The 112,441-nt window shown below is 62.2% G+C and carries 109 protein-coding genes, 2 tRNA genes and 1 pseudogene (2 of these 112 only partly in view); 71 read left to right on the top strand and 41 right to left on the bottom strand.

Going from position 1 to position 112,441, the window contains the following annotated elements; translation table 11 throughout:
* Positions 1 to 58, top strand: partial view of a DUF1287 domain-containing protein gene (locus H0241_RS09580; RefSeq protein ID WP_181057173.1) — the 3' end only. Its footprint begins 563 nt before the window's first position; the window shows 58 of its 621 coding nt (coding positions 564–621); the start codon falls outside the window, past its left edge; its stop codon occupies positions 56 to 58.
* 5 nt (positions 59 to 63) lie between these two features.
* Here the strand turns inward: H0241_RS09580 and H0241_RS09575 are convergent, their stop codons facing one another.
* A complete protein-coding gene (locus tag H0241_RS09575; RefSeq protein WP_181057172.1) occupies positions 64 to 2,388 on the bottom strand; it encodes an NADP-dependent malic enzyme in 2,325 nt (774 codons plus the stop codon).
* Between the two features lie 177 nt (positions 2,389 to 2,565).
* Positions 2,566 to 3,345, bottom strand: a complete 780-nt coding sequence (locus H0241_RS09570) for an SDR family oxidoreductase (protein WP_181057171.1) — start codon at positions 3,343 to 3,345, stop codon at positions 2,566 to 2,568.
* Positions 3,346 to 3,464: 119 nt separating this feature from the next.
* Here H0241_RS09570 and H0241_RS09565 point away from each other — a divergent pair, with 119 nt between their 5' ends.
* On the top strand, positions 3,465 to 4,280 hold the full coding sequence (locus tag H0241_RS09565) for a UDP-2,3-diacylglucosamine diphosphatase (protein WP_407941731.1): 816 nt from the start codon (positions 3,465 to 3,467) through the stop codon (positions 4,278 to 4,280).
* A gap of 103 nt (positions 4,281 to 4,383) precedes the next feature.
* Positions 4,384 to 5,598, top strand: coding sequence for an MFS transporter (locus tag H0241_RS09560; RefSeq protein ID WP_181057170.1), 1,215 nt, complete (start codon positions 4,384 to 4,386; stop codon positions 5,596 to 5,598).
* On the opposite strand, the pseudogene dgcA reads toward H0241_RS09560, so the two are convergent.
* A pseudogene (gene dgcA, locus H0241_RS09555) lies at positions 5,569 to 6,551 on the bottom strand (N-acetyl-D-Glu racemase DgcA). The gene H0241_RS09560 and the pseudogene dgcA sit on opposite strands and share 30 nt — an antisense overlap.
* Positions 6,552 to 6,628: 77 nt before the next feature.
* Here dgcA and H0241_RS09550 point away from each other — a divergent pair.
* From H0241_RS09550 to H0241_RS09535, 4 genes are read left to right on the top strand one after another with little or no spacing between them, the layout of a single operon-like run.
* Positions 6,629 to 7,819: an MlaE family ABC transporter permease gene (locus tag H0241_RS09550; protein ID WP_181057169.1), complete on the top strand. Its 1,191-nt coding sequence runs from the start codon at positions 6,629 to 6,631 to the stop codon at positions 7,817 to 7,819.
* A 4-nt stretch (positions 7,820 to 7,823) separates the two neighbouring features.
* Entirely contained in the window at positions 7,824 to 8,639 is an 816-nt protein-coding gene (locus H0241_RS09545) for an ABC transporter ATP-binding protein (protein WP_181057284.1), read from the top strand.
* Between the two features lie 14 nt (positions 8,640 to 8,653).
* Positions 8,654 to 10,027, top strand: a complete 1,374-nt coding sequence (locus H0241_RS09540; RefSeq protein ID WP_181057168.1) for an MlaD family protein — start codon at positions 8,654 to 8,656, stop codon at positions 10,025 to 10,027.
* 37 nt (positions 10,028 to 10,064) lie between these two features.
* Complete coding sequence (locus tag H0241_RS09535; RefSeq protein ID WP_181057167.1) at positions 10,065 to 10,706, top strand: ABC-type transport auxiliary lipoprotein family protein; 642 nt, start codon at positions 10,065 to 10,067, stop codon at positions 10,704 to 10,706.
* A 220-nt stretch (positions 10,707 to 10,926) separates the two neighbouring features.
* Here H0241_RS09535 and H0241_RS09530 read toward each other — a convergent pair whose 3' ends face one another.
* Together H0241_RS09530 and H0241_RS09525 are read right to left on the bottom strand one after the other, a co-directional pair.
* Positions 10,927 to 12,117 (bottom strand): integrase core domain-containing protein, encoded by a 1,191-nt coding sequence (locus tag H0241_RS09530; RefSeq protein ID WP_181057166.1) that lies wholly within the window; start codon positions 12,115 to 12,117, stop codon positions 10,927 to 10,929.
* A gap of 235 nt (positions 12,118 to 12,352) precedes the next feature.
* Positions 12,353 to 18,445 carry a kinesin gene (locus H0241_RS09525; RefSeq protein ID WP_181057165.1) on the bottom strand — a complete coding sequence of 2,031 codons (6,093 nt, stop codon included), beginning with the start codon at positions 18,443 to 18,445 and terminating at the stop codon, positions 12,353 to 12,355.
* Positions 18,446 to 18,776: 331 nt separating this feature from the next.
* On the opposite strand from H0241_RS09525, the gene H0241_RS09520 reads away from it, so the two are divergent.
* The 3 genes from H0241_RS09520 (at position 18,777) to H0241_RS09510 (ending at position 20,730) form a co-directional block, all read left to right on the top strand.
* Positions 18,777 to 19,115 carry an Hpt domain-containing protein gene (locus tag H0241_RS09520; protein ID WP_181057283.1) on the top strand — a complete coding sequence of 113 codons (339 nt, stop codon included), beginning with the start codon at positions 18,777 to 18,779 and terminating at the stop codon, positions 19,113 to 19,115.
* Between the two features lie 158 nt (positions 19,116 to 19,273).
* Positions 19,274 to 19,594, top strand: a complete 321-nt coding sequence (locus tag H0241_RS09515; RefSeq protein WP_181057164.1) for a 2Fe-2S iron-sulfur cluster-binding protein — start codon at positions 19,274 to 19,276, stop codon at positions 19,592 to 19,594.
* 104 nt (positions 19,595 to 19,698) lie between these two features.
* On the top strand, positions 19,699 to 20,730 hold the full coding sequence (locus H0241_RS09510; protein ID WP_181057163.1) for an NAD(P)/FAD-dependent oxidoreductase: 1,032 nt from the start codon (positions 19,699 to 19,701) through the stop codon (positions 20,728 to 20,730).
* 21 nt (positions 20,731 to 20,751) lie between these two features.
* Here the strand turns inward: H0241_RS09510 and H0241_RS09505 are convergent, their stop codons facing one another.
* On the bottom strand, positions 20,752 to 22,233 hold the full coding sequence (locus H0241_RS09505; RefSeq protein ID WP_181057162.1) for an MDR family MFS transporter: 1,482 nt from the start codon (positions 22,231 to 22,233) through the stop codon (positions 20,752 to 20,754).
* 216 nt (positions 22,234 to 22,449) lie between these two features.
* Positions 22,450 to 23,070, bottom strand: a complete 621-nt coding sequence (locus tag H0241_RS09500) for a DUF922 domain-containing Zn-dependent protease (protein ID WP_181057161.1) — start codon at positions 23,068 to 23,070, stop codon at positions 22,450 to 22,452.
* A 118-nt stretch (positions 23,071 to 23,188) separates the two neighbouring features.
* Between H0241_RS09500 and folP the strand changes: the two genes are divergently transcribed.
* Genes folP through folK form a run of 3 tightly spaced genes read left to right on the top strand, consistent with a single transcriptional unit; the run spans position 23,189 to position 24,893 of the window.
* Positions 23,189 to 24,034 carry a dihydropteroate synthase gene (gene folP / locus H0241_RS09495; RefSeq protein ID WP_181057160.1) on the top strand — a complete coding sequence of 282 codons (846 nt, stop codon included), beginning with the start codon at positions 23,189 to 23,191 and terminating at the stop codon, positions 24,032 to 24,034.
* Positions 24,035 to 24,037: 3 nt separating this feature from the next.
* Positions 24,038 to 24,397 (top strand): dihydroneopterin aldolase, encoded by a 360-nt coding sequence (gene folB, locus H0241_RS09490; protein ID WP_112395424.1) that lies wholly within the window; start codon positions 24,038 to 24,040, stop codon positions 24,395 to 24,397.
* Complete coding sequence (gene folK, locus H0241_RS09485) at positions 24,381 to 24,893, top strand: 2-amino-4-hydroxy-6-hydroxymethyldihydropteridine diphosphokinase (protein ID WP_181057159.1); 513 nt, start codon at positions 24,381 to 24,383, stop codon at positions 24,891 to 24,893. The genes folB and folK overlap by 17 nt, the downstream gene beginning before the upstream one ends.
* Here folK and H0241_RS09480 read toward each other — a convergent pair.
* Positions 24,890 to 25,438 (bottom strand): DUF924 family protein, encoded by a 549-nt coding sequence (locus H0241_RS09480; RefSeq protein WP_181057158.1) that lies wholly within the window; start codon positions 25,436 to 25,438, stop codon positions 24,890 to 24,892. The genes folK and H0241_RS09480 overlap by 4 nt on opposite strands.
* Positions 25,422 to 27,284: a monovalent cation:proton antiporter-2 (CPA2) family protein gene (locus H0241_RS09475; RefSeq protein ID WP_181057157.1), complete on the bottom strand. Its 1,863-nt coding sequence runs from the start codon at positions 27,282 to 27,284 to the stop codon at positions 25,422 to 25,424. The genes H0241_RS09480 and H0241_RS09475 overlap by 17 nt, the downstream gene beginning before the upstream one ends.
* 161 nt (positions 27,285 to 27,445) lie before the next feature.
* Between H0241_RS09475 and H0241_RS09470 the strand changes: the two genes are divergently transcribed.
* The 3 genes from H0241_RS09470 to H0241_RS09460 all read left to right on the top strand — a co-directional run bounded on the left by H0241_RS09470 (position 27,446) and on the right by H0241_RS09460 (position 30,144).
* On the top strand, positions 27,446 to 28,435 hold the full coding sequence (locus H0241_RS09470; protein WP_181057282.1) for an AraC family transcriptional regulator: 990 nt from the start codon (positions 27,446 to 27,448) through the stop codon (positions 28,433 to 28,435).
* Positions 28,436 to 28,494: 59 nt separating this feature from the next.
* Complete coding sequence (locus tag H0241_RS09465; protein ID WP_181057156.1) at positions 28,495 to 29,703, top strand: MFS transporter; 1,209 nt, start codon at positions 28,495 to 28,497, stop codon at positions 29,701 to 29,703.
* A 174-nt stretch (positions 29,704 to 29,877) separates the two neighbouring features.
* A complete protein-coding gene (locus tag H0241_RS09460) occupies positions 29,878 to 30,144 on the top strand; it encodes a hypothetical protein (protein WP_181057155.1) in 267 nt (88 codons plus the stop codon).
* A gap of 71 nt (positions 30,145 to 30,215) precedes the next feature.
* Here H0241_RS09460 and H0241_RS09455 read toward each other — a convergent pair whose 3' ends face one another.
* The 4 genes from H0241_RS09455 to H0241_RS09440 form a co-directional block, all read right to left on the bottom strand.
* Complete coding sequence (locus tag H0241_RS09455; protein WP_181057154.1) at positions 30,216 to 30,764, bottom strand: hypothetical protein; 549 nt, start codon at positions 30,762 to 30,764, stop codon at positions 30,216 to 30,218.
* An 82-nt stretch (positions 30,765 to 30,846) separates the two neighbouring features.
* Positions 30,847 to 31,911, bottom strand: a complete 1,065-nt coding sequence (locus H0241_RS09450) for a YcjF family protein (RefSeq protein ID WP_181057153.1) — start codon at positions 31,909 to 31,911, stop codon at positions 30,847 to 30,849.
* Positions 31,908 to 33,386 (bottom strand): YcjX family GTP-binding protein, encoded by a 1,479-nt coding sequence (locus tag H0241_RS09445; protein ID WP_181057152.1) that lies wholly within the window; start codon positions 33,384 to 33,386, stop codon positions 31,908 to 31,910. Before H0241_RS09445 ends, H0241_RS09450 begins: the two co-directional genes overlap by 4 nt.
* A gap of 87 nt (positions 33,387 to 33,473) precedes the next feature.
* Complete coding sequence (locus tag H0241_RS09440; RefSeq protein ID WP_181057151.1) at positions 33,474 to 33,977, bottom strand: SixA phosphatase family protein; 504 nt, start codon at positions 33,975 to 33,977, stop codon at positions 33,474 to 33,476.
* 264 nt (positions 33,978 to 34,241) lie between these two features.
* On the opposite strand from H0241_RS09440, the gene dksA reads away from it, so the two are divergent.
* Positions 34,242 to 34,658, top strand: a complete 417-nt coding sequence (gene dksA, locus H0241_RS09435) for an RNA polymerase-binding protein DksA (protein ID WP_181057150.1) — start codon at positions 34,242 to 34,244, stop codon at positions 34,656 to 34,658.
* 244 nt (positions 34,659 to 34,902) lie between these two features.
* Here dksA and H0241_RS09430 read toward each other — a convergent pair whose 3' ends face one another.
* A complete protein-coding gene (locus H0241_RS09430; RefSeq protein ID WP_181057149.1) occupies positions 34,903 to 35,616 on the bottom strand; it encodes a flagellar biosynthetic protein FliO in 714 nt (237 codons plus the stop codon).
* 212 nt (positions 35,617 to 35,828) lie between these two features.
* Between H0241_RS09430 and cckA the strand changes: the two genes are divergently transcribed.
* Together cckA and H0241_RS09420 are read left to right on the top strand one after the other, a co-directional pair.
* Positions 35,829 to 38,402 (top strand): cell cycle histidine kinase CckA, encoded by a 2,574-nt coding sequence (cckA, locus tag H0241_RS09425; protein ID WP_181057148.1) that lies wholly within the window; start codon positions 35,829 to 35,831, stop codon positions 38,400 to 38,402.
* Between the two features lie 172 nt (positions 38,403 to 38,574).
* Positions 38,575 to 39,285: a purine-nucleoside phosphorylase gene (locus tag H0241_RS09420; protein WP_181057147.1), complete on the top strand. Its 711-nt coding sequence runs from the start codon at positions 38,575 to 38,577 to the stop codon at positions 39,283 to 39,285.
* 4 nt (positions 39,286 to 39,289) lie between these two features.
* On the opposite strand, the gene H0241_RS09415 is transcribed toward H0241_RS09420, so the two are convergent.
* Positions 39,290 to 39,592: a ribbon-helix-helix domain-containing protein gene (locus H0241_RS09415; RefSeq protein ID WP_181057146.1), complete on the bottom strand. Its 303-nt coding sequence runs from the start codon at positions 39,590 to 39,592 to the stop codon at positions 39,290 to 39,292.
* A gap of 221 nt (positions 39,593 to 39,813) precedes the next feature.
* Here H0241_RS09415 and H0241_RS09410 point away from each other — a divergent pair, with 221 nt between their 5' ends.
* The 3 genes from H0241_RS09410 to H0241_RS09400 all read left to right on the top strand — a co-directional run bounded on the left by H0241_RS09410 (position 39,814) and on the right by H0241_RS09400 (position 42,442).
* On the top strand, positions 39,814 to 40,209 hold the full coding sequence (locus tag H0241_RS09410) for a VOC family protein (RefSeq protein WP_181057145.1): 396 nt from the start codon (positions 39,814 to 39,816) through the stop codon (positions 40,207 to 40,209).
* An 82-nt stretch (positions 40,210 to 40,291) separates the two neighbouring features.
* Entirely contained in the window at positions 40,292 to 40,822 is a 531-nt protein-coding gene (locus H0241_RS09405; RefSeq protein WP_181057144.1) for a gluconate 2-dehydrogenase subunit 3 family protein, read from the top strand.
* 48 nt (positions 40,823 to 40,870) lie between these two features.
* The gene (locus H0241_RS09400; protein WP_181057143.1) at positions 40,871 to 42,442 is read left to right on the top strand and encodes a GMC family oxidoreductase; all 1,572 of its coding nucleotides are present in this window, start codon (positions 40,871 to 40,873) and stop codon (positions 42,440 to 42,442) included.
* Between the two features lie 71 nt (positions 42,443 to 42,513).
* Here H0241_RS09400 and H0241_RS09395 read toward each other — a convergent pair whose 3' ends face one another.
* Together H0241_RS09395 and H0241_RS09390 are read right to left on the bottom strand one after the other, a co-directional pair.
* Positions 42,514 to 44,427, bottom strand: a complete 1,914-nt coding sequence (locus H0241_RS09395) for a PhoX family protein (protein ID WP_181057142.1) — start codon at positions 44,425 to 44,427, stop codon at positions 42,514 to 42,516.
* A 110-nt stretch (positions 44,428 to 44,537) separates the two neighbouring features.
* Positions 44,538 to 44,933, bottom strand: coding sequence for a hypothetical protein (locus H0241_RS09390; RefSeq protein WP_181057141.1), 396 nt, complete (start codon positions 44,931 to 44,933; stop codon positions 44,538 to 44,540).
* A gap of 313 nt (positions 44,934 to 45,246) precedes the next feature.
* Between H0241_RS09390 and urtA the strand changes: the two genes are divergently transcribed.
* From urtA to H0241_RS09360, 6 genes are all read left to right on the top strand, one after another.
* The gene (gene urtA, locus H0241_RS09385) at positions 45,247 to 46,557 is read left to right on the top strand and encodes an urea ABC transporter substrate-binding protein (RefSeq protein ID WP_023670931.1); all 1,311 of its coding nucleotides are present in this window, start codon (positions 45,247 to 45,249) and stop codon (positions 46,555 to 46,557) included.
* Between the two features lie 128 nt (positions 46,558 to 46,685).
* A complete protein-coding gene (gene urtB / locus H0241_RS09380; protein WP_181057140.1) occupies positions 46,686 to 48,302 on the top strand; it encodes an urea ABC transporter permease subunit UrtB in 1,617 nt (538 codons plus the stop codon).
* Positions 48,299 to 49,531: an urea ABC transporter permease subunit UrtC gene (gene urtC / locus H0241_RS09375; RefSeq protein ID WP_181057139.1), complete on the top strand. Its 1,233-nt coding sequence runs from the start codon at positions 48,299 to 48,301 to the stop codon at positions 49,529 to 49,531. The genes urtB and urtC overlap by 4 nt, the downstream gene beginning before the upstream one ends.
* A gap of 4 nt (positions 49,532 to 49,535) precedes the next feature.
* Positions 49,536 to 50,282 carry an urea ABC transporter ATP-binding protein UrtD gene (urtD, locus tag H0241_RS09370; RefSeq protein WP_181057138.1) on the top strand — a complete coding sequence of 249 codons (747 nt, stop codon included), beginning with the start codon at positions 49,536 to 49,538 and terminating at the stop codon, positions 50,280 to 50,282.
* A gap of 69 nt (positions 50,283 to 50,351) precedes the next feature.
* Positions 50,352 to 51,047, top strand: a complete 696-nt coding sequence (gene urtE, locus H0241_RS09365; RefSeq protein ID WP_023688639.1) for an urea ABC transporter ATP-binding subunit UrtE — start codon at positions 50,352 to 50,354, stop codon at positions 51,045 to 51,047.
* Positions 51,048 to 51,544: 497 nt separating this feature from the next.
* A complete protein-coding gene (locus H0241_RS09360) occupies positions 51,545 to 51,721 on the top strand; it encodes a hypothetical protein (RefSeq protein ID WP_112561526.1) in 177 nt (58 codons plus the stop codon).
* Between the two features lie 15 nt (positions 51,722 to 51,736).
* Here H0241_RS09360 and H0241_RS09355 read toward each other — a convergent pair whose 3' ends face one another.
* The 4 genes from H0241_RS09355 to H0241_RS09340 form a co-directional block, all read right to left on the bottom strand.
* Positions 51,737 to 52,882 carry a GGDEF domain-containing protein gene (locus H0241_RS09355; protein WP_181057137.1) on the bottom strand — a complete coding sequence of 382 codons (1,146 nt, stop codon included), beginning with the start codon at positions 52,880 to 52,882 and terminating at the stop codon, positions 51,737 to 51,739.
* Between the two features lie 116 nt (positions 52,883 to 52,998).
* On the bottom strand, positions 52,999 to 53,259 hold the full coding sequence (locus tag H0241_RS09350; protein WP_181057136.1) for a hypothetical protein: 261 nt from the start codon (positions 53,257 to 53,259) through the stop codon (positions 52,999 to 53,001).
* Between the two features lie 154 nt (positions 53,260 to 53,413).
* Positions 53,414 to 54,217, bottom strand: a complete 804-nt coding sequence (locus tag H0241_RS09345; RefSeq protein ID WP_181057135.1) for a DUF72 domain-containing protein — start codon at positions 54,215 to 54,217, stop codon at positions 53,414 to 53,416.
* 61 nt (positions 54,218 to 54,278) lie between these two features.
* Positions 54,279 to 54,743 carry a GNAT family N-acetyltransferase gene (locus H0241_RS09340; protein WP_181057134.1) on the bottom strand — a complete coding sequence of 155 codons (465 nt, stop codon included), beginning with the start codon at positions 54,741 to 54,743 and terminating at the stop codon, positions 54,279 to 54,281.
* Positions 54,744 to 54,848: 105 nt separating this feature from the next.
* On the opposite strand from H0241_RS09340, the gene H0241_RS09335 reads away from it, so the two are divergent.
* Positions 54,849 to 55,964, top strand: coding sequence for an FRG domain-containing protein (locus H0241_RS09335; RefSeq protein WP_181057133.1), 1,116 nt, complete (start codon positions 54,849 to 54,851; stop codon positions 55,962 to 55,964).
* An 18-nt stretch (positions 55,965 to 55,982) separates the two neighbouring features.
* On the opposite strand, the gene uvrA is transcribed toward H0241_RS09335, so the two are convergent.
* The 6 genes from uvrA to H0241_RS09305 form a co-directional block, all read right to left on the bottom strand.
* The gene (gene uvrA / locus H0241_RS09330) at positions 55,983 to 58,904 is read right to left on the bottom strand and encodes an excinuclease ABC subunit UvrA (RefSeq protein ID WP_181057132.1); all 2,922 of its coding nucleotides are present in this window, start codon (positions 58,902 to 58,904) and stop codon (positions 55,983 to 55,985) included.
* Positions 58,905 to 59,727: 823 nt separating this feature from the next.
* Entirely contained in the window at positions 59,728 to 59,985 is a 258-nt protein-coding gene (locus H0241_RS09325; protein ID WP_235984195.1) for a hypothetical protein, read from the bottom strand.
* 110 nt (positions 59,986 to 60,095) lie between these two features.
* Entirely contained in the window at positions 60,096 to 60,704 is a 609-nt protein-coding gene (locus H0241_RS09320) for an ATP-dependent Clp protease proteolytic subunit (RefSeq protein ID WP_181057131.1), read from the bottom strand.
* A 29-nt stretch (positions 60,705 to 60,733) separates the two neighbouring features.
* Positions 60,734 to 61,201 carry an SRPBCC family protein gene (locus tag H0241_RS09315; protein WP_181057130.1) on the bottom strand — a complete coding sequence of 156 codons (468 nt, stop codon included), beginning with the start codon at positions 61,199 to 61,201 and terminating at the stop codon, positions 60,734 to 60,736.
* Complete coding sequence (locus H0241_RS09310; RefSeq protein WP_181057129.1) at positions 61,198 to 61,512, bottom strand: ArsR/SmtB family transcription factor; 315 nt, start codon at positions 61,510 to 61,512, stop codon at positions 61,198 to 61,200. The genes H0241_RS09315 and H0241_RS09310 overlap by 4 nt, the downstream gene beginning before the upstream one ends.
* A 44-nt stretch (positions 61,513 to 61,556) precedes the next feature.
* On the bottom strand, positions 61,557 to 61,883 hold the full coding sequence (locus H0241_RS09305) for a cupin domain-containing protein (RefSeq protein ID WP_235984194.1): 327 nt from the start codon (positions 61,881 to 61,883) through the stop codon (positions 61,557 to 61,559).
* A 272-nt stretch (positions 61,884 to 62,155) separates the two neighbouring features.
* On the opposite strand from H0241_RS09305, the gene ssb reads away from it, so the two are divergent.
* Genes ssb through H0241_RS09290 form a run of 3 tightly spaced genes read left to right on the top strand, consistent with a single transcriptional unit; the run spans position 62,156 to position 63,580 of the window.
* Positions 62,156 to 62,692, top strand: coding sequence for a single-stranded DNA-binding protein (gene ssb, locus H0241_RS09300; RefSeq protein ID WP_181057127.1), 537 nt, complete (start codon positions 62,156 to 62,158; stop codon positions 62,690 to 62,692).
* 21 nt (positions 62,693 to 62,713) lie between these two features.
* Entirely contained in the window at positions 62,714 to 63,130 is a 417-nt protein-coding gene (locus H0241_RS09295) for a DUF2306 domain-containing protein (RefSeq protein ID WP_328824646.1), read from the top strand.
* 24 nt (positions 63,131 to 63,154) lie between these two features.
* The gene (locus tag H0241_RS09290; protein ID WP_181057126.1) at positions 63,155 to 63,580 is read left to right on the top strand and encodes an OsmC family protein; all 426 of its coding nucleotides are present in this window, start codon (positions 63,155 to 63,157) and stop codon (positions 63,578 to 63,580) included.
* Positions 63,581 to 63,653: 73 nt separating this feature from the next.
* Here the strand turns inward: H0241_RS09290 and H0241_RS09285 are convergent, their stop codons facing one another.
* From H0241_RS09285 to H0241_RS09275, 3 genes are all read right to left on the bottom strand, one after another.
* Positions 63,654 to 64,283: a MarC family protein gene (locus H0241_RS09285; RefSeq protein ID WP_023670949.1), complete on the bottom strand. Its 630-nt coding sequence runs from the start codon at positions 64,281 to 64,283 to the stop codon at positions 63,654 to 63,656.
* Between the two features lie 106 nt (positions 64,284 to 64,389).
* Entirely contained in the window at positions 64,390 to 64,767 is a 378-nt protein-coding gene (locus H0241_RS09280; protein WP_181057125.1) for a VOC family protein, read from the bottom strand.
* Between the two features lie 32 nt (positions 64,768 to 64,799).
* Entirely contained in the window at positions 64,800 to 65,336 is a 537-nt protein-coding gene (locus H0241_RS09275; RefSeq protein WP_181057124.1) for a hypothetical protein, read from the bottom strand.
* 86 nt (positions 65,337 to 65,422) lie between these two features.
* Between H0241_RS09275 and H0241_RS09270 the strand changes: the two genes are divergently transcribed.
* Entirely contained in the window at positions 65,423 to 66,283 is an 861-nt protein-coding gene (locus tag H0241_RS09270; protein ID WP_181057280.1) for a helix-turn-helix transcriptional regulator, read from the top strand.
* Here the strand turns inward: H0241_RS09270 and H0241_RS09265 are convergent, their stop codons facing one another.
* Both H0241_RS09265 and H0241_RS09260 read right to left on the bottom strand, forming a co-directional pair.
* Positions 66,284 to 66,904 carry a ParB-like protein gene (locus H0241_RS09265; protein ID WP_181057123.1) on the bottom strand — a complete coding sequence of 207 codons (621 nt, stop codon included), beginning with the start codon at positions 66,902 to 66,904 and terminating at the stop codon, positions 66,284 to 66,286.
* Entirely contained in the window at positions 66,901 to 68,580 is a 1,680-nt protein-coding gene (locus H0241_RS09260) for a SulP family inorganic anion transporter (protein WP_181057122.1), read from the bottom strand. Before H0241_RS09260 ends, H0241_RS09265 begins: the two co-directional genes overlap by 4 nt.
* A gap of 210 nt (positions 68,581 to 68,790) precedes the next feature.
* Here H0241_RS09260 and gyrA point away from each other — a divergent pair, with 210 nt between their 5' ends.
* Positions 68,791 to 71,589 carry a DNA gyrase subunit A gene (gene gyrA, locus H0241_RS09255; RefSeq protein WP_181057121.1) on the top strand — a complete coding sequence of 933 codons (2,799 nt, stop codon included), beginning with the start codon at positions 68,791 to 68,793 and terminating at the stop codon, positions 71,587 to 71,589.
* A gap of 71 nt (positions 71,590 to 71,660) precedes the next feature.
* Here gyrA and H0241_RS09250 read toward each other — a convergent pair whose 3' ends face one another.
* A complete protein-coding gene (locus tag H0241_RS09250; RefSeq protein ID WP_181057120.1) occupies positions 71,661 to 71,804 on the bottom strand; it encodes a hypothetical protein in 144 nt (47 codons plus the stop codon).
* A gap of 191 nt (positions 71,805 to 71,995) precedes the next feature.
* Here H0241_RS09250 and coaD point away from each other — a divergent pair, with 191 nt between their 5' ends.
* The 7 genes from coaD to tgt all read left to right on the top strand — a co-directional run bounded on the left by coaD (position 71,996) and on the right by tgt (position 76,589).
* On the top strand, positions 71,996 to 72,496 hold the full coding sequence (gene coaD / locus H0241_RS09245) for a pantetheine-phosphate adenylyltransferase (protein ID WP_181057119.1): 501 nt from the start codon (positions 71,996 to 71,998) through the stop codon (positions 72,494 to 72,496).
* A gap of 109 nt (positions 72,497 to 72,605) precedes the next feature.
* Positions 72,606 to 73,100, top strand: coding sequence for a peptidylprolyl isomerase (locus H0241_RS09240; RefSeq protein ID WP_235984214.1), 495 nt, complete (start codon positions 72,606 to 72,608; stop codon positions 73,098 to 73,100).
* Between the two features lie 44 nt (positions 73,101 to 73,144).
* Entirely contained in the window at positions 73,145 to 73,657 is a 513-nt protein-coding gene (locus H0241_RS09235; RefSeq protein WP_181057117.1) for a peptidylprolyl isomerase, read from the top strand.
* Positions 73,658 to 73,669: 12 nt separating this feature from the next.
* On the top strand, positions 73,670 to 74,119 hold the full coding sequence (locus H0241_RS09230) for a DMT family transporter (protein WP_181057116.1): 450 nt from the start codon (positions 73,670 to 73,672) through the stop codon (positions 74,117 to 74,119).
* On the top strand, positions 74,119 to 75,207 hold the full coding sequence (gene queA, locus H0241_RS09225; protein ID WP_181057115.1) for a tRNA preQ1(34) S-adenosylmethionine ribosyltransferase-isomerase QueA: 1,089 nt from the start codon (positions 74,119 to 74,121) through the stop codon (positions 75,205 to 75,207). The genes H0241_RS09230 and queA overlap by 1 nt, the downstream gene beginning before the upstream one ends.
* Positions 75,197 to 75,466: a hypothetical protein gene (locus tag H0241_RS09220; RefSeq protein ID WP_181057114.1), complete on the top strand. Its 270-nt coding sequence runs from the start codon at positions 75,197 to 75,199 to the stop codon at positions 75,464 to 75,466. Before queA ends, H0241_RS09220 begins: the two co-directional genes overlap by 11 nt.
* Complete coding sequence (tgt, locus tag H0241_RS09215) at positions 75,459 to 76,589, top strand: tRNA guanosine(34) transglycosylase Tgt (protein WP_181057113.1); 1,131 nt, start codon at positions 75,459 to 75,461, stop codon at positions 76,587 to 76,589. Before H0241_RS09220 ends, tgt begins: the two co-directional genes overlap by 8 nt.
* Before the next feature lie 7 nt (positions 76,590 to 76,596).
* On the opposite strand, the gene H0241_RS09210 is transcribed toward tgt, so the two are convergent.
* Positions 76,597 to 77,025: a DUF4864 domain-containing protein gene (locus H0241_RS09210; RefSeq protein ID WP_181057112.1), complete on the bottom strand. Its 429-nt coding sequence runs from the start codon at positions 77,023 to 77,025 to the stop codon at positions 76,597 to 76,599.
* A 196-nt stretch (positions 77,026 to 77,221) separates the two neighbouring features.
* Here H0241_RS09210 and H0241_RS09205 point away from each other — a divergent pair, with 196 nt between their 5' ends.
* The 7 genes from H0241_RS09205 (at position 77,222) to H0241_RS09175 (ending at position 82,779) form a co-directional block, all read left to right on the top strand.
* A complete protein-coding gene (locus tag H0241_RS09205; RefSeq protein WP_181057111.1) occupies positions 77,222 to 77,833 on the top strand; it encodes a DsbA family protein in 612 nt (203 codons plus the stop codon).
* 68 nt (positions 77,834 to 77,901) lie between these two features.
* Positions 77,902 to 78,138 (top strand): Lrp/AsnC family transcriptional regulator, encoded by a 237-nt coding sequence (locus tag H0241_RS09200; RefSeq protein ID WP_023670963.1) that lies wholly within the window; start codon positions 77,902 to 77,904, stop codon positions 78,136 to 78,138.
* A gap of 173 nt (positions 78,139 to 78,311) precedes the next feature.
* Entirely contained in the window at positions 78,312 to 79,724 is a 1,413-nt protein-coding gene (locus H0241_RS09195) for a circularly permuted type 2 ATP-grasp protein (RefSeq protein WP_181057110.1), read from the top strand.
* Between the two features lie 94 nt (positions 79,725 to 79,818).
* Entirely contained in the window at positions 79,819 to 80,133 is a 315-nt protein-coding gene (locus tag H0241_RS09190) for a four helix bundle protein (RefSeq protein WP_235984193.1), read from the top strand.
* Positions 80,134 to 80,193: 60 nt separating this feature from the next.
* On the top strand, positions 80,194 to 81,135 hold the full coding sequence (locus H0241_RS09185; RefSeq protein ID WP_181057109.1) for an alpha-E domain-containing protein: 942 nt from the start codon (positions 80,194 to 80,196) through the stop codon (positions 81,133 to 81,135).
* 85 nt (positions 81,136 to 81,220) lie between these two features.
* Positions 81,221 to 82,015, top strand: coding sequence for a transglutaminase family protein (locus H0241_RS09180; RefSeq protein WP_181057108.1), 795 nt, complete (start codon positions 81,221 to 81,223; stop codon positions 82,013 to 82,015).
* Between the two features lie 32 nt (positions 82,016 to 82,047).
* Positions 82,048 to 82,779, top strand: coding sequence for a peptidase (locus H0241_RS09175; protein WP_181057107.1), 732 nt, complete (start codon positions 82,048 to 82,050; stop codon positions 82,777 to 82,779).
* A 58-nt stretch (positions 82,780 to 82,837) separates the two neighbouring features.
* On the opposite strand, the gene H0241_RS09170 is transcribed toward H0241_RS09175, so the two are convergent.
* Positions 82,838 to 83,974 carry a CPBP family intramembrane glutamic endopeptidase gene (locus H0241_RS09170; protein WP_181057106.1) on the bottom strand — a complete coding sequence of 379 codons (1,137 nt, stop codon included), beginning with the start codon at positions 83,972 to 83,974 and terminating at the stop codon, positions 82,838 to 82,840.
* Between the two features lie 318 nt (positions 83,975 to 84,292).
* Here H0241_RS09170 and H0241_RS09165 point away from each other — a divergent pair, with 318 nt between their 5' ends.
* The 12 genes from H0241_RS09165 (at position 84,293) to H0241_RS09110 (ending at position 96,866) form a co-directional block, all read left to right on the top strand.
* The gene (locus tag H0241_RS09165) at positions 84,293 to 85,702 is read left to right on the top strand and encodes a pyridoxal phosphate-dependent decarboxylase family protein (protein ID WP_181057105.1); all 1,410 of its coding nucleotides are present in this window, start codon (positions 84,293 to 84,295) and stop codon (positions 85,700 to 85,702) included.
* 60 nt (positions 85,703 to 85,762) lie between these two features.
* Positions 85,763 to 86,167 carry a hypothetical protein gene (locus tag H0241_RS09160; RefSeq protein ID WP_181057104.1) on the top strand — a complete coding sequence of 135 codons (405 nt, stop codon included), beginning with the start codon at positions 85,763 to 85,765 and terminating at the stop codon, positions 86,165 to 86,167.
* A gap of 116 nt (positions 86,168 to 86,283) precedes the next feature.
* Positions 86,284 to 87,051, top strand: coding sequence for a DeoR/GlpR family DNA-binding transcription regulator (locus tag H0241_RS09155; RefSeq protein ID WP_181057103.1), 768 nt, complete (start codon positions 86,284 to 86,286; stop codon positions 87,049 to 87,051).
* A gap of 117 nt (positions 87,052 to 87,168) precedes the next feature.
* Positions 87,169 to 88,689, top strand: a complete 1,521-nt coding sequence (glpD, locus tag H0241_RS09150; RefSeq protein ID WP_181057102.1) for a glycerol-3-phosphate dehydrogenase — start codon at positions 87,169 to 87,171, stop codon at positions 88,687 to 88,689.
* Positions 88,690 to 88,727: 38 nt separating this feature from the next.
* Positions 88,728 to 89,807, top strand: a complete 1,080-nt coding sequence (locus H0241_RS09145; RefSeq protein WP_181057101.1) for an ABC transporter ATP-binding protein — start codon at positions 88,728 to 88,730, stop codon at positions 89,805 to 89,807.
* A gap of 11 nt (positions 89,808 to 89,818) precedes the next feature.
* Complete coding sequence (locus H0241_RS09140; RefSeq protein ID WP_181057100.1) at positions 89,819 to 90,895, top strand: ABC transporter ATP-binding protein; 1,077 nt, start codon at positions 89,819 to 89,821, stop codon at positions 90,893 to 90,895.
* A complete protein-coding gene (locus tag H0241_RS09135; protein WP_112561562.1) occupies positions 90,896 to 91,762 on the top strand; it encodes a carbohydrate ABC transporter permease in 867 nt (288 codons plus the stop codon).
* Position 91,763: 1 nt separating this feature from the next.
* Positions 91,764 to 92,684: a carbohydrate ABC transporter permease gene (locus H0241_RS09130; RefSeq protein ID WP_181057099.1), complete on the top strand. Its 921-nt coding sequence runs from the start codon at positions 91,764 to 91,766 to the stop codon at positions 92,682 to 92,684.
* Between the two features lie 2 nt (positions 92,685 to 92,686).
* A complete protein-coding gene (locus H0241_RS09125) occupies positions 92,687 to 92,968 on the top strand; it encodes a DUF2160 domain-containing protein (RefSeq protein WP_112561564.1) in 282 nt (93 codons plus the stop codon).
* A 78-nt stretch (positions 92,969 to 93,046) separates the two neighbouring features.
* Positions 93,047 to 94,771 (top strand): ABC transporter substrate-binding protein, encoded by a 1,725-nt coding sequence (locus H0241_RS09120; RefSeq protein ID WP_181057098.1) that lies wholly within the window; start codon positions 93,047 to 93,049, stop codon positions 94,769 to 94,771.
* Between the two features lie 89 nt (positions 94,772 to 94,860).
* Positions 94,861 to 96,354: a glycerol kinase GlpK gene (glpK, locus tag H0241_RS09115; protein ID WP_181057097.1), complete on the top strand. Its 1,494-nt coding sequence runs from the start codon at positions 94,861 to 94,863 to the stop codon at positions 96,352 to 96,354.
* Between the two features lie 35 nt (positions 96,355 to 96,389).
* Positions 96,390 to 96,866: a DUF6882 domain-containing protein gene (locus H0241_RS09110; protein WP_181057096.1), complete on the top strand. Its 477-nt coding sequence runs from the start codon at positions 96,390 to 96,392 to the stop codon at positions 96,864 to 96,866.
* 97 nt (positions 96,867 to 96,963) lie between these two features.
* On the opposite strand, the gene H0241_RS09105 is transcribed toward H0241_RS09110, so the two are convergent.
* Positions 96,964 to 97,428 (bottom strand): BA14K family protein, encoded by a 465-nt coding sequence (locus tag H0241_RS09105; protein ID WP_181057095.1) that lies wholly within the window; start codon positions 97,426 to 97,428, stop codon positions 96,964 to 96,966.
* A gap of 323 nt (positions 97,429 to 97,751) precedes the next feature.
* Here H0241_RS09105 and H0241_RS09100 point away from each other — a divergent pair.
* The 6 genes from H0241_RS09100 (at position 97,752) to H0241_RS09075 (ending at position 103,829) form a co-directional block, all read left to right on the top strand.
* A tRNA-Lys gene (locus tag H0241_RS09100) sits at positions 97,752 to 97,827 on the top strand.
* 321 nt (positions 97,828 to 98,148) lie between these two features.
* A complete protein-coding gene (locus H0241_RS35400) occupies positions 98,149 to 98,937 on the top strand; it encodes a DUF4145 domain-containing protein (protein ID WP_210284825.1) in 789 nt (262 codons plus the stop codon).
* Positions 98,938 to 98,949: 12 nt separating this feature from the next.
* Positions 98,950 to 99,591, top strand: coding sequence for a hypothetical protein (locus tag H0241_RS09090; protein ID WP_181057094.1), 642 nt, complete (start codon positions 98,950 to 98,952; stop codon positions 99,589 to 99,591).
* A gap of 716 nt (positions 99,592 to 100,307) precedes the next feature.
* On the top strand, positions 100,308 to 100,583 hold the full coding sequence (locus H0241_RS09085) for a hypothetical protein (RefSeq protein WP_181057093.1): 276 nt from the start codon (positions 100,308 to 100,310) through the stop codon (positions 100,581 to 100,583).
* A gap of 803 nt (positions 100,584 to 101,386) precedes the next feature.
* Positions 101,387 to 101,483 (top strand) — tRNA-Asn (locus H0241_RS09080).
* Positions 101,484 to 102,686: 1,203 nt separating this feature from the next.
* Positions 102,687 to 103,829, top strand: coding sequence for a hypothetical protein (locus tag H0241_RS09075; protein ID WP_181057092.1), 1,143 nt, complete (start codon positions 102,687 to 102,689; stop codon positions 103,827 to 103,829).
* Between the two features lie 10 nt (positions 103,830 to 103,839).
* Here the strand turns inward: H0241_RS09075 and dprA are convergent, their stop codons facing one another.
* The 4 genes from dprA to H0241_RS09055 are packed head-to-tail and all read right to left on the bottom strand — an operon-like array spanning position 103,840 to position 107,880.
* A complete protein-coding gene (gene dprA / locus H0241_RS09070; protein ID WP_181057091.1) occupies positions 103,840 to 104,976 on the bottom strand; it encodes a DNA-processing protein DprA in 1,137 nt (378 codons plus the stop codon).
* Entirely contained in the window at positions 104,973 to 105,578 is a 606-nt protein-coding gene (plsY, locus tag H0241_RS09065; RefSeq protein ID WP_181057090.1) for a glycerol-3-phosphate 1-O-acyltransferase PlsY, read from the bottom strand. Before plsY ends, dprA begins: the two co-directional genes overlap by 4 nt.
* Positions 105,579 to 105,634: 56 nt before the next feature.
* Positions 105,635 to 106,921, bottom strand: coding sequence for a dihydroorotase (locus H0241_RS09060; RefSeq protein WP_181057089.1), 1,287 nt, complete (start codon positions 106,919 to 106,921; stop codon positions 105,635 to 105,637).
* Positions 106,918 to 107,880, bottom strand: coding sequence for an aspartate carbamoyltransferase catalytic subunit (locus H0241_RS09055; protein ID WP_181057088.1), 963 nt, complete (start codon positions 107,878 to 107,880; stop codon positions 106,918 to 106,920). The genes H0241_RS09060 and H0241_RS09055 overlap by 4 nt, the downstream gene beginning before the upstream one ends.
* A 178-nt stretch (positions 107,881 to 108,058) precedes the next feature.
* Here H0241_RS09055 and H0241_RS09050 point away from each other — a divergent pair, with 178 nt between their 5' ends.
* From H0241_RS09050 to H0241_RS09040, 3 genes are all read left to right on the top strand, one after another.
* Complete coding sequence (locus tag H0241_RS09050) at positions 108,059 to 109,687, top strand: DNA alkylation response protein (RefSeq protein ID WP_181057087.1); 1,629 nt, start codon at positions 108,059 to 108,061, stop codon at positions 109,685 to 109,687.
* Positions 109,688 to 109,815: 128 nt separating this feature from the next.
* Positions 109,816 to 110,439: a hypothetical protein gene (locus H0241_RS09045; RefSeq protein ID WP_181057086.1), complete on the top strand. Its 624-nt coding sequence runs from the start codon at positions 109,816 to 109,818 to the stop codon at positions 110,437 to 110,439.
* Positions 110,439 to 110,780, top strand: coding sequence for a DUF6105 family protein (locus tag H0241_RS09040; protein ID WP_181057085.1), 342 nt, complete (start codon positions 110,439 to 110,441; stop codon positions 110,778 to 110,780). The genes H0241_RS09045 and H0241_RS09040 overlap by 1 nt, the downstream gene beginning before the upstream one ends.
* On the opposite strand, the gene ruvX is transcribed toward H0241_RS09040, so the two are convergent.
* On the bottom strand, positions 110,698 to 111,204 hold the full coding sequence (gene ruvX, locus H0241_RS09035; protein WP_181057084.1) for a Holliday junction resolvase RuvX: 507 nt from the start codon (positions 111,202 to 111,204) through the stop codon (positions 110,698 to 110,700). The genes H0241_RS09040 and ruvX overlap by 83 nt on opposite strands.
* A 150-nt stretch (positions 111,205 to 111,354) precedes the next feature.
* Between ruvX and H0241_RS09030 the strand changes: the two genes are divergently transcribed.
* Positions 111,355 to 112,062, top strand: coding sequence for a metal-dependent hydrolase (locus H0241_RS09030; RefSeq protein ID WP_181057083.1), 708 nt, complete (start codon positions 111,355 to 111,357; stop codon positions 112,060 to 112,062).
* 44 nt (positions 112,063 to 112,106) lie between these two features.
* On the top strand, positions 112,107 to 112,441 hold the 5' portion of the coding sequence (locus H0241_RS09025) for a hypothetical protein (protein WP_181057082.1). 82 nt of this gene lie beyond the right edge of the window; 335 of the gene's 417 nt are visible here — the first part of the coding sequence; its start codon is at positions 112,107 to 112,109; its stop codon lies off the right edge, out of view.

Genomic DNA, 112,441 nt, shown 5'->3' with positions numbered 1-112,441 from the left:
AGAGGACACGCTGTTCGCCTTCAGGCAGACCGGCCATTACCGCTTCGCGCCTGCCTGAGAAACTCAGCCGAAATCAACCACCGCCTGCGCCTTGTGCGCCGCCTCGACCACCGCCAGAGCCGTCATGTTGACGACGCCGCGCGACGTCACCGAGGGCGTCAAGATATGCGCCGGCTTGTCAGTGCCGAGCAGGATCGGGCCGACATGCAGCGCGTCCATCATCGTCCTCAGCGCGCTGAGTGTGATGTTGGCGGAGTCGAGGTTCGGGAACACCAGCAGATTGGCTTCGCCATTCAACCGCGAATGTGGATAGACGCGCTGGCGCAGATGCTCCGACAAGGCCGTGTCGGCATGCATCTCGCCGTCGCATTGCAGGTCGGGCGCAACGCGCGCCAGGATCGCCGCCGCCTGCCGCATCTTCAGGGCGCTGGGGGAATCGCGCGAGCCGAAATCCGAATGCGACAGAAGGGCAGCCTTGGGCTCGATGCCGAAGCGCTGGATTTCCTCCGCCGCGAGAATGGTCATTTCGGCGATTTCCTCCGCCGTCGGATCGACCGAGACATGGGTGTCGGTGAGGAAGATGATGCCGCGCTGCGAGATCAGCATCGACAGCGTCGACAGATCGCGGTCCTTGACGCCCGGGCGAGCGCCGATGACCAGGGTCACATTGCGCAGATGCCGCTCGAAACGGCCTTCGAGGCCGCAGACCATGGCGTCGGCGTCGCCGCGCTTCAGCGCCAGTGCCGCAATCACCGTATTGTCGGTGCGCACCATGGTGCGCGCGGCCTCCGTCGTCACACCGCGGCGGCCGGCGAGCTCGATCAACAGGTCGACATAGTGGCGGTAGCGCGGATCGTCCTCAGGGTTGATCAGGCCGAAATCGACGCCCGGCTTGATGCGCAGGCCGTAGCGCTTCAACCTGACCTCGATGACATGCGGGCGGCCGATCAGGATCGGTTCGGCGATGCCTTCCTCGAGCACCACCTGGGCTGCGCGCAGCACGCGTTCGTCCTCGCCGTCGGCATAGATGACGCGCTTGGCGGTCGACGCCTTGGCAGAGGAAAACACCGGCTTCATCACCAGGCCGGAGCGGAAGACGAAGCGGTTGAGCTGGTCGATATAGGCAGCGAAGTCGGTGATCGGCCGGGTCGCGACGCCGGTGTCGCAAGCGGCCTTGGCCACCGCCGGCGCAATGCGCAGGATCAGGCGCGGGTCGAAGGGCGAGGGGATCAGGAAATCGGGCCCGAATATCGGCGTCTCGCCGGAATAGGCGCGCGCGGCGACGTCCGAAGGCTCTTCGCGAGCAAGGGCCGCAATCGCCCTGACCGCAGCCATCTTCATCTCCTCGTTGATAGCGCTGGCACCGCAGTCCAGTGCGCCGCGAAAGATGTAAGGGAAGCACAGTACGTTGTTGACCTGATTGGGAAAATCGGAACGGCCGGTGCAGATCATCGCGTCCGGCCGTGCCGCCCGTGCGGCTTCCGGCATGATCTCCGGATTGGGGTTGGCCAGCGCCAGGATCAGCGGCTTCGGCGCCATATGCTGCAGCAGTTCCGGCTTCAGCACGCCGGCGGCCGAGAGGCCGAGGAAGACGTCAGCGCCCGGGATTACATCAGCCAGCGTGCGCGCCTCGGTATCCTTCACATAGGGGTCTTTCCAGCGATCCATCTCGTCGGTGCGGCCCTTGTAGGCGACGCCGAAGCGGTCGGTGACCCAGATGTTTTCGACCTTGGCGCCGAGCGAGACCAGCAGATTGAGGCAGGCGAGGGCGGCGGCACCTGCGCCCGAGGTGACGATCTTGATGTCCGCAATGGTCTTGCCGGCGAATTCCAGCCCGTTGAGCACGGCGGCGGCGACGATGATGGCGGTGCCGTGCTGGTCGTCGTGAAAGACGGGAATACCCATGCGGGCCTTCAGCTGCGCCTCGACCTCGAAGCATTCGGGCGCCTTGATGTCCTCGAGATTGATGCCGCCGAAGGTCGGCTCCAGCGCCGAGATCGTCTCGACCATGCGCTCGATCCCAGGCGCGTCGATCTCGATGTCGAAGACGTCGATGCCGGCGAATTTCTTGAACAGCACCGCCTTGCCTTCCATCACAGGCTTGGAGGCGAGCGGGCCGATATTGCCGAGACCGAGCACGGCCGAGCCGTTGGAGACGACGCCGACCAGATTGGCGCGCGCCGTATAGTCCGCGGCGGTCGCCGGATTGTCGCGGATTTCAAGGCAAGGGGCGGCGACACCCGGCGAATAGGCCAGCGCCAGGTCGCGCTGGTTGCCGAGCGGCTTGGTTGCCTGGATCTCGAGCTTTCCCGGTCGTGGGTGCTTGTGGAAGTAGAGGGCGGCTTCGTCGAGGTCCGAACGCGCCGTTTTCTTGTTCTCGCCTTCCATGCGGCCGCTCCCTCGAAACTGCTATTTCAGAGTCCTTTTAGCATGCGGCCAAGGTTTGTCGCGACGCTAAATGACGCGTCGTCAGCTTTCTGCTGCGGCGCGTCAAAAGTCGTCTTGCATCAGATACTTATGCCGATTTCATCGCGAACGACTCCTGCTGCTTCGCAGGCGCGTCGATCAAAAGGCGCTGACATAGAGGCCGCCATCGACGGGGATGTTCTGGCCTGTGAGATAGCCGGCATGGACCGAGCACAGGAAGGCGCAGATCTGGCCGAACTCTTCCGGCGTGCCGAGCCGCTTGGCCGGAACGTCGGCGCTGGTGCTGGCCTTTCGCGCGGCAGCGGCAGCCGGATCCTCGACGGTGCCGGCCTCTTTCGGGTCACGCAGCCGGTCAGTGTCGTGCTTGCCCGGCAGCAAATTGTTGATCGTCACGTTGCGGTCGACCACCGTCCTCGCCACGCCGGCAAGGAACGAGGTCAGACCGGCGCGCGCGCCGGACGACAGATCAAGGCCGGGGATCGGAACATAGACCGACAGCGAGGTGATGTTGACGATGCGGCCGAAGCCACGCGCGGCCATTCCGTCGATGACTGCCTGGACCAGTTCGACCGGCGTCACCATGTTCTGGGTGACGCCTTCTAGGATCTTCTCGCGGTCGAGGGCGCGGAAATCGCGACGCGGCGGACCGCCATTGTTGTTGACCAGGATGTCGGGATCGGGGCAGGCGGCAAGCAGCGCCTTCTGCACCTCCGGCTTCGACACGTCGCCGACGATCTCCGTCACCTTGACCCCGAATCTTTCGCGCAGCTCGGCCGCGGTCCTGGCCAGTTGTTCGGCGTTGCGCCCGTTGACGACAAGGTCGCAGCCCGCCTCGGCCAGCGCCATGGCGCAGCCACGCCCAAGGCCCTTGCTCGAAGCGCACACAATGGCTTTTTTGCCGCGAATGCCGAGATCCATGGTGAAATCCTCCAGTTGACGGCGGGCAAGCTAGCCCTTTGGCTGGCACAATCGCAACCGTCATACGGTTGTTGCATGAATCGGGGCATAGCCTGCGCGAAAGCAACGGTGACGATCTGATGTCCGACACAGAAACCCGCACTTTCCGCAGCATGTTCATATCCGATCTGCATCTCGGATCGAAGGCGGCCAAGGCCGAGTTCCTGATCGATTTCCTGCGGTATCACGACGCCGATATCATTTATCTCGTCGGCGATATCGTCGATGGCTGGCGTCTGCGGCGCAGCTGGCATTGGCCGCAGAGCCACAATGACGTCGTCCAGAAACTGCTGCGCAAGGCGCGCAAGGGCACCTCGATCACCTACATCGCCGGCAATCACGACGAGTTCGCGCGCCAGTTCCAGGGCGTGCATTTCGGCGGCATCGTCGTTGCCGACCGCGCCATCCATGAGACCGCCGACGGCAGGCGTCTGCTGGTCATCCATGGCGACCAGTTCGACACCGTCGTCCACAATCAGCGCTGGCTGGCCTATCTCGGCGACTACGCCTATGACGCGGCCATGATGGTCAACCGCGTGGTGACGAAGCTCCGCCATCTGCTGGGCCTCCCTTACTGGTCGTTCTCGTCCTGGGCCAAGGTCAAGGTCAAGAAGGCGGTCAACTTCATCGGCTCGTTCCAGACCGTGCTGACCGAGGAGGCGCGCCGCTCGCATGTCGACGGTGTCATCTGCGGCCATATCCACCACGCCGCGATCGAGACTTACGAGGATGTGCAATACATCAACACCGGCGACTGGGTGGAGAGCTGCACGGCGGTGGTCGAGCATTTCGACGGCCGGATGGAGATCATCCACTGGGCGAAAATCCTGCCCGAAGCGCCGGACGAACCCTTCATCCCGATGCTGATCGAGGACAGGGTCGTCGAAGCGGCGTGATCCCCTGTTAATCGATTAGTCCAGGCAGTTTCGACTCGCTTTGCCCCATGTTAAGGGATCGATCAGCGTTGCAGCCCCTTGTGCAGCGTAATTGGATCGATTCATGTCGCTGCCGCCGCTCTCGCCTGAACAACTCGTCAAGCCGCGCTATTTTGAGCTGCGCATGAGCCTGATCTTCGCGACACTCTTCGTGTCGCTGGGAACGCATCTGCCCTATTTCCCGCTCTGGCTGCAGGCCCAGGGCTTTCATGCCGAGCAGATCGCCATCATCCTGGCTGCGCCAATGTTTTTGCGCGTGGTGACGACGCCGCTGCTCACCGCGCTTGCCGACCGCGCCAAGGACAGGGCCGATGTCTATATCGCGCTGGTGGCCGCGACCATGGTGCTTTCCGCCGGCTATTTCCTTAAGCCCACCTACGCCATGGTGCTAGCCGTATCGCTGGCGTTGACGGTGGTGTGGACACCGCATTCGCCGATCGCCGATTCGCTGGCGCTTTCGGGCGTGCGCCGCTTCGGATCCAATTACACCGCGATGCGTAAATGGGGCTCGATCTCCTATCTCTGCGCCAATGCCGCGGGCGGCTTCATCCTGTACTGGACAAGTGTGCAGGCCGTGCCGGTGATCATCTTCGTGTCGCTTGCGGCCGCACTCGTCGCCGGGCTGCTGGCGCCCCGGCTCGGCCGCCCGCGCCGGGCCTCACCGCTGTCGGCCACCGACATCCAGCATTCGGCGCCCGGCCTGCTCAATCCGTACTTCCTCTATTTCACCCTCGGGGTCGGCATCATCACCGCCAGCCATGCCTTTCTCTACGGCTTTGTGTCGATCTACTGGAAGTCGATCGGCATCAGCGGCTCCGTCATCGGCCTGCTATGGGCCTGGGGCGTGGTAGCTGAAGTCTGCATGTTTTTGTTTTTCAACCGCATTTTCGCCTCCGTTTCGGTCGTCAAGGTGATGCTGATCGCCGGCATCGGCTCCATCGTGCGCTGGATCGCCTTTCCGCTGATCTGGCCGCTCGGGCTTGGCGTTATCGGCTTCTTCGGCGTCCAGACCTTGCATTCGGTGTCGGTGGCGATGGTGCTGATCGGCCTGCAGAAGATGATCGGCGAGACTGTGTCGGAGGAACGCACGGGCGCCGCGCAAGGCATTGCCTATTTCTTCAACGGCTTCTTCATGGCGGCGGTGACGCTGGCATCCGGCCCGCTTTACGAGCGCTACGGCGTCGACGGCTTCCTGGCGATGATCCCGATCGCGATCATAGGCCTGGCGCTGATCGGACTTGCCGCGCGCTCAGCCCCACAGCATCCTGTCAGGCGGTGAGACCAGCGATCCCTCGTAGACGAGGCCGGGCTGGCGGTCATGCGCCAGAAGCAGCGGACCGTCGAGGTCGACGAACTCGGCGCCTTGCGCGAGCAGCACCGCCGGCGCCATCGCCAGCGACGTGCCGACCATGCAGCCGACCATCACGTCAAAACCCAGTTCGCGGGCGCGGTCACGAAGGGTCAGCGCAGCCGTCAGGCCGCCGGATTTATCGAGCTTGATGTTGACGGCGTCATAGAGGCCGACGAGCGCTTCGAGGTCCTTCGCCTCGTGCACGCTTTCATCGGCGCAGATCGGTATCGGATGCGCGATGTGGCGCAGGATCGCATCACGGCCGGCGGCAAGCGGCTGTTCGATCAACGCGATGCCGTGCTCGGCCGCAAAAGCGAGGTTCTCGACGATGTTGGCATCGGTCCAGCCTTCATTGGCGTCGAGGATGATGCGGCTGTCGGGCGCCGCTTCGGTCACGGCGCGGATGCGGGCTAAATCGTTGTCGCCGCCGATCTTGACCTTGAGCAGTGGCCGCCTGGCATTGGCGCGGGCTTGCGCCGCCATCGCCTCCGGCTCGCCCAGCGACAGCGTGTAGGCCGTCTCCAGCGCCGACAAGGGCACGGCGTGGATGGCATCCGCCACCGCTTTGCCGCTTATCTTCGCCTCCAGATCCCACAGCGCGCAGTCGATGGCGTTGCGGGCGGCTCCCGCCGGCATGCATCCAGCAATTCGGTACGGCCGATGCCGCCGGCGATCCTGTCGCGCATCGCCTCGATTGCCTCGCGCACGCCGTTCATGGTTTCGCCATAGCGCTTGTATGGAACGCATTCGCCGCGCCCGCGATGATCGCCGTCGCGGATCGTGCAGACGATCACTTCGGCCTCGGTCTTCGAGCCGCGTGATATGGTGAAGGTGCCGGCAATGGGAAAACGCTCGGCCTCGACCGAAATGACACGCGCCATATTTTTCTGCTCCGGCTGTGCGACAACGCATTGTCGGCAAATCGACAGGTCGAACCCGTCAGGCTAAACAGGACGCCATGTTGACCATTGGTAAACGCGACGCAAGCGGCGGCCCGGCCGCAAAGGAGCCGAACGGCCACCCGCGCATTGCTGTCGGCGAGGAGAACGGCGTTCTCGGCTGCGCTTTTTCGGGAACCTGGACGACACGCACCGTGGCGCTTGTCGACGCCGAGATGCGCAAGATCGAGAAACGCAACAACGTCAAGACTTTGGCGCTCGATCTTTCCCACATCGAGAAGATGGATACCGCCGGCGCATGGCTGATCGATCGTCTGGTCTGCGCCTTCGAAAAGAAGGGGGTTGCGGTCGAGATGCAGGGGCAAAGCGAGATCGCCTCGATCCTGCTTGGCGCTGTCGGTGACGCCGTCCGGCGCGAACCCGAATCGGGTCGCGCGGGACCACCCAACATCGTCCTTCGCGCGCTGGAGGCCATTGGCCGGCGCGTCTACGAGATGCGCGACGACTTCCTGTCTTCGATGAACATCCTCGGCGCCACCATCGGCGGCGCGCAGATGAAGCTCGGCCGCGGCCATGCCATCAACCCGGCTGCGATCTTCAACCAGATCGATCGCATGGGTGTCGGCGCCATCCCCGTGGTGGTGCTGATGTCGGCCATCGTCGGCGCCATCGTCGCGCAGCAGGGCGCCTACCAGCTCAACTATTTCGGCGCCAACATCTTCGTCGTCGACCTGGTCGGCGTGCTGATCCTGCGCGAGCTTGGCGTGCTGATGACGGCGATCATGATCGCCGGCCGCTCCGGCAGCGCCATCACCGCCGAAATCGGCTCGATGAAGATGCGCGAGGAGGTCGACGCGCTGAAGGTCATCGGCCTCAACCCGATCGGCGTGCTGGTGTTTCCGCGCCTGGTGGCGCTGGTGATAGCGCTGCCCTGTCTCACCATTATTGCCAATTTTGCCGCTCTCGGCGGCGGCATCGTCGCTGCCTGGCTTTACTCCGGAATTTCGCCCTCCGCTTTCATCGACAGGCTTCGCGGCGCGATCGATATCAGCACCATCTTCGCCGGCCTGATCAAGGCACCGTTCATGGCCATGATCATCGGCACCATTGCTTCCGTTGAAGGCATGAAAGTCGGCGGCAGCGCCGAATCGCTGGGCCTGCACGTCACCGCCTCGGTGGTGAAGTCGATCTTCGTCGTCATCATCCTCGACGGCCTGTTCGCAATCTTCTACGCCTCGATCGAGTTCTGACATGATGGGTAAGAGCTCAAGCGGGATCAAGGCGGAGCAGGGAACGGACGAAAGCGATATCGTGCTCTCCGTGCGCGACGTTACTGTCTCGCTGGACGACAAGCTGATCCTCGACAAACTGGCGCTCGACATCAAGCGCGGCGAAATCCTCGGTTTCGTCGGCGCCTCGGGCGCCGGCAAATCGGTGCTGCTACGCACTATTCTCGGCCTGCTTCACAAGCAGTCCGGCACGATCAAGCTGTTCGGCGTCGATGTCGACAAGGCGAGCGATATCGAACGGTTGCGCGTCGACATGCGCCTTGGCGTGCTTTTCCAGCATGGCGCGCTGTTTTCGGCGCTCACCGTGCAGGAAAACGTGCAGGTACCGATGCGTGAATATCTCGATTTGCCGAGGAAGCTGATGGATGAGCTGGCCTTGCTCAAGATCGAGCTGGTCGGCCTGCCGCCGGACGCGGCGCAAAAATTTCCCTCGGAGCTGTCGGGCGGCATGATCAAGCGCGCTGCGCTGGCGCGGGCGCTGGCGCTCGACCCCGACATTGTCTTCCTCGATGAGCCGACATCCGGCCTTGATCCGATCAGCGCGTCCGAGTTCGACGAATTGGTGGTCAAGCTGCGCGATACGATGGACCTGACAGTCTACATGGTGACGCACGATCTCGACACGCTGTTTACCGCCTGTGATCGGGTGGCGGTGCTCGGCAACAAGAAAATCCTGGTCGAAGGCACGATCGACGACATGCTGAAGAGCGAGGAGCCGTGGGTAAAATCCTATTTCCGCGGAAAACGCGCCCGGCAACTTGATCTCGCCGCGCGCGCATAGCCATAAGTGGGGCAATGGAAACCAGAGCCAACTACGTAATTGTCGGCATTTTCACCTTGGCTGCGATCCTGGCGGCCTTCGCGTTCGTCTATTGGACCGCCCAGATCGGCGATCGCGGCGAGACGGCGCAGCTGCGCGTGCGCATTCAGGGTTCGGCCTCAGGCCTCGGCCCCGGCAGTCTGGTGCTGTTCAACGGCGTCAAGGTCGGTGTGGTCAAGCGCGTCTACTTCGACCGCAATGATCCGAATGCCGCCATTGCCACCACCGAGATCGACAAGACGACGCCGCTTACCAAATCGACGCAGGCCGATATCGGCATCGCCAGCCTTGCCGGCCAGGTCAACATCGAATTGAAGGGCGCCAATCCCAAGGAACCGAACCTGCTTGAAGAGGCGGAAAAGGAAGGCAGGACTGCCGAGATCGTCGCCAACCCCTCTGCCGTCAACAATCTGCTGCAGACCGCGCAGAACATCTTCACCCGCGCCGACAAGGTGCTTTCGGATCTCGAAGGCTTTACCAAGGATGTGCGCGGGCCGCTGACCCAGACGGTCAAGAACGCCCAGACATTCTCCGATGCGCTGGCCAAGAATGCCGACGGCATCGACAAGTTCCTGTCCAGTGTCAGTGCGCTGGCGGACGAGTTGAAGGGTGTTTCCGGCAAGCTTGACGGCACGCTGAAGGCCGCCGAAGGCCTGCTCAATGCCGTCGACAAGGACCAGATCAAGAGCATCGTCGCCAATGTGAACACCGTCACCGCCAATCTGAAGGAGACCAGCGGCCAGCTCGACGGCGTGATCAAGAACGTCGATACGGCTGTCGGGTCGGTCAATGATTTCGCCACGCGAACGCAAGGCACGCTGGCCAAGGTCGACGGCGTCCTCGACGGCATCGATCCAGCCGAGGTTCGCACCGCGCTCGCCAACATAAGAAAGGCGAGCGAAAACGCCGACAAGGCCGCCGCCGATATCGCCGTGGTGACCGACAAGTTCGCCGACCGGGCCGACGATATCGACGAGACGATCAAGGACGCCAAACAGCTGGCGCAGCGCCTCAACGATGCCTCGGTGCGCGTCGATGGCATTCTGAAAAGGGTCGACACGCTGCTTGGATCGGGCCAGGCGGATGGCGTCATGGCCGATGCCAGGGATACGCTGAAATCGTTCAAGCAGGTCGCCGACACGCTGAACGCGCGGCTTGGCACCATCACCGACAATCTGGCGCGCTTCTCGGGCCAGGGTCTGTCGAATGTCGAAGCGCTGGTCCAAGACAGCCGACGTTCGATCAGCCGCATCGAAGAGGCGGTGACCGATCTCAGCCGCAACCCGCAGCGCATCTTGTCGGGCGGCGACGGCGAGGTCCGGCAGTTCGACGGCAGGGCACGGCGTTGACTTCGGCCGCCGCCCGCCGCAAGAAGTTGAACCGCGAATGCGGGTTGGTCTTACGATCCGGGGACAACGGGGATCGCGCGTGACGTTCAGCTTGGGTGGGTATAAATCTGCTGTCGTTTTGCTTGGCTTGACGCTGGCCGGTTGCGCGGCATTGGGAGGCAAACCGGCGCCACTCGATACGTTCGAGCTGTCCGCTCCGTCGATCGACGCGCATGGCCACAGCCGCCGCCAGATCCTGATCGCCCAGCCTTCCGCGCTCAAGGCGCTGGACAGCCAGAACATCGTCATCAAGCCGTCCGACCGCTCGATCCAGTATCTCAAGGGCGCGCAATGGGCCGACCGGCTGCCGCTGATCGTGCAGGCCAGGCTCGCCGAAACCTTCCAGCGCTCAGGCAGCTTTGCCGGCGTCGGCAAGCCGGGCGAGGGGCTGGCGATCGACTATCAGGTGATCGTCGAGGTCCGCTCCTTCGAAGTCCGCGTCAACGGCGGCGAGCACGCCGAGGTCAATCTCTTCGTACGCATCCTGAACGACCGCAACGGCGAGGTGCGGGCGTCGAAGAGCTTCACCGCATCCGCTCCCGTCTCGGGCAGCGGCAATCCGGCCTATGTCAGCGCGCTCGACAGCGCCTTCGGTGAGGCGGCGAAGGATATCGTGCGCTGGACGGACTCGGTGATCTGATAGCCGAGCGGACGACGCATCGACTTAAGATCTTCGGTTCGCGCCGCCCCTCATTGCCCTGCCGGGCATTTCTCCCCGTATAGTGACGGGGAGAAAGAGGCCTGCGCAGATTGCTTCGCCAATCACCGGCGTCGCAGGAAGAGTGCCGGCGTTGCGGCCAGCTGTCCAGCCGATAGATGGGTAACACTTTGAACCGGATACATAGGTAACACTTCTCCCCCTATGCGTCCGTCGCAGCGCCAAGCGGTTTGATTGGCGCGGCGCTGCGGCGGACAAGCTTCATACGCCTTGTGTCGATGATGCCGAGTGGATGGGCATGGAAGGAGAGCGCCCATTGTCCATCCTCGGTCTCTGAGGCAGCGACCGGTTCGCCCGCCAATGCTTGCGAGACATAGATGAAGCCGCCATTCCACCGGATCTCGCCATTGTGGCGTACGCGGCGGACCGCAGCCTCGGCCGGATAATCGGGCTCTGGTGGCGTTCTTGGCATGGCGCGCTGCGAGGGGCGGTAATGCTGGGCGGGCGTATCCATGCCGAGTGCCTCATGCGGCCGCTCCTCATTATAGCTGTGCCGGAAGGCCTCGAAGGCCTGGCCTTGGGCCACTCTGTTGGCCTGCGGCGCCTCGGCCATTGGCAACATGGTCAGATGAAAGCGCTCGTGGCGTCCATTCTGCTGCGGCTTGCCAGGTGCGATCCGCTCCAGCGTGATGCCGAGCTTGATGAAGCGCACGACAAGCGGCGTCAGCCCGGTGACGCCGGCCGATGCGAAGGGTGGGCCGTTGTCGCTTCTGAACCGATCCGGCAGGCCGCGCTCCTCAAACAGCCGTTCGAACACCGGCCACGCCTCGGCATCCGCCGTCGATCCCGTCGCTTCGAGCGCCAGGAGGTAGCGGCTTGATGCATCCATCACCGTCAAGGGCTCGCAACGCCATCCGTCAGCAGTTCTGAACCAGCCCTTGTGATCGCCGGTCCACACCGCGTTCGGCTCCAGCGGCTTTGGCCAGGGTCCATTGCCGCAGGCCCGCAGCCGTGGTCGCCTGCGGGCGTTGACAAGCCCATGCCGCGCAAGGATCGCACCGACCGTCGAGGCCGACGGCCACATGAACTCGGGAGCCGTGCGCCTGAGCCGTGCCACGATCTTCTTGGGACCCCACAGCGGATGCGTCTCCTTGGCCGCGACGATCCGCTCAACCAGATCCTGAGCTGTCGCACGGCCATGATTGAGCGGTGCTCGCGGCAGATCGTGCAAACCTTCCGGACCCAATGCCCGATAGCGTCCTAGCCATTTATAGCCGTTCTTGCGTGAGATCCCGTAGGCCGCACAAAGCGCCGTCATCGTCTCATCCCCAGCAAGGCACTCCACAACAAACCGAAGCCGCTCGTCCATGATGCCAGTCTCTCGCCAAACCATCGCCGGTCCTCCGGCGAGGGAGAAAACTGTCACCTATGCTATCGGTCCATTCCGTTACCTATCTATCCGGGTCGGACACAGCCACCTTCTCCCCGTCACTATAGGGGAGAAGGTGCCGGCAGGCGGATGAGGGGGCAGCGTCGACAGATTGTGATCTTTTCCTGCAGTGACACGAACCTGGCCTGAACAAAAAAGGCGGGCCAAGCCCGCCTTTTTTGTTCCGTAGCCGCCGCCGTCAGTGCAAACGGCCGCTCGCATGGGCCAGCATGGTGTAGACCTTGCCGGTGTCCGACGTCAGGTAGGTCTGCGCCATGATGTTGTCGCGGTCGTTGCGCGAGACGTCCTTGAGCAGTTTCTCGAAATCGTCGCAATAGCGGTCGACGGCAGCGCGGAACTCCGCCTCTCCCTGATATTTGCGACGGATTTCGTCAAAGGTCTGCTGGCCCTTCAGCGTGTAGAGGCGGCGCGTGAACACGTCACGTTCGCCGCGCCGGTAGCGGTTCCACAGCTCGATCGAGGCGTCATGGTCGATCGCCCGCGCAATGTCGACGGAGAGCGAGTTGAGCGACTCCATGACATGCAAAGGCGAACGCTGGGCGGGTGTGGCGCGCGCTGCTTCCGCGGGCGCCGCCGGCCTGGCGACTTCCTCCTCGCGCGACGCCCCGGTCAGGAGGTCGCGCACCCAGCCACCTTGCGGCGTGCGGGCATTGGCGTCGCGCTGGCGCGGTGCTTCGGCGGGCCGTTCGATATCGAGCGTGCCACGCAGGCCGCCGAGCGGCGCCTGCGGTGCCGGGCGCTCCGGCTGGGGCGCCGTCGGCGGGCGGCGTACAGGCTCGGCCGGGCGCTGGACCGGCGCCTGAGGAGCCGGGCGCAAATTACGGGGCTCGGAAGTGTCGCCACCACCGCGGCCCGATTTCGCAACGATATCCGAAAGTTCCTTGAGCGCGTTGATCTGCTCGGAAACGGCACGGCGGATCGCCGAAGTCGATTCCTTGGCCTCTTCCGGCATCTCGATGACGCCCTTCTTGAGCTCGGCGCGTGTGAGGTCGAGCTCGCTCTTGATCGAGCTTGCGGTGCGCCGCATCTCCTCGGTCGCATCGGCGAACCGGTTGGTTGCCGAATCGACCACTTCCGCAATGGCGATGCGGATCTTGTCGGCGGATGCCAGCGTCCTGCCTTCGGCATTCTGCATCGTCTGGCCGACAAGGCTCTCGAACGAACGCATCACCTTCTCGAGGTCTTCCGACTTCTTGACCAGGCCGACGGCGAGATCTTCCAGCGACGACTGCCTCTCCAGCGTGTGTTCGAGATTGCTCTGCGCCGAACTCAGCAGGTCGGAAGCCGACGACAGCAGACGGCTGTGTTCGTCGAACTTGGTGGCGATCGAGGCGACCTCGCGCAGCGTCGAAGACGACAGTTCGGTAAGCCGCGTCGTGTTCGAATCGACCAGGCGGGCCGAGCTGGCGAAGGTCTGCGCCGCCTTTTCGGTGGTCGCCGCGAAGCTTTGCGTGCTGCCGCTGAGACGTTCGTCGACCTGGCCGAGATTGACCGCCGCCTGCTCGATCAGCTCACCGAGCTGCGAGCTGGAGACGCTCATGCGGCCGATGAGATCGGCGACACTGTCGGCGAGCGACGAGCGCGCGCCTTCGACGGCCGACAGCGTTTCGGCCGTGCGGCTGGCGAGCGCGTTGACGAGGGCGGCGTTTTCGCTGCGCAGCTTCTCGGTGGCGCGTTCGGTGACCTCTTCCATGCTCTTTTGCAGTTCCGAGCCGCCCTGGGCGAAGCGCTCGACCAGCGGCCGCGCGGTTTCGTCGAGGATTTTCGACATCTCGGCCGAACGCGCCGCCAGCATCGTGTTGAGCTCGCGGGTGTTGGTGCCGATGGTCTTGGCTGCGTCGTTGGTGCTCTGGCCGATGTGCTGGCCAACCGCGGTGAAGGTCTCCGCAATCGTGTTGGCGCGCGAGATCAGTTGAGCCTCGGCACTCGACACTTGCTCGTTGAGCTTCTGACCCATCGTCTCGGTGGTATAGGCGAGGCGGTTTTCGACACTCGCGACCTGTTCCTCTACGCGGGTGGTTGCGGCAGCAACGCTCGCGGCCAGCCGCTCGTCGGCGCCGGCCAGAGCCTGCTCCATCTCGCGGGCGTGGACGGCGAGTTCCTGGCCGGTCTGGCGCGCACGTTCGGCAACCCGCTGCTCGGTGCTGGCGAAGGCGCCGACAATGTTGTCGGCATGCTCGCCGATCGTCGAGGTGGAGTCGGCGATGCGCGACACCAGGCGGTGATCGGCTTCGTCGAAGATGCGGCTGATCTCGGTGGCGCGGGCCGACAGCGCATCGGAACCCTCGGCAATGCGCGAGATCAGCTGCTGGTCGGCGGCGTCGAAGATGTGGCCGAGGTCCGAGGCGCGGGCGGCAAGCGCTTCGGCGGATTCGCCGATGCGCATGCTCAGCCGCTGGTCGGCACCCTCGAAGTTGCGCAGGATGTCGCCGGCGCGATCGGCGAGCGACTGCGCTGTCTCGACCGCACGGGCAACCAGCTTCTGGTCGGCGGCGTCGAACGTACCGGCGATTTCGCCGGCGCGGGCAGCCAGCCGTCCGGCCGTCTCTTCGGCGCGGGCGAGCAGCGAGCTCGACGTCTCGTCGTGCCGGGCAAGCAGAGCGCTCGTCGTATCCTCGGCCCGGGCAAGCAAGGCGCTCGTTGTGTCCTCGGCACGTGCGTGCAGGCGACGATCCGCGTCCTCGAAGGTGCGGGCAATGTCTTCGGCCCGGGCCAGCAGCGCAGCCGACGTCTGCTCGGCGCGCTCGGCGATCTTGCGGTCGGCATCGCTGAAGGCGGCACCCGCCTGTTCGTGCAGGGCGCTGGTGACTTCCATCACCTTCTCGCGCAGCGCGCCGGCAACGAAGACGGCGCTCTTTTCCAGCACGTTGCGGACATTGTCGACCCCCACCGACAGCGCGCGCTCCATCGTTCCGGCGCGCTCCTCGATGATGCCGGTCTGCTTGCTGAAGGCCTGCTCGATCTTCTCGACATCGGCTGCGATAGCCGCCGAGATATCGGTGCTTCTGGCGGCGATCTGGTCGATATGGCCCGACAGCGAGCGGTCGACGTCGTTGCGTGCGTCGGCGAGCTTTGCCAGGTCGCCTTCCAGCGCCTGGGTCAGCATGTTGCGGCCTTCGGCCAGCTTGCCGACATGGCCGGCGATGATGTCGTCGACCTCGCCGCGGCTTGCCGACAGCTTCTGCAAGTCGGCTTCCAGGGCGCGCTTGAGGATGTCGCGGCCTTCGGCCAGCTTCTCGACCTGGCCGGCGACCAGTCCGTCGATGCTGGAGCGGCTCTCCGCCAGCTTGGCGAGGTCATCCTCGAGAGCCTTCGACAGCGTCGCGCGATCCTGGACGAGCTTGTCGCTGTGACCCTGGAGCAGGCTGTTGACATTTTCCAAGTCGGCTTCCAGCACCCGTGCGAACTCTCCACGGTTTTCGGTCAGCTTCTGTGACTGGTCGACAATGGCGCTCCTGATCGTGTTGAGATCGGCTTCGAGCGCCCGCTTGAGGATGTCGCGGCCCTCGGCGAGCTTCTCGACCTGTCCGGCGACCAGCCCATCGATGCTGGAGCGGCTCTCCGCCAGCTTGGCGATGTCGTCTTCCAGTGCCTTTGAGAGCGCCGAACGGTCCTGGACGAGCCTATTTTGATGATCGGCCATGATGCCGTTCACATTGTGCAGATCATCCTGAAGCGCCTGGGATAGCGTCGAACGATCCTGGACAAGCCGGCTCGTGTGGTCGGCGATCAGGGTGTTCACATTCTGCAGATCGGCTTCCAGTGCCTTCGAAAGCTGGCTGCGCTCTTCCGCCACTCGGTCGGAATGACCCACGATGGCACCCTTGATGGTATTGATGTCGGCTTCGAGCGCGCGCTTGAGGATATCGCGGCCCTCGGCCAGCTTCTCGACCTGGCCGGCGACAAGTCCATCGATGCTCGACCGGCTTTCCGCCAGCTTGGCAAGGTCGGCCTCGAGCGTTTGGGACAACAGGCCACGATCGTCGGCGAGCCGGTTCGAATGGTCGGAGAGCAGGCCCCTGATGCCGGACAGGTCGTTCTCCAGCGCCTTGCTGAGTTCGGTTCGGTCCTCGGCCAGTTTCGCCGAGTGGTTTTCGATCACGCCCTTGATGCCGATAATGTCGTTTTCGAGCGCCTTGGTCAGGATGGCGCGGCCTTCGGCGATCTTTTCGACCTGGCCGGCGACCAGACCGTCAATGCTGACGCGGCTGTCGGCCAGCTTGCCGAGATCGGCCTCCAGCGCGCGCGACAGAATGTTGCGGCCTTCAGCCAGCTTGCCGACATGTCCGGCGACCATTTCATCAATAATCGTGCGGGCTTGCACGAGTTTTCCGGAGTCTTCATGCAAAGCCAGGTTGAGCCGGTTGCGGCCCTCTTCGAGGCGCTCGAGATGGCTGCCGACCGACGCGTCGATGGCGGCGCGCGACTCATTGACCTTGCGCAGATCCTCTTCCAAAGCGCGCGAAATCAGGTTGCGGCCTTCCGCCAGCTTCTGCACCTGGTTGGTCACGGCGGCATCGATGCCGGCGCGGCCCTCGGCGAATTTCGCCAGATCCGCCTGCATGGCAGCCGCCATGCGTTCGCGGCTTTCGGACAACTTGCGGCTGTGGTTTTCGACGGCTTCCTCGATGCCGACGCGGGCATCGGCAAGGCGCTGGATGTCGGTGTCGAAGGAGCGCGACACGACATGGCGGGCCGCTTCCATGCGACCGGCGAAGTCGCTGGCACGGGCTTCGAGCATGGACGAGGTCGACGAAACGATGTCGGCCATGTCGGCGCCGATCTGGGTCTTGCCCTGGTCGATCATCGCCGACAAATGATCCTTGCTTTCGGCGAAGGTGTGGGCGATCTCGCGGGCGCGCTCGACCAGCGTCTCGTTGATCTGGCGGGCACGCGCCTCGAGCGCTGCGTTGAGTTTTTGCGTGCCGGTGTCGAGCGCTTCGGCGCGGGTCTGGAATTCGCTGATCAGCGCCTGGCCGCGTTCGGCCAAGGTGCGCTCGATGCCGCTGAGGCTGGATTCAAATTCCGAGCTCAGGGTTCGGGCGGCACCCCCGAGCAGCGACACCATGCCGGTGGTGCGGTCGTCGAGCAGGTCGGTCAGCGAGCGGGTCAGGCCGTCCGTAGTGTCCGTCAGCTTGGCGATGCGGGTGTCGAGCAGCGAAGCGAAGGCTTCGCCCGAGGTCGACAGCCGGTCGGTGATCGTATCGAGCCGGCCTTCCACCTGATCAAAGATCGACATCGAGCTTTCGTTGATGCGGTCGATGAGCGTGTCGCCGGAATTGGTGATCGTCATCGACAGCTTGGTCGACGCGTTGAGGATGGAGTCGCGAATGATGTCCGAGGCAGCGCCGATTTCGTCCTTCAGCGTCTCGTGCGCGCCGGTGATCGAGGCGCGCACGCGCTCGGCATGGGTGACGACGGCTTCGCGTTCGCTGCCCAGCCCGTCGACCAGCGAGCGGATGCGGGATTCATTCTCCGAATAGGAGCGTTCGATCTGGTTGACCTCGCTGTGGACCAGCGTTTCGAGCTCGACGGCGCGCGCCAGCGTGCGCTCGATGCCTTCGCCCATCGCCGCCACTTCGCGGCGAACGGCCTGGCCGATCATCATGACGCGATCCTGGGCGAGGTTTTCCGGCTCCGCCAGGCGGAAAGCCACTTCGGTCATCGACTGGGCGGCGATGCGCATTTCCTGCGCGCGGCGGATCATCGCCGCGAAGGCCCAAAACAGGACAACCGGTATGATTGCCGCGATTGCGAGGCCAATCAGTTCGGGGCGGGCCAGGAGTTGATCGAATGTACGGATTTTCCAGATGCTGGGGCCAAACAGCAGATTGGCAAGGCCGCCGGCGCCGGCAATCCAGGCCAGCGACACGAACGCCACGACCCAATAGATCGTGCTCGACGCACGCCGATTGAGGCTGTGCAGAAGCGTCTTGTAATCTTTCTGACGGTCGTCGTTTGCCGGCTTGAAACCGGCCGGCTGCGAGCTGTTGCGCGATTCAACCGGGCGCAGCTCTGCAGGCTTGGCAGCCGGCGTCGCGCTTTGATTTTGTTGGACGGGTGCGCTTTGAGTGGGGGCGGGTTTCTGGGTGCGGCCTTCGCGCGCCAGTTCGTCCGCGGCCTGCGATATCTGCGCTTCCAGGTCTTCCATCGACGCCGCAATATCGAGATCGCCGCTGCCGTCTCCGCTAAGGTCGAGGTCTAGTGCCTTTTCGAGTTCCCTGGCTACGTCGCTGTCGAGAGTTCTGGTCGTCGTTGGTTTCTTCGCCATGCCTTCGCTACCCTGTACTAGCTGCCGAGGGACTTTATGATTTTGGCCTGAATGATTTTGGCCTGATTCTGGCTTGTCTTATCCCACGCAGGAGGCTGAAAATGGACCCTCGTATCGTAATGACACACACGGGTAAAGAAAACATGCATTCCGCCAGATACGTAAAACTTTAAATATAAGGTTAACGTGAACGTGATTTCGCCGCCTCTATGGCAACAACTTTCCGGCCCATTCATTAACGCGTTGGCGACGGAAATCGCCTATTTTTTTTACGGCGATCGGGACAAGGAGTTTCAAATTGGTACGCGGTGAAAGCGGCATTGCCTTCTCAATGCCGGGCGGCGATGCGTCGGGTCCGGCCCGTTCGCGGCCGGTGGATCTGGCCCATCTGGCCCGTCAGACAATGGGCGATCGCGCCCTCGAACAAGAGGTGCTGGCGCTGTTCGTGCAGCAGGCGCTTTCCGTCCGCGACAAGATCCTGGATGCCGATGTCCGCGAAAGGCTGCTTCTGGCACATGGGCTGAAAGGTTCGGCGCGCGGGGTCGGCGCCTTTGCCATCGCCGATTGCGCCACGGCGATCGAACAGCAGCCGGAAGACGCACGCACTCTCAAGCGCCTCGGCGCCCTGATCGAGGAAGTGCGCGATTTCATCGCCGCCATCAGCCGGTAATGGCAGCCGCTTGGCCGGCGGCCACCGGGATGAATCGGCAGGGCCAGGGCGCGCTTTAGCCAGCTTTCCGAAAAAACGTCACAAAGCGGCGCTTTCGCGCCGCAGTTGACTTGTCCAGCGGAGTGATTATCTCGGCTGAGACTCCCTTCAGGTGACAAATGACCAAGCTGACCTTCATCGCCCATGACGGCACTTCTTTCGATGTCGAGGCCGAAAACGGCTCGACCGTCATGGAGAATGCGATCCGCAATGCGGTGCCGGGCATCGAGGCCGAATGCGGCGGCGCCTGCGCTTGCGCGACCTGCCATGTCTATGTCGACGAAGCCTGGACGGCCGAGGTCGGCGAGCCGGAGGCGATGGAAGAGGATATGCTGGACTTCGCCTATGACGTCCAGCCGAACTCGCGCCTGTCCTGCCAGATCAAAGTCCGCGACGCCCTTGACGGCCTCGTCGTGCGCGTGCCCGCCCGCCAGGGCTGAACTCCCGTTCCAGCTGATTTTTGCCGCTGCCGCTTGGCAGCGGGCCAATGCTCATGCAGTCTCGCGCCAGTTTGGCCCAGTTTTGGCAATGAGGCTCGCCTGGCATGACCGATGTAATCAAGACGGACGCACTCATTGTCGGGGCAGGGCCGGTTGGCCTGTTCGCCGTGTTCGAGCTTGGCCTCTTCGATATGAAGTGCCATTTGATCGACATCCTCGACCGGCCCGGCGGCCAATGCGCCGAGCTTTATCCGGAAAAGCCGATCTACGACATTCCGGGCTGGCCCTCGATCTCGGCGCAAGGCCTGGTCGACAAGCTGCTTGAGCAGATTCACCCGTTCAAGCCTGATTTCAGTTTCAACCGCATGGTCTCCAGCCTGGAGAAGCTCGACGACGGCTCATTTCGGGTCACCACCGACGAGAATGAGGTGTTCGAGACCAAGGTGGTGGTTATCGCCGCCGGCGGCGGCTCGTTCCAGCCCAAGCGGCCGCCCATTCCCGGCATCGAGGCCTATGAGGGCAAAAGCGTCTTCTATTCTGTGCGTCGCATGGAAGAGTTCCGCGGCCACGATCTCGTCATCGTCGGCGGCGGCGATTCCGCGCTCGACTGGACGCTGAACCTGCAGCCGGTGGCGAAAAGCGTCACACTGGTCCATCGCCGGCCGGAATTCAGGGCGGCGCCCGACAGCGTCAACAAGATGTACGCCATGCAGGAGATGAAGCAGCTGGAGTTCCGGGTCGGCCAGGTGAGCGGCCTGACCGGCGCCGACGGCCAGCTGGCGTCCGCGACCATCAAGGGCGGACCTGACGGCGACATCGAGGTGCCGTGCACCCGCATGCTGCCGTTCTTCGGCCTGACCATGAAGCTCGGGCCGATCGCCGAATGGGGGCTCAATCTTCACGAGAACCTGATTCCGGTCGATACCGAGAAATTCCAAACCTCGGTATCAGGTATCTTCGCCGTCGGCGACATCAACTGGTACCCCGGCAAGCTGAAGCTTATCCTGTCGGGTTTTCACGAGGTGGCGCTGATGGCGCAGGCGGCCAAGCGCATCATCAGCCCCGGCGAGCGCATCGTCTTCCAGTACACCACCTCCTCAACCAGCCTGCAGAAGAAGCTCGGCGTGGTGGCGTAGGTAGACCTGCCGAGCCGAGGTTCACTCCACAAGGACTGCCGCCTCGGTCTCGTCGCGGCCACGCAACGACTTCTCCGGCATCAGCGCCAGCGTGATCAGCGACAGGACGAGCGTGATGGCTGCTGCAAGGAAGATCATCATGAACGGTGTCGCCGAGACGATCTGTCCGGCAGCCGGCGCGCCTTCGCCGGCAAGCGGCAGGCCATAGCCGAGCGCCACGGCGCCAAGCATGGCGACGCCGAGCGCGCTGCCCAGCGAACGCAGGAAGGTCAGCACGCCGGTGGCGACGCCGAGATGCGCGCGGTCGACAGCGTTCTGCACCGACACGGTGGCGACCGGGAAGGTGGTGCCGCTTCCCAGCCCAATGCAGATGGTCAAGAGCTCGACCACCAGCAGCGAGGCGCGGCCGGCGACCAGGCTGAGCACGCCGAGACAGATAATGGCGAAGACAACGCCGACCATGGCGATGCGCTTGTAGTGGAAGAAGCGCGGTATGGTGCGGCCGCTGAACGTTGCGCCGGCGACAGTGCCGAGCAGCAGGCCGAGCATGGCGAGGCCCGACTGGCTGACCGAGAGGCCGATGATCGACTGCAGATAGACCGGCAGGTACACGGACAGGCCGATATTGGCGGCCTGCAGCAGGAACATCGACGCCGTGCCGGCAAGCACGATCGGATTGCTCAGCACTTCAAGCGAGATCAGCGGTTCGGCCGCACGCATCAGCCGCAGCGCGAACGCGCCCCAGAAGGCCGCCGAACAGGCGAGCAGGCCGAGGATCTCGCGCGAGGCCCAGGGATAGGCGCTGCCGCCCCAGTTGAGCGCCAGTAGAAGTAATGCCGTCGCCACCACCAGAAGCAGTGCTCCCAGGGCGTCGATGCGATGCCGCTTTGCGGCGACCGGCAGTTTGCGCAGCGGCTTGTTGATGATGGCCATGGCCACCACACCAAGCGGGATGTTGATCCAGAAGATCAGCGACCAGTGCAGATGTTCGGCAAATCCGCCGCCGAGCAACGGTCCGGCGATGCTGGCGACGGCCCATGTGCCCGAAATCCACGCGGCATAACGCGCCCGCTCGCGCGGCGGCACCAGGTCGCCGATAACGATCTGCGCCAAGGCGAACAGGCCACCGCCGCCCGCACCCTGGATCGCTCGCCCGACGACCAGCACGAACATGTTGGGGGCCATGGCGCTGACCAGCGATCCGGCGAGGAAGATCAGGATCGCTGCATAGACCGTCGGCCGGCGGCCATAGACGTCGGAGATCTTGCCGTAGAGCGGCGCCATGGCGGTCGCCGTCAGGAGATAGCCGGTCACGATCCACGGCAGATAGTCGGCATGGCCGAGCGAACGGCCGATGGTCGGCATGGCCGGCGCGACGATGGTCTGGTCGAGCGCCGCCAGGAGCATCGACAGCAGGATGCCAGCGATGATGACGTTCTTCTCGCTTTCCGTCAGAGGCGCGGTGGGCGCCGCCAAAACCGGCTTGTCGACAGCCTGGTCCATATCAGTTCATCCACAGTGTCTGCGAGCGATTGCGCGGCGCCAAATGGCCGCTCCGCTATACGCCGCCTCAATTGGTCTTGATCTCGTGTTTCGAAGCTCGCGTCTTGCGAGCCTGACATATGTCGTCCCGTATAGGCCGATTTCGACCCTTGCCCGAAAACTTTCTGGCGCTGGCCTCATGTTTCGGCAGGATTGGCTTGGTATCAGTCCTGTGTTTCAGCCCGGTGGAAGCTGGCCGTTCTCGACGCGCTGTATGCGGTAGCGCAGCAGCCGCAGAATGCGGCTTTCGAAGTTGACGCCCTCGACACGGTCGAAGCGCAGCTGGTCCTGGTCATGCCTGGCGAGTTCGGCCGCGGTGATCTCAGCCGCCTTGGCCTTGGCCTCAGCGCAGGTCTTTTGCGGGTAGCTGGCGTTCAGCGCGTCCTCAAGCTGACGGCCGTGATTCTTCGCGATCTCGACATGGCGCTCCTCGTGGCGCTTGATGTCCGCCGACAGCGTATCCCAAAACAGCCTGACATCGGCGTCGGCCTTGCGCGGCCTGCGCCACTGCGGAAGGATGACCTTGACCTTGACGGTGACGGCGGCCTTGGCGATGCGGCAGGAATCAGCGGTTTGCGCGTAGCTGATGCGGGTGGTGAATGCCATCTGGGTGGCGCCCGGATGCCGCATCCCGGTGCTTTTCACCTCGGGTCCTTGTGTCGACAATTGTGTCTCGATGGCATCGAGCGTGCTGCCGCCGATGCCAAAATAGCTGTAGGTCTTCACCAGATTTGCCGCGCCTGCCGGTAAAACGGTCAAAGCCAGCATCAGGGCGCAGAGCAGGGGTCGCTTCATCATGTTGCCTCTTCACTCACCTTGCTTTACGGCCGTTGCCGGCGCAACGGAATTGATCTTCCACCGATCACGCATCGTTGATGGATTGCAAGTGCTCGATGAGCCACATGGTTGAAGGACAATGACGACAAGGCGATGGCAACTGGCGCATGGGCGTCATCTCGACCTTGGCGAGAAGGCCATAGTGGTCGGCATTCTCAACGTCACGCCGGACAGTTTTTCCGATGGCGGTCAGTTCGTTGCGCCGGACCAGGCGGTGACCCAGGCGCGCCGCATGGTGGAAGAGGGGGCTGTCGTCATCGACATCGGCGGAGAATCGACGCGCCCCGGTGCGTCTCCCGTCACCGCTGAAGAAGAGCAGGCCCGCATTCTGCCGGTGATCGCCGCGCTCGCGGCGTCTGGTGAAGCCATGATTTCGGTCGACACCTATCGCGAGGAAACCGCGCGGCTCGCCGTCGCCGCCGGCGCGCATATCGTCAACGATGTCTGGGGCTTGCAGCGTGAACCCGGCATTGCCCGCGTCGCCGCCGAGAGCGGCGCCGGGCTGGTCATCATGCATACCGGGCGCGGACGGCAAAAGCTGCCCGATGTCATCGACGACCAGTTTTTCTTCCTCAAGGCATCGCTGGAAATCGCGAAGCGCAGCGGCGTGCAGGATAGCCATGTCGTGCTCGATGCCGGCTTCGGCTTCGCCAAGGAGACGGCGGAGGAAAACCTCGACCTGATGGCGCGGTTTTCCGAACTGAAGGCGCTGGGCTTTCCCCTGATGGCCGGCACATCGCGAAAACGCTTCATCGGCACCGTAACCGGCCGCGACGCCGCTGAGCGCGGCGCAGGGACGGCAGCCACCAGCGTTATCCTCAGGCTCAAGGGCGCCGATCTGTTTCGCGTCCACGATGTCGCAATCAACGTGGACGCGCTGGCCGTTGCCGATGCTATGCTGGCGCGTGAAAAGCCAGGACGCTAAGAAATGTATGTCATCCGTATGAAGAACTGCGCCTTCTTTGCCCGGCACGGCGTGCTGGACGAGGAGGAGGCGCTTGGCCAGCGTTTCTATGTCGATGCCGAGTTGACGGTCGAGCCCAGCCGTCCGCTGGAGGATGATTCCATTGAGGACACCGTCAATTACGGCATCGCCTTCACGGTGATTGAAAAGATCGTCACTGGACATCGCCGTTTCCTGATCGAGGCGCTGGCGCTCGAAGTGGCGAAGGCGCTGACGGCGCGGTTTCCGCAGATCAGGAAGGCCGAGATCACCGTGCGCAAGCCGAACGCGCCGGTGCCCGGCGTGCTCGATTATGTCGAGGTGACCGTTGTCTGGCCCGAATAATACGGTCTATCTCAGCCTTGGCGGCAATCTCGGCGATCCGGCGGCCTCGATGGCCACGGCGCTGCGCTTGCTCGATGCCGACGAGAGCACGCGCGTCATCGCCGTCTCCTCGCTCTACCGCACGCCACCCTGGGGCAAGCTCGACCAGCCGGATTTCCTCAACGCCGCCGCCGAAATCTCGACGGTGCTGGCGCCAAGGGCGCTGCTCGACCTCTGCCTCGAGGCCGAGCGCAAGCTGAAGCGGGTGCGCGAGGAGCGCTGGGGGCCGCGCCTGATCGACATCGACATATTGGTGTTCGGCGACCGCATCATCCACGAGACCGGGCTGGAGGTACCTCATCCCAGGATGCTGGAGCGCGCCTTCGTGCTGGCGCCACTGGCCGAGATTGCGCCGGAACTGGCGGTGGGCGGCCGCAGCGTCACCGAGCGGCTCGGCGCCGTCGATACGTCAGGCATAAAGCGGCTGTCTTCCGGCCGCGACTGGTGGCTGGGCTAGCCGGAAAACCCTCCGCCATCGAGAAATACCTGTTCGTCGGCAGTCGTTTCGCGGCCAAGCATTTTGTTCCGATGCGGGAACCGCCCGAAACGCTCGACGATGTCGCGATGCTCGACCGCGTATTTCACATAGTCCGGCGCCCTGGCAGTGGTGAGCTCGACCGATCTGTCCTGGTCGGCGGGCAGCTCGGAGTGCTCATAGGGCAGGTACAGGAAGACGCGCAGGTCTTCTTCCAGTGCAAGGTCATGGCCGGCTGCAATCGCCCTGGCGGCAAAATGCCTTGCCAATGGATCGGTGGCGTACATGTGGCCGCTGCCGCGAAAGCAGTTGCGCGGAAACTGGTCGAGCAGGATCATCAGCGCCAGCGAACCCTCGGCATGCTCCGACCAGGCGTCGCACTCGCGCCGTGCGGCAGCAAAGTGCAGGTCGAGAAACCGGCTGCGAAAATCCGCGTCAAAGGCATCGTTCTTCTCGAACCACGCATCTTCGCCGGCCTCGCGCCAGAATCGGGTGACGGCAAGCGCGCGCTCATCCAATGCGGTCATCGGCATTCCCCTGATCGGCAGGCTCGGATTTGTTCAACACACCGGCGGTTTCTTCATTCAGCGCCTGGCCGGGTCGACGTGGCGGGGCGAGCGGCGTCGGAATCGGCGTGCCGATATTGCCCCTTAGGAAGCGCCGGCCAGCCCGTATGCCTTCCGCCAGCTGCGTCTCGAAGCGGTCGTTGTCGCGGCGCCGAACATCCTCGATGACGTCGGCGACGTCTTCCGGTTCGACGCCAAGCGCTTCAAGCGCCGAGCCGCCGAAGACGAGAGCCGATTCGAAGGTTTCGCGCAGCTGGAAATCCACTCCGACGCGGATGAGCGACAGCGCGGTGCCGCGATCGTAGGCGCGCGCCAGGACGGTCAGCAGCGGGAACTCCGCCTTGATCAGTTCGGCGATGCGAACGGCAGCGTCCGCCTTGTCGACGCAGATCAGCACCGCGCGTGCTCTCCCGGCACCGGCGGCGCGCAAAATGTCGAGCCGCGTGCCGTCGCCATAGTAGACCTTGAAGCCGAAATCGGCGGCCGCCTGGATCATTTCGACGTCATTGTCGATGATCGACACGTCGATGCCGCGCAACAAAAGCGGCTGGCTGGCGATCTGGCCGAAGCGGCCGAAGCCGATGACCAGAACACTGCCGGTCAGGCCTTCAGCGACGTCGACACCTTCAAGCGACTGCTCGTCGCGCGGCGTCAGATATTTGAGCACGATGATGGCCAGCGGCGTCAGCACCATGGAGATGATGATGATCGCGGTCAGCGTGGCGTTGGCCCGGCTGTCGATGATGCCGACGGCCGCCGCCGCGGAATAAAGCACGAAAGCGAATTCGCCGCCCTGTGCCATGAACACAGCGCGCTCCAGCGCTTCGCGGTGGCCGCTCTTCAGCATGCGGGCGACGAGATAGATGCCGAGCGCCTTCATCACCATGTAGGCGACGACATAGATGGCGATCAGCCGCCAGTTGTCGACCACCACATGCAGGTCGAGCGACATGCCGACAGCGAGGAAGAACAGGCCAAGCAGGATGCCGCGAAACGGCTCGATGTCGGCTTCCAGCTGATGGCGGAAGGTCGATTCGGACAGGAGCACGCCGGCGAGGAAGGCGCCCATCGCCATCGACAGGCCGGAGAGCTGCATGACCAGCGCCGACCCCAGCACAACCAGAAGTGCCGCCGCCGTCATCACCTCGCGCGCCTTGGCGTCGGCCAGGATGCGGAAGAACGGATTGAGCAGATAGCGACCCGCCACCACCAGCCCGACGATGGCGCCAAGGCCGATGCCGACCTCGGTCAGTCGTTGCTGCAGGGTCATCTCGGCACCGCCCGGCGCCAGGAATGCGACCAGCGCCAGCAGCGGCACGATTGCCAGATCCTCGAGCAGCAGGATGGACACGATACGCTGGCCCTTGGGCGAGGCCATCTCGCCGCGCTCTTCCAGCAGCTGCATGACAATCGCCGTCGAGGTCAGCACGAAGCCGGCGCCGGCAACGAAGGACTGCGCGATCGGAAAGCCGCCGGCGAGACCAACACCGGTGAGCAGCAGTGCACAGACGCCAACCTGCAGCGCGCCAAGGCCAAAAATCTCGCGGCGCAGGCCCCACAGCCGCGACGGCTGCATCTCCAGCCCGATGATGAACAGGAACATGACGACGCCGAGTTCGGCGACATGCAGGATGGCTTCCGATTCGGAAAAAATGCCAATACCGAACGGGCCGATGACCACGCCGGCGGCGAGATAGCCGAGGATCGAGCCCAGGCCCATGCGTTTGAAGATCGGAACGGCGACGACGCCTGCGGCAAGCAGCGCCACCACCTGAATGAGATCGCTGCCCGATGCTTCCGCTGCCATGCCTCTTGTCCCTCTGTCTCGCAGCACTCCTTGCATGCACTGGGAGCGGGAGGCAAGGGCGAGAAGCCTGCCAAGACGGGTAGGGTGCCGTCGCAGCGATTCCCTCGATGGAACAACGGTCCGCGCTTGCCCGCCGGACGTTCGGCATCTATACCAGCTGTATGCCTGACTATTCGTCCCGCCCGTCGTCGCCACCACACATCCCGATGGATGCGCTCAGCGAAGTTCTGCAGGACTTTCGCTTGAGTGGTGTCAACTATGGCCGCTGCGAGCTCCGACATCCATGGAGCATAGATTTTCCGCAACAACCGCTGCTTCGGTTTCACTTTGTCGGCCAGGGTCCATGTTGGATTCATACCGAAGCCCAAGGCTGGCAGGAGTTGCGCGACGGCGATCTGGTGCTGCTGCCGCAAGGCACCGCCCATCGGCTGGCGAGTGCGCCGGATGTTGCCGGCGACTCGCTCGAGGGTTGCCAGGTGATCAAGTTGGGAGGCAACGTCTGCGAAGTGGTGCGGGAAGGAACGGGCGCGACAAGCACCCTTTTCTGCGGCTCCATGGCCCTGGGCTCCTGTGCGCTCAACCCATTGATCACGTTGATGCCGCCTATCATCAAGGGTTGCGACGTGGCCGGCAATGACCCGGTCGTCGGCCCTTTGCTGGCGGCCATGACGGCGGAGGCCGCGCAACCGCAGATGGGCAGCGCCACGATTCTGTCGCGTATGGCGGACTTGCTGACGGCCCGGCTTATCCGCTGCTGGGTCAATTGCAATGGAGCGTCGACCACCGGTTGGCTCGCAGCCATCCGCGACCCCCATATTGGCCGCGCCCTGGCAGCCATGCACAGGGACCCCGGCCACAACTGGACGCTGGGAAGCCTCGCCGGCGTGGCAGGCCAATCGCGCTCGATTTTCGCCGAGCGCTTCAGCGCTGTCTTGGGGGAGGGTGCTGCGCGCTATCTCGCCCGCCTGCGCATGCAGCTTGCCCGCGAATTGCTGGGACAAAACGGCTTGTCGGTTGCCGAGGTGGCTACCCGTTTGGGCTATGATTCCGAGGCATCCTTCGCTCGCGCGTTCAAGCGCATCACCAATGTCTCGCCCGGCGTTGTGCGCCGCACAATTCCCGGACGAATAGATATGAATTTCGGATTTTAAGATACATATCATCCGACAGGACTCGGCTATGAAGATCTCCAAACTTTGGAGATCCTTCCGTGACTGACACAACATTACAGCTTGAAGACGCCGCGATTGGCCTTGACGCCGATGCTTCAGCCGCGTGGAGCGCAGCCACCTGGTTCGCGGTCATTTCATTGGCGGCCACCAGCTTTGCGCTGGTGTCAGCCGAATTTTTGCCGGCAGGTCTGTTGACACCAATGGCGCGCGATCTCGGCATCAGCGAGGGAACGGCCGGACAGGTCGTCACCGCCACCGCTTCGGTCGGCGCCGTGACGGCCATGCTGAGCAATGTTCTCATCGGCCGATTGAACCGCAAGACGGTGCTGGTTGGCCTCATGGCCCTGGCGGTCACCTCCAATATTCTTGCAGCGCTGGCGCCCAACTTCTGGCTGCTGTTGCTAGGCCGGGCCGGGCTGGGGATCGCTCTCAGCGCTTTCTGGGCGCTTTCGGTTGCCGTCGTAGCAAGGCTGGTCGGCGCCAATGCGACAGGTCGAGGCATGGCTATCGTCACCCTCGGCGTCTCGCTCGCCACCATTGCCGCGCCGTCGATGGGTGCACTGATCAGCGATTGGCTCGGATGGCGCAGCGCCATGGCCATGACAGCGGGGCTGGCCGTGGTTGCCATGCTGCTGCAGTTTCTCAGCCTGCCGACCTTGCCTGCAACCGCTAGCAATAGCCTTGCAGACGTATTTCGGCTGACACGGCGGCGCGGCATTCAACTCGGCATGCTGGCCATTGTCTTGCTGATGACCGGGCATTTCGCTGGCTCTGTCTATGTGCGTCCCTTCCTCGAACACGTGACGCTGCTTGCAACCGGGCCGATTGCCCTGGCTCTGCTCGGATTTGGCATCGCCGCTGTGGTCGGCAATATTGCCGGCGGCCGCTTGGCCGACGCCAATATCCGCATAGCTCTCGTGGTGACCGCCGTCTTGATGGCGTTTGCGGCGCTGGCATTGGTGCTTTGGGGCGTGCACATCGGCGCTGCCTTCGCGTTCGTAACGCTTTGGGGCTTGGCCTTCGGCATGGGGCCGGTTGTGCTGCCGACCAATCTGTCGCGTGCGGCACCCGACGCGCTGGAAGCGGCGGGCAGCCTGATGGTCGTCTCTTTCCAGGTCGCCATCACCATCGGCGCGGTTGTCGGCGGTTATGTCGTGGACAACTACGGCGCCACGGCGCCCTTGACTCTGACCGCCGTCCTTGCCGCATCGACAGCTTTGCTGGGGCTGCTGCAGCCTCGCGGCTGAACGTTGCTCCCGCTCACGCCGGCGGCCTGGCCGCCGCGATGTTGCAGCCGCGTTACACAAGTTTATGCGGTGCGCGCGTTGCGTTTTGCCGCAATCGGCGGCTAAGGGACGCTCGGCTTCGGCCGTTGGAAGGCAGCGACGATCAAGTTCTGCCTTTGTGAGGAGATGACTGACATGAGGAAGTTTTTGCTCGTTGGCGTGGGTGTCGCCATGCTTGCCGCATCTGCCTGTTCCAAGGCGCCAGAATGCACGCAGGAGATTGCGGCCAAGAAGGCGCAGGAAATGACCGCCGCGCTGCAGGAGGCGATCACCAAGGATCCGTCCAAGGCGGCTGACCTGACGGCCAAGGTGCAGGCGGTGACGACCAAATACCAGGGCGCTACGACGCTGGACGAAGCCTGCAAGGCCTATGACGAGCTGACGGCAGCCATCAAGGGCTGATTTTCGTTCGGGGAATTGAAGAAGGCGGTGGCTCGGGCAGCCGCCGCCTTTTTTCTTTGCGTTGCCGACAGTCAGTTCTTCGCGATGGAGCCGACTTCGACGGCATCGACGCGCTTGAGACTCATGCCGATGACCGGCACCAGCTGCTGATCGACGCGCACGGCGATGGTCACCGTCATCGAATTATCGTCGGGAATGCGGGCCTGCATGACGCCGCGCAACTGGTTGCGGTTGATGGTGAAGACCACTTTGCGGGGATCGACGACATTGCCGCCGATGATGTCGAGGCCCGAACCCGCGGCGCCGCCCATGAAGTTGCCCTTGTAGTCGCGTCCCTTGCGCTCGACGGTCGCCGACATTTTCTGGGTGAACACACCGACCCGGCAGTCGCCGTCGAGCGACATGCCCGTCTTGTTGTCAGGCGTCGAGCCGTCGAAGCTGCAGGTGAATTTCGTGCCCTTGTACTTGCCGGCGACGATCTCGCCCGGGCCGACCCATTTGCCTTCTACGGTGCTGAAAAACTGCTTGTCGGGTTCGGCTGCAGAGGCTTTCCCGGCCAGGCCCAGAGGTGCTGCAAGCGCGACCATGGGCAGGACGCACGACAAGATTACGCTTTTCATAGACGACACCCGGCAACAAGGAGGCTGTTGTTGGACGACCATGAAGAAGATTGGTTAATGCTTGGTGACCGCGAGAGGACGTTCACTTGGCCGAGGCGGGTGTTTCACTCTCTTTTTTGGTCGCAAACGAGGTCAGCGCCGACAGGAAATCGCCCATGCCTGGCCGCCTGGCGGCAATGAAGGGCAGGGGCCGCGCCGTCTCCATCGCAGCGATGCCGATGCGCGCCGTCATCATGCCGTTGACAACGCCCTCGCCGAGTTTCGCTGAAAGCCGCGCGGCAAGGCCATGGCCGACGATCTGCTGGACAAAACTGTCGCCGACGGCGATCGAGCCGGTCACCGCCAGATGGGCAAGAACGCTGCGCGCCAGCCGGAAAAAGCCCAGCGTGCCGGGCCGACCGCCATAGAGCTCGGACAGGCGGCGGATCAAACGTCCGGCCTCGAACACGACATAGGCAACATCTACGAGAGCGCGGGGGCTGACGGCGGTCACCAGCGATACACGCTTGGCCGCTTCAAGAATCATCACCTTTGCCCTGGCGTCGAGCGGCCCGAGAATCTCGGTTTCGGCCAGCCGCACCAGATTGCCGCCGTCGATGATTTCGCCGCGCAATTGGCTGAGCGAGCGCCTGCCGGCCGCGGTTTCGGGCTTGGCCGCGACAAAGGCCGAGAGCTCGTCGACGACGGTCCTTGCAGCCTTCGGATCGTCGCGCGCCACGGCATCGAGAGCCCGCTTCTGCAGCTTTTCGACCTCGGCAAGCCGGGCGATGGCCAGGAATTCGCGCACCAGTATGATCACCAGCGCCAGCACGGCGATTGCAGCCATTCCGGCCGCCAGCCAGCCCAGCCATTGCGCCCGCTCGAACAGGTCGCGAATGAGCCGGTCGGTCCACACGCCGACGGCCAGCGAAACCAGGACGCCGACCGCGCCGAAAAACAGGCTGGCAAACAGCGAGCGCTTGCGCGGCGCGGTCGCAGGTGGCGGCTCGGCGGCGATGATGTCGGGTTCTTCGAAGACATCGATCTCGGCCGGGACAACGACGGCGCGCGGCTTGCGCGCAGGCGGCGGCTCGGCATGGCTGCGGGCCTGCTTCGGTTCGGCCTCCGGTTCGATGCGGAAAGCTGCCGGTCTGCGGGGCGCGGTCATGCCAGATGGTCTCCGATCAGGAACAGCAAGGCGCGGTCGAGCCTGATATGCGGCAGCGACAGCGTGACGCCCTCGGCGGTGCGTTCGAGCTTTGGTGGGCGAAAGCGCACGAAACGGATCGCCGGATCGTCGCTGCTTTGCCGGTGGTCGGCTTCGGACACGTCGAACACTGCTTCAATTTTCTCTGGCAAGTCCCCGGGAAATATAGCGGTTTCGGTTTTGCCGTCGAAGGTTTCGCCATTGATCTTCTCGCCCTTCAGCGGCGTACCGATGATCACCGGCAGCGTTTCACGGCCCTGTTTGACCGTGCCTTCGCGTGTCGCGCGCACCGCCGCCATGGCGACCACGTCGACATCGGCACCGGTAAAATTCGCCCGCGCCACGGCCCGGTCGGCAAGCCGCCGCACGATCGCCTGCAGCCGGTCATGGCTTTCGTGATGCAGGTGGTCGGCCTTGGTCGCGGCGACCAGAATGCGGTCGATGCGGCGCGAAAACAGATCGGTGAGGAAATTGCCCCGGCCGGGACGGAAACAGGACAGGATCTCGGTTACCGCGCGTTCGAGATCGGCCATCGCGCCGGGGCCGGCATTCAGCGCCTGCATGGCGTCGATCAGCACGATCTGACGGTCGAGGCGGGTGATGTGTTCGCGGAAGAACGGCTTCACCACATGTGTCTTGTAGGCCTCGTAGCGGCGCTCCATCATTGCTTGCAGCGAGCCGGAGCGTGGCCGTCGCTCGCCCTTGAGCAGCAGGGGCGCGAAAGTCAGCGCTGGCGATCCCTCGAGGTCGCCAGGCATCAGGAAACGGCCGGGGGGCAAGGTCGACAGCGCCCGCTCGTCGAGCTTGCAGGCCTTGAGATAGGCGGCAAAGCTCTCGGCCAGCCGGCGCGCCGTCATCTCGTCGGCGTCGGCATTGGGGTCGATCGTCGCCGACAGCGCCCGCCAGTCCCGCGACAGGTCGGCCCGCACCGGCAGCATCGCCATCTCGAAGGCTTCGTGCGAGAAATCGGCGAAGGATTTGCCGAGCAGCGGCAGGTCGAGCAGCCATTCGCCGGGGTAGTCGACGATGTCGACCGACAATCGCCCGCTGGAAAACATGCGGTTCCAGCCGGACGCCGATTCATATTCGATGGTGAGCCTGAGTTCCGAGATGGCGCGCGTCGAGTCCGGCCAGATGCGGTCGTTGACCAAGGCTGCGATGTGATCCTCGTACTGAAAACGCGGCACCGCGTCATCCGGCTGTTCCTCGAGGAAGGCGCGCGCGATACGTCCAGATTTCTGCGCCTCGAACAGCGGCAGCCGCCCGCCATGGATCAGATTGTGGACAAGAGCCGAGATGAACACCGTCTTGCCGGCACGGGAAAGGCCGGTGACGCCGAGCCGCAGCGATGGCGAAAACAGCCCGCTTGCCCGCCCCGACAGCGTATCCAGGGCAATTCTCGCTTCGTCGGTGAATGTCGTCAGCGATGATGCCAAAATCTGTCTCTCAGGCGTGCTCTTACGCCCCGATATAGGCTTTGAGGCTCAAGTTTGAAATGGCGCCTGGGTTCTGGCCGGTTCTGCTCAGAGATCTGCGGGCGTCAGGAAGGCTTCGAGATAGCCGCCACCTTGCGCGGCTTCCGCAAGGTTGCCGCTGAAGCGCACGACCGCGAGGCCTGAGGTCGGGAAACCATGGTTCATGATGGCCCGCGCCGCCTCGTCGCCGTCGCCCGAAACTGCCATGGCAAGGTCTTCCGTCATCGGATTGTGGCCGATGACCAGCAGCGAGCCCGGTCCGCCATTGCCACGGATGATAGCGAGATAACCGGCGGCATCCTCGCTGTAGAGCGTGTCGAAAAACAGCACCCGGCCGGTATCGGTGTGGCCGGCGATGCCCTCCAGCGTCTGGCGCGCCCGCTTGGCGTTGGAACACAGTGTGATATCGGGAATGTAGTTGCGGGCACGCATCGCCGTCCCCATCATTTCGGCATCGGCAATGCCGGATGCGTCGAGCGGGCGGTCGAAGTCGCGCACGCCGGGCAGGGCCCATCCAGCCTTTGCATGCCGCAACAGATACAGTCTGCTCACCGGACCCCCATGGTGTGCTGCCCATCAAATGACGCAATTGGATTAGCCACGAGAAAGGTGGATTAGCCACGAGAAAGGGCTGGCGCACAATGGGCGACGACACTCAAGCGCAACGAATCATGTGCGAATTCGCCCGCGCCCTTGCTGTGGAAGGCTTTGCCCTTACGGCATTAACAATTGCGTGAAACGCGCGCCGATTACGCTTGTGCAGCCTTCTCTGCGCGAATATATAGGCGCGAAATTTGGGGTTGTTGGGTGAGTCGAATGAACGATATCGTTACCGCCAATTACGTACCCTCCGAAGACGAGCCGTTCATGAACGAACGGCAGAAATCCTACTTTCGCCTGAAGCTCGTCACCTGGAAGAACGACATACTGCGCGAAGCGCGCGAAACTCTCGAAATCCTGCAGCAGGAAAACGCCAACCATCCCGATCTCGCCGATCGCGCTTCCTCGGAAACCGACCGCGCCATCGAACTTCGCGCCCGCGACCGCCAGCGCAAGCTCATCTCAAAGATCGATTCGGCGCTGCAGCGCATCGATGAAGGCACTTACGGCTATTGCGAGGAAACCGGCGAGCCGATCGCGCTGAAGCGCCTCGACGCGCGCCCGATCGCGACCCTGTCGATCGAAGCGCAGGAGCGCCACGAGCGCCGCGAGAAAGTCTATCGCGACGATTGAGCCGCGACTGCAGGACAGAAATTGAAAATGGCCGGGATTTCCGGCCATTTTTTGTTTTTGGGTTCGTGGCAAACGGTCGTCCCTGAATGTCACACCGGAACGTCAAATTCGATTCAGTATTGGATGCCGATTCAGCAAACAGGCGCGAAATCATCTCGCCAGTGCAAAAATCAACGAGGCAGGACAGTTCGTCGTTTCAGTGAAACGGTGAAACGTTCCAGGCCATCGGCCATTTCGATTCCCACTATCGCTTCTGGCTGGCGAGCTCGCCGAGCAGCTTGGTCATCTCGTCGTCGAGAGACTGCGGTGCCTTCGCCGCCGGCTTGCTGGCGTGCGAATCATCGAGCGAGACCTCGAGCTCCCGCATCAGCGTGTCGTCGATGGACTCGCGCTTCGGTGGCGGTGGGGTCTGCCGGGCGGTATTGGCGGCCGCGCCATAGGCCGGCAGCGGTGTCACATTGCTCGCCTGGTAGATTGGGGCTGGTTTTGGCGCTGGTGCTGCCTGGCGTGGCGGAATGGCGGCCGGAGCAGCCCTTACCGGTTGCGGCGGTGGCGCCTGCCTTGCAGGTGCGGCGGGCGCGGGCTGCGCCGCGCGCGGACGCGGCGCCTGTTGCTGTTGGCCACCACCGCCGCCATCGCCGGTCAAGGCCGGACGGCGTGGCGCCGCCAGCCGGATGTCGCGCTCGACCACAACGTCGGTCGGGCCGCCGATCAAAATCAGGTGTTCGATATCGTCGCGACGTATGAGCACCAGCCGGCGGTGGCTGTCGACCGCGGTGGCGTCCATGACCGCCAGCCGCGTCTTGCGATTGCGGCCGCCGGCAACGAAGGTACCGAAGGTCAGGTTGCGGACCAGCCTGATGATGACGAGCACGATGACCAGCAGGACAAGGGCGGCAAACGTCCACAGCAGCGCTGCGGCATATCCAGGACCCGCCACGCTATCCAGCCACTGCATCGGTGCCCCCAAATCGGTTTTTGAAGTGGAGGCGACACTAGACCGTTGCGACCGGCCACCGCAAGTTGCCTTCACGCTTCGTGAACAGCTTGAAACACCGGCACGTCATTTTTATCGGACATTTGCTGCCAAGGCCTTTTCCGGATTAGGAGAATGTGATTCAACCGCCCTGGGGCGGTGTCGGATATCAGGAATTCACGAGCAGGGGGCATATGGCCAGGGAAACGCGCGGCGATTTCTATCCGGTACCGATCGTCGACCAGAACACGCGGCCGGGCGCGGTTACCCGGCTCATCGTCTTCATCATCGTTTTGACCGGGGCCGCGGTCGTTTTCGGCCTTTTCCGCGAGCGGCTTGGCGATCCCTTCCTGCTCGGCATGCTGGGCGTGCTTGCCATGATCGGCGTCGGCTTCCTGTTTGCCACGGCCATCGGCTTCGTGCAGATCGCGCCGCGTTCGACCGGGGATGAACTGTCGAAGGCCTTCGTCGATTCGATGTCGCAGGGCCTGATCGTCACCGACACCAAGGGCCGCGTCGTTTACGCCAACCGCGCCTATGCCGAGATGACCGGTGCTGCGTCGGCAGCCGATCTGAAGACGGTCGAAGGCCTGCTTTCCGATGTTCCCGAAGCTTCGGTGACCATTTACCGGCTGGCCTCGGGTCTGCGCGACGGCCAGGCCGGCGACGGCGAATTCCGGCTGGCGCAGTCGATCCGGCCCGGCGCCGAACCAGGCGCACGCTGGTACCGGGCGCGGGCCCGCACCTTCAGCGTTCCCGGCCAGCGTCTGCCCATGCTCGCCTGGCAACTTGCCGACATTTCGCAGGAACGGGCCGAGCAGGAGCGTTTCTTCCTCGACCTGCAGAAGGCCATCGATCATCTCGACCACGCGCCGGCCGGTTTCTTCTCGGCCGACCAGGAGGGCCGCGTCACCTACATCAACGCCACACTCGCCGAATGGCTGGGCATTGATCTGGCGAGCTTCACGCCTGGCGCGGTCACGCTGCAGGAAATCGTCGCCGGCGACGGCATGGCGCTGGTGCGCTCGGTCAAGGCCGATCCCGGCACCACCCGCAACGCGGTCATCGATCTCGATCTGACGACGACGACCGGCGAGGCGCTGCCGGTGCGCTTCATGCACCGTGTCTCGGCCAGCCGCGAGGGGACCAACGGCCCGACCCGCACCATCGTGCTCAACCGCACCCAGGGCGAGGACGCATCCGCCGACCTTCGGGCGTCGGAAGTGCGCTTCACCCGCTTCTTCAACTCGACGCCGATGGCGATTGCCGGCGTCGACGCCAGCGGCCGCATCCTGCGCACCAACGCGCCGTTCCTGTCGCTGTTTTCCTCCGTCGTCGACCGCGATGCCGTCGACCGCCGCGTGCGGCTGGATACGGTCATCCACGAGCGCGACCGTCCGGCCTTTGCCGCCGCCTTCGAGAAGGCGCGGCTCAGGCAGGCCGACATCGAGCCGATCGACACGCTGCTGCCCGGCAACGAGGAACGCCACATCCGCTTCTACGTCAACGCGGTCGCCGACGGCACCGGCGGCGAAGGGGCAGAAGAATCGGCCATCGTCTATGCCGTCGACACCACGGAGCAGAAAGCGCTCGAGGGCCAGATGGCGCAAAGCCAGAAGATGCAGGCGGTCGGCCAGCTCGCCGGCGGTATCGCCCACGACTTCAACAATGTGCTGACCGCCATCATCATGGCGTCGGACCTTTTGCTGACCAATCACCGGCCGTCGGACCCGTCCTTCCCCGACATCATGAACATCAAGCAGAATGCCAACCGGGCGGCCTCGCTGGTGCGGCAGTTGCTCGCCTTCTCGCGCAAGCAGACGCTGCGGCCGGAAGTGCTGAACCTCACCGACGTGCTTGCCGACCTCAGGATGCTGCTTGCCCGCCTCGTCGGTAATGACATCAAGCTGAAGGTCGACCACGGCCGCGATCTATGGCCGGTCAAAGTCGACATCGGCCAGTTCGAGCAGGTGGTGGTCAATCTCGCGGTCAATGCGCGCGACGCCATGCCGGCCGGCGGCGACCTCACCGTGCGCACCCGAAACGTCACCGCCGAAGAGTGCAAGAGCTTTTCCTACCGCGAACTCACCCCGGCCGACTATGTCGTGGTCGAGGTCGAGGACACCGGCTCCGGCATCGCGCCGGACGTCCTGAAGAAGATTTTTGAACCCTTCTTCACCACCAAGGAAGTCGGCAAGGGCACCGGCCTTGGCCTGTCGATGGTCTACGGCATCATCAAGCAGACCGGCGGCTTCATCTACTGCGATTCCGAAGTCGGCAAGGGCTCGACGTTCCGCATCTTCCTGCCGCGCCATATCGCGGAAGTGAAGAAGCCGGGTGAGGCCGGGGAAGCGCCGGCGGCCCCGGTGAAAGTTGCCGATACTGCCAAGGACTTGTCGGGCTCCGCAACGGTGCTGCTGGTTGAAGACGAAGACGCGGTGCGCATGGGCGGCTCGCGGGCGCTGACCTCGCGCGGCTACACCGTGCACGAGGCGTCCTCGGGCGTCGAGGCGCTGGAAGTCTTCGAAGCGCTCGGTGGCAAGGTCGACATCGTCGTGTCCGACGTGGTTATGCCGGAAATGGACGGCCCGACGCTGCTTGGCGAATTGCGCAAGCGCCAGCCCGACATCAAGTTTGTCTTCGTGTCCGGCTATGCCGAAGATGCCTTCGCCCGGAACCTGCCGCCCGACGCGCAATTCGGCTTCCTGCCGAAGCCGTTCTCGCTCAAACAACTGGCCACTGTCGTCAAGGACGTGCTTGAATCCTGATGCATGTCGCTCAAAAGTGGCCCCGGTTTTGAGAAAACGACATGCATAAAACAAAAACTTAAAGCGCGTCGCTGGCGACGCGCTTTAGAGCCCCCTAATTCACCGCTTGCGCAATGACGTGACGCTGCCATGATTGCAGGCGAAACGGGCGGCGGGTTTTGGGGAGCATGTCGTGACGCCGCACAACGAGGCAGCCAAGGGTGACTATGCCGCAACCGTGCTGTTGCCGGGCGATCCGCAGCGCGCCGAGTGGATGGCAAAGACGTTTCTTGAAGCGCCGCGCTGCGTCAACCGCCGCAGGGGCGCGCTGGGCTTCACTGGCCTCTATCGCGGCCGGCCCATAAGCATCCAGGCCACCGGCATCGGTGTGCCGTCCTTCCTGATCTATGTGCATGAGCTCCTGGATTTCCACGGCGTCAAAACGCTGATCCGTACCGGCACCTGTGGCGGCCTGACGACCGACGTGCCACTGCGCTCGGTCGTGATCTCGCAGTCGGTGCGCGCCGAAAGCGAGCGAAGCGGCCAGGTCTTCGGCCTCTACGATGCCGCCGCCGGGCCCGATCCCGGCCTGTTTGCCCACGCGTTGGCCTGCGCCGCTCAACTCGGCATCGGCCATCAGGCGGGGCTGACCATCTGCAGCGATGTATTCTATCACCCGGAAGGGCGCGCTCGATTCGCTGAAGCACAGGCGCTTGGCGCGCTTGCCGTCGACATGGAAACCAGCGCGCTTTACCGCATCGCGGCACATTTCGGCGCCCGCGCCCTGTCGCTGCTGACCGTCGTCGACAACATCGTGACCGATGAACAGACTGCCTATTCCGAGCGCCAGGCGCTGTTCACCGACATGGTGCGGCTCGGACTCGACGTTGCGGCCGAGGGATAAGCCCTCAAGCCGCTTCGCGCTTTGGCGTCAGCTCATCCATATCCGGCCGGTGGCCGCGCAGATAGAGCGCGCAGGTCGTGCGCAACATCGAGGCAAAGTTGGGGATCGCGCCGTTGATCTCGATCGCCTCGTCATAGAGCTTTGAGATGAACTTAGGCGTCGTCAGGCCCTGACTGTCGGCAATCTCGTCAAGCAGCGCCCAGAATGTCGCTTCAAGCTGGATGCTGGTCGAGTGTCCGTCGATGCGGATCGATCGGTTGATCTGTCGGTAACCTTCCGGATCCTGCCCGGCAAAAACCCTGCACATTCCTACCTCCCGATATTGTTGGTTTTGGGCGCAGTGAGTCGCGCCTTCAGGCGTATATTTATCCAACCATTTTCGGCCCGAAAGCAACAAACGGCAATCGGACTTTGGTCGCTAAGCGCAGGCATAGCAGGGATTGCAAATTTAGCCGTGGTAACCGGCTGCCACCACCTTTTATCAGCGCCGCCCATAATCGCCTCCAACATGCAGCGACGGAGACTGATTTGGCGAAAGCGATCCATTCCATGATCCGGGTCCTCGAGGAGGCCCGATCCGTCGATTTCTACAGAAACGCTTTCGGGCTCGATATCGCCGACAGGCTGGATTTCGAGACATTCACGCTGATTTACCTCGCCAACGCCGAAACCGGGTTCGAACTCGAGCTCACCGTGAACAAGGGCCGCGCCGAGCCTTATGGGCTTGGCGACGGTTACGGCCACCTGGCGGTCTCGGTCGCCGATCTCGATAGCGAGCACGACCGGATCGGCGCGCTCGGCCTCAACCCCAAGAAAATCGTCGAGTTCAATCGCGATGGGTCGCTGATCGCCCGTTTTTTCTTCATCGAGGACCCCGACGGCTACAAGATCGAGGTTCTGCAGCGTGGAGGGCGCTTCCAGTAGGGGATTATTCCGCCGCGTTCAGCCGCGCGACGCCAGCAACGGCGCTCTTCAAGGGCGCAAATAGCAAGCAGGGAGGAACAAAATGGTCACGATCTATGACGCGAAGCCTGGGCTCTCACGTCGTGAACTTCTCAAGCGCGGTGGCATCGGCGCGCTGCTCGTCATCTCCGGCAGTGCGGTCATCAGCCCCGAAAATGCCTGGGGTCTCGAGACATCGGCGCTCAAGCCCGAAACCATGGCGACGCTGATCCAGATGGCGCGCGACATCTATCCGCACGATCAGGTCCCGGACAAATACTACGCCATTGCCGTGAAAGGCCATGACGAGCAGGCCGGCAAGGACGCCGCCTACAAGACGATGATCGAAGACGGCATTGCCGACCTCGACAAGAAGTCGGGTGAGGGCGGCTATCGCGGCCTCGGCTGGGAGGAGCAGCGCGTCGCCGTGCTGCAGCAGATCGAGGCGACGCCGTTCTTCCAGTCCATCCGCGGCGGCCTCGTCGTCAGCCTCTACAACCAGCAGGAGGTGTGGCCGATCTTCGGCTACGAGGGCGAATCCTACTCCAAGGGCGGCTACATCGCGCGCGGTTTCGACGACATCGAGTGGCTCTGAGCCTCCGTCGTTCTGAAACCCGCAAACAGGAATTCATGGGAGGAAACCATGGCAGCTTCATTTGATCTCAACAACGACGGCGTGGTCGTCATCATCGGCTCCGGCGCCGGCGGTGGCACGCTCGGCAACGAACTCGCCCAGAAAGGCGTCGATGTCGTCATCCTCGAGGCCGGCGCCCGCCACGAATACGAGGATTTCATCAACGACGAGTGGGCCTCCTTCAGCCAACTCGCCTGGACGGACAAGCGCACGACTTCCGGCGACTGGCGGGTGTCGAAGGATTTCCCGAATTTGCCGGCCTGGATAGTCAAATCGGTCGGCGGCTCGACCACCCACTGGGCAGGCGCCTCGCTGCGCTTCCAGGAGCACGAGTTCAAGACGCTCTCGACCTACGGCAAGCTGGAAGGCGCCAACCTTCTGGACTGGCCGGTCACGCTGGCCGAGATGGAGCCGTACTACGCCAAGGCCGAAGCCAAGATGGGTGTCACCGGCACCAATGGCTGGCCGCGGCTGCCCGGCAACAACAATTTCAAGGTGCTGAAGGCCGGCGCCGACAAGCTCGGCTACAAGGAATGCCATACAGGCAACATGGCCATCAATTCGGTCGAGCGTGACGACCGCATGTCCTGCCAGCAGACCGGTTTCTGCTTCCAGGGCTGCAAATGGGGCGCCAAATGGTCGACGCTCTATACCGAGATCCCCAAGGGCGAGGCGACCGGCCATCTCGAAGTCAGGCCGAATGCCATGGCGATCAAGATCAACCATGACGCCTCCGGCAAGGTGACCGGCGTCGTCTATGCCGACAAGGACGGCAAGCTGCAGGAGCAGAAGGCCCGCATCGTCACCGTCGCCGGCAACTCGATCGAAAGCCCGCGCCTGTTGCTCAATTCGGAGTCGTCCAAATTCCCGCACGGCCTCGCCAATTCGTCGGGGCAGGTGGGCAAGAACTACATGCGCCACACCACCGGCTCGGTCTATGCCATCTTCGACAAGCCGGTGCACATGTATCGCGGCACCACCATGGCCGGCATCATCCGCGACGAGGCGCGGCACGATCCCTCACGCGGCTTTGTCGGCGGCTACGAGTTCGAGACGCTGTCGCTGGGGTTGCCTTTCATGGCCGCCTTCCTCAATCCGGGCGGCTGGGGCCGTTCTTTCACCACGGCGCTCGACCACTATGACCACATGGCCGGCCTGTGGATTGTCGGCGAAGACATGCCGCGCGCGGAAAACCGCATCACGCTGCACAAGGACGAGAAGGATGCGCATGGCATGCCGATTGCCGACGTGCATTTTGACGACCACCCCAACGACACGGCGATGCGCAACCATGCCTACAAGCAGGCCACAGCTCTTTACGACGCGGTCGGTGCAACGCGCTCCTTCCCGACGCCGCCCTATCCCTCGACCCACAATCTCGGCACCAACCGGATGAGCGAGAAGGCGGAAGACGGCGTCGTCAACAAACACGGCCAGGCGCACGACACCAAAAACCTGTTCGTGTCGGACGGCAGCCAGTTCACCACCGGGGCGGCGGAGAACCCGACGCTGACGATCGTGTCGCTGGCGATCCGCCAGGCCGAATACATCGCGTCGCAAATGTCGGCCAAGACGATCTGAGCCGACCCTAGACCGTCCTCCCGGACAAGGCGGAACGCGCGCAGGCCGCGTTCCGCCTTCTTCCGTTCAGATCACGCGCCGACCGGTTGTCCGTCCTTGCGGCGGATGGCAACGACGGACGGCCGCGGCAACTGGCCATCCCTAAAGTCGGGCCACAGCGTCTGTACTTTGTCGAGCGTCTCGGCATCTTCCGCAGGGTGCTGCACCGACAGGAACAGCGTCGTTCCATCCGGCGTGAAGCACGGGCCGGTCGCTTCCGCACCATGCGGGCAGGTGAACAGCAGTTTGGGCAGGCCGCGCGCCGCACCTTCGGTGTCGACGCCGTAGACGCCGTCCGGCAGGTCGAAATCATTGGCGCCGTCGGTCGCTACCCACAGCCGCCCGGCCGGATCGAACGTGATGTTGTCGGGGCAGACGAACCAGCCATTGTCCGACGTATCCGGATGGAACGTGGCGCCGACCTTGGCGTCCTTGGGATTGCCGCAGAGCACGAACAGGTCCCAGGCGTATTTGTCGGCGGTGTGGTCGGCGTCGGCACCGCGGCCGCCGGGCGGGATCAGCTCGACGATGTGGCCCCAGAGGTTCTCCGGCCGGGTGTTGGCCGGATTGACCTTCGACTGGTCGCGCTTCTTGTTCTTGGTCATCACCGCATAGACGCGGCCGGTCACCGGATTGGTCTCGATGTCCTCGGGACGATCCATCGGCGTGGCGCCGAGCGCATCGGCGGCAAACCGCGTCTTCAACAGCACTTCGGCCTGGTCGGCAAAACCGTTCTCGGCGGTGAGCTTGCCCTGGCCATGCACCAGCGGCAGCCAAGTCATCGAGCCGTCGGCATCGAAGCGGGCGACCGACAGGACGCCGTCGTCGAGCAGATCGGCGCCGGAGGTCGGGTTGGCCTTGTCGTAGGCCTTGGCCGAGACGAAGCGGTACATGTATTCGAAATAATCGTCGTCACCCATATAGACGACCACGCGGCCATCCTTGTTGAGGACGACGGTCGAGGCCTCATGCGACATACGGCCGAGTGCCGTGCGCTTCACCGGCTTGGACTGCGGATCATAAGGGTCGATCTCGACCACCCAGTCGAAGCGGTTGGCCTCGTTCGGTTCCTTGTCGAGGTTGAAGCGGTCATGGAAACGGCCGCGGCCATAGATGTCGGAGCCGTCGAATCCGTAGCGGTCGAGCATGTCGGCGATCGGCGCCTTCTTCGGGTCGCCGCCGAAAATGTCGGACACGCCTTCCTCGCAGGTCAGCACCGTGCCCCAGGGGGTGAAGCCGCCGCTGCAGTTGTAGCTGGTGCCGAGCACTTTCGTGCCGGTGGCGTCGGCCGAAGTTTTCATCAAGGGATGGCCGGCGACCGGACCGGAAACGATCATTTCGGTGTTGGCGGTGATGCGGCGGTTGAGCGGGCTGTCGGCCACGGTCTCCCACTTGCCGTCCTTCAGCTGCACCTCGACGATCGAGTGGCCCATCGCGGCCATGCCGAGATCGACCTGTTCCTTGGTCATGGTCTTGCCGGCATCATCCTCGGTCGTGCCGGGAAACATCACATTGGGCGAGATGTACTCATTGTTGACGCAGAGCAGGCCATGGTCGGAATTCACCGTGCCCTTGGGCAGCGGCATGAAGGCGATGTAGTCGCAATTGTAGCCGAAGCGCTTTTCCTGCTCGTCGGCAGAAACCTTGTTGCCGTCGAATTCGGCGAGGCCGGCGGCGAGCGGATCGCCCCAGCGCGCGACGATGGTCGTCTCATAGCCTTCGGCGGCGGCATGGGTCTTGTCGTAGACGCGCTTCAGTTCGGGAAAGCCGAGCGTCGACTGTGCTGCCGCGGCATGCGTTTCGCCGGCAAACAGGGAGCCGACAAAGCTGCCGCCGGCAAGCAGCGCGCCGGAGGCAAGGCTGCCTTTCAAAAGAGACCGGCGCGAGACTCGCTCGGCAATGATTTCGCGAATGACAGGGGAGGATGAAGACGGTGCATTGGCCATTGTGTCTGCCTCTCAGGGGGGATGTTACGGCGCACCGCTGCCGTAGTCTGCTTCGGCAACATCCGCATGACAGGAGAGGAACCGCAAGCGAACGACTGGATCGGGCTCGCTCAGCCCTTGGTGCAGGTCGAGGCAGTGAAGGCGCCGTCGGGCTGCTTCAGGATGATGTCAAACGACGGGGTGGTCTCGCCGTCCAGCGTGGCTTGCGTCATCGAGACGGAGTTGCCGCCGGTGGTGTAGCCGCCCAGCGGGCCCAGCCAGGTGATCTCGCCATCGGCGTTCATCTGGTAGTTGTAGCCTTGCGGCGCGGTGCCGAACGTCACCGGGCCGCTATAGACATTGCCCTTGATGGTGATGTCGCCGAGGTTGAGGAAGGCGCCGAGCAGATAGACTTCGCAGTGATAGGTGCCGTCCGGCAGCTTGCCATCGCTGAAGCCGGCGCGCGCGGCGCCGCTCGTTGCCATCAGCAGCAGGATGCCGGAAATGCATGAGATGCGGGATGTCATCGGATTACTCGTTTGCGGAATGAGCTTGCCCCATTTTTGCGCCGTGCCGCAATATTGTTCGCCCGCAAACCGCTGCCGGAGATCAAAATCTAGGCACCTGCCATACTTGGGCGAAAATTAGGCAAAAGCCTTGTGCGCTGCGCAAATTTCCCTCAATCAGTTTTTAACCGGCTGCCTTTGTTTTCTTTAGGCTAATATAATAACCAGCTGATAACGTTCGCCTATTCCATCTTTTCGAGCTGCGCCTTTGCGTTTGGCACGGCTGTTGCATTGTATTGTTGCGGTGCAATCAACCAGCTTGGGAGTCTTCGGTATGAGGGGTAATTTCTCCACAATAACAAAAATGTTTTCGGCCGGTGTGGTCGCTGCCGGCCTGTCGATGTCGTCCCCGGCCAAGGCCGCCGAAGACACGATCAAGGTCGGCATTCTGCATTCGCTGTCGGGGACCATGGCGATTTCGGAAACGACGCTGAAAGACGCCATGCTGATGCTCATCGAGGAGCAGAACGCCAAGGGTGGCCTGCTCGGCAAGAAACTGGAAGCGGTCGTCGTCGATCCGGCGTCCAACTGGCCGCTCTTCGCCGAAAAGGCGCGCGAGCTGATCTCCAAGGACAAGGTCGCGGCCGTGTTCGGCTGCTGGACCTCGGTGTCGCGCAAATCCGTTCTGCCGGTGTTCTCCGAGCTCGACAACATCCTGTTCTATCCCGTCCAATATGAGGGCGAGGAAAGCGAGCGCAACGTGTTCTACACTGGCGCTGCACCAAACCAGCAGGCGATCCCCGCCGTCGACTACCTCATGAGCGAGGACGGTGGCTCGGTGAAGCGCTGGGTGCTGGAAGGCACCGACTATGTCTATCCGCGCACCACCAACAAGATCCTCGAGGCCTATCTGAAGGCCAAGGGCGTCGCCGCCGAAGACATCATGGTCAACTACACGCCGTTCGGCTTCTCCGACTGGCAGACCGAGGTGTCGGCGATCAAGAAGTTCGGTTCGGCCGGCAAGAAGACCGCTGTCGTCTCGACCGTCAACGGTGACGCCAACGTTCCCTTCTACAAGGAACTCGGCAACCAGGGCATCAAGGCCGAGGACATCCCGGTCATGGCCTTCTCGGTCGGCGAGGAAGAACTGGCCGGTCTCGACACCGCGCCGCTGGTCGGCCACCTCGCTGCCTGGAACTATTTCGAGAGCGTCGACACGCCCGAAAACAAGAAGTTCATCGCCGACTGGCACAAGTTCATCAAGAACGACAAGCGCACCACCAACGACCCGATGGAAGCCCACTATATCGGCTTCAACATGTGGGTGAAGGCGGTCGAGAAGGCCGGCACCACCGATCCGGACAAGGTGATCGACGCCATGGTCGGCGTGTCCGTGCCGAACCTCACCGGCGGCTATTCGACGATGATGCCGAACCATCACATCACCAAGCCGGTGCTGATCGGCGAGATCCAGGCCGACGGCCAGTTCGAGACTGTGTCGCAGACGCCCGGCCTCGTGATGGGCGACGAATGGTCCGACTATCTGCCCGACTCCAAGGACCTGATCTCGGATTGGCGCGCGCCTCTGTCCTGCGGCAACTTCAACGTCGCCACCGGCAAGTGCGGCGGCAAAGGCACCAACTGATCCTCCCCGGCCTGGACCATCAGGTCCATGGCCATCTGGCCGGTTCCAAGGCCAGAGACCGCAAGGCGTCCGGGCGCTTCAGCCCGCCCGGACGCCGAATTCCACCTCCCGGAAAAGTATCTGAACGGATGATCCTGTTGCGCGCTCTCGGCCTCATGTTGGTGTTCCTGATGGCAAGTCTGTTGCCGTCGAACGCAGCCGAAGCCGATTTGCGCGCCATCATCGCCAAGTTCGCCACCGGCACTGGCTTTTCCGCCATCGAGGCCGTGGTGCGCGAGCTTGCCGCTACCGGCGATCCGCTGGTTGAACGGCCGCTTGCCGCTCTTGCCGAAGGCAATCTCTACATCCGCAAAGCCGATTCCATGGTTTTCGTCGGCAATGAGGCCGGCGACAGCGTCTCGCTGCTCGATCCGCTGAGCGGCGAAAAGACCGGCGATGCCGCCAAGACCGATATCACCAAGATCAAGGTCAACAACACGCTGCGCCGTGTCATCCGCGACGCGCTGGGCACGCTGACGCTCCGCGCCAAGGATCCGTCTGTCCGCATCGCCGCGGCCGATACCATGTTCAAGACGCCCGATGCCGCCAACATCGAGCCGCTCGACGCGGCAATCGCCGCCGAGACCGATGCCAAGGTCAAGGCACTCTTTGAACAGGCGCGCGCGGCATCGGTGCTGGTCTCCGACAAGCCGGAAGCGGACAAGCTCGCGGCAGTCGCGCTGATCGGCGCGCGCGGCGATCGCGACGCGCTCTCGCTGCTGACCGCGGTCGAGGCCAATGCGCAAGGCGCGGTCAAGGACGCGGCGACCGCGGCAATCGCCAGCATCAATTCGAGCCTGGCGCTGTGGGATGCCGGCCAGAACATCTGGTACGGCATTTCGCTAGGCTCGGTGCTGCTGCTCGCGGCCATCGGCCTTGCCATCACCTTCGGCGTCATGGGCGTCATCAACATGGCGCATGGCGAGATGGTGATGCTCGGCGCCTACACCACCTTTGTCGTCCAGCAGGTGATCCGAACCTCATTCCCCGGCCTGTTCGACTGGTCGCTGGTCATCGCGCTGCCGCTGGCATTTCTGGTCGCCGCTTCCGTCGGTCTGATCATTGAGCGTGGCGTCATCCGCTTCCTCTATGGCCGGCCGCTGGAAACGCTGCTCGCGACCTGGGGCGTCTCGCTGGTCCTGCAGCAGGCGGTGCGCTCGATCTTCGGGCCGACCAACCAGGAGGTCGGCAATCCGTCATGGATGTCGGGCTCGTTCGATGTCGGCCAGTTGGCCGTCACCTGGAACCGGCTGTGGATCCTGGTCTTCGCGCTCACCGTCTTCGGCGTGCTGCTCTATGTCATGAAGCGCACGCCCTGGGGCCTGCAGATGCGCGCCGTTACCGCCAACCGGCGCATGGCCGCCTCTATGGGTATCCGGACGCCTTGGGTCGACGCGCTGACCTTTGCGCTCGGTTCCGGCATTGCCGGCATCGCCGGCGTCGCGCTCAGCCAGATCGACAATGTCTCGCCCAATCTCGGCCGCGGCTACATCATCGACAGTTTCATGGTCGTTGTCTTCGGCGGTGTCGGCAATCTCTGGGGCACGCTGGTCGGCGCCTTTTCGCTGGGCATCGTCAACAAGGTTCTGGAGCCCTATGCCGGCGCGGTGCTCGGCAAGATCGTCGTGCTGGTGCTGATCATCCTGTTCATCCAGAAGCGCCCGCGCGGCCTGTTCGCGCTCAAGGGCAGGGCGGTGGAAGCATGATCACTGGACACTTCTTCGCCGCTGGTGCCGACCGCCGCATCGCCATCACCATTTTCATCCTGTTGGCTGCCGCCATCATCGTGCCGCTGCTCAACCTCGCCGTTTCGCCGACCAGCGCCTTCTACATCCCGTCCTACATCGTCGCGCTCACCGGCAAATATCTCTGCTACGCGCTGCTTGCCTTGGCGCTCGATCTGGTCTGGGGCTATTGCGGCATCCTCTCGCTCGGCCACGGCGCCTTCTTCGCGCTCGGCGGCTATGCGATGGGCATGTATCTGATGCGTCAGATCGGCTCGCGCGGCGTCTATGGCAATCCGATCCTGCCCGACTTCATGGTGTTCCTGAACTACAAGGAATTGCCGTGGTTCTGGACCGGTTTCGACCATTTCTGGTTCGCCGCCATCATGGTGCTGGCCGTGCCCGGCCTGCTCGCCTTCGTCTTCGGCTGGTTCGCCTTCCGCAGCCGCGTCACCGGCGTCTATCTCTCGATCATCACCCAGGCGATGACCTATGCGCTGCTGCTTGCCTTCTTCCGCAACGATATGGGTTTCGGCGGCAACAACGGCCTGACCGATTTCAAGGATATTCTGGGCTTCAACGTCCAGGCCGACGCCACCCGCTCGGCCCTGTTTGCGGCCAGCGCGGTGATGCTGGCGCTCGCCGTCTTCGTCACCTGGGCGATCGTCGGCTCCAAATACGGCAAGCTGCTGATGGCGGTGCGCGATGCCGAGAGCCGCACCCGCTTCCTCGGCTGGCGGGCGGAGAATGTGAAGCTGTTCGCCTTCACCGTCTCGGCCGTGATGGCCGGCATTGCCGGCGCGCTCTATGTGCCGCAGGTCGGCATCATCAATCCCGGCGAATTCGAGCCGTCCAATTCGATCGAGGTGGTGATCTGGGCCGCCGTCGGCGGCCGCGGCACCATTGTCGGCCCGATCGTCGGCGCGCTGCTCGTCAATGCCGGCAAATCCTGGTTCACCGGGCTGCTGCCGGAATTCTGGCTGTTTGCGCTGGGCGGGCTGTTTGTCGCCGTCACGCTGTTCCTGCCCAAGGGCATCGTCGGCATGTGGGATTCTTGGCGCGGCAATGCCAAGGCGATGCGGGCAGCCGCGATCGCCGAGGAAGCCGGCGCCGACCCTGATGTCCCGCCGCCCCCGAAGATCGTTCGCTCCGCGGCGACAACGCCCGGTGCCTGGTCCGCGTCCGGCCCCGAACCGCAGCCGGCGGAGTAGAGCGATGTCGAAGTCCAACACCATCCTCTATCTCGACGGCGTCTCGGTCTCCTTCGACGGGTTTCGCGCCATCAACAATCTCTCGCTTGTGCTCGACAAGGGTGAGATGCGCGCCATCATCGGGCCCAACGGTGCCGGCAAGACGACAATGATGGACATCGTCACCGGCAAGACGCGGCCCGACGAGGGCGAGGTGTTCTTCGACGGTCAGGTCGACCTGACCCGGCACGACGAGGCCGAGATCGCCATGATGGGCATCGGCCGTAAATTCCAGAAGCCGACCGTCTTCGAAAGCCACAGCGTCGAAGACAATCTGATGCTGGCGCTGAAGGGGCCGCGCTCGATCTTCCCGGCGCTGTTCCATCGCCGCTCGGCCGCCGAGGCGCGGCAGATCGACGACATCCTTGGCGTCATCCGGCTCGGCGACAAGCGTCACGATCTGGCAGCCAATCTCAGCCACGGCCAGAAACAATGGCTGGAGATCGGCATGCTTTTGGCGCAGGACCCGAAACTGCTTTTGGTCGACGAGCCGGTCGCCGGCATGACCGATGCCGAAACCGAGGAGACCGCGCGGCTGCTCAAGGATATCGCGCGCGACCATTCGGTCATCGTTGTCGAACACGACATGCATTTCGTGCGCGAGCTCGGCGTCAAGGTCACCTGCTTGCATGAGGGCTCGGTGCTGTCGGAAGGCTCGCTCGACTTTGTCTCGGCCGACGAACGTGTCGTCGAAGTTTATCTCGGGAGATGAGCATGGTGTGGCGGGTGCAATTCCATCGCTTCGATCTGTCTTTTCTTCGCTTCTGGAGAAGGCGCTGACATGCTCGAAGTTTCCAACGCCACGCTCCACTACGGCGCCGCCCAGGCGCTGCGCGGCGTGTCGCTGACCGCTGGTGCCGGCAAGATCACCTGCGTGCTCGGCCGCAACGGCGTCGGCAAGACCAGTTTGATGAGATCGATCGTCGGCCACCACCGGCTGACGAGCGGAAGTGTTGCCTTCGAGGGGAAGGCGCTCGACCGGAGCGCGGCGTATGATCGCGCCCGGTCGGGCATCGCATTCGTACCACAGGGCAGGGAGATCTTCCCGCTGCTGACGGTGCGCGAGAATCTGGAGTCCGGCTTCGCGCCCTTGAAGCGCGCAGACCGCAACGTGCCTGCGCATGTCTTCGAGCTGTTCCCGGTGCTGAAGCAGATGCTGGGCCGCCGCGGCGGCGATCTCTCCGGCGGCCAGCAGCAGCAGCTTGCCATCGGCCGCGCGCTGGTGATGCGGCCGAAACTGCTGGTGCTGGACGAACCGACCGAAGGCATCCAGCCCTCGATCATCAAGGACATCGGCCGCGCCATCCGCTATTTGCGCGATCAGGCCGGCATCGCGGTACTTTTGGTCGAGCAATATCTCGATTTCTGCCGCGAACTCGCCGACGAGGTCAACATCATGGACCGCGGCCAGATCGTCCACACCGGCCCGGCGGAAGATCTGGATAGGGCGGATGTCAGGAAGTTTCTGACGGTATAGGCGGACTGCGATTCCGAACGTTTGACGTCGGCGGGACAGTGCCCCCCTCTGTCCTGCCGGACATCTCCCCCACAAGGAGGGAGATTAGCAGCGTCTATGCCTTGCTCACCCTGCAACGTCTGAGATTGGCGAAAGCGGCGGTTACGGCCGATCTCCCCCCAAGTGGGGGAGATGTCCGGCAGGACAGAGGGGGGCGTGAAGGATTGCTACGGAACGGCTTCATCCTGTGCAAACACAGCCTCATCATCCGTGTGAAGCAGCCAGATCGCCTTGGTCTTTCTCAAACAAGGCGACGCGCACCTCTGGCACCCTCAATGCCGCATGCTAGTCTTTCCCAGGCCTCGTTGAGTCGGCCGCTTCCGTATCAGTCTGTAGCAGATCGAGGGAATGCGCTGGCTCAGCCTGCAAGTTCCACGCAAGCAAGCCCCCCTAGCTTTCCCTCGCAGTTCTGATTGTCGGTCAATGCGTCCAGATAATCTTGCCAGGAGAATAGGGCTATGGAACGGTTCGTCGAGGACCACCAGAAACGACGGCTGACAGAGCGCGTCGACATCATCACAGCCATCAACATTCTGCGCTCGCAAGGCTACCAGCAGGATGAGCTGATTGGCGAAATCACCAAGGTTTTCTACGTCGATCTCGACACCTATAATGAGATCGTCCTAGCAGCCTGAACCGAATAGCCGCCTTTACCCGGCGCGCCGGAAGGCGAGCACCCGATTGCGGCCACCGCGCTTGGCGCCGTAGAGCGCCTTGTCGGCGGCGCTGAGCACCTTGTCGAACTTGGTGCCGCCCTCGCTGCCGAAGGCGAAGCCGGCGCTCACGGTGCAGGCCAGCAGGCGGGTCTCGGTGTCGATCCGGCGCGAGGCAAAACTGGCTCGGATGCGCTCGGCTATGAATTCCACCTTCTCAGGCAAGATGCGATCGAGGACCAGCGCGAACTCCTCTCCGCCCATGCGTGCGGCGACATCGCCCGGCTGGAGATTGGCGGTCAAATCCTTGGCGAACAGTTTCAGCACCTCGTCGCCGGTGGCATGGCCGAACTCGTCGTTGATGGCCTTGAAGCCATCGAGATCGAACACGATCACGGCGGTGAAAACCCCGACTGGTGTTTTGCCATGCAGGTCGAACAGAGCGCGTCGGTTGAGCAGGCCGGTCAGCGGATCGGTCAGCGCTTCGCGGCGGTGATGCTGCGCCAGCCGCCCCTGGTTGAGCGCCAGCGACAGCGCGCCGATGCCGGTCATGCAGGCGATGACGATGATGAGGCTGAGATCCTCGGCCCAGTTGCTCGGGGCATGGCCGAGCACCAGCCTGCCATCCCAGACGAGCACCCCGGAGCATAGCACGAAGGATATGGCAGTGGCCGTGTAAAGCCCGGCAATGCCGATGATGGGGGCCGGGAATTCGGTTCGCCCCTTCCAGTATTCATAGGCCGTCGCAAACAGGAGCAGCGCGGCAAAGGCATTTTCCAGCATGAAGCCCAGCCCGTCATAGCCAAGCGCCATTGGCGGCAAGGCGATCGCCAGCGAGGCGCCGGCGCCTATGGCGATACGCGGCAGCGGCGAGGCGCCGGTTGTGAATTGGTGGGCCGCGCCCAGCATGGTCGCGAAGCCGAGCAGCAGGAACGTGAAGGTGGCGAGGCCAAGCAGGCGTCCGGGCGTGTCGATATAGGCCTGGTAGGCAAAGACGTCGCAGACGATCAGAAGCACGCTGGCCGCCCATGTCAGCAGGAATTTTTCCGAGCGCGCGGTGAGCCAGATGCCGAACAGAGTCATGCCGAGGCAAGCGGCGGAAAAGCCGACAGCCAGCAGAAGGGAATTGTAGTCGAGCGACATGCCCTCGTCCTTGCCCGCGGCAGCCTGTCTCTACGACGGGGCCGAGCCCGGATTTATGCAGGAAGGAGGTATCGATAAGGTTACGATGCGCGCAAGATGCCGTGATTTCGCTACGTTTAGAGGACCACCGATAGCAGCAGGATGAGGCCGACGCCCATCATCAGCAGGCCTGGCCAGTTCTGCGACAGGCCGAGAAAGCCAAGCCCGCGCCGTCGCGGCTCCAGCGTCGGACCTGACTTTACGAAATTTCCCCCCGGGTGAATCGGCACAACTGGAGAGGGTGCCGGATCGCTGAGCCGCCCGCGCCTGAGGACTGCGCCCGCCATATACACAACGCCGGCGACGGTGAGCAACGCACCGAAGAGGATAACAAACATTTCTCGCCTCCTTCACGTGCTGCATCTGATGCAGCACCTTGCGGGATGGTTGGCGACTCGCGGCGACCTCAGCGCCTGCAAAGATAAAACGATCAAGATGCCCGGCAGGTTCCGCAACAAAATCAAAGCGCCGTGTGGAAGTTCGCGGCCCCAGCTAGCTCACCCGCTTCATCAGCGCCATGGCGCCGAACGGCGCGCGCACCTTGCCCTCGGTGATGAAGTAGGCGAACACGTCGCGCGGCTTGACTGGCGCGTCGAAGGCCGGATCGGCGCGCCGCAAATCGGCCGGCTGCTTGCCTTCCGCCCAGGTCTTCACCCGCTCCGCCCATTCGTCCAGGCCTTTCGGCGTATAGCAGTCCGGGTTGTCGTCGCTGCCGGTCTGCAGCCGCGCATAGATGAAATCGCCGGTGATGTCGGCAATGTCAGGATACTTGGCATGGTCGGCATAAACGATTGCAGCCTTGTATTTGCGCGCCATGGCGGCGAATTCCGGTACGATGAAACTGTCGTTGCGCACTTCGAGCGCATGGCGCAGCGCCACCCCGTCCTGCTTTTCGGGCAACAGTTTCAGAAAGCCCTCGAAATCGTCGGCATCGAACTTTTTCGTCGGTGCGAATTGCCACAGGATTGGGCCGAGCTTCTCGCCGAGCGCGGCGACGCCGGAGCTGAGGAAGCGCGTCATGGACTCGCCGGCTTCGCCGAGCACGCGGCGGTTGGTGACGAAGCGGTTGCCCTTCAGCGAATAGACGAAACCGTCCGGCGCCTCGCTGGCCCATTTGACGAAGGTCGGCTCCTTGAAGCTGGAATAGTAGGTGCCGTTGACCTCGATGCTTGGCACTTGCCGGGTCGCATAGTGCAGCTGCTTGGCCTTCGACAGCTTGTCCGGATAGAAGGACGTATCCCAAGGCTCGAAAGTCCAGCCGCCCATGCCTGAGCGGATTGTTCCTGAAGTGCTCATAGTCGTCCTCCCGAGTTCAGAAGTCTGGCCGAGTTCAGAAGTCTGGCCGAGTTCAGAAAAATCAGGCCGCCTCGCCGACAGGTTTTGCCATATCGACGACCGTCCATCCCGGCCGGTAGGGATTGGGCCGGCGGCCTGTTTCGTGAAAGCCATAGGCGGTATAGATCGCGATGTTCCGCTCCATCAGCGAATTGGTGTAGAGCCGCACCTCCGGCACGCCCCATGACCGCGCCTGCTCTTCGGCGAAGTCGAGCAGCGCGCTGCCTAGTTTCTTGCCCTGAAAAGCCGGGGAGACAGCGACGCTGAAGATCATCGCATGGTCGGGATGCCGCTCGATGACGATCAGTCCGGCAGGTTCCGGTCCGCTCTCCAAGAGCCAGACCTCGTCGCGTTCGATGCGCGGGGCATAGTCCTCGGTGACCGGGATCGGCGGAGCGCCGAGCACAGCGGTGTAGGGTGCATAAGCGGCAGCCGTCAACGCGACGACGGCGGGGAGATCATCGGGGTGGGCGCTAACTATCTTCATAGCAGGTACAAACTATTTCGTTCGATGATGTTTCCGTAGTTGAGAAATATGGTAGCTAGAGGGGACACGTCACGGCCCCATTCGTCGGTTGTGAGAGAAAACTTCATGCGAGAGATTTCGCCAAAATTAACTCCAGAATTACAAGCACATTGCAATGGCCTGTCCGTTGACAAGGCTCCCGCATTTCAGGTTACTACATTCCGACGGCTTGTAGAGCAAGTTGCAAAACTGGCCTATATAAACCATGATGATCTGCTATTTTTTAGAGGTCAGGATACAGACTATCTAAATAGATCTGGTGGAACGACGCTTTATCCTGGAATTTATCGTGGAGACTCTATTCCTGAAAGAGAGCTCCGCCATCGATTTGACATGCTTGAGCAAGGTTGCCGGCTGCTCGTCGAAAAATGGCAGGTTGCGAAGATTGACGGCTATTCAGATATACGCAGAAAGAAATACATTCAATGGAGTATTCTGCAACACTACGAAGTTGCGGAAACCCCATTGATCGACCTAACACACTCTCTTCGCGTAGCCTGTTCATTTGCTCAGCTAAAGAAATCAACAGACGTTGCATATGTCTACGTACTTGGTCTGCCTCATGTGACAAATCGGATTTCGGTCAATTCGGAGCACGACCTGGTTAATGTCCGCCTTCTTAGCATTTGCCCACCAGCGGCTTTGCGCCCACATTTCCAAGAAGGGTACCTCGCGGGAACGACTGACGTGACTACGGATTTTGATTCTAAGACAGAATTAGATTTTCGAAATCGTCTGGTTGCTAAATTCTCAATTCCAAGCTCGTCGCAGTTTTGGGGAAGCGGGTTCAACATAATACCCGCTACTGCTTTGTTTCCTAGGGGTGACAAAATTCTCGAACTTTGCAACGAAGTTAAAAGTGCACTCAAAGACGAACTACAGCCGGGAGATATTGGGTCTTTTATCGGAGTGTGGGCTGAACTAGAGGACTTTTTGCTAACTACCGGCCGTCGCCTGACCGAACGAAATATCTCCGTTCGGGAGGCCATTGCTAGAATGCTTGAGCGTGAACTGATAACACCAGAATTCGCCAATGAATTGCAAGCCCTCAGAATGTTCAGAAACAACCTTGTACATCAGCCAACAAAAGTACGATCGCTTTCAGTTGGAGCTTGGCTCGACCGCGTACGCGATGCACTAAAACAAATAACTGCTGGACCTAGTCAAACGTCGCCACGCTAGCTCCATCATAGGCAACAATCACTCCGCCGCTTCGCGCTTTCCCCCCGGCCGCCGCTCGAGCAATTCCTTGAGGAAATGGCCGGTGTAGCTGCGCTTTTCGCGCACGATGGCTTCCGGCGTGCCCTGGGCGACCAGTTCGCCGCCGCCGTCGCCGCCTTCGGGGCCGAGATCGAGCACCCAGTCGGCGGTCTTGATGACTTCGAGATTGTGCTCGATGACCACCACCGTGTTGCCCTGGTCGACCAGTTCGTGCAGCACTTCCAGAAGCTTGGCGACGTCGTGGAAATGCAGGCCCGTGGTCGGCTCGTCGAGGATGTAGAGCGTCTTGCCGGTCGCCTTGCGTGAAAGTTCCTTGGCCAGCTTGATGCGCTGCGCCTCGCCGCCTGACAGTGTCGTCGCCTGCTGGCCGATATGGATGTAGCCGAGGCCGACCTGCTTCAGCGTCTCCAGCTTGTCGCGCACGCCGGGTACGGCGGCGAAGAAATCGACGCCTTCCTCGACCGTCATGTCGAGCACGTCGGCGATCGACTTGCCCTTGAACACAACATCGAGCGTCTCGCGGTTGTAGCGCTTGCCGTGGCAGACGTCGCAGGTGACGTAGACGTCGGGCAGGAAGTGCATCTCGATCTTGATGACGCCGTCGCCCTGGCAGGCCTCGCAGCGGCCGCCCTTGACGTTGAACGAGAAGCGGCCTGGCTGATAGCCGCGCGCCTTGGCTTCCGGCAGTCCGGCAAACCAGTCACGGATGGGTGTGAAAGCGCCGGTATAGGTGGCCGGATTGGAGCGTGGTGTGCGTCCGATCGGCGATTGGTCGATGTCGATGACCTTGTCGAGGAATTCGAGGCCCTCGATGCGGTCATGATCGGCCGGATGTTCGCGCGAGCCCATGATCCGGCGCGACGCCGCCTTGAACAAAGTCTCGATCAGGAAGGTCGACTTGCCGCCACCCGACACGCCGGTGACAGCGGTAAAAGTGCCGAGCGGAATTTCGGCGGTGACGTTCTTCAGATTGTTGCCACGAGCGCCGACGACCTTGATCCGGCGGTTCTTCTTCGCCTCGCGCCTGACACCAGGTGTCGCCACTTCGAGCGCGCCCGACAGATATTTGCCGGTGATCGAGTTGGGATTGGCCATCACCTGCTGCGGCGTGCCCTGGGCGATGATCTCGCCGCCATGGATGCCAGCGGCCGGACCCATGTCGACGACATAGTCGGCATGCAGAATGGCGTCCTCGTCATGCTCAACGACGATCACCGTGTTGCCGATGTCGCGCAGATGCTTCAGCGTGTCGAGCAGGCGGGCATTGTCGCGCTGGTGCAGGCCGATCGACGGCTCGTCCAGCACATAGAGCACGCCGGTGAGGCCGGAGCCGATCTGCGAGGCCAGCCGGATGCGCTGGCTCTCGCCGCCCGACAGCGTGCCGGAATTGCGCGACAGCGTCAGATAGTCGAGACCGACATCGTTGAGGAAGCGCAGCCGGTCGCGGATCTCCTTGAGCACCCTGACCGCAATCTCGTTCTGCTTGTCGTTGAGTTGCGCCGGCAGGTCGGTGAACCATTTGTCGGCGTTGCGGATCGACTGCTCGGTGACCTCGCCGATATGTTTTCCCGCGATCTTCACCGCCAGCGCTTCCGGCTTCAGCCGGTAGCCCTTGCAGACCGGGCAGGGCGTTGCCGACATGAAGCGCTCGATCTCCTCGCGCATCCAGGCGGATTCGGTTTCCTTCCAGCGCCGCTCGAGATTGGGGATGACACCTTCGAACGTCTTGGTCGTCTTGTAGGAGCGCAAGCCGTCATCATACTGGAAGGTGACTTCACGCTCGCCGGTGCCGCGCAGGACGGCTTCCCTGGCCTCTTCGGTCAGATCCTTGAACTTGTCGCCGAGCTTGAAGCCGTAAGCCTTGCCCAGCGCTTCCAGCGTCTGCGCGTAATAGGGCGAGGTCGATTTCGCCCACGGGCTGACGGCGCCGTCGCGCAGCGAGACGTTTTCATCCGGTACGATCAGGCTGGCGTCAATGGCGCGCTGGTTGCCGAGACCGTCGCAGGTCGGGCAGGCGCCGAACGGGTTGTTGAACGAGAACAGCCTGGGTTCGATCTCCGGAATGGTGAATCCGGACACCGGGCAGGCGAACTTTTCCGAGAACAGGATGCGCTCATGCGTCTCGTTCTTCGACTTGTTGACCGAGTCTTCGCCGGTCTGGCTGGCGTCGAGCGGCTTGTCGGCGAACTCTGCCACCGCCAGCCCTTCGGCGAGTTTCAGCGCCGTTTCGATGGAATCGGCAAGCCGCGTCGCCAGGTCGCCGCGCACGACGATGCGATCGACGACGACGTCGATGTCGTGCTTGTACTTCTTGTCCAGCGCTGGCACGTCGGCGATCTCGTAGAAGACGCCGTCGACCTTGACGCGCTGAAAGCCCTTTTTCTGCAGCTCCAGCAGTTCCTTGCGGTACTCGCCTTTGCGGCCGCGCACGATCGGCGCCAGCAGGAACAGGCGCGTGCCTTCCTCGACCGCCAGCACCCGGTCGACCATCTGGCTGACCGTCTGGCTCTCGATCGGCAGGCCGGTGGCCGGCGAATAGGGAATGCCGACGCGCGCGAACAGCAAGCGCATATAGTCATAGATCTCGGTGACGGTGCCGACCGTCGAGCGCGGGTTCTTCGACGTCGTCTTCTGCTCGATCGAGATGGCCGGCGACAGGCCGTCGATCTGGTCGACATCAGGCTTCTGCATCATTTCGAGGAATTGCCGCGCATAGGCCGACAGGCTCTCGACATAACGACGCTGGCCCTCGGCATAGATGGTGTCGAAGGCAAGCGACGATTTGCCGGAGCCCGACAGGCCGGTCATGACGATCAGGCTGTCACGCGGCAGGTCGAGATCGACGTTCTTCAGATTGTGTTCGCGTGCACCGCGAATGGAAAGGTATTTATGGTCGGCCATTGCCGGTCGCCGCCTCAGATCTGGTATCAGTGGGATCGGCGGGGTTTTCCCGGCCATCCCCTATGTAGGTATTTTTGCCGCCACGTCGAGAGACGCCACACTTCTCGACCAAAGTCGTTTAACCGTCTTTCGCGCGAAGGGGCAAGCGGAAAGAACAAAGGCCGAACACGCTCCTGACAAAGCTGTGCAGAAACTGACAAGGGTGTTTCAGAAACTGACCCTGACGTAAGCTCCCGGCGATCACATTTTTCGGTAATCGGCCATTCAAGGTTGACGTCGCGGAATCAGGGGCGCAGTCTTGTCAAGTCAACGGAGCCGGCCGTCTTTCGATGGCCTCGCGAGGTGGCCTGCGAGACGCCGCAGGTTTTGCGATTTGTGCTTCGGACGACAACAATCGCAACGGACACAGGAGCGGAGCATGACGCCACCGGATAGTCCTTTGAGGCTCCACATCTCGTTGGAGCCGCGGCGGGCATAAGTGCCAGGGTAGTTTCAAGGCATTAAAGTGTATGTGTCCAAACGAACGCATCGCTTCAATCTAATAAACCACCCGACAAACCGTGACCTGCCGAATCCCACAAAATTAGAGACGGATAGTCGGATCGTCGGCTGAATGCCGCGAAGCATCCGAGAAAAAAGTCGGTATAACACTACCGGCAAGTTGGATTTCAAATCCAAAAAAAGCCCCGACCGTTTGCGGAAGCAACGGCGGGGCTGTTTGTTTGTGCCTAATGGCAGCGTCCTTCTCCCCGTTCACGGGGAGAAGATGGCGGCGGCCAGATGAGGGGCGGCGCTGACTTATGAAATGGAGCCTGATCCGACCCTACCGGCGCGGCGGCTTGATCCCACCCGTACCGACATCGACAGTGATGCTGCCGGAAATCCTGACATCGGTATCGCCGATCTTGAATGTGCCGTTCTCGCCGGCAGGCAGCGCATCGTCCGGCTCCGGCTGCGGCACGGGCTTGGCGATGCGATAGTCGCTGGTTACGCCGGGCAGGGCGCCCGTCTGCGGTTGCGATGTGCTGTTCCCGGCAAAAGCCGCGCCGGAGGTCGCGGCGGTGATCGCAATGGCTGTCATCAGTCTGTTCAGGCGGTAGCGCATGGCAAGACTATAGTGCTGCGCCGGATGCGGGGCCAGACCGGCGGCGTCGAAATTGACGCGACGCCGGCCAGCCTTCAATGCGGCGATCAGGCAGCCGCCTGCTTGCGGGTATCGAAGACATGATCGACGAGGCCCCAGTCCTTGGCTTCCCGTGCGGTCATGAAGAAATCGCGGTCAAGCGTGCGTTCGACCTCTTCATAGGTGCGGCCGCAATGCTGCGCGTAGAGTTCGGTCATGTGCCGCTTGGTGCGCAAAATGCCTTCGGCATGGCGCTGGATGTCGGAGGCCTGGCCCTGGAATCCACCGAGGGGCTGATGCAGCACGATGCTGGCATTGGGCAGCGCGATACGCCGTCCCGGCGTTCCCGCCATCAGCAGGAACGAGGCCATCGAGGCGGCAAAGCCCATGCACACCGTCGACACCGGGCAGCTGACATATTGCATCGTGTCGTAGATGGCGAAGCCGCTGCTCACCACGCCGCCCGGCGAGTTGATGTAGAGCGAGATCTCCTTGTCGGGATTGTCCGATTCCAGCGACAGAAGCTGGGCGCAGACCAGCGCCGACATGCCGTCATTGATCTCGCCATTGACGACGATGATGCGCTCGCGCAGCAGCCGCGAGAAAATGTCGAAGGCGCGTTCGCCGCGGCTCGATTGCTCGATCACCATCGGCACCAGATTGGCAAAGCCGCTCATCTCATTGTCTCCGTTCGTTTTTCTCTAGCTCAGGCTGCGCGCAACAGCAGGCGCGGGGCGTTCGCGGCGACAGGCGGTTTGGGCTTGTGTGCGCGAAGCGAAAGCCGGCAGGCGGCGCCCGCCATCGCAACCGCAGGGGTTGCCGCCTGGACAAACCCGTCATGGACGATGCGCAGATGCGTGCCGCCCGAAACGGTGCGGGCGAGCGTGAAGGTGACGATGCTGTCCAGTCCATTGGAATCGTCGGTTGCCGACCGTTCGCGCCAGGAATAACGCAGCAGGCGCCCGGGTTCGGCATCAAGCACTTCGCACTCGATCGGCTTCTCAGGTCCAGCAAAGGCAAAGCGGCTGCCGATTTCCGGCTTGATGTCGTTCGGCATCATCCAGGCCGCCAAAAGCTCCGGCACGGTCAGCGCCCGCCACACCTTTTCCGGTGCGTCCGGCAGGTCGCATTCGAATTCGAGTGCGTCTTCCTCATTTTTCGCATGCTCTGTCATTGGTCCATGTCCTTCAAAATGACCTTCAGCCTTTCGATGCGCTCGGGCCAGAATGCGCGGTAGCGTTCGATCCAGCCGAGCAGTGGCTCGAGCCCTTGCGGATCGGCGCGATAATAGGCGTTGCGGCCGGCCCGCCTTTCGCTGACCAGGCCGGCGCCGCGCAGCACGGCAAGGTGCTGGGAGACAGCCGGCTGCGACACGCTCATACCTGTGCGCAACTCCGACACGCTCATCTCGCCGCCGGCGAGCCGCTCGTAGACGGCGCGCCGCGTTGGGTCGGCCAGGGCGCGGAAAATCTCTGCTTCGATCATGGCAAAAGCATAAGTCGATACTTATTGATTTGGCAAGCGGTGTTTTACGGCGCCGCCGGAAGCCAGCGCCTCACCGGCTCGGCAGACCCCTCGAACGTCGCCTCGAAGATCGGTGAAGCCAGCACGGCATGGATGTGAAGCGTCTTGGTGCCGACGTTTCTAAACCCGTGTTTTCTCTCTGCGGGAATGAGGAGCGACTGTCCGGCAGTCAGCGTCACGCGGTCTTCGTCGATCCACATCTCGGCGGTTCCGGCAATGACGGTCAGCACTTCCTCTGCCGGATGGCGATGTGTCGGAGCCCCGACGCCTGGTTGAACCCATTGTTCGAACAGGCAAAGCTGGCTCGCTCCGTTGCCGGCGGAAACTTGCATGCGGGTTTCCACGCCCGCTCGCCACTGCTCTCGCGGCTGGTCCAGATGCGTAATGACTTCCATTCGCCACCGCCTTTCGATCCCGGCATAGTCGCAATTTCAGGCGCACACCCTACCTCTTGCTGACATTCTTGACAGCCGGGGCCGACGAGAATAGAACAAAAAAAGAACAAAAACCTTGTGGGAAAAGCCAGCCGCGGCAAGCGAGGATCGCCTGCAGCCTGTAAGGTGAGCGACTTAAAATTTGTTTCGAACGAGCGCGGAGAAGTGTCATGGCGGGTAGCGTCAACAAGGTCATTCTGGTCGGTAACCTCGGCGCGGACCCTGAAATTCGCCGCCTGAATTCGGGTGACCCGGTCGTCAATATCCGCATCGCCACGTCTGAAAGCTGGCGCGACAAGAACTCCGGCGAGCGCAAGGAAAAGACCGAGTGGCACAATGTGGTCATCTTCAATGACCAGATCGCCAAGGTCGCCGAACAATACCTCAAGAAGGGCATGAAGGTTTACGTCGAAGGCCAGCTGCAGACGCGCAAATGGCAGGACCAGACCGGAGCCGACAAGTACACGACGGAAGTTGTGCTGCAGAAATTCCGCGGTGAGCTGCAGATGCTCGATTCTCGCGGCGAAGGCGGCGGCCAGGTCGGCAACTATGCTGGTGGCGGCGGTGCGAGCCGTGGCTCGGATTTCGGTCAGTCGAGCCCCAATGAAAGCTTCAACCGCGGCGGTGGCAACAGCGGTGGCGGCGCCAGGGGCGGCGGTGGTGGCGGCGGCTCGTCACGCGAACTGGACGACGAAATCCCGTTCTGAGCCAGAGATGGCCAAGGATATCTGAGGAGAGGGCGCGATGTCGCTCGGACCGCTTTTATCGGCGCCCCTCCCATTCCATGGCACGCCTTCGCGGCCCTTGCCGCGCTGGTTTTAGGTGGCACCCAACTGGCGCTGCCGAAAGGCACGACGCGTCACCGCGTGATGGGCTATGCCTGGGCGGCGCTGATGCTGGTCATCGCCCTCTCCAGTTTCTGGATCCAGCAGATCCGCCTCGTCGGTCCGTTCAGCCCGATCCATATCTTGTCGATCCTGGTGCTGGTCACCACCGTGCCGCTTGCGGTCTGGCACGCGCAACTGCATCGCGTCGCCAAACATCGCATGGTCATGATTTCGCAATATGTTTTCGCGCTGATCGGCGCCGGCGTGTTCACTCTGCTGCCGGGCCGGATCATGCATGCGGTCGTATTCGGCCAATGACGCATTTCTGAAAAGGAGACTGCCGTGAAAGCACGGATCAAATGGGTTGAAGAGCGCACCTTCGTCGGCGAGTCCGGCAGCGGCCACAAGCTGGTGCTGGGAACGGCCTTAGGTCCGGACGACAAGACGCCTGGCCCGAGCCCGATGGAACTGGTGCTGATCGGCACCGGCGGTTGCTCGGCGTATGATGTCGTCCACATCCTGGAAAAAGGCCGCGAGGCGATCGAGGACTGCGTGGTCGAGCTCGACGCCGACAGGGCGGAAACCGATCCAAAAGTCTTCACCCGCATTCACATGCATTTCGTCGTCACGGGCCGCGCGCTGTCGCACGACAAGGTCCAGCGCGCGATCAACCTTTCGATCGAAAAATACTGCTCGGCCAGTGCCATGATGGCCAGGACGGCCGTCATTACCCACGATTTCGAAGTCGTCGACACAGAGGCGAAGTAGGCAGTAGGCAGTAGGCAGTAGGCAGTAGGCAGTAGGCAGTAGGCAGTAGGCAGTAGGCAGTAGGGCCTGCCACTCAACCCGCCATCAGCGCCTTGATGCCATCGGCGACGAACTGCACCGCTAGCGCTGCCAGGATGACGCCGAGCAGGCGGGTCAGGATCGAGCGGCCGGTCTGGCCGAGGATGCGGTCGATGCGTTCGGAGAGCACGAACACCAGATAGGTAATGGCGAGGCAGACGAAGATGATGCCGACCAGCGCTGCCTGTGCGGCAAAGCCCTGAAACGAGCCGGACAGAAGCACGGTCGCCGAAATCGCGCCGGGGCCGGCGATCAGCGGGATCGCCAGCGGGAAGGCCGCGATGTTGTGGATCATGTCCTTGGTGATGGCGACGTCGCCGATCTTCTCCTTGCGGTCCTGGCGGCGCTCGAACACCATTTCGAAGGCGATGAAGAACAAAAGGAATCCGCCGGCGACGCGGAAGGCCGGCAGCGTAATGCCGAACACCGACAGGATAGAAGCGCCGGCAACCGCAAACAGCGCCATCACCAGGAAGCCGATGATCGAGGCGCGCACCGAAACCTGCTGACGCTCCTCGCGGTTCATGCCGCGTGTCACAGCAAGGAAGAGCGGCGCCAGGCCTGGCGGGTCAATGGTCACCAGAATGGTGACGAAGGCGTTGAACAGGCTGTCGAAACTCGGCATCTCTCACCCCTCCCGCCGGGCCGGACCCCTGCGCCACCATAGTGGTAGAGCAAAGCCCGGCCGGTGGGAACCGTCTGAGATGGCGATACCGGAGGTGCCGGCAGTGTTAGCCGGCGGCGCTGCAATAAGCTTCCAGACGATAGCCGTCCGGGTCGATGACGAAGGCGGCGTAATAATTCTCGCCATAGTCGGCACGCAGCCCTGGCGCGCCATTGTCGCTGCCGCCCGCACGCATGGCGCCGGCATGAAAGGCGTCGACGCTGGCCCTTGTCGGCGCGGCAAAACAGAAATGCAGGCCGGACTTTTCGTCCGGTGGCACCGGCCGCGCCGCGCCGTTCACCCACAGGGCGGCCACCTGCGCGCCATAGCCCAGTGTATCAGGCGACTGGCTGAGGCACGAATAGCCAAGCGGCTTCAACGCGGCATCGTAGAAGGGCTTCGAAATATTGGTGTCGCGGACACCGATCGAGACATGGTCAAGCATGTTTTTCACCTTTTTTACAATATGTTGCGCTGTCAGCCTTGGGTGACACGGCGCGCCAGGAACTCGACTTCGAGGCGCCATGTCGCTCCATTGTCGTGCGAACGCTCGCCCAGCCAGCGGAAGCTGTCGTTGGTGATGCGTGAAAAGCTCCAGCGCACCGACGAGCCGGTGCCATCGGCGCCAACCTGCACGATCGTGTCGCCTTCGGCGCGACCAAGCTGGCGGCTGTAATATTGGTTCCGCGGGTCGCTCCAGAAGATGTGCCAGGCAACCGAATTGGGATCATAGACGCGCAATGTCGTGCCGTAGAACGTCCATGCGCCAAGCGACGGTGTGGGGCCGGCATCGCGTGCGGGCAAGATCCACACATCCTGGATCGCCTTGCCTTCCAGGACCCAGCCGAAATGCACCTCGCCGCGTCCGGTCAAAACCGTGCCGTCCTCGAGGTGGCGCGTGGCATCGAAGGTCCAGGCGCCGACGAAGCGGCCGTAGAGATCGAGCTTTTCAGCCAGGTCAGGGTTGGGGCCGTCGCTGTGGAGGGCTTCCGTGAATGAGGATTGATCGGTCATGCTGCTGCCTTCGTGGTGTCAGGAGGCTGCAAGCGATAGGCCGGGGCGGGGTGTTGCGCTTGGGAAAAATTGCTATCTTTCAAGCCATGGCGACGAGTGAGCAAAAACTGGCTTCGGGGCCGGACTGGTATGTGTCCGACGTGCTGTGCACGGCCGGCGCCGGCGACCGTCCGTTCGAGGAAGAGCACCGCAGTGTCTGCATTGCCGCAGTCACCAGCGGCAGCTTCCGCTACCGCACCAGCCAGGGCGCCGCCATGCTGGCGCCAGGCGCGGTCCTGCTCGGCAATGTCGGCGCCTGCTATGAATGCGGGCACGAGCACGGCGCCGGCGACCGCTGCCTGTCCTTCCACTTCGCTCCGGCCCATCTCGACCGCATCGCCAGCGACGTGCTTGGCGCGAAGAAGCTGACGTTCGGGGTGCCGCATCTGCCGCCCATGCCGGCGCTGGCATCGCTGCTGGCCGAGGCCGAAGCGGCACGCGAGATGACCGACATCGATGCTTTCGAGGAACTTGGCCTGCGCATAGCCGGCGCAGCACTTGCTGTCGCCAGCGAGGCCACGCCTGCAGCTCGTCCGCCGAGCCGCCGCGACCAGAAACGGGTCGCCGAGGCGGTGCGGCAGATCGAGCTCAACGCCGACCGACCCGTTTCACTCGCCGAGCTTGCCGGCTCGACGGCGACCAGCCCCTATCACTTCCTGCGCACCTTCCGGCAGGTCGCGGGCACGACGCCTTATCAGTTCCTGCTCAGAACCCGGCTGCACCGCGCGGCGGTGCGGCTGCGCATGTCGGATGAACCCATCTCGGCAATTGCCTTCGAGGCCGGCTTCAACGACCTGTCCACATTCAATCGCCGTTTCCGACGTGTCATGGGCGAGACGCCGGGTGACTATCGCGCACGCCGGTCAGGCAGCGCTTTGCCGTCACCATCGGCGATTGTGGCCTTCTGATCAGTCCGAGGTCGGCCCGCACCAGCCCGGCAGGTAGTCGGCGTCCTTGCTCTTGGCCAGGACCAGCGCTTGCCCCATCGCCTTGTCGAAGTTTTTCACCACTGCGTCCCGGTCGATGCGCCGGCGCATGAAATCCGCCCATAAAAACTCGCTGAACGGCGTCGTTTCCTTGGCGAAGCCGGCTTGCCGGCGAAGCTCTCCCGCCAGGCTGCGATAGGGGTCATCGACAAGGTCGGCCATGCTTTTGGGAATGGCGTCATAATCCCGGCGGTGCCCATTCTCGTCGAACGGATGCATCCAGCCGCGCTTGTCGAGCACGACCATGAAGGCGTCTTTGTCGAGGGTCGACAAATCGGCCATCACCGTCACCAGTACGTCCGCGACGCCTTCCTCAAGCAGCGCGCGGGCGAGATGGTGGTGATCGGTGACGTAGTTGCGTTTCTTCGGACCGAGCACCACCGGCACCAGATGGCGGCCCAGAAACGCCCCGGTTTTCTTCGGGCTCTGCAGCCGGATCATGCGGCGTTTAACGTCCACTTCCCGCAATCCGACGGTGATCTGCGTCGGCCGCAGCTCGGCTACCGGAACCGGGCTCAGCAAGGGTTCTCGCTCGGTGGTCATTTTGCCTCGTCCTGTCTTGGCTTATCCGGCGACAGCGCCTTGATGGCGGCGTCGACGCTGTGAAAGATTCTGCGCGGGCCGACGAGGTCGGCAATGCCGAAACGCGCCAGTGCCGCCTGGGCGCGCAGCGATTCCAGCCGCGCAATGGCAAAGATCGCGCCCGCCTTGCGGCAGTGGGCGATGGCTTCGATCAGGGCCTGCGCGGCGGTATAGTCGATCTCGGCGATGTTGCTGGCTTCCAGCACGACAAGCTTGATGTTTTCGGCCCTGGCATCGATCAGGTCGCAGACGCCGCGCTTGAAGCTGTCGGCATTGACGAAGGACAGTGGCGCCTGGAAAGCCACAACCAGCACGCCGGAGAGCTGCTCGCCCGCCGACGGCGTGCCCGGCGGCCACCACACCGAGGTGCCGGGCACCTGTTCGAGCTCGATCGCCTGCGTGCGTGTCGCGCTCCAAAGTCCGTGCAGCAGCGACAGGCCGATGCCGACCGCGACGCCCGTCTCGATCGGCAGTACGACGATGGCCGTCATGGTGACCAGGATCAGCAGGAATTCGACCGGCGCTTGCCGGTAGACGCTGGCGAACACCTTCCAGCGTAAAATATGCTGGGCAACGAACAGCAGAACGCCGGCAAGGGCGGCCTGCGGGACATCGGCGAGCAGACCGCCGCCGAAAGCGCCCAGCGCCAGCACAATCGCCGCGGCAATCAGGCCGGACACTTTCGAACGCCCGCCCGACTGGGCGACGATTGCGGTGCGTGGCGGGCTGGCATTGACCGCGAAGGCGCCGAACAGGCCGGAAAGGATGCTGCCCGCGCCGACGCCAACGAAATCGCGGTTCACGTCTGGCGTCTCTCCGACAAAGGAGCGGCTGGTGGCCGCCGTCTGCACCATGACGACTATGGCGATCAGCAGGGCCAGCGGCAACAGCGCCTGCGCATCGCCGAGGCTTGCCGTCGGCAGACCGGCTTGCGGCAGGCCGTTGGGCAAGGCTCCCAGAACCTCGACGCCACGCGCCTTCAGGCCGAAGACCGCAACCGCCAGCGTCGCCAGCACCATGCCGATCAAGGCGCCGGGGATGCGGGCGCTGATGCGCTCGGCGACGAACACGGTCGCGAACACGCCGAGGCCGAGCGTCAGGCTCCACGGGTTGGTCAAATGCAGATTGGCGGCGATCTCACCGACGCGGCGCAGCGTTTCGCCGCCTTCGGCCGGCAGACCGAGCAATCCGGGCAGTTGCGATACGATGATATGGACGGCGATGCCGGTCAGAAAACCGGTGGTGACCGGCACTGACAACAGGTCGGCGATCCAGCCGAGCCGGAAGATGCCGCTCAAACCCACCAGCAGGCCGACCATCAGCGCCAGCATCGCCGCCAGCGCCAGATAATGCGCCGAGCCGGCGACGGCGATGAGCGCCAGGCCGCCGGCAAACAACGGCGTGATGGTCGAATCCGCGCCGGAAGACAGATGGCGATTGGCGCCGAACAGGGCAAAGGCCAGCGATCCCGCGACAAAGGCAAAGAAGCCGATCTCGGGCGCAAAGCCGCCAAGGCGGGCCGTCGCCATCTGTTCAGGAATGGCGATCGCGGCCAGCGTCAGCCCGGCGGCCAGATCGCCGTTGAGATCCCCGGGCCGCCAACCGCTCAGCGCTCGCAAAGGCAGCCACCAGTTCATCGTGCTTATGGCTCTTGGCTAGGAAAACGACCCATCGCAGGCTTTTGCCCTGATGGCGGCTAAATGCGCTATGGCCAAATCGTCGCAATCAGCGGTATCCATTTGAAATTACCACCGAAATTGTCGTTGGAAAAGTGCCGCGAATATTGGAGTTTCAGGCGGGCTTCCTATATAAGCGGTCAGTGATTCCCGATTAGATTGTGATCAGATTTGACCGACCAAAAAACACCGCGCGGCGCCGACGGCGGCCCCACCGGCATCGAGCCGATCTCCATCATCGAGGAGATGCAGAGCTCCTACCTCTCCTACGCCATGAGCGTGATCGTCAGCCGTGCGCTGCCCGATGTGCGCGACGGCCTGAAGCCGGTGCATCGCCGCATTCTCTATGCCGCGCATGAGAGCGGCTACCACTGGAACCGCAAATATGTGAAGTCGGCTCGGCCGGTCGCCGACGTGATGGGTAAATACCATCCGCATGGCGACGCCTCGATCTATGACGCCTTGGTGCGCATGGCGCAGGATTGGTCCTTGCGCGTGCCGCTGATCGATGGGCAGGGCAATTTCGGTTCGATCGACGGCGATCCGCCGGCGGCGATGCGCTACACCGAGTCCAGGCTGACCAAGGTCGCGCATGAGCTGCTCGAGGATATCGACAAGGAAACCGTCGATTTCCAGGAGACCTATGATGCCTCCGACACCGAGCCGAAGGTTCTGCCGGCTCGCTTCCCCAACCTTCTGGTCAACGGTTCCGGCGGCATTGCCGTTGGCATGGCAACCAACATTCCACCGCACAATCTGGCCGAAGTCTGCAATGGCGCCATCGCCATCATCGACAATCCGGCGATAGACCTGCCGGCGCTGATGGAGATCATTCCGGGTCCCGATTTCCCGACCGGCGGCATCGTGCTTGGCCGTTCCGGCATCTACAGCGCCTATGCGACCGGCCGCGGCTCCATCGTCATGCGCGGCAAGGTCAATGTCGAGCAGCGCGGCAACGACCGTGAATCGATCATCATCACCGAGGTTCCCTACCAGGTGAACAAGGCCTCGATGATCGAGAAAATGGCCGAACTGGTGCGCGACAAGCGCATCGAAGGCATTTCCGACATCCGCGACGAAAGCGACCGCCAGGGTTACCGCGTCGTCATCGAACTGAAGCGCGACGCCGTCGCTGACGTCATCTTGAACCAGCTCTACCGCTTCACGCCGCTGCAAACCTCCTTCGGCGCCAACATGGTGGCGTTGAACGGCGGCAAGCCGGAAGTGATGAATCTGACCGACATGCTGAAGGCCTTTGTCGGCTTCCGCGAAGAGGTGATCAGCCGGCGCACGAAATTCCTGCTGCGCAAGGCGCGCGACCGCGCCCACGTCCTGGTCGGTCTCGCCATTGCCGTCGCCAACATCGACGAGGTGATCAAGCTGATCCGCACCGCGCCGGACCCGCAGACGGCGCGCGAGCAATTGATGGAGCGGCGCTGGCCCTCCGGCGATGTCGAGTCGCTGATCCTTTTGATCGACGATCCGCGTCACCGCATCAACGAGGACGGCACCTACAATCTGTCCGAGGAACAGGCGCGCGCCATCCTCGAACTGCGCCTGCAGCGCCTGACCGCGCTCGGCCGCGACGAGATCGCCGACGAGTTGAACACGATCGGCGCCGAAATTGTTGATTATCTTGACATTTTGTCGTCCCGCGCGCGCATCCAGCAGATCGTCAAGGACGAGCTCGCCGCCGTGCGCGACGAGTTCGGCACGCCACGACGCACCGAGCTCACCGACGGCGGCGCCGACATGGAAGACGAGGACCTGATCCAGCGCGAGGACATGGTCGTCACCGTCAGCCATTCCGGCTACATCAAGCGCGTGCCGCTGTCGCTCTACCGGGCACAGCGTCGCGGCGGCAAGGGCCGCTCCGGCATGTCGACCAAGGAGGAGGATTTCGTCACCCGGCTGTTCGTCGCCAACACGCACACGCCGGTGCTGTTCTTCTCCTCGCGCGGCATCGTCTATAAGGAGAAGGTCTGGCGCTTGCCGATCGGCAATCCGCAGTCGCGCGGCAAGGCGCTGATCAACATGCTGCCGCTGGAGCAGGGCGAGCGCATCACCACCATCATGCCATTGCCTGAGGACGAAAGCAGCTGGGGCGAGCTCGACGTGATGTTCGCCACCACGCGCGGCACCGTGCGCCGCAACAAGCTGTCCGACTTCGTCCAGGTCAACCGCAACGGCAAGATCGCCATGAAGCTGGAGGAGGAAGGCGACGAGATCCTCGGCGTCGAGACCTGCACCGACAATGACGACGTCCTTCTGACGGCGAATTCGGGTCAGTGCATCCGCTTCTCGGTCGGCGACGTGCGCGTCTTCCAGAGCCGCAATTCCGTCGGCGTGCGCGGCATAAGCATGGCCGAGACCGACCGCATCATCTCCATGTCGGTGATCGAGCATGTCGATGCTTCACCGGCGGAGCGCGCCGCTTACCTTAAGCGGGCTGCTGCAGAGCGGCGGCTAGAGACGGCCGGAGAGGAAGAAGAGATCGCACTGACGAATGAGGAGATCGGCGAGGAGGCGGAGCTTTCCGACGATCGCTACGAGTTCCTCAAGGCGCATGAGCAGTATGTGCTGACGGTGACCGAGTATGGCTACGGCAAACGCTCGTCATCCTATGATTTCCGCCTGACCGGACGCGGCGGCAAGGGCATCCGCGCCACCGACGTGTCGAAAACGGCAGAGATCGGCCAGCTGGTGGCGACCTTCCCGGTCGGCAATGACGACCAGATCATGCTGGTTTCGGACGGCGGCACCGTCATCCGGGTGCCGGTCAACGGCATCCGTTTCGCCAGCCGCGCCACCAAGGGCGTGACCATCTTCAACACCGCCGAAGGCGAAAAGGTGGTTTCTGTCGAGCGAATCTCGGAGCCGCAGTCGGACGAGGATGCCGAAGAGAACGGCGAGGGCGCCGCTGAGGCCGGTCCGGACGCCGGAGATGCTGCACCGGGCAATGCCGAATAGGGCCGAACAGGCTCAGACACAGCAACGCCGGCCCTATGGGCCGGCGCAATCAGACTTAGCCGGTAAAATCGTTAGTGACGGTGGGGCCAGCGAGCGCCGAAGCCTTCGAAGCGCTTTGTCCTGACACGGACGCGCTCTGCCTCCTGATGCAGCCCGAATGCGGTGGCAATCAGCATGGCGACGGTCATTGCGGTGGCGAGCATGTAGATCAGCATTTGCGTGTTCTCCTGCGCCTTACAACGGTTAGATGGGGTTTTGGTTTCATCTTCTGAAGTGCAAACTAGTGAACGGTGCGTGAAGTCTTCGTGAGCAAGGCATTCATCTGTCGTTCATGTCTGCGAAAAGGTTCACGTAGATGTTTCCAATCGCATTTGCCTTCCGTCCAATGCCCCGCTAGAAGCCTGCCATGACCGAACGCACCGCTCTTTATGCCGGCTCCTTCGACCCGCTGACCAACGGCCACCTCGATGTCCTGAAGGCATCATTGGCTGTCGCTGACACCGTTTATGCGGCGATCGGCACCCATCCCGGCAAGACGCCGCTGTTTTCCTTCGAGGAACGGGTGAAGCTGATCGAGGTCGCGACCAAGGCCGAATTCGGCCGCGACGGTGGCCGCATCAAGGTCGTCGCCTTTGACGGGCTGGTCATCGACGCCGCCAGGAAGCACGGCGCCTCGATCATGATCCGCGGCCTGCGTGACGGCACCGATCTCGACTACGAAATGCAGATGGCAGGCATGAACGAGACCATGGCGCCGGAGCTGCAGACGGTTTTTCTGCCCGCCAGCCCGTCAGTCAGAACCATTACTGCCACACTTGTGCGCCAGATAGCCTCGATGGGCGGCGACATCCGTCCCTTCGTGCCGGCCGCCGTTGCGGGCGCGCTCACCGCCAAATTTGCTAAATAATCCCTCGGAGATCCCTATGCAGCTGAAGAAGCTCGCCTCATTCCTCGTCGTGCTTGCCGGTCTCGTCACCGCATCCGTCTCGGCCTTCGCCGCCGATGCGGAGAACACCATGATCATCAGCTTGAAGGACGGCGACGTCACCATCGCCCTGCGGCCCGACCTCGCGCCCAAGCACGTCGCCCAGATCAAGAAGCTGGTGCGCGAAGGCGCTTACGACAACGTCGCCTTCCACCGCGTCATCGACGGCTTCATGGCGCAGACCGGCGACGTCAAGTTCGGCAACATGAAGAAGGGGTTCAGCCCCGAGGCCGTCGGCACCGGCGGTTCCGAGCTGCCTGATCTGCCGGCCGAGTTTTCGCAGAGCGAGCACTACAAGCGCGGCACGCTCGGCATGGCCCGCTCGCAGGATCCGAACTCCGCCAATTCGCAGTTCTTCATCATGTTCGCGCCGGCGCCGAACCTCGATGGCCAGTACACCATCGTCGGCAATGTCGTCAGCGGCATGGAGCTGGTGGACAAGATCAAGAAGGGCGACGAGGCCGACAATGGCACGGTCAGCGACCCCGACCGCATGATCAAGGTGCGCATCGCCGCCGACAAGTAAACCTATCAAATCAATCTGTTTTTCTGAGATAAAGGATATCCGACATGGCTGAGATCAAGGACCGCGAGAACGCGCTCATCATGGAAACGACCAAGGGCAAGGTCGTCATCGAACTTTTCCCTGAACTGGCCCCCGGCCACGTCGCCCGCATCAAGGAACTGGCGCGTGAAGGCGCCTATGACGGCGTCGTCTTCCACCGCGTCATCGAAGGTTTCATGGCGCAGACCGGCGACGTCAAGTTCGGCAATTCCTCGAAGCCGACCTTTGCCCCCTCCCGAGCGGGCATGGGCGGTTCGGAAAAGCCGGACCTGAAGGCGGAGTTCTCCAACGCCAACCATGGCCGCGGCACTTGCTCGATGGCGCGTTCGCAGAACCCGAACTCGGCCAACTCGCAGTTCTTCATCTGCTTCGACGATGCCGCCTTCCTCAACCGCCAGTACACGGTCTGGGGCCAGGTCATTGAAGGCATGGACAACGTCGACAAGATCAAGCGCGGCGAGCCGGTGGTCGATCCCGACAAGATCGTGTCGCTGAAGGTCGCGGCCGACGTCAAGTAAGGGCAAACGACGATGATGGGCGTGGTCTGGTCGCTGCTCGGCATCCTGTCCGGCGCCTTCATCGCCATTCAGGCACCGATCAATTCGCAGCTGGCGCGCGGCCTGGGGCTCCCAGTCGCGGCGGCGGCGTTTTCGTTCCTGTCGGGCGCGATCGTGCTCGGCATCATCTCCGTCGCGGTGGTGAGATTGAACGACATCTCGCTCGACTGGAAGGCGCCGGCACCCTGGCTGTTCGTCGTCGGCGGCATGCTCGGCGGCTTCTATGTCACGCTGTCGACTATCTTAACGCCGCGCATTGGTGCTGCCGCCCTGATGGCGTTCCTGGTTGCCGGCCAGTTGCTGGCCGGCATGCTGATCGACCGCGTCGGCTTCCTCGGCGTGGCGGTGCGCGAGATTTCGCTCGGCCGCATCGCCGGCGCGGTGCTGCTCTTGGCCGGAGCGCTGCTCGTCCGGCTCTACTGATGCGCGTCGACCTCTTCGACTTCGACCTGCCGGAGGAGCGCATCGCGCTGCGCCCGGCGGAGCCGCGTGACAGCGCAAAAATGCTGGTGGTCAGGCCGGGCGAAGACCTTTCGGACCGCTCGGTGCGCGACTTGCCGTCCTTGCTCAGGGCTGGCGATGTGCTGGTCTTCAACGACACCAAGGTCATTCCGGCGCAGCTGAGAGGCATCAGGCGGCGCGGCGAAGTGCAGGCGCAGGTCGAGGCGACACTGCACATGCGCATGGCGCCGGATCGCTGGTTGGCCTTCATGCGGCCGGGCAAGCGCATCGCTGCCGGCGACCGCATCCATTTCGGCCATGACGGCAATTCCTGCTTCCTCGGTCAGCTCGACGCGACGGTGATCGAGAAGGGCGAGGCCGGCGAAGCGCTGCTTGGCTTCGACCTGTCCGGCCCGTTTCTCGACGAGGCGCTGCGCGCCGTCGGCCACATCCCGCTGCCGCCCTACATCGCCTCCAAGCGTGACGACGATGCGCGCGACCTGACCGACTACCAGACTATCTACGCCCGGGAGGAGGGCGCGGTTGCAGCGCCCACCGCCGGCCTGCATTTTACGCCGGAGCTGTTTGCCGCGCTCGACGCCAAGGGCATCGAACGCCGCTTCGTCACGCTGCATGTCGGCGCCGGCACCTTCCTGCCAGTCAAGGCGGACGATACCGCCGATCACAAGATGCATGCCGAGACCGGCTCGGTCAGCGAAGCAACCGCCGAGGCGCTCAATGCTGCCAAGGCGAGGGGCGGGCGCATCATCGCCGTCGGCACCACCTCGCTGCGCCTGCTGGAGAGCGCGGCGCGTGAGGACGGTACTCTGGCCGCATGGTCCGGCCCGACCGACATCTTCATCACACCGGGCTATCGCTTCCGCACCGCCGACCTACTGATGACCAATTTCCATCTGCCGCGTTCGACGCTGTTCATGCTGGTTTCGGCCTTCAGCGGTCTCGACACGATGCGCGCAGCCTATGCGCATGCCATCGACAACAGCTACAGATTCTACTCCTACGGAGACGCAAGCCTGCTTTATCGAGCGGAGATGAGCGATGGACGATGACCTGCAAGCCCTTGATCGCGAAAGCCTGATTGCCGAGGTGAAGAAACTGCGAGCCGGCATTCGTGCCCACCGAGATACGACCGGCCATGATCTCTGCTGGCATCACCCTGCTCTCTGGGATCTGTTGCCGGAAAAGACCGATCCATCGATTGCCGTGCCGCCATGGCCAAAATTCATGCGCGGCTGCATCCAGTACCGCCAATCGCTCGACAGGCAGGCGCCAGGCGCCCCTGTCCATGACAAGGAATTCAATGGCTAAGCCGTTCACTTTCAAGGTCCTGGCCACCGACGGCAAGGCGCGACGCGGTGTCATCGACATGCCGCGCGGCGAAATCCGCACGCCGGCTTTCATGCCGGTCGGCACCGGCGGCACGGTCAAGGCCATGTATATGGACCAGGTGCGCGGTGTCGGCGCCGACATCATCCTGGGCAACACCTATCATCTGATGCTGCGACCCGGCGCCGAGCGCGTGGCGCGGCTTGGCGGCCTGCACGAGTTCGCCCGTTGGCCGCAGCCGATCCTGACCGACAGTGGCGGCTTTCAGGTGATGTCGCTGTCGAAACTCAGGAAACTGACCGAAAGGGGCGTCACCTTCCGCTCGCATATTGACGGCGCGCCGTACGAAATGACGCCGGAGCGCTCGATCGATATCCAGGGACTGCTCGATTCCGACATTCAAATGCAGCTCGACGAATGCACCGCGCTGCCGGCCGAGTTGAAGGAGATCGAGCGCGCGATGGAATTGTCGCTGCGCTGGGCCGAGCGTTGCAAGACGGCCTTCGGCGACCAGCCGGGCAAGGCGATGTTCGGCATTGTGCAAGGCGGCGACAACGCGGCTCTCAGGGTGCGCTCGGCGCAGGCGCTGAGCGCTATGGAGCTGAAGGGCTATGCGGTCGGCGGCCTCGCCGTCGGCGAACCGCAGGCGGTGATGCTGGATATGCTCGACATCACCTGTCCGGAACTGCCTGACAACAAGCCGCGCTATCTCATGGGCGTCGGCACGCCGGACGACATCGTGAAATCGGTGGCGCGCGGCATCGACATGTTCGATTGCGTGATGCCGACGCGCGCCGGCCGCCATGGCCTTGCCTACACCAGGCGCGGCAAGGTCAATCTCAGGAATGCTCGCCATGCCGACGATCCTCGGCCGCTGGACGAGGAGAGCGACTGCCCGGCCGCGCGGGATTATTCACGCGCCTATCTGCACCATCTCGTGCGTTCGCAGGAGGCGCTAGGCGCCATGCTGCTGACCTGGAACAACCTGTCCTACTATCAGAAGTTGATGCAGGACATTCGCGCCGCGATTGAAGCACAGGCCTTCGAAACTCGCACAGCGGAGATCAGTGAAGGCTGGGCGAGAGGCGATATTCCGGTGATTTAACCGGGCCTCAGGTGCTCAGCAAATTCGACGCCCGCAAGCTGCATCCCGTGATCTGAAAACTGCCATCAGGCTGCTGCTGCAGCGTGTAGACGGCCTCGTAGTTCTTGCCGTCGGGACCGACGATCAGCACCTGCTGGATAATCGAACCCGGGCGTATCTGCTCGACCTTGCCGAAGGAATAGCTTTGCGGCTGGCGCACCGGCGGATAGCCGTTGGTGACCATGTTCATGAAGGCGTCGACGGTCGGGAAAATCTGCTTCACGTTTGGAGCGGCGAAACTGTAAGCCTTGGCGCCGTCATTGGCGATAAGCGCCTTCAACTGACCATCGATGACGGCCTGGCCGGCTTTGACTTCGGCGTCGCCGGCACGGGCCGCCGAGACGAACAGGGTTGACGCGAACAGCAATGAAACGACTGCGAATGCGATACGGCGCATGGCCTGTCTCCATTGTCCCCCAACAAAAGCTGTCCAAGGATGCATCATACCATACGCTTGGCGTGGCCTCACGGTTTCAGCAGCCGCAAAGATTCGCCACGCAAGGGCCACAAGATCATGCTTAAACATCCTTTAAGGCGGGGCGCGCATCGTAAGGGGACGGTGGGGACCTGTTCGCGCAACCAGGGGACGAACCATGTCTAAGCGGCCGATCGACCGGCGCCGTTTGCTGAAGGGCGCGGCAAGCCTTGCAGTTCTGGCTCCTTTGCCCGCTTGGGCAAGCACCGCGCCGACCGTCACCGAAATCGCCTTCGACCCGGCCATTCCAGCGCTCGGCAATCCGGATGGCGACGTCACCATTGCTGAGTTCGTCGACTACCAGTGCCCGATCTGCAAACTCGTCTTCGTCGAACTGAAGAAGCTGATGGCCGAGGACAGTGGCATCCGGCTGGTGATGAAGGACTGGCCGATCTTCGGCGATGTCTCGCGAGATGCCGCCCGCGTGGCGCTGCTGAGCGGCGAGCACTATACCGCCGCGGTCGATGCGCTGATGACCAACCAGCGCGGCCTTTCGGAACGCCGCACCAATGACATCCTTTCGTCTGTTGGCGTCGATGTGGCGATGGTCCGTGCCTATCTCGCCATCCGTGAACCCGACATTGACGCTGCACTTTTGCGCACCGACAGCCAGGCGACCGCCTTCAAGCTGCGCGGCACCCCCGCATTGGTTATCGGCGGCAGCCTGTACCGGCGCGGCATGCCGGTGTCCGAGCTCAGGCAGGCTGTTGCCAAGGCACGTTCGGCCTGATGCTTGAAAGCCGGGCGGCAGTCTGCCACAAGGGCCGCTTGTTTGCTGAAGCTTGATCGGGACCGGCAATGAAGACGTTTTTCATGCAGATAAAGTGCGACCTGGGCAAATCTTATGAGGTCGCCAGCGCGCTCGCCGATGCCGAGATCGCCTCGGAAATCTACTCGACCGCCGGCAATTACGACCTGCTTGCCAAATTCTACGTCGACGACGAGGAAGATGTCGGCCACTTCGTCAACGAGAAAGTGCAGATTATTCCCGGAATCAAGGACACCTTCACGGTCGTCACTTTCCGCGCTTTCTAAAGCCACATCAGGCACTTGCCCGGCGACAAGGCAAAGCCTGATTGCACCCCTGGTTCGACTGCCCGAATTTTGGGCAGTCGCAACATACTGACTGCCAAGGTCTCTCAAATTACCGATTGCGCTTGATTTTCTCCCGCGACGCCAGTGAAATGGCGTCACAGGGGAGTATGCGATTGGCAGCGTTCGATGAAATGCTTCCGGAAGTTTCCGGACTGAGAAAACCGTATACGGCTTACGACCGCTGGCTGAAGGAGCAGGACCCGGCCAGGCTTACCGAGAAAATGCAGGACGCCGAGCGCGTCTTCCGCAAGACCGGCATCACCTTTGCCGTCTATGGCGAGCAGGAAGCCTCCGAGCGGCTGATCCCCTTCGACATCGTTCCGCGCATCATCTCCGGCAATGAATGGCGACGCCTGACGCAAGGCATCGAGCAGCGCGTGCAGGCGCTGAACGCTTTCCTCGACGACATCTATCACCGCCAGGAGATCCTGCGCGCCGGACGTGTGCCCAGAGAGCTGATCGCCAGGAACGAAGCCTTCCTGCCGGAAATGATCGGCGTGCGGCCACCGGCCGGCGTCTATACCCACATTATCGGCGTCGATATTGTCCGCATCTCGGAGAACGAGTTCTACGTGCTGGAGGACAATGCGCGCACGCCGTCGGGCGTCTCCTACATGCTGGAGAACCGCGAGACGATGATGCAGCTCTTCCCCGAGCTGTTCCAACAGATCAAGGTGCGGCCGGTCGAAAACTATCCGCAGCTTTTGCGCCAGTCGCTGGCCGCAGTCCGGCCGCAAAGCACCAAGGGCGCGCCGACCATCGCCGTGCTGACGCCGGGCAGCTTCAACTCCGCCTATTTCGAACATGCCTTCCTTGCCGACCAGATGGGCGTGCAGCTGGTAGAAGGTCAGGATTTGCGCGTCGTCGACGGCCATGTCGCCATGCGCACGACCGAAGGCTACAAGCAGATCGACGTGCTTTACCGGCGGGTCGACGATTCCTTCCTCGACCCGCTGACCTTCCGGCCGGACTCGGCCCTTGGCGTGCCCGGCATCATGGACGTCTACCGCGCCGGCAACATCACCATCGCCAACGCGCCGGGAACCGGCATCGCCGACGACAAGGCGATCTATTCCTACATGCCCGAGATCGTCGAATTCTACACCGGCCGCAAGGCGATCCTCGGCAACATCCCGACCTGGCGCTGCTCGGAAGCCGACAGCCTGAAATATGTGCTCGAGCACATCCACGAACTGGTCATCAAGGAAGTGCACGGCTCCGGCGGCTACGGCATGCTGGTCGGCCCGGCAGCGACCAAGAAGGAATGCCAGGACTTCGCCAAGAAGCTGCAGGCGAAGCCCTCCAACTACATCGCCCAACCGACACTGGCGCTGTCGACCTGCCCGATCCTGACTGAAAAGGGCCTGTCGCCGCGCCACGTCGATCTTCGGCCCTATGTGCTGGTCTCCGACCGTATCCAGATCGTGCCTGGCGGCTTGACCCGGGTAGCGCTCAAGGAAGGGTCGCTGGTGGTGAACTCCTCGCAAGGCGGCGGGACGAAGGATACCTGGGTATTGGATGATTGAAGGAGCGAATAGCGAATAGCGAGTAGGGAAAGAGGGGGATACGACGGCGATCAATTCCTACAGGGATCTGATTGTTTGGAAGGCGGCCCTAGGGTTGGCAGTAAATTGCTACTCGGCCACGAAAGGCTTTCCGAACAGCGAAGCATACGGGATGACCTCTCAGATACGACGGTCGGCGGCTTCCATCGCAGCAAATGTCGCGGAAGGTCACGGACGAGAAAGCACAGGAGCCTTCATTCAGTTTCTTCGCGTGGCACAGGGCTCCCTAAAAGAATTGGAGACACATCTGATCCTGTGTGGAGAGGTAGGATTGATGGTCGAAGCGGAGGTCGCCAACTTGCTTGGCCAAACCGAGGACATTGGGAAAATGCTGCGTTCGATGATCAGGAGCCTGCAACAAAAATCATGAAAAGTTCCTTCCCCTATTCGCTATTCGCTATTCGCTATTCGCTCATCGGGGCACACTGATATGCTTCTCGGCCGCACCGCCAACGGGCTCTACTGGATGAACCGCTACATCGAGCGGGCGGAAAACATGGCTCGCCTGGTCGATGCCGGCCTGCGCATGGCGCTGACCCGCACCCAGAGCGCCTCGGAAGAATGGAATTCGGTGCTGCTCAGCGCCGGCTCCGACGTCGCGTTCAAGCAGAAGTATTCGGATTACACCGCCGCCAATGTCGCCGACTTCCTGCTGCGCGACACCTCGAACCCGTCGAGCACGATGTCGGCGATCGAGACCGCGCGCAACAATGCCCGCATGGTGCGCACTGCGCTGACACGCGAAACCTGGGAAAGCATCAACGAAGCCTGGATGGCGCTGAAGCGCATGCTGGCAAAGCCCATCGACGAGCGCGATCTGCCCAGCGTGCTCGACGCCATCAAGCGCGAGACGGCGCTGATCCGCGGTTCGTTCTACGGCACCATGCTGCGCAACGAGATCTTCGATTTCTCGCAGCTCGGCACTTATGTCGAGCGCGCCGACAACACAGCGCGCATCCTCGATGTGAAATATTATGTGCTGTTGCCGTCGATCTCCTGGGTCGGCTCGAGCCTCGACAATTACCAGTGGGAATCGATCCTGCGCTCGGTGTCGGCGCACCGCTCCTATCGCTGGGTCTACGAGGCAGACTACAAGCCGACCAACATTGCCGACTATCTGATCCTCAATGTCCGCATGCCGCGTTCGCTGACCTTCTGCTATCGTTTTCTCGCCGAGCACCTGAAATTCCTCGGCGACGATTATGGCGAACGCCATGCCTGCCATGCCACCGTCGACAGGACCCAGGCGATGCTGCGGGCAGGGTCGATCAAGGACATTTTCGACGCCGGCCTGCATGAATTCCTGGCTCGGTTCATTCAAGACAACACCAAGCTTGGCGAAGAGATCGCTCAAGATTACCGGTTCAATTGAGCATGATCCCGAACCGGAGGACCGCGTTAGCGAAAAGTGGGACCCGGTTTTCGGACAAGGTCATGCTCAAAGCGGAAGACAAGTTATGCGGCTGAAAATCACCCACCGGACCGAGTACCGCTACGATGCGCCGGTGCACTATCTGCTTCAGCGGCTGCGGCTGCTGCCGGTCAGTGGCCCGACGCAGACCGTGCTGTCCTGGGCGCTGAAGATCGAAGGTGCGCGCGAGGAAGTGCGGTTCACCGACCATTTCGGCAATGATAACAGGCTGTTGAGCGTTGAAGGCGAGCGCGACTTCATCACCGTCGAGGCCTCCGGCGAGGTTGTCACGCGTGACACAGCAGGTGTTTCCGGCCCGCATCACGGCTTTGCGCCGCTCTGGCTGTTTAGCCAGGAGACCGCTTTGACCGTCCCCGGCGAGGGCATTCGCGAGCTTGCCGCGGCGGTCGGCAAAGGCACCGATATCGAAAGGCTGCACCGGCTGATGGCGCTGATCGTCGAGCGCGTCGCCTATACGCCGGGCACCACAAGCGTGACGACGCCGGCGGAAGAGGCTTTGGCGCTGAAGACCGGCGTTTGCCAGGATCACAGCCATATCTTTGTCGCCGCCGCCCGCGCCATGGGCTTCCCGGCCCGCTATGTCAGCGGCTATCTGATGATGGATGCCGCCATCGAGCAGGCGGCAAGCCATGCCTGGGCCGAAGCCCATGTGCAAGGTCTCGGCTGGGTCGCCTTCGACGCCGCCAATGGCATTTCTCCTGATGAACGCTATGTCAGGGTGGCCACCGGCCGCGATTACCGCGATGCCTCGCCGGTGTCGGGAATTCGACTGGGACAGGCGGAGGAACAGCTTGCGGTCACGGTCACGGTAGAGCAGTAGTTCTCCGCAAGATTGCTGCCTGAAGAGATTCCATGACTTATTGCGTCGGCCTCAAGATCGATCGTGGGCTCGTGTTCATGTCGGACACGCGCACCAACGCCGGCATGGATTCTATCTCGACCTTCAAGAAGATGCATGTCTGGGAAGAGCCCGGCGAGCGCGTCATCGTTTTGATGTCGGCCGGCAATCTGGCAACGACGCAGGCCGTCGTCAGCCTGCTCGACGAGCGCACCAAGGCGGTTGCCGATCGCCACGCGACGCTGCTGGAAACACCCTCCATGTACCAGACGGTGCGGCTGGTCGGCGACACCGTCAAGGAAGTCATCGCCAGTTCGTCGCCGGCCGGCGAGAAGGCGGATTCCTATTTCAACGCCTCCTTCATCCTTGGTGGCCAGATCAAGGGCAGCCCGCCACGGCTGTTCATGATCTATCCCGAAGGCAATTTCATCGAATCCACCGACGACACGCCGTTCTTCCAGATCGGCGAGACCAAATACGGCAAGCCGATCATCATCCGCGCCTATGAAAGGACGATGAGCCTGGCCGAAACGGTCAAGCTCTTGCTGGTCTCCTTCGATTCGACGCTGAAGTCGAACCTGTCAGTCGGCCTGCCGCTCGACCTGCTGTTCCTGGAAAAAGACACGTTCAAGGTTGGGCTAAGGAAGCGGATCGGCCAGGACGACCAGTACTATCGCACCATTTCGGACGGTTGGTCGAATGCGTTGAAGACGGCTTTTGCCAGCCTGCCTGATTTCCCGGGATAGCGACCCCAGCATTTCTTCTTCCTGCCGGGCACATCGGCCGCATCTTTCAGAAATCCGTCTAAGGCGCAGTGATGGGAATGAGAATTGTTTTTGAGCCTCTGCGTTTGAACCAGGTCAGTTTTTTCGATTCAGGGCTTTTCGTGTGCACGATATCGACTTCGGCCAGATAGTTTCCGCTCTTCGAAGGCGCCGTCACCATGAGGTTTACGGTCTCGGAATCCCCAGGTCCAATTGGTTTGCTGAAAGGGGTGAGGGGACCATCCTCGGAGATTATTTGTCCTTCCTGATCGACAAAGTGATAGCTGGCAAATACGAGCTGGTACCCGTCCGTTGAAGACCACATTTTCGTGCTTTTGTTCGTGACCGAAACAGGAATTAGAATTCCGCCTGCTGAGGCACCTGTCGTTACAGGGAGCGTGCCTTCGTATTTCAATTCGGCCAGATATTCCGGGTACGCTTTGGGGGGTCCCACCCTTAGGTTGTATTCGTAATTTCCTCTTCCATTATAGTAGGATCCGGAAACAAAGACCGAAGCAAAAAAAATCCTTAGAATTTGTTGAGCTAGACCATGTGTTATTCCGACGGTGAAGATGTTTCTATTTCTCAGGAATAAGACGCTGCACATGGTTCCAAAAATAAAGGTAACAATCATCAGTCGTATGTTTGGTATATGAAGAGAAGAAAATATGGCTGATGAAAAAAAGATTGCTGTCGCTGGATTTCTGAAGATCTTAAGTGTTCTCTGGAGAAAGAAGCACTGCAAAAGAAATTGCTGAGCTATTCCAGAAATTAGACCAAGGACGAGATCCGACAGTAGCTCCCTGCGGGTTTCTTGTTGCTTGACGAAATAATTTTCGATGGAAAAATTCTGGCGATATATGAGTATAAGTGCTGACGCGGCGACCAAAATAATGAAAATGACGACGAGGCATTCTCGTCCGGAAACCCATATGTTGTCAGTTCGGATGCCCATCTCCCGCAACGAAATACGGCGTATGTAAAAACTGAGAACGATGGAGCACAAAAGAAGCGCGATCAAAAAGCCACGGGGAATGTTTTTTACCAGCCACAGCTTGTAAAAAAATGCCGACAGACCGGCGGGCAGGGGGATTTCCAGAAGGTAGACCCCCCAAAACCAAAACGATACTATCCACCAGTAGCTGACGAGTATTCCAAAAAAGACCAGAAGCTCCAACCAGGAGACACGTCTAGGATATGTCTCATAAACGCTTCTCAGCCATGTCAAATTAAATGCCCCGCCTGCGACCACGAAATCGTGATTATTACTGGAGTCTATTAGGATTCCCTAACAGGCGCAAACCAGATTCGCGGCTGTCTTTGGCGGTCAACATTGGGCTAGGAGGCGTTTCCGGTTGCTCAATTGGTTGGCCAGGGATTTGTTCCCGGAGGGATCAAAGGCAAGCGCGGTCCGCGCACGAATTGCCGTTTCTGGATGCGCTGTTATTGGTATCCATTCAGATGGGCAGTGCCGTGACCTGTATGGGGAGATATAATGAAGAACAGCGATTTCCGCCAATGGTCGCGGCGCGCCGCGGACTGGGGCGTCGATTACCGTTCCTCGCTGCGCGAAAGGCCGGTGCGGCCATTGGTCGAACCCGGCGACATCTTTCGCAGCATCGAGCCCTCGCCGCCGGAAGCGGCTGAGCCGATGGACAAGATTTTCGCCGATTTCGAAGCCAAGATCGTGCCGGGCATGACGCACTGGCAACATCCGCGTTTCTTCGCCTATTTCCCGGCCAATGCCGCACCGGTTTCGGTGGTGGCCGAATATCTGGTCTCGGCGATGGCCGCGCAATGCATGCTGTGGCAGACCTCGCCGGCGGCGACCGAACTGGAAACGCGCATCGTCGACTGGATGCGCCAGGCGCTCGGCCTGCCCGAAGGCTTTTCCGGCGTGATCCAGGATTCGGCCTCGTCGGCGACGCTGGCCGCCGTGCTGACCATGCGCGAGCGCGCGCTCGATTGGCAGGGCAACAAACAGGGCCTGGCCGGGCAGAAGCGGCCGCGCATCTATTCCTCCGATCAGGTTCACACCTCGATCGACCGCGCGATCTGGGTGTCGGGCATCGGCGAGGACAATCTGGTTCGCATTCCGGTCACGGGTCGCTTCCGCGCCATGGACACGGCAGCACTCGAGGCGGCAATCGTCGCCGATCAGGCGGCCGGTATGCTGCCCGCCGGCATCATCGCCAGCGTCGGCGGCACCAGCACCGGCGGCACCGACAATGTCGCTGAAGTCGCCGCGGTGGCGAAACGGCACGGGCTCTATCTGCATGTCGATGCCGCCTGGGCCGGATCGGCGATGATCTGCCCGGAATTTCGTCATTTCTGGGCTGGCGCCGAGCAGGCCGATTCCATCGTCTTCAACCCGCATAAGTGGCTGGGTGCGCAGTTCGACTGCTCAATGCAGTTTATCCGCCAGCCGGAGGACCTGGTTCGCACCTTGGCGATCAAACCCGAATTCCTGAAAACGCATGGCCGCGACGGCATCATCAACTATTCTGAATGGTCGGTGCCGCTCGGCCGCCGCTTCCGGGCGCTGAAACTGTGGTTCCTGCTGCGCGCGCACGGTCTGGAGGCGCTGCGCACCATGATCCGCAATCATGTCGCCTGGAGCGAAGGGCTTGCTGCCCGGATAGCGAGCGAGGCGGATTTCGAGATCGTCACCGAGCCGATGCTGTCGCTGTTTTCATTCCGCCACAAGACAGCAGGCGATGCCGACGACCACAATCTGCGCCTGGTCAATGCCATCAACGATGACGGCCGCCTCTATCTGACACAGACACGGGTGGACGGACGGGTCGCCATCCGCTTCCAGGTTGGACAGTTCGAGACGACGGCAGAAGACGTCGATACCGCCTTCACTGTCATTTGCGACTGTGCAAGATCCCTGAGGAACTGACACGGGTGTCCGGGCGGTTCCCGCCGTGGAGGTAGCCAGCAAGGAATTGCGAGCAAGGACATGGCCGGGCAGGGCGAAGCAGCGAGCCGGAACCTGACCGGCGTCTGGAGCGGGCGTTATTTCTACCCGCGCGAGCTTGAGCCGGTCTCCTTCGTCGCGACGTTGATCGAGACGGCAACCAGCCTGACGGGGGCAACCCACGAACCGGCCGGGCCGGCGACCGCCGCTGTGAGATACGCAACCTTGCAAGGGCAGCGCGACGGCAACTCCGTCTCCTTCATCAAGACATACGACATTGCAGGATCGAGCGTGGACCCGATCCACTACAGCGGCATTCTGAACGGCGATGCCACCGAGATCGAAGGCACCTGGCGAATCCCTGGAAACTGGTCTGGCAAATTCCTGATGATCCGCTCGCCGGGCAAAGTGGCTGCCGTCGCTCGCAAGGTGGCAGAACGGGTCTGACGACGTATATGGCCGGTTCGCCTTTGCAATCATAGGAATTTCATTAGCCGGCGTCTCCCTTTTCATCGCTTTCGTTTTCAGTTACAAACAAGAAAAACGAAAACGGGAGGTTCTCAGTGTATCTGTCGCCGCGCCATGCCGAAATCATCCAGATGGCGAAAGACCATGGCCGTGTGCTGGTCGACGATCTGGCCACGCAATTCAATGTGACGCCGCAGACCATCCGCAAGGATCTCAACGATCTCTGCGACCAGCGGCTGCTGACGCGCATCCATGGCGGCGCCTTGTTCCCGTCCGGCATCGAGAACATGGAGTACGAAGCGCGCCGCAAGATCGCCGCCGACGAGAAGGAGGCGATCGGCCGCGCGGCGGCCAGGCTGATTCCTGACAACGCCTCGCTGTTCATCAATATCGGCACCACGACCGAGTCGGTCAGCAAGGCGCTGCTCGATCACACCGGGCTCATGGTCATCACCAATAACATCAATGTTGCCAATAGGATGCGCATTTATCCTTCGATCGAGGTGGTGATCGCCGGCGGCGTTGTGCGCGGCTCCGACGGTGGCGTGGTCGGCGAGGCGGCGGTCGATTTCATCAGGCAGTTCAAGGTCGACTATGCCGTGATCGGCGCCTCTGCCATCGACCATGACGGCGCGCTGCTCGATTTCGACTTTCGTGAAGTGAAAGTGGCGCAAGCCATCATTGCCAATGCCAGGCATGTCATCCTGGTTTCCGACCAGACGAAGTTCGAACGCACAGCACCGGTTCGCATCGGCCATCTGTCGCAGGTCAACACCTTCATCACCGACCGTTGCGACATCCCCTCGGTGCGAAGGATCTGCGAGGAGGCCGAGGTTCAACTGATCGAGACGTCGCTGACCTAGAGGCTGTATCACAGCCCCGTGATATTTCGTTTGACATTCGTTCTCATTTCGAAATAATCCCAATACGGTTTCGTAAAAACCTAAAAATGCTGCAATGCGAAATCGCGGGAGGGCTTTGTGGACGCAATCCATGACATCTTCGTCATCGGTGGCGGTATCAATGGCTGCGGTATTGCCCGCGACGCCGTTGGGCGAGGCTTTTCGGTGTTTCTGGCCGAGATGAACGATCTCGCCAGCGGAACCTCCTCAGGCTCGACCAAGCTGATCCATGGCGGCCTGCGCTATCTCGAATTCTACGAGTTCCGGCTGGTGCGCGAGGCGCTGATGGAGCGCGAGGTTCTGTGGAAGAACGCGCCGCACATCATCTGGCCGATGCGCTTCGTGCTGCCCTATGCCAAGGGCCTGCGCCCGGCCTGGCTGATCCGGCTTGGCCTTTTCCTCTACGATCATATTGGCGGCCGCAAATTGCTGCCGGCGACCCGCACGCTCGATATGTCGAAGGACCCTGCCGGCAAGCCGTTGAAGCCGCTGTTCCACAAGGCGTTCGAATATTCGGACGGCTGGGTCAACGATGCCCGCCTGGTGGCGTTGAACGCACGTGACGCCGCCGACCGCGGCGCCACCATCCGCACCCGCACGAAAGTCGTTGCGGCGCGGCGCGAAGGCGATATCTGGGCAATCCGGCTGGAGGATCTGGCGAGCGGGAAGGCCGAGGAGGTCAAGGCCCGGCTGCTGGTTAATGCCGCCGGTCCGTGGGTCGATCATGTCCTGTCGGCCACTGTGGGCCAGAACGATGTGCACAATGTCCGTCTGGTTCAGGGCAGCCACATCGTCATCAAGAAGAAGTTCGACGATCCGCGCGCGTACTTCTTCCAGAACAAGGATGGCCGCATCATCTTCGCCATTCCCTATGAGGAAGAATTCACGCTGATCGGCACCACCGACCGCGACTATCCCGGCGATCCGCATGACGTGAAGATCAGCGACACCGAGATCGACTATCTCTGCGCCGCGGCGAGCGAATATTTTGCCCAACCCGTGACGCGCCCCGACATTGTCTGGACCTATTCGGCCGTGCGCCCGCTCTATGACGATGGCGCTTCGAAGGCGCAGGAAGCGACCCGCGACTATGTGCTGAAAGCCGATGGCGGCGAGGGCAAGGCGCCGATCGTCAACGCTTTCGGCGGCAAGATTACCACTTATCGCCGGCTGTCGGAATCGATGCTGGAAAAGATCGAAGGCTTTCTCGGCAAGCGCGGCAAGCCATGGACGGCGAACGCGTCCTTGCCGGGCGGCGATTTCCCGGCCGCCGGTTTCGACGCCCAGGTGGCGAAGCTGAAGAGCGCCTATCCCTTCCTCGACCAGCGCCTGGCGCGTCGGCTGACCAGGCTTTACGGCACGCGCGCGCAACTGCTGCTCGGTCTCGCCAAGTCGAATGCCGATCTCGGCCGCAATTTCGGCGCCGATCTTTATGAGGCCGAGGTGCGCTACCTCGCGGAAAACGAATGGGCGCTGACCGCCGAAGATGTATTGTGGCGCCGCACCAAGCGCGGGCTGCATCTCAGCCGCGAGCAGGTCTCGGCCCTCGACGAATTCATGCGCGGCATCAGCCAGCGCCATGTTGTTGCAGCGGAATAGGGAAGGCGATTGATGCACAAAGCCTGGGAGGAGGCATCATGCTGGAACTGAGAAACGTGACGAAGACGGTCGGTGCGGCGGAGCACATCCGCGACGTGTCGCTGACGCTTCAGCACGGCTCGCTCAACGTCCTGCTCGGGCCGACGCTGTCGGGCAAGACCAGCCTGATGCGGCTGATGGCCGGGCTCGACGTGCCGACCTCCGGTTCGGTCTGGTTCGATGGCCAGAATGTCACCGGCATGCCGGTGCAGCAGCGCAAGATCGCCATGGTCTACCAGCAGTTCATCAATTACCCCGCGATGACCGTCTACGAGAACATCGCCTCGCCGCTGCGGGTGGCCGGCACCGATCAGGCCAAGATCGACAAGGAAGTCCGCAACGCGGCAGCGCTTCTGAAATTGACGCCCTATCTCGACCGCACGCCGCTCAGCCTGTCCGGCGGCCAGCAGCAGCGCACGGCTCTCGCCCGCGCCATCGTCAAGAATGCCAGTCTGGTGCTGCTCGACGAGCCGCTCGCCAATCTCGACTACAAGCTGCGCGAGGAGTTGCGCGCCGAGCTGCCGAAAATCTTCGCCGCCGCCGGCACCATTTTCGTCTACGCCACGACCGAGCCGCATGAAGCGCTGCTGCTGGGCGGCAACACGGCGACGCTTTCTGAAGGACGCATCACCCAGTTCGGCCCGACCATCGACGTCTTCCGCAAGCCGATCGACCTGGTGACGGCAAAGACCTTTGCCGATCCGCCGCTCAACACGATCGTGCTGGCCAAGAAGGGTCCGGATTTCCTGCTCGAGGGCGGCGTCAAACTGCCGGTGCCGGCCGAACTCGCCGGCATTGCCGACGCCAATTATACGATCGGCTTCCAGCCGCATCATCTGTCGCTGGAGCGACCCGACGCCGCCGCCGTGCCGGTGCGCGCCAAGGTGACGATCACCGAGATCACCGGCTCGGAAAGTTTTATTCATCTCGATTTCGCCGATGCGCGCTGGGTGATGCTGACCCACGGCATCCGCGATTTTGAGCCCGACGCCGAGGTCGAGGTGTTCATCGATCCGCGCCACATCATGGTCTTCGACGGAAGCGGCAGCGCCGTCGTCGCGCCGAAGCTCGCGGCTTGAGGGGGGAAGAGATGGCGCGCATCGACGTCAATCATGTCAGGCACTCCTACCTGCCCAACCCGCAGAAGGATGCCGATTTCGCGCTGAGGGAAGTGCACCACACTTTCGAGGATGGCGGCGCCTATGCGCTGCTCGGTCCGTCGGGCTGTGGCAAGACCACGCTGCTCAACATCATTTCTGGCCTGCTGCATCCTTCGCACGGAGAGCTGCTGTTCAACGGCAAGGACGTCACCAACCTGTCGACGCAGGAGCGCAACATCGCGCAGGTGTTCCAGTTCCCGGTGATCTACGACACCATGACCGTCTACGACAATCTGGCCTTCCCGCTGCGCAACCGCGGCGTTCCGGAAGCCGATGTCGACCGCAAGGTCCGCGAGACACTGGAGATGATCGACCTGGCGTCATGGGCGAAGAAGAAGGCGAGGGGCCTGACGGCCGACCAGAAGCAGAAGATTTCGCTCGGCCGCGGCCTGGTGCGCTCGGATGTCAACGCCATCCTGTTCGACGAGCCGCTGACCGTCATCGACCCGCATATGAAGTGGGTGCTGCGCTCGCAATTGAAGCAACTGCACCGCCGCTTCGGCTATACCATGGTCTATGTCACCCACGACCAGACCGAGGCGCTGACCTTCGCCGACCAGGTCGTCGTCATGTACGACGGCGGCATCGTCCAGATCGGCACGCCGGCCGAACTGTTCGAGCGTCCGCGCCACACTTTTGTCGGCTATTTCATTGGCTCGCCCGGCATGAATGTCATGCCGGTGGCGATCGAGGGCAAGACCGCGACGATCGGCAGCCAGCGCATCGAACTGCCCGGCGCGCCAAGGACCGCCGCTGGGAACTCCGGCGCCATCGAACTCGGCATCCGCCCCGAATATGTCAGGCTCGGCCGCGACGGCATGGCGGTGAAAGTCAGCAAGGTCGAGGATCTCGGCCGCCACAAGGTGGTGCGCGCCAGCCTGGAAGGCCGCGAGATCGCGGCTGTCATCGGCGAGGATGAGAGCGTGCCGGCCGAACCGAAGGTGCTCTTCGATCCGGCCGGCATCAACATCTATGCCGATTCCTGGCGTGTCGAGATGGGGGCATAGATGGAAAAGACCTGGAACAACAAGGCCTGGTTCATGGTGCTGCCGGTGCTCCTGCTGGTGGCGTTCTCGGCGGTGATCCCGCTGATGACGGTGGTCAACTATTCGGTTCAGGACACGTTCGGAAACAACGTTTTCTTCTGGAACGGCTCGGACTGGTTCACCGAAATCCTGGAGTCGGAACGTTTCTGGCTCTCGATGGTCCGCAACCTGATCTTCTCATTCATCATCCTCGCCATTGAAGTACCACTCGGCATCTTCATCGCACTCAACATGCCCAAGAAGGGCTGGGGCGTGCCGGTCTGCCTGGTGCTGATGGCGCTGCCGCTGCTGATCCCGTGGAATGTCGTCGGTACGATTTGGCAGGTGTTCGGCCGCATCGACATCGGCTTGCTCGGCTATACGCTGTCGGCGCTCGGCTTCGACTACAATTACGTCAACGACCCGACCGACGCCTGGGTGACGGTCATCCTGATGGACGTATGGCACTGGACGAGCCTCGTCGTTCTGCTCTGCTACGCCGGCCTCGTCTCCATACCGGATGCTTATTATCAAGCCGCCAAGATCGATGGCGCCTCGCGCTGGGCGATCTTCCGCTACATCCAACTGCCGAAGATGAACCGCGTGCTTTTGATCGCCGTGCTGCTGCGCTTCATGGACTCGTTCATGATCTACACCGAGCCCTTCGTCGTCACCGGCGGCGGCCCCGGCAATTCGACGACATTCCTGTCGATAGATCTGGTCAAGATCGCCATCGGCCAGTTCGACCTCGGGCCGGCGGCCGCCATGTCGATCATCTACTTCCTAATTATCCTGTTGCTGTCGTGGGTGTTCTACACCGTCATGACCAATGTCGACGCGGAGCGCTGAGATGAGCGGCGCCAACGAAAGAACGACGAGGCAGGACCGGGTGAACGAGGCGGTTTCGGACGAGCTCGCTAGCACCCTATCGCAGGACCAGATTGCGCGGCTGATGCGCCGGCGCGGAGAAGAATCCAAATTCTGGTGGCTGGTGCCGACGATCTACATCATCTTTCTGATGCTGCCGATCTACTGGCTGGTCAATATGAGCTTCAAGACCAATCAGGAAATCCTGGGCGCCTTTTCGCTGTGGCCGAAGAACCCGACCATCGCCAACTACATGGTGATCTTCACGGACCCGTCCTGGTACAAGGGCTACATCAATTCGATCATCTATGTCGTGATGAATATGGTGATCTCGGTTTCGGTGGCGCTGCCTGCGGCCTATGCATTCTCGCGCTACCGCTTCCTCGGCGACAAGCATCTGTTCTTCTGGCTGCTGACCAACCGCATGGCGCCGCCGGCGGTGTTCGCGCTGCCGTTCTTCCAGCTCTATTCCGCCTTCGGCCTGATCGACACGCACATCGCGGTTGCGCTGGCGCACTGTCTGTTCAACGTGCCGCTGGCAGTGTGGATCCTCGAAGGTTTCATGTCCGGCGTGCCGAAGGAGATCGACGAGACGGCCTATATCGACGGCTATTCATTCCCGCGCTTCTTCCTGAAGATATTCATGCCCCTGATCGCCAGCGGCGTCGGCGTGGCGTGTTTCTTCTGCTTCATGTTCTCATGGGTCGAGCTGCTGATTGCCCGCACCTTGACCACGACCGCCGCCAAGCCGATCGCGGCGATCATGACGCGCACGGTCTCGGCATCCGGGCTCGACTGGGGCGTGCTTGCCGCCGCCGGCGTGCTCACCATCCTGCCAGGCGCGCTCGTGATCTGGTTCGTCCGCAACTATATCGCCAAGGGCTTTGCCCTGGGGAGGGTATGACCATGAACCTCACCTGGATGGCATGGACGCTGCCGACGGCACTGTTTTTCATCACGATCCTTATTCTGCTGTGCGGCATGGCGTTCTGGGAGTTTGTCTCGCCCGGCGGCAATCCGCGTGTCGGCGTGCTGCGCTTCGAGACGACGCGCGGCGACCGCCTCTTTGTTTCGCTGCTCGGCAGCGCCTTTATCCATCTCGCTTGGCTGGGTCTTGTCGGACCCAACCTGTGGTGGGCTCTCGCTCTCTCCGTAGTCTACGCCATTGGCGTGTTCCGCTACGTATAGAGGGGGAAACTGTTGGAGCGGCCGCGTGCCGGCGACCGCTCCAGATCGCACTTGAAACCTGAAAGTGGAGGAAACGAAATGCGAAGGCAATTTTTAACATCAACAACTGCGCTTGTCCTGCTCTGGGGAGCAGGCCAGGCCTATGCCGGAATGGACGAAGCCAAAACCTTCCTCGATACCGAAATCAAGGATCTGTCGACGCTTGATCGCGGCGCCCAGGAAGCCGAGATGCAATGGTTCATCGATGCCGCGAAGCCTTTCGCCGGCATGGACATCAAGGTGGTCTCCGAGACCATCGATACGCATAGCTATGAGTCCAAGGTTTTGGCGCCAGCCTTCACCGCGATCACCGGCATCAAGATCACTCATGACCTGATTGGCGAAGGCGACGTCGTCGAAAAGCTGCAGACCCAGATGCAGTCGGGCGAGAACATCTATGACGCCTACGTCAACGACTCCGACCTGATCGGTACCCACTGGCGCTACCAGCAGGCGCGCAGCCTGACCGACTGGATGGCCAACGAGGGCAAGGACGTCACCAACCCGAACCTCGACCTCGCCGACTTCATCGGCACCAAGTTCACGACCGCGCCTGACGGCAAGCTCTACCAGCTGCCCGACCAGCAGTTCGCGAACCTCTACTGGTTCCGCTACGACTGGTTCAACGACGAGAAGAACAAGGCCGATTTCAAGGCCAAGTACGGCTACGACCTCGGCGTCCCGGTCAACTGGTCGGCCTATGAGGATATCGCCGAGTTCTTCACCGGCCGCGAGATCGACGGCAAGAAGGTCTATGGCCACATGGACTACGGCAAGAAGGATCCGTCGCTCGGCTGGCGGTTCACCGATGCCTGGCTGTCCATGGCCGGCAATGGCGACAAGGGCCTGCCGAACGGTCTTCCGGTCGACGAATGGGGCATCAAGGTCAACGAGAAGTCGCAGCCGGTCGGTTCGTGCGTCGCGCGCGGCGGCGACACCAACGGCCCGGCTGCCGTGTATTCGATCCAGAAGTACCTGGATTGGCTGAAGGCCTACGCGCCGCCGGAAGCCCAGGGCATGACGTTCGGCGAATCCGGCCCCGTTCCGTCGCAGGGCATGGTCGCGCAGCAGATGTTCACCTACACCGCCTTCACCGCCTCCTTCGTCAAGGAAGGGCTGCCGGTCGTGAACGCGGACGGCACCCCGAAATGGCGCTTTGCTCCGTCGCCGCATGGCGTGTACTGGAAGGATGGCATGAAGCTTGGCTACCAGGACGTCGGTTCCTGGACCCTGCTCAAGTCGACACCTGACGATCGCGCCAAGGCCGCCTGGCTCTACGCGCAGTTCGTTGTGTCGAAGACGGTTGACGTGAAGAAGAGCCATGTCGGCTTGACGCTCATCCGCGAGTCGACGATCCAGGACAAGAGCTTCACGGAACGTGCCCCGAAGCTCGGCGGCCTGATCGAGTTCTACCGCTCGCCGGCCCGCGTCCAGTGGTCGCCGACCGGCACCAACGTGCCTGACTATCCGAAGCTGGCACAGCTTTGGTGGCAGGCGATCGGCGATGCCTCGTCCGGCGCCAAGACGGCGCAGGAGGCGATGGACTCGCTATGCTCCGAGCAGGAGAAGGTCATGGAACGCTTGGAAAAGGCAGGCATCCAGGGCGATATCGGCCCGAAGATGGCCGAAGAGCATGACCTCGCCTACTGGAACGCCGACGCGGTCAAGAAGGGCAATCTCGCGCCTCAGCTGAAGATCGAGAACGAGAAGGAAAAGCCGATCACCATCAACTACGACGAACTGGTGAAGAGCTGGCAGAAGTAATCTTGGCGTACGCGCCAGGATCATAGTGAACGGGGAGGCGGCATCTTGCCGTCTCCCCTGTTTGTATAAGCGAGCTACCGGGAGGACTAATGACCGGATACATCCTTGCGATCGACCAGGGCACCACATCGACCAGGGCGATCCTGTTCGACGGCGAGATGAAGGTTGCCGGCAGCAAGCAGCAGGAATTCACCCAACACTATCCAGCCTCCGGCTGGGTCGAGCACGACCCGGAGGAGATCTGGTCGAGCGTCGTCGCCACCGTCAAAAGCGCGCTGAAGGCTGCCGGCCGCGAGGCATCGGATGTCGCGGCTATCGGCATCACCAACCAGCGCGAAACCGTCGTCATCTGGGACAAGGCAACCGGCAAGCCGATCCACAACGCCATCGTCTGGCAGGACCGCCGCACCGCGCCGCTCTGCCAGAAGCTGAAGAAGCAGGGGCTGGAGAAAAAATTCAGCAAGAAGACCGGCCTGCTGCTCGATCCCTATTTCTCCGGCACCAAGATCGCCTGGATGCTGGACAAGATGAAGGGCGCCAGAAAACGCGCCGAAAAGGGCGAACTGCTCGCCGGCACCATCGACAGTTTTTTGATCTGGCGGCTGACAGGCGGCAAGATGCACGCCACCGACGCCACCAACGCCTCGCGCACGCTGGTCTACAACATCGAGAAGAATGTCTGGGACGACGATCTGCTCTCCATCCTGCGCATCCCGGCCGGGATGCTGCCCGAGGTCAAGGATTGCGCCGACGACTACGGCGTGACGGAGAAAAGTCTGTTCGGCGCCGAGATACGAATCCTTGGCGTGGCCGGCGACCAGCACGCGGCGACCATCGGCCAGGCATGTTTCGAGCCGGGCATGATGAAATCCACTTACGGCACCGGCTGTTTCGCGCTGCTCAACACCGGCGCCGATCTGGTGCGCTCGAAGAACCGGCTGTTGACCACCATTGCCTACCGGCTGAACGGCAAGACCACCTATGCGCTGGAAGGTTCGATCTTCATCGCCGGTGCCGCCGTGCAATGGCTGCGCGACGGCATCAAGGTGATCGGCAAGGCCGAGCACAGCGGCGTGCTGGCGGCAACCGCCGACCCGACGCAGAACGTCTATCTGGTGCCCGCATTCGTGGGCCTCGGCGCGCCGCATTGGGACGCCGAAGCGCGTGGCGCGATCTTCGGGCTGACGCGCAATTCGGGTCCGGCGGAGTTTGCCCGCGCGGCGCTGGAATCCGTTGCCTACCAGACGCGCGATCTGCTCGACGCCATGCGCAAGGACTGGAAGGGCGCTTCGGCCAAGACCGTGCTTCGCGTCGATGGCGGCATGGTGGCCTCCGACTGGACCATGCAGCGGCTGGCCGACATCCTCGATGCGCCGGTCGATCGCCCGACCATTCTGGAGACGACGGCGCTGGGTGCTGCATGGCTCGCCGGCTCGAAGGCCGGCGTGTGGCCGAAGGCGAAGGATTTTGCCAGGAGCTGGGCACTCGAGCGGCGCTTCAAGCCGGACATGGATGCCTCGACACGCTCCGCCAAGCTGACAGGCTGGCGCGATGCTGTGCGCAGGACGTTGAGCGTGCAATAAGTGGGCGGTGGGAAGAATGCGCTGGGGCGAGGGGAATGGATCCAGATTGGTATTCTGCTTGGCGTGAAGAAGCTTTCGAGCAGCTGAACGCCAAGAACGACCACTTGAATAGGGAATTCCGCCTCGGCACTTGGCCCCGCTACGATTACGACCTGAAGGCTGGAAAGCTTCTGTTCTCTGAGGAGGGAGTCATCAAGGTCGTTTCCGAAATCCAGATTGCGGGCTCAACGAGCGCCAAGGCCGACAACTGGCTCTGGGCCTGGGCAAATTCAAACTTGCCTGGCGAACTCCTTGGCGACGCAAAGCTGGTCCGATCCTTCGGAGAGGAGAACGCCATTCAAGAACTGGCCCAGGCCTATGTGATCGATACGGAGAATGACCTGGAAGCGCTCGGCTGGGAACTGACCGGGGCGATGGTTCGAATTTGCAAGGCCCTTGGCGCCTACCGTTCTCCGCGTGGCGAAGGCGGAGGTCTGTATCTGGTCATCAAGACCATCGGCTGGGCCAGCTAGTCCGCAGTCGCTTCACAGGATGAAAATGAAAGGAGAGGGCCCATGCCGTTACCAGCATGAGCCCTTTCAGCCTCCCGTATCCGATCAGACTACGCGATCAGTAGGGCGAATAACATTGCTGCCGCGGCCCGTTATAGGGCTGGAACGTGTTGTCCGATGCGCGGTAGGACCGGTAGCGGTCATAGCACCACTGCACATGCGAATCGCCCCGGTAGACGCGGTTGTTCTCGCTGTTGACGATCGCGCCGGTGATCAGGGCGCCGGTGGCGAAGGCAGCCAGCGGGAACCAGTAGTCGCCATGACGGCGATAGCCCCTGCGGTATTCGCGATAGCCGCGATGGCCGTTCCAGTACATGCCATCATTGCGGCTGACGCGGAAGTCGCGATTACGGTTGAAGTTCCGGTGCCTCATCCACGGCTGATAGTCGACCGCCTGCACATTGGACGGAGCCGACGGTGCTTGCGGCACGAACATCTGCGCGGCATCGGCCGGCACGATCGCCGCAGCCGCGAATGAAACTGACAGTGTAGTCGCCAGCAGACCCGTTGCGATCTTGTTCATGACCTTCTCCTTGAAAGGGTGGTTGACGTCCCTTGTGGAGGGAAAACGGATCGGCAGTTCTAAGGTTCCGCCAAAAAGGATAAGTTGCTGATTTGTAATGTTTCTTCAGTCGGCTCGAAAGAGAAGCCCATCTCACGCACCCGCAGATTAGAAGCGGCGACCTCATTGCGGGAGCGGCTTACCGGGCGTCCCGCCGAGGCAATTTGCGGGGCGTCATGCGATGCCAGAAACCTCGGTGAAAGGGCCCTCTTTTTCCGGTTGACCGGTCGCGGTACTCTCCCTATGTTCCGCGCAATTTCGAGGGCGGCCTTTAGAGCCCGCGGGAGCGCGTAGCTCAGCCGGTAGAGCAACTGACTTTTAATCAGTAGGTCATGGGTTCGAATCCCATCGCGCTCACCAACAATCACAAAGAAATCAATATGTTATCTGTAGACTCCTACTGATGTATTGCGCGTTGGTGCCTCTGAGGTTCCCTCTGGGGTTCCGTTGCGCGCAAGAAGCCGCCCCGTAGGGCGGTTTAGCCTAACCCAACCGTTGGCGGCGGGAGTCGTCACGGCCATAGGTGGGGGAACGCGGCCCTCATCCACGCCATAAGAGCTAGGATCTCTTCGACAGGACGGTCCCGGTATTGGTCTTTGATCTGGCGGACAATTTCAGCATTTTTGCTCATTTGATGCTCCCGTGTTCAGTTCACGGCGCACAGGCTAGACCGAAAGCGGTATGGGTTTCGCCTCTCTGACGAACTCTTTTTTCACACCCGTTTCTATTGCTTTCAATAGCTTGGCGTACGGCAACGATATGGAAGACCCATATTTCCACGAGGCACGGCTTCGTGGCATCGTGACAACTTGGGAATCGGGGCGAGTTATGAAGTGTCCACACTGCGCGATTCATTTTTTCGAAGTCTGGAATCAGTCGAAAGTCGCGGTGAGCGGGAGGCCCGCGGATCGCGGTATCCAGACGACCGTCTGCCCAAAATGCGACAAAGTTACCGCTGTGTACACTATACCTACGGGCGGCGCTGATAAGGCCTTCTTGGTGGAACCAATGGGCGCCAACAGGGGTCCAGTTCCTAAGGAAGTTCCGAACACGGTCGCTATTGACTACATTGAAGCCTGCCGGGTCCTGTCTATAAGCCCCAAGGCTTCGGCGGCGCTTGCCAGGCGGTGCCTCCAAGCTGTGCTCCGTGCCCACGGCTACGCGGCAAAGGATCTTGCGAAAGAGATCGATATGCTCCTTGCCGAGACCGACACGACGAAGGCAATTCCTATCACCCTTCGCACGGCGGTCGATGGAATACGCAATTTCGGAAATTTCTCGGCGCATCCAATCACAGACGTCACAACTCTTCAGATCATAGACGTTGAGCCGGAAGAGGCCGAGTGGTGTCTCGAGGTCTTGGAGGAATGCTTCGAACATTTTTATGTCCGACCTGCACATGCTGCTGCGCGCAAGGCTGCATTGGACGCGAAGCTTGCAGCGGCCGGCAAACCGTCCTCCAAGAGCTAACCGAGGGTCGAAATGCCAAGTCTGAAAGAGTTCTTGGAAGCGCTGGCAGTGGCTTGGCCGGTAGCCCTGACCGCCCTGATCGGTTGCGTGGCTCTTCTGGCAGGTAATGCCTACGGCGTTCGATACGCGAGCGGTATCCCCGAATGGGTGCTGACCGTCATTTTTGCGGTTGCCGTCTTTGCGGCAGGCATTTGCATTGTCTTCACACTTCAGTCGATCGGACGCGGGTTTCGTCGCCTGGGAAAATGGAATCGGACGAGAAAATACCGCAAGGCGCAAATTGTTTGGCTGCACAATCTTAACGATCGCGAGCACGCCATCATGTCGTTTTTGTTTAGTTCAAATCAGCAAGCCCTAGCCTATCCCTTTGGTGAGGGGCGGTTTGTAGGTCTCATTGCAAAGGGGCTGGTTTTATCAGGTACCGGTGCTCATACCGCGCCCGCTTGGCCGCACGTGATCCCTGACCATATATGGGCCGAGATGGCCAAGTACCCGGACGAATTTGGTTGGGGCACCAGCACAAGGCAATCCGCTCGCCCGTTGGTAAGATTATGCGGCGGATCATCCTCTAGAGGAGTTATGCGATGCGGGACTGGGAAGACGATTATATTGATGCGTGGAACACACGCGGGGCAGGGGCTGTCAATAAGCTAATCAAAGACAGGTTTCCCAACGCAGAAGATCAAGTTCGAGAGGCCCTACGATTGGACGACACCGGCCGCTGGGATGTGTTGCCTCACGAGTCGACTAGGGGCCCCCAGAAAAAAATCGATCGAGCCATAATCAGGCAGTACCTCGGCTAGTGGCTCCGGTTTACAAGGCTGTCGGCCGATGTATCTACTGCGACGCTACCAGGTATTCCGTCCTACGCGCCAAACTAGGCGATGAACACATCGTTCCTGAAGCGATAAACGGCAACCTCGTTCTCCCTGAAGCTTCATGCGGCGCTTGCGAAGGCAAGATAAGCCGGTTTGAACAGTACTGCATGAAGCAGACTATGGGCCCATTGCGATACGCACTAGGTCTCAAAACAAAGCGCCCGAAAGAACGCCCAGAGACCCTGCCGCTAGAGCTTAAGATTGGAGGTGCATGGGTGACGCGGGAGGTGCCGGTAGAATTGGCCCCCTTTACGCTTCTGCTTCCGGTCTTTGATCCGCCAGAAATCCTCTATGAGCGTGAGCCAAGCCGGACAGATATCAATACCCCTTCATTCAAGTTTGTGAACATGTCAGCCGGCGACCCAGCCAGGATTTTCGAAATGTTCGGGGCAAACGGAAGGGCGAACGTATAAAGGCGCACTAATAGGTGAACGCTTCGCGCTACTGCTTGCCAAGATCGCTCATGGATATGCAACTGCCGAGCGCGACGACATGGATCAATTCAATCCAGTTTTGCCGGACACCATCTTGCGAGATTCGACCGCACCGCCATTGCCCTATCTGATTGGCGGCGCTCCCAAATTGATCCCCGCATCTACCGAGATGCACGAACTTGGCCTTGCGCGTGGTGTAACCAAATTCGGTGTTACTTGGATCGTCCCGATCAGGCTATTCGGAGCATTCGGCGCGCCAAGCTATCAAGTCGTAGTGAGCGTCGAGCACCCCCCATTCTCGATGACCAAACGCACCATTGGCTCAAACTCTTGACCCAATCGCCCAAAAAAATCACACATTAGAACGAAATGGGAACAAAAAGCTTGTGGGAAAGCCAGCGGCGGCAAAGCGCGGGAGTCACTTCCATTGTAGATTGTATGGGTGCTGGGTCGGGTCTGCGGCGTCCCTCACCCCTGAGAAAGCGCCGCAAACCCATCTTCCCGGCTGGCACGGGCAGGCGGGAGGTAGTTTGCGCTACCTCCCGTTTCCAGTTTTAGCCACACTAACGTTTTAGCCACACTAACATTGGGGGGAAGTTGCGTTTTTCGCAACACAGGCATTTTTAAATCACAACATATTTTCAGCGAGCGGGGCCTCTCAGGGGCTGGCCATTCTACGCGATGGGGAAGACGAATGAACCTCTTGTTATCAGCCGGCACCTGGTCGAGCATGGGCCTCATCGTCGACATATGCGGAGCGTTGCTGCTGGCGAAACCCGTTCAGGCTGGCACCATGATCGCTATGCAATTGCTTAAGTTCAATTCAGCAGGGAAGAAGATCAACCAGCACAGCATGGCGAGACATGCGACAAAATCGCATGCGAGGTTAGCGCGCCTGTCGGGGCGGAATGATCCGCTCTCGCGGCTAATACGAGCGCTCCAAGCCGCTTACGCCAGAGGAACATCGCTTTCGCATCAGTATTATCGCAGGAGCGCCGGCCTTCCTCCGCAGAAAATCGTGGGGTCGGACGGACTACTGGACGTGGAACTCATCAATCGCTCATTCCTCGAAATTGATCAAACCTACAACCCTAACTTCGAAACCCACGAACTCCGTGATCTAACCAACACGGCCTTGGGCATGTTGGCTACGGGGTTTGCGTTGCAGCTGATAGGCTCGTTGCCGTTCTGATTGTTAATCAGTAGGTCATGGGTTCGAATCCCATCGCGCTCATCAACAACATCCAACCTCTTTAGCTTGTGCGCGACGAGTGCTGTTAAGCGTCTCGGCTAATTAACGGTGGTGCGATGGATGTGATTCAGGGACTTGAGTTCAAGGGGTGGAGGATGGAGCGCCAGCCATCGCCTCAATGCGATACCTCCTCAGCGGTAAGGGTCGCCAGAAATTAGAAATGGCCGGTGCGGGGGGTTGCTTGGGCAAGCGAGGCGCACCGGCCATTGCGGGTTTGGATTTCGGGGGTCCCCCGCACTGCCTAAGCTATAGGCATATTAGGAATGACTCAATTACGACTGAAGTCCCTGGGACTTGGCCCGCTCTATAAGCGTTGGCGCAACGCGTTTTCCTCGAAAATGGCTGAGAGGTCTACCTCATCATGAAACTGGGCATGAGGGTCGAAAGCCAGCCAGGACGCCTGAGATCGAAGCTCTCTGAGGCGTGCGTTCTTTGCGATTCGGGCTTGGTATTGTTCCTCCTCAAACGGAGAAACGGTGTTGTCACGAGGGTTCATGCGCACTCCCCGATTGGCGCCATACCCTAAGTTAACGATTGAGCTTTGAATTGGTTTCAGCGCACGCTACCGTTGGCCGCGGTTCGCCCCGTATGAGGCCTGTGCGTCTCCTGGCAACTTGCTGTGGCCCTGCAGACAGCGCTTTGCACCCGCTGCCGGAACAGGTCCCATCTCGGCCTGCTGCTGCGCCTCACGGCCAACAGCAGACCTCGGGCAATGGCGCCCCTCCGGTCCGCGTCTATTTGCACATGCTTGCATTTCTCTTGAAGCGGGAGCATCCTTGGAAACGCGCGGAGGAGGCCACCAGGTTAACGGTGGAAAAGGGGTACGTCATGGAAACTGTTTGCTCCGTCCCCGGCGGGATTTGTCTCTTGTCGGTTTTCGTCAGCGTCGCGATGGCGTTTGTCGTCATGGCGCCGTTCGCAGCTACCCGCCTGCTCGTCTTGAGGATGCGCGAGCGCTCGGTCGGATATCTTCAACCCGCCTGAATTTGTCGGCCGCGTCCTTCTCGTCTGGCGCGAGCCGCTTGAGCCTTGCCTTCAGTTCCCGGATCCCGGCATCGGCCCTGGCTGGCGAGTGGTAGCCTTGCAGGATGAACCTGGGGCCAACGTCGGCACAGAGCGCAGCCTAACCTTGTCGCCACACCCGTCGCTGGCTAAACTCGAACCTTCCCAGGGGAGGGTTCAACCATGACACTTCAGCTTTCGGCGGATGCTGTAGCTCCTAAGGCGGCGACACCTCAAAAATACCTGTTCGGCCCGGTCGCCGATTTCCTGATGCTGGGCGGCAGCGCGTTTCTCATTTTGCCGGTGCTGTTTCTGGTGCCGCTCGAGTATGAGGGGCCGGTGGCCGCAACGATGGTATTCGTGGCCTATCTCGTGAACTATCCCCACTTCGCCCACTCCTACCAACTTTTCTATCGCAATTTCGGGCGCAAGGTATCCGGCGACGGCTACGACCGGAGTCTGCAGCTCCGCTACATCTTCGCGGGCATTGTCGTGCCCCTGGTCATGGTCGGGTTCTTTGCCTATGGCGCGGCGGCGGCGAACACGCGCCTGCTCGGCTATGCAACCAACGCCATGTTCTTTTTCGTCGGCTGGCACTACGTCAAGCAGGGCTACGGCATGCTGATGGTGGATGCGGTTCTCAAGCGCAAATTCTTCGACGACCGCGACAAGAAGGTGCTGCTGGTCAACTCGTATGCGGTGTGGATCCTGGCATGGCTTCAGACCAACACGGCGGTCACCCAGGGCAAATACTACGGGCTGGACTATTACACATTCGCCGCCCCTTCCTGGATTACCGACACTGCCCTGCTGGCGGCCCTTGCGTCGACGGTGGCCACGCTTTTGATGTTGGTCAATCGCTGGCGAAAGAACGGCGGCGGTCTGCCCTATAACGGCTTGGTGGCCTATGTCGCGTCGCTCTATCTCTGGATCCTGATTGCGAGGATAAACCCGCTCTGGCTGCTGATCGTGCCCGCGCTTCACTCGCTGCAGTATCTCGCCGTGGTTTGGCGCTACCAGACCAATGTCGAGCGCGACAGCTCCGATGCCGAAAGCGATCCGCAGCCGAAGGTCCTGTCCTTTCTCGGCCCCCTCTACAGGTTTCGGCTCCTCGGCTTTATCGTCGGCGGCACCGCCCTTGGCTATCTCGGCTTCTGGCTGATCCCGTCCGCGCTGACGGCTTTGATCCCGTACGACCGGCAAGTCCTCGGTTCGTCGCTCTTCTTCTTCATCGTGCTGATATTCATCAACGTGCATCACTATTTTCTGGACAATGTGATGTGGCGCCGCGGCAACCCGGAAGTGTCGAAGTATCTGTTCCGCTAGCCGATAGAGTTCAGGAGCCGCTGAAAACCAGCGAGACATTGCCGCCGGCGTGGCGCTCGATGCGGCCCGCGAGGTCGAGTTCCAGCAGCACCATCGATACCTGCGCGGCGTTGAGCCCGGTGTGGCGGATGATCTCGTCCACGCCCACCGGTGTTGGCCCCAGTACTTCGAGCACGCCGCTGCGCTCGTCCTCGCCGGGTGGCGGCGCTGCAGAAAAGTCGGGCGCCTTTTCCGGCCCCGTTGCCCGTGGCGCCCGTATACCGGCCAGGGGCGCGATCGCGCCCGAAACATCGGCCGCCTCGGTAACCAGGGTGGCGCCGTCCTTGAGTAGGCCGTTGGAGCCGGCGCAACGCGGATCGAGCGGCGAACCCGGCACGGCAAAGACCAGCCGGCCCATTTCACCGGCCAGGCGCGCGCTGATCAGCGAACCCGAGCGTTGCGCCGCTTCGATCACCACCAGTCCGAAGGCCGCACCCGCGACAAGCCGGTTGCGGCGCGGAAAATCCTGCGCCCGCGGCTGCCAGCCGAACGGCATTTCCGAAATGACGGCGCCGCCGCGTTCGGCGATGTCATTGGTGAGACCGGCATTTTCAGGCGGGTAGGGAACATCGAGCCCGCCGGCCAGCACCCCAATCGTGCCTGTCGCAAGGCTGCCCTGATGTGCGGCCGTATCGATGCCGCGCGCCAGGCCGGAGACGACGGCATAGCCGTCGCGGCCAAGGTCAGTCGCCAGCATGCGCGCCATTTTGATCCCGGCGAGCGATGCGTTGCGGGCGCCGACAATGGCGACCGCCGGCAGCCGAAACACCACAGCTTCGCCCTTCATCGCGATCAGCGGCGGCGGGTTGTCCATGTTTTTCAGCATCGGCGGGTAGTCGGCCTCGCCGATGCCGACGAAGCGGGCGCCGTTCGCCCCGGCCGCTTCCAGTTCCGCTTCCGCCTCCTCGACCGAAGGAATGCGCACGATCCTTTTGGCGCCCCCCGAAATCATCAGCTCGGGCAGCATCTCCAAAGCTGCCTCGGCCGAGCCGAAGCGGTTGATCAATTCGCGAAACGAGGCCGGGCCGACATTTTGCGTGCGGATCAGGCGCAGCCAGCTCAGCCGCTGCCGGTCGCTGAGGCGCGGCCCGGCGGCAGGCTTGCTCACCCCTTGGCTCCGATCTTGCCTTCAGTGCCGGCGAGAAGGCGCGAAATATTGGCGCGGTGTTTGAAGATGACGATCAGGCTCATCACCAGGAACAGCGCGGCAGTCTCAGGTGTGCTCCAGAAATAAAGCGCTATCGGCACGATGACCGCCGCCGTAAGCGCTGCCAGCGAGGAGTAGCGAAACAGAAAAGCCATCGCCAGCCAGACGACGATAAAGATCAGCGCCACATGCCAGCCGAGCGCGATCAGCACGCCGAGATAGGTCGCCACGCCCTTGCCGCCCTTGAAACCAAGCCAGACCGGAAACAGATGGCCAAGGAAGGCGCCAAGGCCTGCCCAGAGTCCAAAGCCGGCCCAAAGTCCGAAGTCGTGCCCAAAATGGCGCGCGATCATCACCGCCGCCGTACCCTTCAGCGCGTCGAGCACAAGCGTCGCGGCAGCCAGGCCCTTGTTGCCGGTGCGAAGAACATTGGTGGCGCCGATATTCCCGGAGCCGATCTTACGCACGTCGCCAAGGCCGGCTGCGCGGGTAATCAGCAGGCCGAAGGGAATCGAGCCCAGGAGATAGCCGAACAGCAATGCCAGGATGACGTTGTAACTCATTGTTTCCCCCCGCATTTCTCTCGCAGCTGATAGGCGTGCAATATGCCGCGATCGCTCTAGGCTGAAAACACTGTGCGGCCCGCCACCAGTGTTTGCAAGACCTTGCCTTGCAGCCGTGCGCCTTCGAAACAGGTGTTTTTCGAGCGCGAACGAATGCCGCTTTCGCTGACGATCCAGGGTTCGTCGAGGTCGACGACCGCAAGGTCGGCCGGCGCGCCCGGCTTCAACGAGCCGCCCGGCAAGCCGAACAGTTTCGCCGGCGCGGTGGACAGCGTCTCGATCAGCCTCAGCAATGGCAAATCGCCATTGTGATAGAGCCGCAGTGCTGCGCCCAGCAGAGTCTCCAGCCCGATAGCGCCGGCAGCCGCATCGGCGAAGGGCAGGCGCTTGGTGTCGACATCCTGCGGGTCGTGCGAGGAGACGATGATGTCGATCGTGCCGTCCTTGACCGCCTCGATCATCGCCAGCCGATCCTCTTCGGCGCGCAAAGGGGGCGTCAGCCGGAAGAAGGTACGGTATTCCCCGACATCGTTCTCGTTGAGCGACAGATTGTGGATCGCAACGCCTGCGGTGACATTGGCCTGGTCGGCTTTCGCCCGCGTCACCGCTTGCGCGGCCATTTCTGTCGAGATCTTGGCCGCATGGTAGGCGCCGCGCGTCAGCCGCGCCAGCGCCAGGTCGCGCTCCAGCGGGATGGACTCGGCCTCGCGCGGAATGCCGGCAAGGCCGAGCCAGCTGGCATAGAGGCCTTCATTCATGACGCCGGCCGAGGCGAGGTCGCCATCCTGCGTCTCATGCGCGATGACGCCACCGAAATCGCGGGCGTAGGTCAGTGCCCGGCGCATCACCAGCGCGCTGGATATTGTGTGGCGGCCGTCGGTGAAGGCAACAGCGCCGGCTTCGCGCAGCAGGCCGAACTCGGTCATCTCGCGGCCGGCAAGACCCTTGGTTATCGCCGCCGCCGGGAAGATGTTGACGATTGCCGTGTCCCGCGCGGTGCGCAGCACGAATTCGACCAGCGCGACATTGTCGATCACCGGATCGGTGTCGGGCATCATGACGATAGAGGTGACGCCGCCGGCCGCCGCCGCAACGCTTGCCGATGCGATCGTCTCGCGATGTTCGCCGCCGGGCTCGCCGATGAAGACCCTCGCGTCGATGAGGCCGGGAATGACCGCCTTGCCGGCGCAGTCGACGACGGTGGCGCCCGCCGGCACGCCCTGGTTCAGGGCAGCCTTGCCGGCAGCAACGATTTTCCTGCCCTCGACAATGACGGTGCCGACTTCATCGATGCCGCGTGATGGGTCGACGATGCGGGCGCGCTCAAAGACCGTCGTGCTCATGCGCTCCGGCCCTCGTTGCGGCGCGGATCGAGCAGCGCTTCCATCACCGCCATGCGCACGGCCACGCCCATCTCGACCTGTTCCTGGATGACGCTTTGCGGGCCATCGGCGATTTCAGAGGCGATTTCGACGCCGCGGTTCATCGGCCCGGGATGCATGACCAGCGCGCCTTCCTTGGCCGCCTTCAGCTTTTCCGCATCGAGGCCGAAATAGCGGAAATATTCGCGCACCGAAGGCACGAAGGCGCCTTCCATGCGCTCGCGCTGCAGGCGCAGCATCATCACCACATCGGCGCCCTTCAGCCCTTCGGCCATCGAGCGCGAGACGATGACGCCCATTTTCTCGATGCCGGACGGCAAAAGCGTCGACGGCGCAACGACCCGCACCTGCGCGCCAAGCGCGTTCAGAAGCATGATGTTCGAGCGGGCGACGCGCGAATGCAGGATGTCGCCGCAGATCGCCACGATCAGCTTCGACAGCGGTCCCTTGGCACGGCGGATGGTCAGCGCGTCAAGCAGCGCCTGCGTCGGGTGCTCATGCGCGCCGTCGCCGGCGTTCACCACCGAGCAGCCGACCTTCTGCGCCAGAAGGGCAGCCGCGCCTGCCGACTGGTGGCGGATGATCAATATGTCGGGACGCATGGCGTTCAGCGTCATCGCCGTATCGATCAGCGTTTCGCCCTTCTTCACCGAAGAACTCGCCACCGACATGTTCATGACGTCGGCGCCAAGCCGTTTACCGGCGAGTTCGAACGATGATTGCGTACGGGTCGAGGCTTCGTAAAAGAGGTTGATTTGAGTGCGGCCACGCAGCGTCGAGGTCTTTTTCTCGGACTGCCGCGAAATGGCTACGGCGCGATCGGCCCGGTCGAGCAAAAGCTCGATATCGGCGGGGGAAAGATCGCGGATGCCCAGAAGATGGCGATGAGGATAAAGCGGCAGGGACGAAGCGTCGGTCATCTCAAGGCGCTGCTATAGGGGGGAGAATTCCTTGCCGCAAGCGCCAGCTTGGGATTGCGGCCTTTCTCCCCGGTATTTTCGTCGCGCGCGCCGGCCGGCTTGGGCTATATCTAGCCGATGGCTTCGGATTCGAAGCCTTTGTAGCGATAAGGCCATTCTACCTTCAGAAGGACAGTGCGTGACCGACGACGTGACCAACCAGCCGCCGCCGCTGACGGGCGGCAACGCCTGGCGGGGCGATCCGTTGCTGATCCAGCTCGCCGAGCGTTTTTCCGATCCGGTGCGCAAGGATCTCGACGGGCTTGGCCGATTCGTCCTGACGCAGGAGGCACAGGAATTGGCGCGCCTGGCCAATGTCGAGACGCCGAAGCTCAGGACACATGACCGCCAGGGCCGGCGCATCGACCAGGTCGAATTCCACCCGGCCTATCACGCGCTGATGCGCCGCTCGATCGCCGGCGGGCTGCATTCCTCGATCTGGGAGAATGGCGACAACGAGATCGGCCGCCGCCATCAGGTGCGCGCTGCGCGTTTCTATCTGACTGCCGAACTCGAGACGGGGCATCTGTGCCCTATCACCATGACCAGCGCATCGCTGGCCGCCCTGATGGCCAGTCCAAAACTGTTTCGCGAATGGGCGCCGCGCGTGACGACGCGCAAATACGACCAGAGCCAGAAGCCGCCGGTCGAAAAGACCGGGCTGACGCTCGGCATGGGCATGACCGAAAAGCAGGGCGGCACCGACGTGCGCGCCAACACCACACGGGCCGAGCGTGCCGGCAGCGGCTTTTATCGCCTGACCGGCCACAAATGGTTCATGTCGGCGCCGATGTCGGACGCTTTTCTGGTGCTCGGACAGGCGCCGGAAGGGCTTTCCTGCTTTCTCGTTCCGCGCATCCTCGGCGACGGTTCCGGCAACGGCTTCCGCTTCCAGCGGCTGAAGGACAAGCTCGGCAATCGCTCCAACGCCTCCTCGGAGGTCGAGTTCGTCAATGCCATCGGCGAGATGGTCGGTGAGCCCGGCGCCGGCGTGAAGACGATCATGGACATGGTTACGCTGACCCGGCTCGACTGCGCCGTCGCCTCGTCGGCGATCATGCGCGCCGGGCTGGCCGAGGCCGTCCATCATACCCGCCACCGCCAGGTGTTCGGCTCAACGCTGATCGAGCAGCCATTGATGCAGCGCGTGCTGGCCGACATGGCGCTCGATGTCGCCGCCGCCACAGCACTCTCGTTCCGCCTTGCGCGCTCCTTCGACGAGGCGGCCAGTGATCGCGGCGAGGCGGCCTTTGCCCGCGCCATGACCCCGGTGGTGAAGTACTGGGTGTGCAAGATCGCGCCGCCGCTGCTCTATGAGGCGATGGAATGCCTCGGCGGCAATGGCTATGTCGAGGAGGCGCCGCTCGCCCGCTACTATCGCGAAGCCCCGGTCAACGCGATCTGGGAAGGGTCGGGCAATGTCATGGCGCTCGACGTGCTGCGCGTGCTTGGCCGCGCGCCCGGCCTGTTCGAGGAGGTGCTGGCCGGCATCGACCGCGATCTCGGCGCCGGCGGACGCGGCACCATCGGCGTGCTGAAGGCCGCCATGCAGGTCGCAGGCACCGATGAGGGATCAGCCCGTCTGCTCACCGAACAGCTGGCGCTGTCGGCGGCGGCGGCGGAATTGCGACGGCTGGGGGCAGGGCGGATCGCCGATGCCTTTGTCGAGACGCGGCTCGCCGGCCAGTGGCGCAACACCTACGGCATGCTCGATTCGCGCCATGACGCGCGCATGATCATCGACACGCTCTATCCGCCGGTGAACTGAGGCCGGCTGCTCAGCCTATCACCACGAATTTACCGCAGCCTGTGGATGGACGTTAACCTTAACAAATGGTTTCCATTGCAGCGGCAGGCCGCAAGGCCCACTGTCTTTGTCACCAAAGCAGGAATGCCATGCGGCCCATTTTGACCTCTTTTCTGGCCTTGCACTGGGCGGTGGTTTTCGCCCTGCTAGCGTTCATCTGCATGGATGGAAACCGCGGCGTTGCAGGCGCTCTGGGGGTACTTGGCGTCGTCATGGAAAACACCCGTCTGGTCGATCTCGACAATGCTGCCGTCGTGGCACCGCTGGCCATTGCGTTGCTGGTCGTCGCGGTGTTGTTTTGCTGGGTCTTCGTCGAGAGTTTGGTTAACGCCGCAGCGAGCCCGGACGGAGCCGACAGTGTGGCGCGGACCGCCTTTATTTCCGCATCCGCCGTCCTGTCGCTCATCCTGATCGGCGGCGCCGCGCAGGGCATCAACGGCCTGTTTATGGTTGTCGCCGTGCAACTGGCGGCACTTCTGGCCTCCTACGTCGCCATGCTTGCCGAGCGGAGATCGGTTTTCGCCGGCGCGGTTTCGCGGGAGGCCGAGAGCCGCGCCACGGCGCATGCGATGGCACAAGGCGCCGCGCACGGATCCTTGCTGTCGCGTATTTCCGGCCGACCCGACATTGGTCCAAGAGATGGCGGTCCCAGAGATGGTGGCCCCAGAGATGGTGGCCACAGAGGCGGCTCCAGCCGCAGGGACGGTCACTGATGCGTACGCTGTTCGCATTGTGGGCCGCCCCACTCGCTCTTTTCTGGGGCTGGTTCTTCCTGTCGCTCAACGACATCAATTTCGGCTACGTCATGCTCAGCCGGCAACTGCACGATGTCGTGTTCCAGCTCTACGGCCAGATGCTGGGCATCGATCCGGCGATCATTCCGGGTATGGTGGCAAGGGCTTGCGTCTTTGACGGCTTCCTGCTGATGGCGCTGTGGGCTTTCCGCCGCCGACGCAACATCATGGCCTGGATCAGGCGAAAGGTGGGGAATCCGGTTCCGGCCGATCGGATGAGCCAAGCGACTGGAGCCGGTCCAGAACTCCCTGCAGAATAAAGGCCGCCGCCGCCGAATCGATCTTGCCGGCGCGCTTTCGGCGCGAGAAATCCATCTCGATCAGTGTCCGCTCGGCTGCGACCGTCGACAGCCGCTCGTCCCACAGCACAAAGGGCAGGTCGGTCATCCCAGCCATGTTGCGCACGAAGGCGCGGGATTTCTGAGCGCGCGGACCTTCCGACCCGTCCATATTGATGGGCAGGCCGAGCACAAACGCGCCGATATTGTCCTTCTGCAATTGGGCAAGCAGCGCTGCCGCATCCAGCGAAAATTTCTTGCGCAGGATCACCGGGCGCGGATGGGCGAAGGACAGGCCGCGGTCGGAAACAGCGACGCCGATCGTCTTGTCACCGAGGTCGAGCCCGGCCAGCGTCCTGCCGCCTTCCAAGCGTGCCGGCAGATCCTCGATTGCTATGATGCCCAAGGGCTTTCCCCAAACCAGTTTTACCGTGACCCAGTCTTACCGTCACAACGAGCGTGACACGTTCTTTTGAACCGCGAGCATACTATGTCACTTTAATTTCGCAGCCGGCGTTCTATCTTCCGGCGCAACCAAAATCGAGGAACACGATTGATGAAATTGACCTGGTACGGACATTCGGCCTTTCGCATCGAGACATCAGGCGCGACCATCCTGATCGACCCCTATCTGATCGGCAATCCGTCATGGACTGGCGGCTGGGAAGGCCCCGCGGAAGGCGTCACCCATGTCTTGCTGACCCACGGCCATAGTGATCACATTAGCGGCGCGGTCGAGGTGCTGAAGAAGAGCGGTGCCCAGCTGGTCGCCAATTTCGAGATCTGCATGTACCTGGTCGGCAAGGGCGTCGACGGCAACAAGATCAATCCCGGCAATCTCGGCGGCACCGTCGATTGCGGCACTTTCACCGCCACCTTCGTCCAGGCGCTGCATTCCTCGTCGTTCGGCCTCGATGGTGGCCAGAACGTCTATCTCGGCAATCCCGGCGGACTAGTCCTGCATTTCCCGGAGGACAAGACGCTCTACCATATGGGCGACACCGACATCTTCTCTGACATGGCGCTGATCAACGAATTGCATGAGCCGAAGATCGGCATCGTGCCGGTCGGCGACCGCTTCACCATGGGCGGGGCGGTGGCGGCCCTCGCCTGCCGGCGCTTCTTCCATTTCGACACGGTCGTGCCCTGTCACTTCGGCACCTTCCCGATCATCGATCCGACGGCGGAAAAGTTCGTCGCCGGCCTCGAAGGATCTGACGTCGACGTGGCCTTGCCAGCAATCGGCCAAACGATCACACTATAGAGCGATCGTTTGGACGATCCCTTGTCGCAAAAGGGAATGAAACCATGGCCTTGAGAAGGACTCTTTGCGTTTCGATGCTGGTTGCGGCGTCACCCGCATCGGCCGCGGAGGACTTCATCAAGGGCGTCTATTTCCAAACCCAGGAGCTTTGTGCGCAAGCCAAAAAGGACACGTTGCAGACCCTGATCGACGCCGGCAATGTCATCTTGTCGGCGGACGGCCTGCAAAGCGTCGAGTACAATTGCGAGTTCGTCCAGGTCACCAAGGCGACGCGCTCGCCGAGCTGGGCGGTCACCGCCATCTGCCAGGAGCCGGGCTTTCTCTTTCCCGACGTGCTGTCGATCACGCAGATGAACGCGACGCAAATCGACATCGTCTC

The sequence above is a fragment of the Mesorhizobium neociceri genome, from assembly GCF_013520985.1.
In the GTDB taxonomy this organism is placed as follows: domain Bacteria; phylum Pseudomonadota; class Alphaproteobacteria; order Rhizobiales; family Rhizobiaceae; genus Mesorhizobium; species Mesorhizobium neociceri.
The sequence above is the reverse complement of the archived record's forward strand: the minus strand, read 5'-3'. Positions and strand labels throughout refer to the sequence as shown.

What these genes read in the sequence shown, in the direction of transcription:
- H0241_RS09200 (WP_023670963.1), top strand. Translation starts at nt 77,902, where the DNA reads ATGAAGACGTTTTTCATGCAGATAAAGTGCGACCTGGGCAAATCTTAT.
- urtC (WP_181057139.1), top strand. Translation starts at nt 48,299, where the DNA reads ATGATCACTGGACACTTCTTCGCCGCTGGTGCCGACCGCCGCATCGCC.
- folB (WP_112395424.1), top strand. Translation starts at nt 24,038, where the DNA reads ATGTATGTCATCCGTATGAAGAACTGCGCCTTCTTTGCCCGGCACGGC.
- H0241_RS09315 (WP_181057130.1), bottom strand. Translation starts at nt 61,201, where the DNA reads ATGACAGAGCATGCGAAAAATGAGGAAGACGCACTCGAATTCGAATGC.
- H0241_RS09350 (WP_181057136.1), bottom strand. Translation starts at nt 53,259, where the DNA reads ATGTTTGTTATCCTCTTCGGTGCGTTGCTCACCGTCGCCGGCGTTGTG.
- H0241_RS09060 (WP_181057089.1), bottom strand. Translation starts at nt 106,921, where the DNA reads ATGAGCACGACGGTCTTTGAGCGCGCCCGCATCGTCGACCCATCACGC.
- H0241_RS09360 (WP_112561526.1), top strand. Translation starts at nt 51,545, where the DNA reads ATGGAACGGTTCGTCGAGGACCACCAGAAACGACGGCTGACAGAGCGC.
- H0241_RS09110 (WP_181057096.1), top strand. Translation starts at nt 96,390, where the DNA reads ATGGATCCAGATTGGTATTCTGCTTGGCGTGAAGAAGCTTTCGAGCAG.
- H0241_RS09265 (WP_181057123.1), bottom strand. Translation starts at nt 66,904, where the DNA reads ATGACCACCGAGCGAGAACCCTTGCTGAGCCCGGTTCCGGTAGCCGAG.
- H0241_RS09125 (WP_112561564.1), top strand. Translation starts at nt 92,687, where the DNA reads ATGAACCTCACCTGGATGGCATGGACGCTGCCGACGGCACTGTTTTTC.
- H0241_RS09270 (WP_181057280.1), top strand. Translation starts at nt 65,423, where the DNA reads ATGGCGACGAGTGAGCAAAAACTGGCTTCGGGGCCGGACTGGTATGTG.
- H0241_RS09250 (WP_181057120.1), bottom strand. Translation starts at nt 71,804, where the DNA reads ATGCTGATCTACATGCTCGCCACCGCAATGACCGTCGCCATGCTGATT.
- H0241_RS09140 (WP_181057100.1), top strand. Translation starts at nt 89,819, where the DNA reads ATGGCGCGCATCGACGTCAATCATGTCAGGCACTCCTACCTGCCCAAC.
- H0241_RS09230 (WP_181057116.1), top strand. Translation starts at nt 73,670, where the DNA reads ATGATGGGCGTGGTCTGGTCGCTGCTCGGCATCCTGTCCGGCGCCTTC.
- H0241_RS09235 (WP_181057117.1), top strand. Translation starts at nt 73,145, where the DNA reads ATGGCTGAGATCAAGGACCGCGAGAACGCGCTCATCATGGAAACGACC.
- urtB (WP_181057140.1), top strand. Translation starts at nt 46,686, where the DNA reads ATGATCCTGTTGCGCGCTCTCGGCCTCATGTTGGTGTTCCTGATGGCA.
- H0241_RS09045 (WP_181057086.1), top strand. Translation starts at nt 109,816, where the DNA reads ATGCGGCCCATTTTGACCTCTTTTCTGGCCTTGCACTGGGCGGTGGTT.
- H0241_RS09090 (WP_181057094.1), top strand. Translation starts at nt 98,950, where the DNA reads ATGCCAAGTCTGAAAGAGTTCTTGGAAGCGCTGGCAGTGGCTTGGCCG.
- H0241_RS09075 (WP_181057092.1), top strand. Translation starts at nt 102,687, where the DNA reads ATGACACTTCAGCTTTCGGCGGATGCTGTAGCTCCTAAGGCGGCGACA.
- H0241_RS09535 (WP_181057167.1), top strand. Translation starts at nt 10,065, where the DNA reads ATGCGGGTTGGTCTTACGATCCGGGGACAACGGGGATCGCGCGTGACG.
- glpK (WP_181057097.1), top strand. Translation starts at nt 94,861, where the DNA reads ATGACCGGATACATCCTTGCGATCGACCAGGGCACCACATCGACCAGG.
- H0241_RS09240 (WP_235984214.1), top strand. Translation starts at nt 72,606, where the DNA reads ATGATCATCAGCTTGAAGGACGGCGACGTCACCATCGCCCTGCGGCCC.
- H0241_RS09560 (WP_181057170.1), top strand. Translation starts at nt 4,384, where the DNA reads ATGTCGCTGCCGCCGCTCTCGCCTGAACAACTCGTCAAGCCGCGCTAT.
- H0241_RS09395 (WP_181057142.1), bottom strand. Translation starts at nt 44,427, where the DNA reads ATGGCCAATGCACCGTCTTCATCCTCCCCTGTCATTCGCGAAATCATT.
- H0241_RS09280 (WP_181057125.1), bottom strand. Translation starts at nt 64,767, where the DNA reads ATGCTTGACCATGTCTCGATCGGTGTCCGCGACACCAATATTTCGAAG.
- H0241_RS09105 (WP_181057095.1), bottom strand. Translation starts at nt 97,428, where the DNA reads ATGAACAAGATCGCAACGGGTCTGCTGGCGACTACACTGTCAGTTTCA.
- H0241_RS09505 (WP_181057162.1), bottom strand. Translation starts at nt 22,233, where the DNA reads ATGGACCAGGCTGTCGACAAGCCGGTTTTGGCGGCGCCCACCGCGCCT.
- H0241_RS09205 (WP_181057111.1), top strand. Translation starts at nt 77,222, where the DNA reads ATGTCTAAGCGGCCGATCGACCGGCGCCGTTTGCTGAAGGGCGCGGCA.
- H0241_RS09185 (WP_181057109.1), top strand. Translation starts at nt 80,194, where the DNA reads ATGCTTCTCGGCCGCACCGCCAACGGGCTCTACTGGATGAACCGCTAC.
- coaD (WP_181057119.1), top strand. Translation starts at nt 71,996, where the DNA reads ATGACCGAACGCACCGCTCTTTATGCCGGCTCCTTCGACCCGCTGACC.
- H0241_RS09340 (WP_181057134.1), bottom strand. Translation starts at nt 54,743, where the DNA reads ATGAAGATAGTTAGCGCCCACCCCGATGATCTCCCCGCCGTCGTCGCG.
- H0241_RS35400 (WP_210284825.1), top strand. Translation starts at nt 98,149, where the DNA reads ATGGGTTTCGCCTCTCTGACGAACTCTTTTTTCACACCCGTTTCTATT.
- uvrA (WP_181057132.1), bottom strand. Translation starts at nt 58,904, where the DNA reads ATGGCCGACCATAAATACCTTTCCATTCGCGGTGCACGCGAACACAAT.
- H0241_RS09475 (WP_181057157.1), bottom strand. Translation starts at nt 27,284, where the DNA reads ATGGCAGCGGAAGCATCGGGCAGCGATCTCATTCAGGTGGTGGCGCTG.
- H0241_RS09160 (WP_181057104.1), top strand. Translation starts at nt 85,763, where the DNA reads ATGGCCGGGCAGGGCGAAGCAGCGAGCCGGAACCTGACCGGCGTCTGG.
- H0241_RS09550 (WP_181057169.1), top strand. Translation starts at nt 6,629, where the DNA reads ATGTTGACCATTGGTAAACGCGACGCAAGCGGCGGCCCGGCCGCAAAG.
- tgt (WP_181057113.1), top strand. Translation starts at nt 75,459, where the DNA reads ATGGCTAAGCCGTTCACTTTCAAGGTCCTGGCCACCGACGGCAAGGCG.
- H0241_RS09530 (WP_181057166.1), bottom strand. Translation starts at nt 12,117, where the DNA reads ATGGTTTGGCGAGAGACTGGCATCATGGACGAGCGGCTTCGGTTTGTT.
- H0241_RS09135 (WP_112561562.1), top strand. Translation starts at nt 90,896, where the DNA reads ATGGAAAAGACCTGGAACAACAAGGCCTGGTTCATGGTGCTGCCGGTG.
- H0241_RS09470 (WP_181057282.1), top strand. Translation starts at nt 27,446, where the DNA reads ATGCCTGACTATTCGTCCCGCCCGTCGTCGCCACCACACATCCCGATG.
- H0241_RS09145 (WP_181057101.1), top strand. Translation starts at nt 88,728, where the DNA reads ATGCTGGAACTGAGAAACGTGACGAAGACGGTCGGTGCGGCGGAGCAC.
- H0241_RS09355 (WP_181057137.1), bottom strand. Translation starts at nt 52,882, where the DNA reads ATGTCGCTCGACTACAATTCCCTTCTGCTGGCTGTCGGCTTTTCCGCC.
- H0241_RS09405 (WP_181057144.1), top strand. Translation starts at nt 40,292, where the DNA reads ATGGTCACGATCTATGACGCGAAGCCTGGGCTCTCACGTCGTGAACTT.
- H0241_RS09455 (WP_181057154.1), bottom strand. Translation starts at nt 30,764, where the DNA reads ATGAAAAGCGTAATCTTGTCGTGCGTCCTGCCCATGGTCGCGCTTGCA.
- H0241_RS09540 (WP_181057168.1), top strand. Translation starts at nt 8,654, where the DNA reads ATGGAAACCAGAGCCAACTACGTAATTGTCGGCATTTTCACCTTGGCT.
- plsY (WP_181057090.1), bottom strand. Translation starts at nt 105,578, where the DNA reads ATGAGTTACAACGTCATCCTGGCATTGCTGTTCGGCTATCTCCTGGGC.
- H0241_RS09450 (WP_181057153.1), bottom strand. Translation starts at nt 31,911, where the DNA reads ATGACCGCGCCCCGCAGACCGGCAGCTTTCCGCATCGAACCGGAGGCC.
- H0241_RS09220 (WP_181057114.1), top strand. Translation starts at nt 75,197, where the DNA reads ATGGACGATGACCTGCAAGCCCTTGATCGCGAAAGCCTGATTGCCGAG.
- H0241_RS09525 (WP_181057165.1), bottom strand. Translation starts at nt 18,445, where the DNA reads ATGGCGAAGAAACCAACGACGACCAGAACTCTCGACAGCGACGTAGCC.
- urtD (WP_181057138.1), top strand. Translation starts at nt 49,536, where the DNA reads ATGTCGAAGTCCAACACCATCCTCTATCTCGACGGCGTCTCGGTCTCC.
- H0241_RS09460 (WP_181057155.1), top strand. Translation starts at nt 29,878, where the DNA reads ATGAGGAAGTTTTTGCTCGTTGGCGTGGGTGTCGCCATGCTTGCCGCA.
- dksA (WP_181057150.1), top strand. Translation starts at nt 34,242, where the DNA reads ATGAACGATATCGTTACCGCCAATTACGTACCCTCCGAAGACGAGCCG.
- H0241_RS09500 (WP_181057161.1), bottom strand. Translation starts at nt 23,070, where the DNA reads ATGATGAAGCGACCCCTGCTCTGCGCCCTGATGCTGGCTTTGACCGTT.
- H0241_RS09515 (WP_181057164.1), top strand. Translation starts at nt 19,274, where the DNA reads ATGACCAAGCTGACCTTCATCGCCCATGACGGCACTTCTTTCGATGTC.
- H0241_RS09545 (WP_181057284.1), top strand. Translation starts at nt 7,824, where the DNA reads ATGGGTAAGAGCTCAAGCGGGATCAAGGCGGAGCAGGGAACGGACGAA.
- H0241_RS09510 (WP_181057163.1), top strand. Translation starts at nt 19,699, where the DNA reads ATGACCGATGTAATCAAGACGGACGCACTCATTGTCGGGGCAGGGCCG.
- H0241_RS09210 (WP_181057112.1), bottom strand. Translation starts at nt 77,025, where the DNA reads ATGCGCCGTATCGCATTCGCAGTCGTTTCATTGCTGTTCGCGTCAACC.
- H0241_RS09120 (WP_181057098.1), top strand. Translation starts at nt 93,047, where the DNA reads ATGCGAAGGCAATTTTTAACATCAACAACTGCGCTTGTCCTGCTCTGG.
- H0241_RS09390 (WP_181057141.1), bottom strand. Translation starts at nt 44,933, where the DNA reads ATGACATCCCGCATCTCATGCATTTCCGGCATCCTGCTGCTGATGGCA.
- H0241_RS09430 (WP_181057149.1), bottom strand. Translation starts at nt 35,616, where the DNA reads ATGCAGTGGCTGGATAGCGTGGCGGGTCCTGGATATGCCGCAGCGCTG.
- H0241_RS09415 (WP_181057146.1), bottom strand. Translation starts at nt 39,592, where the DNA reads ATGTGCAGGGTTTTTGCCGGGCAGGATCCGGAAGGTTACCGACAGATC.
- H0241_RS09030 (WP_181057083.1), top strand. Translation starts at nt 111,355, where the DNA reads ATGAAATTGACCTGGTACGGACATTCGGCCTTTCGCATCGAGACATCA.
- H0241_RS09285 (WP_023670949.1), bottom strand. Translation starts at nt 64,283, where the DNA reads ATGCCGAGTTTCGACAGCCTGTTCAACGCCTTCGTCACCATTCTGGTG.
- H0241_RS09480 (WP_181057158.1), bottom strand. Translation starts at nt 25,438, where the DNA reads ATGACCGCATTGGATGAGCGCGCGCTTGCCGTCACCCGATTCTGGCGC.
- H0241_RS09175 (WP_181057107.1), top strand. Translation starts at nt 82,048, where the DNA reads ATGACTTATTGCGTCGGCCTCAAGATCGATCGTGGGCTCGTGTTCATG.
- queA (WP_181057115.1), top strand. Translation starts at nt 74,119, where the DNA reads ATGCGCGTCGACCTCTTCGACTTCGACCTGCCGGAGGAGCGCATCGCG.
- H0241_RS09085 (WP_181057093.1), top strand. Translation starts at nt 100,308, where the DNA reads ATGGATCAATTCAATCCAGTTTTGCCGGACACCATCTTGCGAGATTCG.
- H0241_RS09400 (WP_181057143.1), top strand. Translation starts at nt 40,871, where the DNA reads ATGGCAGCTTCATTTGATCTCAACAACGACGGCGTGGTCGTCATCATC.
- H0241_RS09575 (WP_181057172.1), bottom strand. Translation starts at nt 2,388, where the DNA reads ATGGAAGGCGAGAACAAGAAAACGGCGCGTTCGGACCTCGACGAAGCC.
- H0241_RS09275 (WP_181057124.1), bottom strand. Translation starts at nt 65,336, where the DNA reads ATGACCGATCAATCCTCATTCACGGAAGCCCTCCACAGCGACGGCCCC.
- urtE (WP_023688639.1), top strand. Translation starts at nt 50,352, where the DNA reads ATGCTCGAAGTTTCCAACGCCACGCTCCACTACGGCGCCGCCCAGGCG.
- H0241_RS09130 (WP_181057099.1), top strand. Translation starts at nt 91,764, where the DNA reads ATGAGCGGCGCCAACGAAAGAACGACGAGGCAGGACCGGGTGAACGAG.
- H0241_RS09180 (WP_181057108.1), top strand. Translation starts at nt 81,221, where the DNA reads ATGCGGCTGAAAATCACCCACCGGACCGAGTACCGCTACGATGCGCCG.
- H0241_RS09055 (WP_181057088.1), bottom strand. Translation starts at nt 107,880, where the DNA reads ATGACCGACGCTTCGTCCCTGCCGCTTTATCCTCATCGCCATCTTCTG.
- cckA (WP_181057148.1), top strand. Translation starts at nt 35,829, where the DNA reads ATGGCCAGGGAAACGCGCGGCGATTTCTATCCGGTACCGATCGTCGAC.
- H0241_RS09345 (WP_181057135.1), bottom strand. Translation starts at nt 54,217, where the DNA reads ATGAGCACTTCAGGAACAATCCGCTCAGGCATGGGCGGCTGGACTTTC.
- folP (WP_181057160.1), top strand. Translation starts at nt 23,189, where the DNA reads ATGACGACAAGGCGATGGCAACTGGCGCATGGGCGTCATCTCGACCTT.
- H0241_RS09260 (WP_181057122.1), bottom strand. Translation starts at nt 68,580, where the DNA reads ATGAACTGGTGGCTGCCTTTGCGAGCGCTGAGCGGTTGGCGGCCCGGG.
- H0241_RS09565 (WP_407941731.1), top strand. Translation starts at nt 3,465, where the DNA reads ATGTCCGACACAGAAACCCGCACTTTCCGCAGCATGTTCATATCCGAT.
- H0241_RS09520 (WP_181057283.1), top strand. Translation starts at nt 18,777, where the DNA reads ATGCCGGGCGGCGATGCGTCGGGTCCGGCCCGTTCGCGGCCGGTGGAT.
- H0241_RS09040 (WP_181057085.1), top strand. Translation starts at nt 110,439, where the DNA reads ATGCGTACGCTGTTCGCATTGTGGGCCGCCCCACTCGCTCTTTTCTGG.
- H0241_RS09320 (WP_181057131.1), bottom strand. Translation starts at nt 60,704, where the DNA reads ATGAGCGGCTTTGCCAATCTGGTGCCGATGGTGATCGAGCAATCGAGC.
- H0241_RS09325 (WP_235984195.1), bottom strand. Translation starts at nt 59,985, where the DNA reads ATGACAGCCATTGCGATCACCGCCGCGACCTCCGGCGCGGCTTTTGCC.
- ssb (WP_181057127.1), top strand. Translation starts at nt 62,156, where the DNA reads ATGGCGGGTAGCGTCAACAAGGTCATTCTGGTCGGTAACCTCGGCGCG.
- H0241_RS09305 (WP_235984194.1), bottom strand. Translation starts at nt 61,883, where the DNA reads ATGCAAGTTTCCGCCGGCAACGGAGCGAGCCAGCTTTGCCTGTTCGAA.
- H0241_RS09165 (WP_181057105.1), top strand. Translation starts at nt 84,293, where the DNA reads ATGAAGAACAGCGATTTCCGCCAATGGTCGCGGCGCGCCGCGGACTGG.
- H0241_RS09570 (WP_181057171.1), bottom strand. Translation starts at nt 3,345, where the DNA reads ATGGATCTCGGCATTCGCGGCAAAAAAGCCATTGTGTGCGCTTCGAGC.
- H0241_RS09335 (WP_181057133.1), top strand. Translation starts at nt 54,849, where the DNA reads ATGCGAGAGATTTCGCCAAAATTAACTCCAGAATTACAAGCACATTGC.
- H0241_RS09310 (WP_181057129.1), bottom strand. Translation starts at nt 61,512, where the DNA reads ATGATCGAAGCAGAGATTTTCCGCGCCCTGGCCGACCCAACGCGGCGC.
- urtA (WP_023670931.1), top strand. Translation starts at nt 45,247, where the DNA reads ATGAGGGGTAATTTCTCCACAATAACAAAAATGTTTTCGGCCGGTGTG.